General features: G+C 71.5%; 89 protein-coding genes, 1 rRNA gene and 1 other RNA gene. 56 read left to right on the top strand and 35 right to left on the bottom strand.

Annotated elements, in window-relative coordinates:
* Positions 1-94: ribosomal RNA gene (gene rrf / locus AC07DI_RS13740) — 5S ribosomal RNA — on the top strand; the annotation flags it as partial.
* 82 nt (positions 95-176) lie between these two features.
* Here the strand turns inward: rrf and AC07DI_RS13735 are convergent.
* The 5 genes from AC07DI_RS13735 to AC07DI_RS13715 are packed head-to-tail and all read right to left on the bottom strand — an operon-like array spanning position 177 to position 5847.
* Entirely contained in the window at positions 177-1487 is a 1311-nt protein-coding gene (locus AC07DI_RS13735) for a DUF58 domain-containing protein (RefSeq protein ID WP_478904439.1), read from the bottom strand.
* On the bottom strand, positions 1487-2473 hold the full coding sequence (locus AC07DI_RS13730; RefSeq protein WP_478904478.1) for an AAA family ATPase: 987 nt from the start codon (positions 2471-2473) through the stop codon (positions 1487-1489). Before AC07DI_RS13730 ends, AC07DI_RS13735 begins: the two co-directional genes overlap by 1 nt.
* A complete protein-coding gene (locus AC07DI_RS13725; protein WP_478904437.1) occupies positions 2473-3738 on the bottom strand; it encodes a DUF4350 domain-containing protein in 1266 nt (421 codons plus the stop codon). Before AC07DI_RS13725 ends, AC07DI_RS13730 begins: the two co-directional genes overlap by 1 nt.
* The gene (locus AC07DI_RS13720; protein WP_478904435.1) at positions 3735-4481 is read right to left on the bottom strand and encodes a DUF4129 domain-containing protein; all 747 of its coding nucleotides are present in this window, start codon (positions 4479-4481) and stop codon (positions 3735-3737) included. Before AC07DI_RS13720 ends, AC07DI_RS13725 begins: the two co-directional genes overlap by 4 nt.
* A gap of 4 nt (positions 4482-4485) precedes the next feature.
* Positions 4486-5847, bottom strand: a complete 1362-nt coding sequence (locus AC07DI_RS13715; RefSeq protein WP_478904433.1) for a hypothetical protein — start codon at positions 5845-5847, stop codon at positions 4486-4488.
* 140 nt (positions 5848-5987) lie between these two features.
* On the opposite strand from AC07DI_RS13715, the gene mtnA reads away from it, so the two are divergent.
* The 7 genes from mtnA (at position 5988) to AC07DI_RS13680 (ending at position 14740) form a co-directional block, all read left to right on the top strand.
* Positions 5988-7142, top strand: a complete 1155-nt coding sequence (gene mtnA / locus AC07DI_RS13710; RefSeq protein ID WP_478904431.1) for an S-methyl-5-thioribose-1-phosphate isomerase — start codon at positions 5988-5990, stop codon at positions 7140-7142.
* A 4-nt stretch (positions 7143-7146) separates the two neighbouring features.
* The gene (mtrA, locus tag AC07DI_RS13705) at positions 7147-7836 is read left to right on the top strand and encodes a two-component system response regulator MtrA (protein WP_189176211.1); all 690 of its coding nucleotides are present in this window, start codon (positions 7147-7149) and stop codon (positions 7834-7836) included.
* A gap of 1 nt (position 7837) precedes the next feature.
* The gene (gene mtrB, locus AC07DI_RS13700; RefSeq protein WP_384255120.1) at positions 7838-9946 is read left to right on the top strand and encodes an MtrAB system histidine kinase MtrB; all 2109 of its coding nucleotides are present in this window, start codon (positions 7838-7840) and stop codon (positions 9944-9946) included.
* A complete protein-coding gene (locus AC07DI_RS13695; RefSeq protein WP_478904428.1) occupies positions 9936-11801 on the top strand; it encodes an LpqB family beta-propeller domain-containing protein in 1866 nt (621 codons plus the stop codon). The genes mtrB and AC07DI_RS13695 overlap by 11 nt, the downstream gene beginning before the upstream one ends.
* A 140-nt stretch (positions 11802-11941) precedes the next feature.
* Positions 11942-12793, top strand: coding sequence for a ComF family protein (locus tag AC07DI_RS13690; protein ID WP_478904426.1), 852 nt, complete (start codon positions 11942-11944; stop codon positions 12791-12793).
* Positions 12794-13107: 314 nt separating this feature from the next.
* Positions 13108-13800 carry a ribosome hibernation-promoting factor, HPF/YfiA family gene (gene hpf, locus AC07DI_RS13685; protein WP_384255116.1) on the top strand — a complete coding sequence of 231 codons (693 nt, stop codon included), beginning with the start codon at positions 13108-13110 and terminating at the stop codon, positions 13798-13800.
* A 196-nt stretch (positions 13801-13996) separates the two neighbouring features.
* Complete coding sequence (locus tag AC07DI_RS13680; RefSeq protein WP_384255114.1) at positions 13997-14740, top strand: response regulator; 744 nt, start codon at positions 13997-13999, stop codon at positions 14738-14740.
* Here AC07DI_RS13680 and AC07DI_RS13675 read toward each other — a convergent pair.
* The gene (locus AC07DI_RS13675; RefSeq protein WP_478904423.1) at positions 14733-15896 is read right to left on the bottom strand and encodes a winged helix-turn-helix domain-containing protein; all 1164 of its coding nucleotides are present in this window, start codon (positions 15894-15896) and stop codon (positions 14733-14735) included. The genes AC07DI_RS13680 and AC07DI_RS13675 overlap by 8 nt on opposite strands.
* Before the next feature lie 37 nt (positions 15897-15933).
* Complete coding sequence (locus tag AC07DI_RS13670) at positions 15934-16506, bottom strand: GNAT family N-acetyltransferase (protein WP_384255109.1); 573 nt, start codon at positions 16504-16506, stop codon at positions 15934-15936.
* Between the two features lie 223 nt (positions 16507-16729).
* On the opposite strand from AC07DI_RS13670, the gene secA reads away from it, so the two are divergent.
* Positions 16730-19564: a preprotein translocase subunit SecA gene (gene secA, locus AC07DI_RS13665; RefSeq protein ID WP_384255107.1), complete on the top strand. Its 2835-nt coding sequence runs from the start codon at positions 16730-16732 to the stop codon at positions 19562-19564.
* Between the two features lie 87 nt (positions 19565-19651).
* On the opposite strand, the gene AC07DI_RS13660 is transcribed toward secA, so the two are convergent.
* A complete protein-coding gene (locus tag AC07DI_RS13660; RefSeq protein ID WP_478904420.1) occupies positions 19652-20158 on the bottom strand; it encodes an Rv3235 family protein in 507 nt (168 codons plus the stop codon).
* 325 nt (positions 20159-20483) lie between these two features.
* Between AC07DI_RS13660 and AC07DI_RS13655 the strand changes: the two genes are divergently transcribed.
* Positions 20484-20996, top strand: a complete 513-nt coding sequence (locus AC07DI_RS13655) for a DUF6912 family protein (protein ID WP_478904418.1) — start codon at positions 20484-20486, stop codon at positions 20994-20996.
* A 68-nt stretch (positions 20997-21064) separates the two neighbouring features.
* Complete coding sequence (locus AC07DI_RS13650) at positions 21065-21775, top strand: HAD family hydrolase (RefSeq protein WP_478904416.1); 711 nt, start codon at positions 21065-21067, stop codon at positions 21773-21775.
* Positions 21776-21804: 29 nt separating this feature from the next.
* On the opposite strand, the gene AC07DI_RS13645 is transcribed toward AC07DI_RS13650, so the two are convergent.
* On the bottom strand, positions 21805-22371 hold the full coding sequence (locus tag AC07DI_RS13645; RefSeq protein ID WP_384255097.1) for a DJ-1/PfpI family protein: 567 nt from the start codon (positions 22369-22371) through the stop codon (positions 21805-21807).
* Positions 22372-22845: 474 nt separating this feature from the next.
* Here AC07DI_RS13645 and AC07DI_RS13640 point away from each other — a divergent pair, with 474 nt between their 5' ends.
* The 10 genes from AC07DI_RS13640 (at position 22846) to AC07DI_RS13595 (ending at position 35967) form a co-directional block, all read left to right on the top strand.
* Entirely contained in the window at positions 22846-27792 is a 4947-nt protein-coding gene (locus AC07DI_RS13640; protein ID WP_478904413.1) for an NAD-glutamate dehydrogenase, read from the top strand.
* Between the two features lie 308 nt (positions 27793-28100).
* Positions 28101-29225, top strand: coding sequence for a mannose-1-phosphate guanylyltransferase (manB, locus tag AC07DI_RS13635; RefSeq protein WP_478904411.1), 1125 nt, complete (start codon positions 28101-28103; stop codon positions 29223-29225).
* A 68-nt stretch (positions 29226-29293) separates the two neighbouring features.
* Complete coding sequence (locus tag AC07DI_RS13630) at positions 29294-30100, top strand: polyprenol monophosphomannose synthase (protein ID WP_478904476.1); 807 nt, start codon at positions 29294-29296, stop codon at positions 30098-30100.
* Positions 30097-30624 carry a GtrA family protein gene (locus AC07DI_RS13625; protein WP_478904410.1) on the top strand — a complete coding sequence of 176 codons (528 nt, stop codon included), beginning with the start codon at positions 30097-30099 and terminating at the stop codon, positions 30622-30624. Before AC07DI_RS13630 ends, AC07DI_RS13625 begins: the two co-directional genes overlap by 4 nt.
* Positions 30608-32131 carry a hypothetical protein gene (locus AC07DI_RS13620; RefSeq protein WP_478904408.1) on the top strand — a complete coding sequence of 508 codons (1524 nt, stop codon included), beginning with the start codon at positions 30608-30610 and terminating at the stop codon, positions 32129-32131. Before AC07DI_RS13625 ends, AC07DI_RS13620 begins: the two co-directional genes overlap by 17 nt.
* 103 nt (positions 32132-32234) lie before the next feature.
* A complete protein-coding gene (locus tag AC07DI_RS13615; RefSeq protein ID WP_478904406.1) occupies positions 32235-33446 on the top strand; it encodes a helix-turn-helix domain-containing protein in 1212 nt (403 codons plus the stop codon).
* A gap of 203 nt (positions 33447-33649) precedes the next feature.
* Positions 33650-34852: a helix-turn-helix domain-containing protein gene (locus AC07DI_RS13610; protein ID WP_478904404.1), complete on the top strand. Its 1203-nt coding sequence runs from the start codon at positions 33650-33652 to the stop codon at positions 34850-34852.
* A gap of 157 nt (positions 34853-35009) precedes the next feature.
* Entirely contained in the window at positions 35010-35432 is a 423-nt protein-coding gene (locus tag AC07DI_RS13605; RefSeq protein ID WP_478904402.1) for a hypothetical protein, read from the top strand.
* Entirely contained in the window at positions 35429-35704 is a 276-nt protein-coding gene (locus AC07DI_RS13600) for a DUF7848 domain-containing protein (RefSeq protein WP_384255080.1), read from the top strand. The genes AC07DI_RS13605 and AC07DI_RS13600 overlap by 4 nt, the downstream gene beginning before the upstream one ends.
* Positions 35701-35967, top strand: coding sequence for a hypothetical protein (locus tag AC07DI_RS13595; RefSeq protein WP_478904400.1), 267 nt, complete (start codon positions 35701-35703; stop codon positions 35965-35967). The genes AC07DI_RS13600 and AC07DI_RS13595 overlap by 4 nt, the downstream gene beginning before the upstream one ends.
* 56 nt (positions 35968-36023) lie before the next feature.
* On the opposite strand, the gene AC07DI_RS13590 is transcribed toward AC07DI_RS13595, so the two are convergent.
* From AC07DI_RS13590 to AC07DI_RS13560, 7 genes are all read right to left on the bottom strand, one after another.
* Entirely contained in the window at positions 36024-37292 is a 1269-nt protein-coding gene (locus tag AC07DI_RS13590) for a beta-propeller fold lactonase family protein (protein ID WP_478904398.1), read from the bottom strand.
* Positions 37293-37859: 567 nt separating this feature from the next.
* Positions 37860-38402, bottom strand: a complete 543-nt coding sequence (locus AC07DI_RS13585) for a GntR family transcriptional regulator (RefSeq protein WP_478904396.1) — start codon at positions 38400-38402, stop codon at positions 37860-37862.
* A gap of 453 nt (positions 38403-38855) precedes the next feature.
* Entirely contained in the window at positions 38856-40532 is a 1677-nt protein-coding gene (locus tag AC07DI_RS13580; RefSeq protein WP_478904394.1) for a glycosyltransferase family 2 protein, read from the bottom strand.
* Entirely contained in the window at positions 40529-42850 is a 2322-nt protein-coding gene (locus AC07DI_RS13575) for a CDP-glycerol glycerophosphotransferase family protein (protein WP_478904392.1), read from the bottom strand. The genes AC07DI_RS13580 and AC07DI_RS13575 overlap by 4 nt, the downstream gene beginning before the upstream one ends.
* Positions 42847-46440 carry a bifunctional glycosyltransferase/CDP-glycerol:glycerophosphate glycerophosphotransferase gene (locus AC07DI_RS13570; protein WP_478904390.1) on the bottom strand — a complete coding sequence of 1198 codons (3594 nt, stop codon included), beginning with the start codon at positions 46438-46440 and terminating at the stop codon, positions 42847-42849. The genes AC07DI_RS13575 and AC07DI_RS13570 overlap by 4 nt, the downstream gene beginning before the upstream one ends.
* A 98-nt stretch (positions 46441-46538) precedes the next feature.
* Positions 46539-47366: an ABC transporter ATP-binding protein gene (locus tag AC07DI_RS13565; RefSeq protein ID WP_478904389.1), complete on the bottom strand. Its 828-nt coding sequence runs from the start codon at positions 47364-47366 to the stop codon at positions 46539-46541.
* Positions 47359-48363, bottom strand: coding sequence for an ABC transporter permease (locus AC07DI_RS13560; RefSeq protein ID WP_384255061.1), 1005 nt, complete (start codon positions 48361-48363; stop codon positions 47359-47361). Before AC07DI_RS13560 ends, AC07DI_RS13565 begins: the two co-directional genes overlap by 8 nt.
* 203 nt (positions 48364-48566) lie before the next feature.
* Between AC07DI_RS13560 and AC07DI_RS13555 the strand changes: the two genes are divergently transcribed.
* A complete protein-coding gene (locus AC07DI_RS13555; protein ID WP_478904387.1) occupies positions 48567-49187 on the top strand; it encodes a TetR/AcrR family transcriptional regulator in 621 nt (206 codons plus the stop codon).
* 54 nt (positions 49188-49241) lie between these two features.
* Here AC07DI_RS13555 and AC07DI_RS13550 read toward each other — a convergent pair whose 3' ends face one another.
* Entirely contained in the window at positions 49242-49682 is a 441-nt protein-coding gene (locus tag AC07DI_RS13550) for a MarR family winged helix-turn-helix transcriptional regulator (RefSeq protein ID WP_478904385.1), read from the bottom strand.
* Positions 49683-49853: 171 nt separating this feature from the next.
* Here AC07DI_RS13550 and eno point away from each other — a divergent pair, with 171 nt between their 5' ends.
* Positions 49854-51131, top strand: coding sequence for a phosphopyruvate hydratase (gene eno, locus AC07DI_RS13545; RefSeq protein ID WP_478904383.1), 1278 nt, complete (start codon positions 49854-49856; stop codon positions 51129-51131).
* 26 nt (positions 51132-51157) lie between these two features.
* Here eno and galE read toward each other — a convergent pair whose 3' ends face one another.
* The 4 genes from galE to AC07DI_RS13525 all read right to left on the bottom strand — a co-directional run bounded on the left by galE (position 51158) and on the right by AC07DI_RS13525 (position 58967).
* Positions 51158-52141: a UDP-glucose 4-epimerase GalE gene (gene galE / locus AC07DI_RS13540; protein ID WP_478904381.1), complete on the bottom strand. Its 984-nt coding sequence runs from the start codon at positions 52139-52141 to the stop codon at positions 51158-51160.
* Between the two features lie 73 nt (positions 52142-52214).
* The gene (locus tag AC07DI_RS13535) at positions 52215-53876 is read right to left on the bottom strand and encodes a glycosyltransferase family 2 protein (RefSeq protein WP_384255041.1); all 1662 of its coding nucleotides are present in this window, start codon (positions 53874-53876) and stop codon (positions 52215-52217) included.
* Positions 53877-53955: 79 nt separating this feature from the next.
* The gene (locus tag AC07DI_RS13530; protein ID WP_478904378.1) at positions 53956-55470 is read right to left on the bottom strand and encodes a hypothetical protein; all 1515 of its coding nucleotides are present in this window, start codon (positions 55468-55470) and stop codon (positions 53956-53958) included.
* On the bottom strand, positions 55467-58967 hold the full coding sequence (locus tag AC07DI_RS13525) for a bifunctional glycosyltransferase/CDP-glycerol:glycerophosphate glycerophosphotransferase (RefSeq protein WP_478904376.1): 3501 nt from the start codon (positions 58965-58967) through the stop codon (positions 55467-55469). Before AC07DI_RS13525 ends, AC07DI_RS13530 begins: the two co-directional genes overlap by 4 nt.
* Positions 58968-59115: 148 nt before the next feature.
* On the opposite strand from AC07DI_RS13525, the gene AC07DI_RS13520 reads away from it, so the two are divergent.
* On the top strand, positions 59116-61245 hold the full coding sequence (locus tag AC07DI_RS13520; RefSeq protein ID WP_478904374.1) for a bifunctional glycosyltransferase/CDP-glycerol:glycerophosphate glycerophosphotransferase: 2130 nt from the start codon (positions 59116-59118) through the stop codon (positions 61243-61245).
* On the opposite strand, the gene AC07DI_RS13515 is transcribed toward AC07DI_RS13520, so the two are convergent.
* From AC07DI_RS13515 to AC07DI_RS13490, 6 genes are all read right to left on the bottom strand, one after another.
* Positions 61221-64049, bottom strand: coding sequence for a stealth conserved region 3 domain-containing protein (locus AC07DI_RS13515; protein ID WP_478904372.1), 2829 nt, complete (start codon positions 64047-64049; stop codon positions 61221-61223). The two genes, AC07DI_RS13520 and AC07DI_RS13515, sit on opposite strands and share 25 nt — an antisense overlap.
* Positions 64046-65053 (bottom strand): hypothetical protein, encoded by a 1008-nt coding sequence (locus tag AC07DI_RS13510; protein WP_478904371.1) that lies wholly within the window; start codon positions 65051-65053, stop codon positions 64046-64048. The genes AC07DI_RS13515 and AC07DI_RS13510 overlap by 4 nt, the downstream gene beginning before the upstream one ends.
* 230 nt (positions 65054-65283) lie before the next feature.
* Positions 65284-66165, bottom strand: a complete 882-nt coding sequence (locus AC07DI_RS13505) for a carbohydrate ABC transporter permease (protein ID WP_384255027.1) — start codon at positions 66163-66165, stop codon at positions 65284-65286.
* Positions 66162-67511, bottom strand: a complete 1350-nt coding sequence (locus AC07DI_RS13500; RefSeq protein WP_478904369.1) for a carbohydrate ABC transporter permease — start codon at positions 67509-67511, stop codon at positions 66162-66164. Before AC07DI_RS13500 ends, AC07DI_RS13505 begins: the two co-directional genes overlap by 4 nt.
* Before the next feature lie 4 nt (positions 67512-67515).
* Positions 67516-68910 (bottom strand): ABC transporter substrate-binding protein, encoded by a 1395-nt coding sequence (locus AC07DI_RS13495; RefSeq protein ID WP_478904367.1) that lies wholly within the window; start codon positions 68908-68910, stop codon positions 67516-67518.
* 167 nt (positions 68911-69077) lie between these two features.
* Entirely contained in the window at positions 69078-72485 is a 3408-nt protein-coding gene (locus AC07DI_RS13490; RefSeq protein ID WP_478904365.1) for an FHA domain-containing protein, read from the bottom strand.
* Between the two features lie 437 nt (positions 72486-72922).
* On the opposite strand from AC07DI_RS13490, the gene AC07DI_RS13485 reads away from it, so the two are divergent.
* The 4 genes from AC07DI_RS13485 to AC07DI_RS13470 all read left to right on the top strand — a co-directional run bounded on the left by AC07DI_RS13485 (position 72923) and on the right by AC07DI_RS13470 (position 78490).
* Positions 72923-74593, top strand: a complete 1671-nt coding sequence (locus tag AC07DI_RS13485; protein WP_384255018.1) for a serine/threonine-protein kinase — start codon at positions 72923-72925, stop codon at positions 74591-74593.
* 145 nt (positions 74594-74738) lie between these two features.
* Positions 74739-75980 (top strand): serine/threonine-protein kinase, encoded by a 1242-nt coding sequence (locus AC07DI_RS13480; protein WP_384255015.1) that lies wholly within the window; start codon positions 74739-74741, stop codon positions 75978-75980.
* A 432-nt stretch (positions 75981-76412) separates the two neighbouring features.
* Complete coding sequence (gene prfB, locus AC07DI_RS13475) at positions 76413-77519, top strand: peptide chain release factor 2 (protein WP_055569414.1); 1107 nt, start codon at positions 76413-76415, stop codon at positions 77517-77519.
* A gap of 281 nt (positions 77520-77800) precedes the next feature.
* A complete protein-coding gene (locus AC07DI_RS13470; protein ID WP_478904362.1) occupies positions 77801-78490 on the top strand; it encodes an LPXTG cell wall anchor domain-containing protein in 690 nt (229 codons plus the stop codon).
* Between the two features lie 135 nt (positions 78491-78625).
* On the opposite strand, the gene AC07DI_RS13465 is transcribed toward AC07DI_RS13470, so the two are convergent.
* Complete coding sequence (locus AC07DI_RS13465; protein ID WP_384255011.1) at positions 78626-78817, bottom strand: hypothetical protein; 192 nt, start codon at positions 78815-78817, stop codon at positions 78626-78628.
* Positions 78818-79067: 250 nt separating this feature from the next.
* Here AC07DI_RS13465 and ftsE point away from each other — a divergent pair, with 250 nt between their 5' ends.
* The 6 genes from ftsE to dacB all read left to right on the top strand — a co-directional run bounded on the left by ftsE (position 79068) and on the right by dacB (position 84768).
* On the top strand, positions 79068-79757 hold the full coding sequence (gene ftsE / locus AC07DI_RS13460) for a cell division ATP-binding protein FtsE (RefSeq protein WP_055569411.1): 690 nt from the start codon (positions 79068-79070) through the stop codon (positions 79755-79757).
* 70 nt (positions 79758-79827) lie between these two features.
* On the top strand, positions 79828-80745 hold the full coding sequence (gene ftsX / locus AC07DI_RS13455; protein ID WP_384255007.1) for a permease-like cell division protein FtsX: 918 nt from the start codon (positions 79828-79830) through the stop codon (positions 80743-80745).
* A 78-nt stretch (positions 80746-80823) separates the two neighbouring features.
* Entirely contained in the window at positions 80824-82020 is a 1197-nt protein-coding gene (locus tag AC07DI_RS13450) for a S41 family peptidase (protein ID WP_478904360.1), read from the top strand.
* 18 nt (positions 82021-82038) lie between these two features.
* A complete protein-coding gene (smpB, locus tag AC07DI_RS13445; protein ID WP_384255002.1) occupies positions 82039-82560 on the top strand; it encodes an SsrA-binding protein SmpB in 522 nt (173 codons plus the stop codon).
* Between the two features lie 112 nt (positions 82561-82672).
* Positions 82673-83042: a transfer-messenger RNA gene (gene ssrA, locus AC07DI_RS13440) on the top strand.
* Positions 83043-83172: 130 nt separating this feature from the next.
* Positions 83173-84768 (top strand): D-alanyl-D-alanine carboxypeptidase/D-alanyl-D-alanine endopeptidase, encoded by a 1596-nt coding sequence (dacB, locus tag AC07DI_RS13435; protein ID WP_478904358.1) that lies wholly within the window; start codon positions 83173-83175, stop codon positions 84766-84768.
* Here the strand turns inward: dacB and AC07DI_RS13430 are convergent.
* A complete protein-coding gene (locus tag AC07DI_RS13430; RefSeq protein ID WP_478904356.1) occupies positions 84689-85933 on the bottom strand; it encodes an MFS transporter in 1245 nt (414 codons plus the stop codon). The genes dacB and AC07DI_RS13430 overlap by 80 nt on opposite strands.
* An 83-nt stretch (positions 85934-86016) precedes the next feature.
* Between AC07DI_RS13430 and AC07DI_RS13425 the strand changes: the two genes are divergently transcribed.
* From AC07DI_RS13425 to AC07DI_RS13395, 7 genes are all read left to right on the top strand, one after another.
* Entirely contained in the window at positions 86017-87003 is a 987-nt protein-coding gene (locus tag AC07DI_RS13425) for a LysR family transcriptional regulator (RefSeq protein ID WP_478904355.1), read from the top strand.
* 187 nt (positions 87004-87190) lie between these two features.
* Positions 87191-88057, top strand: coding sequence for a hypothetical protein (locus AC07DI_RS13420; RefSeq protein WP_478904353.1), 867 nt, complete (start codon positions 87191-87193; stop codon positions 88055-88057).
* Entirely contained in the window at positions 88054-90390 is a 2337-nt protein-coding gene (locus AC07DI_RS13415; protein WP_478904352.1) for a bifunctional polysaccharide deacetylase/glycosyltransferase family 2 protein, read from the top strand. The genes AC07DI_RS13420 and AC07DI_RS13415 overlap by 4 nt, the downstream gene beginning before the upstream one ends.
* Positions 90387-91733: an acyltransferase family protein gene (locus AC07DI_RS13410; protein WP_478904351.1), complete on the top strand. Its 1347-nt coding sequence runs from the start codon at positions 90387-90389 to the stop codon at positions 91731-91733. The genes AC07DI_RS13415 and AC07DI_RS13410 overlap by 4 nt, the downstream gene beginning before the upstream one ends.
* A gap of 212 nt (positions 91734-91945) precedes the next feature.
* Positions 91946-92572 carry a hypothetical protein gene (locus tag AC07DI_RS13405; RefSeq protein ID WP_478904349.1) on the top strand — a complete coding sequence of 209 codons (627 nt, stop codon included), beginning with the start codon at positions 91946-91948 and terminating at the stop codon, positions 92570-92572.
* Positions 92569-93612: a hypothetical protein gene (locus AC07DI_RS13400; RefSeq protein WP_478904347.1), complete on the top strand. Its 1044-nt coding sequence runs from the start codon at positions 92569-92571 to the stop codon at positions 93610-93612. The genes AC07DI_RS13405 and AC07DI_RS13400 overlap by 4 nt, the downstream gene beginning before the upstream one ends.
* 31 nt (positions 93613-93643) lie before the next feature.
* The gene (locus AC07DI_RS13395) at positions 93644-94408 is read left to right on the top strand and encodes a hypothetical protein (RefSeq protein WP_478904345.1); all 765 of its coding nucleotides are present in this window, start codon (positions 93644-93646) and stop codon (positions 94406-94408) included.
* Here the strand turns inward: AC07DI_RS13395 and AC07DI_RS13390 are convergent.
* The 4 genes from AC07DI_RS13390 to AC07DI_RS13375 all read right to left on the bottom strand — a co-directional run bounded on the left by AC07DI_RS13390 (position 94405) and on the right by AC07DI_RS13375 (position 96178).
* On the bottom strand, positions 94405-94605 hold the full coding sequence (locus tag AC07DI_RS13390; protein WP_478904343.1) for a DUF397 domain-containing protein: 201 nt from the start codon (positions 94603-94605) through the stop codon (positions 94405-94407). The genes AC07DI_RS13395 and AC07DI_RS13390 overlap by 4 nt on opposite strands.
* Positions 94606-94617: 12 nt before the next feature.
* Positions 94618-94941, bottom strand: a complete 324-nt coding sequence (locus AC07DI_RS13385) for a Scr1 family TA system antitoxin-like transcriptional regulator (protein WP_478904474.1) — start codon at positions 94939-94941, stop codon at positions 94618-94620.
* A 181-nt stretch (positions 94942-95122) separates the two neighbouring features.
* Positions 95123-95311, bottom strand: coding sequence for a DUF397 domain-containing protein (locus tag AC07DI_RS13380; protein WP_478904341.1), 189 nt, complete (start codon positions 95309-95311; stop codon positions 95123-95125).
* A 15-nt stretch (positions 95312-95326) separates the two neighbouring features.
* The gene (locus tag AC07DI_RS13375; protein WP_478904339.1) at positions 95327-96178 is read right to left on the bottom strand and encodes a helix-turn-helix domain-containing protein; all 852 of its coding nucleotides are present in this window, start codon (positions 96176-96178) and stop codon (positions 95327-95329) included.
* 219 nt (positions 96179-96397) lie between these two features.
* Between AC07DI_RS13375 and AC07DI_RS13370 the strand changes: the two genes are divergently transcribed.
* Complete coding sequence (locus AC07DI_RS13370) at positions 96398-96871, top strand: ATP-binding protein (RefSeq protein ID WP_478904337.1); 474 nt, start codon at positions 96398-96400, stop codon at positions 96869-96871.
* Here AC07DI_RS13370 and AC07DI_RS13365 read toward each other — a convergent pair.
* Together AC07DI_RS13365 and AC07DI_RS13360 are read right to left on the bottom strand one after the other, a co-directional pair.
* Positions 96855-97499, bottom strand: a complete 645-nt coding sequence (locus tag AC07DI_RS13365) for an NAD(P)-dependent oxidoreductase (RefSeq protein ID WP_478904335.1) — start codon at positions 97497-97499, stop codon at positions 96855-96857. The two genes, AC07DI_RS13370 and AC07DI_RS13365, sit on opposite strands and share 17 nt — an antisense overlap.
* 89 nt (positions 97500-97588) lie before the next feature.
* Positions 97589-98578 carry an EamA family transporter gene (locus AC07DI_RS13360; RefSeq protein WP_478904333.1) on the bottom strand — a complete coding sequence of 330 codons (990 nt, stop codon included), beginning with the start codon at positions 98576-98578 and terminating at the stop codon, positions 97589-97591.
* 158 nt (positions 98579-98736) lie between these two features.
* Between AC07DI_RS13360 and AC07DI_RS13355 the strand changes: the two genes are divergently transcribed.
* The 14 genes from AC07DI_RS13355 (at position 98737) to AC07DI_RS13290 (ending at position 114162) form a co-directional block, all read left to right on the top strand.
* Positions 98737-99261 carry a MarR family winged helix-turn-helix transcriptional regulator gene (locus tag AC07DI_RS13355; RefSeq protein WP_478904332.1) on the top strand — a complete coding sequence of 175 codons (525 nt, stop codon included), beginning with the start codon at positions 98737-98739 and terminating at the stop codon, positions 99259-99261.
* 232 nt (positions 99262-99493) lie between these two features.
* Entirely contained in the window at positions 99494-100153 is a 660-nt protein-coding gene (locus AC07DI_RS13350) for a hypothetical protein (RefSeq protein WP_478904330.1), read from the top strand.
* Positions 100141-101184: a hypothetical protein gene (locus tag AC07DI_RS13345; RefSeq protein WP_478904329.1), complete on the top strand. Its 1044-nt coding sequence runs from the start codon at positions 100141-100143 to the stop codon at positions 101182-101184. The genes AC07DI_RS13350 and AC07DI_RS13345 overlap by 13 nt, the downstream gene beginning before the upstream one ends.
* 112 nt (positions 101185-101296) lie before the next feature.
* The gene (locus tag AC07DI_RS13340; protein ID WP_478904328.1) at positions 101297-101593 is read left to right on the top strand and encodes a hypothetical protein; all 297 of its coding nucleotides are present in this window, start codon (positions 101297-101299) and stop codon (positions 101591-101593) included.
* On the top strand, positions 101590-102786 hold the full coding sequence (locus AC07DI_RS13335) for a putative T7SS-secreted protein (RefSeq protein ID WP_478904326.1): 1197 nt from the start codon (positions 101590-101592) through the stop codon (positions 102784-102786). The genes AC07DI_RS13340 and AC07DI_RS13335 overlap by 4 nt, the downstream gene beginning before the upstream one ends.
* Before the next feature lie 5 nt (positions 102787-102791).
* Positions 102792-103451: a hypothetical protein gene (locus tag AC07DI_RS13330; protein WP_478904324.1), complete on the top strand. Its 660-nt coding sequence runs from the start codon at positions 102792-102794 to the stop codon at positions 103449-103451.
* Positions 103452-103469: 18 nt separating this feature from the next.
* On the top strand, positions 103470-104738 hold the full coding sequence (locus tag AC07DI_RS13325) for a hypothetical protein (protein ID WP_478904323.1): 1269 nt from the start codon (positions 103470-103472) through the stop codon (positions 104736-104738).
* 156 nt (positions 104739-104894) lie between these two features.
* Positions 104895-106235, top strand: coding sequence for a nitrate/nitrite transporter (locus AC07DI_RS13320; protein ID WP_478904321.1), 1341 nt, complete (start codon positions 104895-104897; stop codon positions 106233-106235).
* Positions 106236-106384: 149 nt separating this feature from the next.
* Positions 106385-107539: a uroporphyrinogen-III synthase gene (locus tag AC07DI_RS13315; protein ID WP_478904319.1), complete on the top strand. Its 1155-nt coding sequence runs from the start codon at positions 106385-106387 to the stop codon at positions 107537-107539.
* A 131-nt stretch (positions 107540-107670) separates the two neighbouring features.
* On the top strand, positions 107671-108264 hold the full coding sequence (locus tag AC07DI_RS13310) for a CGNR zinc finger domain-containing protein (RefSeq protein ID WP_384254938.1): 594 nt from the start codon (positions 107671-107673) through the stop codon (positions 108262-108264).
* Positions 108265-108475: 211 nt separating this feature from the next.
* Positions 108476-109051: a sigma-70 family RNA polymerase sigma factor gene (locus AC07DI_RS13305; protein ID WP_384254935.1), complete on the top strand. Its 576-nt coding sequence runs from the start codon at positions 108476-108478 to the stop codon at positions 109049-109051.
* On the top strand, positions 109048-109851 hold the full coding sequence (locus AC07DI_RS13300) for an anti-sigma factor family protein (protein ID WP_478904317.1): 804 nt from the start codon (positions 109048-109050) through the stop codon (positions 109849-109851). The genes AC07DI_RS13305 and AC07DI_RS13300 overlap by 4 nt, the downstream gene beginning before the upstream one ends.
* Positions 109852-109939: 88 nt before the next feature.
* Positions 109940-112354: a HelD family protein gene (locus AC07DI_RS13295; protein ID WP_478904316.1), complete on the top strand. Its 2415-nt coding sequence runs from the start codon at positions 109940-109942 to the stop codon at positions 112352-112354.
* Between the two features lie 377 nt (positions 112355-112731).
* Entirely contained in the window at positions 112732-114162 is a 1431-nt protein-coding gene (locus AC07DI_RS13290; protein WP_384254926.1) for an NAD-dependent malic enzyme, read from the top strand.
* Positions 114163-114452: the final 290 nt, after the last annotated feature.

The following is a 114452-nucleotide window of genomic DNA, read 5'->3' as shown; positions in this document are numbered from 1 at the left end:
AACGCCCGGTTACATTCCGAACCCGGAAGCTAAGCCTCACAGCGCCGATGGTACTGCAGGGGGGACCCTGTGGGAGAGTAGGACGCCGCCGAACTCAATTTGATAAAGCCGTGGTCCCCAGACAATGTCTGGGGACCACGGCTTTTTTTGCGTTCACGGCTCCCGGCCGCTGCGGGTCAGAGGCGGCCGGCGGCCTTGAGGGAAAGGTATGCGTCCGCCAAGGCGGGGGCGAGGTTGTCGGGGGTCGCGTCCACGACGGTGACGCCGCGGCGTTTGAGCTGTTCCGCAGTGCGGTGACGTTCCGACTGCGATTGGGCGGCTGCCGCCGCGTCGTAGACCGCTTCCGTTGTTCCGCGGGAAGCTGCCATTTTCTCGATATGAGGGTCGGCCACCGATGCGACCAGGACCTTGTGGCGTTTGGTCAGGCGGGGGAGCAGGGGAAGGAGGCCCTCTTCGATGGGGGCCGTGTCCAGGCTTGTGAGCAGCACGATCAGTGCGCCGCGCGGGGCGGTTCGCAGAGCCGTCGAGGTCAGGCCTCGGGCGTCGGTCTCGACGAGTTCCGGCTCCACGGTGGCCAGCGCGTTGACCACGGAGGGGAGGACGTCGCCTGCCGATCGGCCCTGCACCAGGGCGCGTACTCGACGGTCGTAGGCCAGGAGATCCACGCGGTCGCCGGCGCGGGAGGCCAGGGCGGCGAGGAGAAGGGCGGCGTCCATGGAGGCATCGAGGCGCGGGGCGTCGCCGACGCGGCCCGCAGAGGTGCGGCCGGTGTCGAGGACCAGCAGGATGTGCCGATCGCGCTCCGGGCGCCAGGTGCGGACCGCGACGCTGGACCGGCGGGCGGTGGCGCGCCAGTCGATGGAGCGGGTGTCGTCCCCGGGAACGTAGTCGCGGAGGCTGTCGAACTCGGTGCCCTGGCCCCGGATGAGCACGCTGGTGCGGCCGTCGAGTTCGCGCAGGCGGGCCAGCTTGGAGGGGAGGTGCTTCCGGCTGGCGAAGGGCGGCAGGACGCGCAGGGTCCACGGGGCCTTGTGGCTGCCTTGGCGGGTGAAGAGGCCGAGCGGGCCGTACGAGCGGATGGTGACGCGGTCCGCCTGGTGGTCGCCCCGGCGGGTGGGGCGCAGGCGCGTCGTCAGGCGGCGGCGCTCGCCGGCCGGGACGGTGAGGCGCTGGCGGGACGCGGTGATCTCCGTGCCGGGCTGCCAGCTGCTCGGCGGCCAGGCGTCGCGGAGTTCCGCGCGCAGCGGGCGGCCGGAGGGGTTGGTGAGGGTGAGCTCGACGTCGGCGCTCTCGCCCAGGCGTACGGAGGTGTCGCCGGTGCGGGTCAGGCCGAGGCGGCGTACCGGAGCGGCCAGGGCGAAGTCGCAGGCGCAGGCCAGTGCCAGAGGGGTGTTGACGGCGAGGATGCCGGTCCAGCCGGGGTCCCAGAAGCCGACCGGAAGGCTGCCGAGAGCCGCCAGGAGGGCGGTGCGTCCAGTGAGGGCCATCAGCGGGGGACCGGGACGTGGGCGAGGATCGAGGTGATGACGGAGTCGGCGGTGACGCCCTCCATCTCGGCCTCAGGGCGGAGCTGGATCCGGTGGCGGAGGGTGGGCAGGGCCAGGGCTTTGACGTCGTCGGGGATGACGTAGTCGCGGCCGGTGAGCCAGGCCCAGGCGCGGGCCGTGGAGAGCAGGGCCGTGGCGCCGCGCGGGGAGACTCCGAGGCTGAGGGACGGCGACTCGCGGGTGGCGCGGCACACGTCCACCACGTACGCGGTGATCTCGGGGGAGACGGAGGTCTTGGCGACGGCGGTACGGGCCGCTTCGAGGTCCGCCGGTCCCGCCGCGGGGCGTACGCCGGCGGCGCGCAGGTCGCGGGGGTTGAAGCCGTCCGCGTGCCGGGTGAGGACGTCGATCTCGTCCTGGCGGGAGGGCAGAGGGACCGTCAGTTTGAGCAGGAAGCGGTCGAGTTGGGCTTCGGGGAGGGGGTACGTGCCCTCGTACTCGACGGGGTTCTGGGTCGCCGCGACGAGGAAGGGATCGGGGAGTGGGCGGGGGGTGCCGTCGACGGTGACCTGGCGTTCTTCCATCGCTTCGAGGAGCGAGGACTGGGTCTTGGGTGGGGTCCGGTTGATTTCGTCGGCCAGGAGGAGGTTGGTGAAGACCGGGCCGGGCTGGAAGGAGAACTCGGTGGTGCGGGCGTCGTAGACGAGGGAGCCCGTGACATCGCTCGGCATCAGGTCGGGGGTGAACTGGACCCGCTTGGTGTCGAGTTCGAGGCTCGCGGCGAGCGCGCGGACGAGCAGCGTCTTGGCGACGCCGGGCACGCCTTCCAGCAGGACGTGGCCGCGGCAGAGGAGGGCGACGACGAGGCCGGTGACGGCGGGGTCCTGGCCGACCACGGCCTTGGAGATCTCGGCGCGCAGTGCTTCGAGGGAAGCGCGTGCGTCGCGAGGATCTTCGGTGGGCCCGTTGTCAGTGGTCGGGTCCATCATGAGTGGCGTACCTCTCTTTCGAGGGCGTCGAGTTGGTCGGCGAGGGCGATGAGTGCTGCGTCGTTGCCGGGTGGCGGCCCGAAGAGGATGTGGTGCGGGTCCTGGCCGGGGGTGTGGAGACGGGAAGTGAGGGCGGGGAGCAGGGTCTCGGGCGTGTGGGCCCAGGTGGGGGAGACGCCGACGAGGGGGGCGAGGCGGGTGCGTGTCGCGGCGCGCAGGGCCGTGGCGGCGCGGTCGCGGGCGTTGGCCTTGCCGTAGAGGCGGGCGCGGCCTTCCGCGGTCTCGGAGGCGCGGATGGCGACGGGGAGGCGTTCGGCGACGAGGGGGCCGAGGCGGCGGGCGCGCCACAGGGCGGCGAGTGCGGCGGCGACGGTGAGTTGCAGGGTGGCCCAGCGCCAGCCCGAGGGGATCAGGTCGAAGAAGCTGCGGCGTTCGGAGTCGGTGGCGGCCCCGTCGTCGGAGAGCGAGGGGAGGTACCAGACCAGGTGGGGGCGGGAGCCCAGGAGTTGGAGGGCGAGTGAGGCGTTGCCCTGCTCGTCGAGGCGGTCGTTGTAGAGGATGTCGGGGGCGCCGAGGACGACGGTGTCGCCCTTTCCGCGGGGGGCGGGGAGATGCAGAAGGCTGGGGAGGCCGTCACTGAGGTAGCAGGACTCGGCGTCGGGAGCGAGGGTGTCGTAGCGGATGCCGCCCATGTCGGCGGTGCCTGCGCGGCGGGCCGCCGGGAGGGAGCAGCCGGGGGAGAGCGTGGAGTCGGCGCTTGTCGTGGGGTCCGCGGTGACCCCTGGGGCGAGGTCCTCGACCGAGGTGGTGCCGGGGGCGACGAGGACGGTGCGGCCGCCGGAGTTCTCGGTGGCCGTGTGGAGACGGGAGCGCTGGCCTCCGGTGAGCAGGTCGGGGTCGGCCACCAGGAGGGTCGTGTCGGGGCGGGCCGCGGACCTGGCCTCTTCGGTGGTGGTGACCACGCGGGTGGACACGCTCCGGTCGGCGAGGAGTTCGGCGACGGCCCGGCTGCCGTGGGCGTCCGCGGAGCGCGGGTCGAGCCGCCCGTGCTGGGCGCCGGAGCGGGCCGCGGCCATGGCGACGGCCGCCGCGAGGAGGACGACCAGGGCGAGGGCGATGCCTCGGGAGCGGGTCCAGAGCTGGCGGGGCGTGGGGGTGATCGACGTCGAGGCGGCCGGGGGCGCGGCGGACCGGGGCGGCTGTGGGGTGGGGCCGGGGGCGGAGGGCCGGGGCGGCTGCGTGGCGGGGGCGGGGCCGGTCATGCGGCGTCCCCCTGGGAGCTGCTGCTCGGCGTGGTGGGGGCGGTGCTGGTCAGGACCGGCTTGGTGTGTTCCAGGTCGCGGTCGAGACCGGCAAGGCGGAGGTATGCCGCTTCGTCCGCGGTGCGGCCGCCGTACGTCACGTCGTCGAACTCGTGGGCGGCGGAGCGGAGCCGGTCGGCGTGGGCGGGAAGGGTGCGGCCGGCCTCGGCCGCGGCTTCGTCGGCGGTGCGGCCGGGGCGGGGGTCGAGGAGCGCGCGCTCCTCGAGGGCGCGGACGACCGCGCGCGTGCGTTCCTGCACGGCCTGGTTCCAGTGGGCCCGGGCGGCGTGCGCCTCGGAGGCGGCGCGGTGTTCGGCGGCGCTGCGGGGGCGGTCGTCGAAGAGGGCGGGAGCGGAGGCGGCGGCGCGGCGCGGGGTGCCCAGGCGCCACCAGAGGGCGAGGGCCACGAGCACGACTGCGATCAGGATGACCAGGAGCCCGAGTCCGCCGCCCGGGGTGACCCCCGAGGCGGCGGAGAACAGGTCGTCGACCCAGCCCCAGAAGCGGTTCAGGGCGCGCTGGAGGAGGCTGGGGTCGTTCTCGTGGTACATCGGCTTGGACAGTTCGCGTTCGGCGGCCTCCCGCGCGGGGTCGCGCGAAATGGTCACCGGTGGGTCGTCGCCGGTGCGCGGCAGGAGCGGCGCCGCTCCGAACTCCCCGAGTACTGCCCCTGCCGCTCTGTGTACTGCCCCCGCCGCGGTCACCGCATCAGCTCCCCGGCGTGCCGGGCGGGGTGGGGCCGTGGCCGGGGACGCCTGCGGCGCGGGTGAGTTCGAGGTCGAGGGCCTCGCGGCGGATGCGCTGGTCGATGTAGAGGAGCACGGTGACGCCGGCCGTGATCGGGAACGTCAGCATGGAGCCGATGACCGAGCCGATGCCGCTGACGATCAGGAAGGTCCAGCCCAGTTCGCCGGTGCTGTCGAGGAAGCCGGTGACGCCCTCGCCGCTGACCGCGCCGGCGATGAACGTGAACGGGATGACGATGATCGACGCCACGACGTTGGCGATGATCGCGGCGAGCAGCTGGATGCCGAAGACCCGCCACCAGGAGCCGTGGACCAGCTTGGCGGAGCGGTTCAGGGACTTCTTGATGCCCTGCTTCTCCAGCATGAGTGCCGGGGAGGAGAGCGAGAGGCGGACCACGGTCCAGATGGCGACGACGCCCGCGCCGAGGCCGCCCAGTACGGCGAGGGCGGCTCCGGCGTCGGACGGTCCTGCCAGCGAGATCAGCAGGCCGGGCAGGATGCCGATGAGGACGATCGCGACGCCGATGAGCGGGATGAGCAGCGTCAGGCCGAACAGTTTGGCCAGCTGGGGGCGGGAGTCGCGCCAGGCTTCCGCGGTGGTCACCGGCTTACCGAGCACGGCGCGGCTGGTGACCATGGTGAGGAGGGCGGTCGCGACGATGGTGCCGAGCAGGGTGATCACGAGGACCACTCCGGAGCTCAGCAGCGTGTCGCCCATGGCGCGGGTCAGTTCACCGACGGTCGCGCTCGGGTCGTCGAGGGCTTCGGAGTCGACGGACTCGTTGAGGACGAGTCCCTGGAGGAGGACGACGAGGATCTCCGTGACCACGGCCACGGTCAGGGAGATGCCGAGGACCGTGCGCCAGTGGGCGCGCATGGTCGACACCGCGCCGTCGAGGATCTCGCCGACGCCGAGCGGGCGGAGCGGGATGACGCCGGGCTTGGCCGCGGGCGGGGGCCCCTGCCAGGCTCCCCAGCCCCGGTAGCCCCCGGGGCCTCCGGGACCTCCAGGGCCTCCTGGAGCGCCGGGGCCGCCCGGTGGTGGGCCGCCCCAGCCCCAGCCGCCGCCCTGACCGGGCGGAGGGGGCGGCGGAGGCGGTGCCTGACCCGGGCCGGGAGTGCTGGGCGGGGACCACTGGGCGCGCGGCGGCTGCTCCTTCGACCACTTGGACGGGCCGTCCTGCGGACCGTCCTGCGGGCCGGCGTCCGCGGGCCCGGCGGCGCCCGGCGTGCCGGGGTCCTGTCCGGCGGAGTCCTGTCCGGCGGAGTCCTGTCCGTCGGAGGGGGCAGATCCGGGCGAGGCCCAGCCCGGAGTGTCGTTCATCGTCGCTCCTTCAAGGTGCCCGTCCGCGGGCGCGGCGGCAGGTTGACGGCCATCGTGTCACGGTGTCCCCGCGAGGTGACCGGGTGCCGTAGCGGCTGTACACCTTCAATTGTCCGCGGGGTACGGGGCAGACTGGGCGGATGGCTGATCAGTACGCGCAATCCAGCGAGGACAACCGGCCGACCGGGATACCGACGGTTCCCGCTATCCGATGGGACGACCCACCCGAGGGCCCTGTGCTGGTCCTGCTCGACCAGACCAGGCTGCCGGGCGAGGAGATCGAGCTGGTCTGCACCGACCCACCGGCCCTGGTGGAGGCGATCCGGACACTCGCGGTGCGAGGGGCGCCGCTGCTGGGCATCGCGGGGGCCTACGGGGTCGCGCTCGCCGCCGCCCGCGGCTTCGACGTGGACGCGGCGGCGGACGCCCTGGCCGGGGCGCGGCCCACCGCCGTCAATCTCGCCTACGGTGCGCGCCGCGCCCAGGCCGCGCATCGCGCCGCCGTGGCGGAAGGCGCCGAGGCCGCGCAGGCCGCCGCCGCGCTCGACGCCGCGCGGGCCCTGCACGCCGAGGACGCGGCGGCCAGCCGCCGCATGGCCGCCCACGGCCTGGCACTGCTCGACGAGATGCTGCCCGGCGGCGGGCACCGGATCCTGACGCACTGCAACACGGGGGCACTGGTCTCCGGAGGGGAGGGCACGGCGTTCGCGGTGGCGCTCAAGGCACACCGGGAGGGGAGCCTGCGCAGACTGTGGGTGGACGAGACGAGGCCGCTGCTGCAGGGGTCGAGGCTCACCGCGTACGAGGCGGCGCGGAACGGGATGGCGTACACCTTGCTCACGGACAACGCGGCGGGTTCGCTGTTCGCGGCCGGTGAGGTGGACGCGGTGCTGATCGGCGCCGATCGCATCGCGGCCGACGGTTCGGTGGCGAACAAGGTGGGGAGCTATCCGCTCGCTGTGCTGGCGCGCTATCACCACGTGCCGTTCATCGTGGTGGCGCCGGTGACGACCGTCGACCCGAGGACGCCGGACGGAGCGGCCATCGAGATCGAGCAGCGAGGCGGTCATGAAGTGACGGAGGTCACGGCGCCGTTCGTGCCGGTGGCCGGGATGGAAGCGGGAGGCGGTATTCCGGTGGCACCCCTGGGGACCCAGGCGTACAACCCCGCATTCGACGTGACGCCGCCCGAGTTGGTGACGGCGATCGTCACGGAAGAGGGCGTTCTGTCACCTGTGACAGCAGAGGGCCTTGCCGAGCTGTGTGCCAGGTCACGCCAGGTAACGATTAGCTAATGGGATGATGTCAGGCATGAAGGGACGAGTCCTTGTCGTCGACGACGACACCGCACTGGCCGAGATGCTCGGGATTGTGCTGCGTGGTGAAGGTTTTGAGCCGTCGTTCGTAGCTGATGGCGACAAGGCGCTGGCCGCTTTCCGGGAGGCCAAGCCTGATCTTGTGCTGCTCGATTTGATGCTGCCGGGCCGTGACGGGATCGAGGTGTGCCGTCTGATCAGGGCGGAGTCCGGAGTGCCGATCGTCATGCTCACGGCGAAGAGCGACACCGTCGATGTGGTGGTCGGTCTGGAGTCGGGGGCTGATGACTACATCGTCAAGCCGTTCAAGCCGAAGGAGCTCGTGGCCCGGATCCGGGCGCGGCTGCGGAGGTCGGAGGAGCCCGCGCCGGAGCAGCTCGCCATAGGTGACCTGGTCATCGATGTGGCCGGTCACTCCGTGAAGCGGGACGGGCAGTCGATCGCGCTGACGCCGCTGGAGTTCGACCTGCTTGTGGCGCTGGCGCGCAAGCCGTGGCAGGTGTTCACGCGTGAGGTGCTGCTCGAGCAGGTCTGGGGCTACCGGCACGCGGCGGACACCCGCCTGGTGAACGTGCACGTCCAGCGGCTGCGCTCCAAGGTCGAGCGGGACCCCGAGCGGCCCGAGATCGTGGTGACCGTCCGTGGTGTCGGTTACAAGGCCGGACCGAGCTGACGTGTCCCGGGACAGTTCCTCCCCGGCGCCCGGGAGTCCGAGGGGCCGCTCGGGGCGGACTGGACCGGCACGTGGCGCGTCCCGGTTCGCGCGGCTCGTCGACGGCGGGCTGCTGTTGCAGGACGGGGTGCAGGGCAGCCCCGTGCTGCGGCTCTTCGTGCGCTGGGTGCGCCGTCCGCTGCTGCCCGCGTTGCGGCTGTGGCGGCGCAACATCCAGCTGAAGGTCGTCGCCACCACCCTGCTGATGTCGCTCGGTGTGGTCCTCATGCTCGGCTTCGCCGTCATGAGTTCGGTCAACAACGGCCTGCTCAAGGCCAAGGTGAAGGCCTCCCAGAGCCAGGCCGACGGCGGTTTCCGGGCCGCGCAGGACAGTGTCAACGCGGCGCGCCTGAGCACCGGTCAGGGGCAGGGCCAGGACGGCAGCGCGGCCGACGGGCGCAACGCCGCCAAGTGGATGTCCGACCTCGTCGAGCAACTCTCAAGCGGTGGCCAGAACGCGTTCGCGGTGGTGACGCTGAGCCCCACCTCCGCGGGCGACTCAGGAAGCGTGCGCGGATCGCGGGCCTCGGGCCGCGTCGAGCCGATCCTGAGTGTCCCCGAGGAGCTGCGCCGCCAGGTCGACAACGGCACGGGCGTCTACCAGGCCAATACCCGCGTGGTGTACGACGACGGCCGCGAGCCGCAGTCCGCGCTGGTGATCGGCAAGCGGCTCAACGACCTCAACGGCGACCCGTACCAGCTGTACTACCTCTTCCCGCTGACGCAGGAGGAGGAGTCGCTGAACCTCGTCAGGACGACGCTCGCGACCGCGGGGCTCTTCGTCGTGGTGCTCCTCGGGGCCATCGCCTGGCTGGTGGTGCGCCAGGTCGTCACACCCGTACGGATGGCCGCGGGCATCGCCGAGCGGCTGTCCGCCGGGCGCCTTCAGGAACGTATGAAGGTCACCGGGGAGGACGACATCGCTCGCCTCGGTGAGGCCTTCAACAAGATGGCGCAGAATTTGCAGCTGAAGATCCAGCAGCTGGAGGAGCTGTCGCGGATGCAGCGGCGGTTCGTGTCCGACGTCTCGCACGAACTGCGTACGCCGTTGACGACGGTACGGATGGCCGCCGATGTCATCCACGAGGCGCGCGTGGACTTCGACCCGGTGACCGCGCGGTCGGCCGAGCTGCTCGCCGACCAGCTGGACCGGTTCGAGTCGCTGCTCGCCGATCTGCTTGAGATCAGCCGGTTCGACGCGGGGGCGGCCGCCCTGGAGGCGGAGGCGATCGACCTCCGTGAGGTCGTACGCAGGGCCGTCGGCGGCGCCGAGATGCTCGCCGAACGCAAGGGCACGCACATACGGGTGGTCGGGGACGAGCAGCCCGTGGTCGCCGAGGCCGACGCCCGCCGGGTGGAGCGGGTGCTGCGCAACCTCGTCGTCAACGCCGTGGAGCACGGCGAGGGCAAGGACGTCGTGGTGCGGCTCGCCGCCGCGGGCGGCGCGGTCGCCGTGGCCGTACGTGACTACGGCGTGGGCCTCAAGCCGGGCGAGGCGACCCGGGTGTTCAGCCGCTTCTGGCGGGCGGACCCGGCACGCGCGCGTACCACCGGCGGTACGGGGCTCGGGCTCTCCATCGCCCTGGAGGACGCGCGGCTGCACGGCGGCTGGCTGCAGGCATGGGGTGAGCCGGGCGGTGGGTCGCAGTTCAGGCTGACGCTGCCGAGGACGGCGGACGAGCCGCTGCGGGGCTCGCCGATACCGCTGGAGCCTGAGGACTCGCGGCGGCATCGCGGGCTCAACGACGCGGGGCTGCCCCTGGCGGGCGGAAGCAAGCTGGCCACGGTTCCCGCGCAGGCGGCCGCCGCGGACTCCGAGGGCGGGTCGCCGCCCGTGCCGGCGAAGGGGCCCATACCGCCGCGGTTCCTGCAGGCCGGGCCGGTCGACCCGACGGCGCTGCCCGGGAACGGGTCGCGGGTCGTGCCGCGCAGGCCACTGGACGGGGAGGAGCCACCGGGCGAGGACGGGGAGACGCCCGGGGAGCCGGCCGGTGAGTCGGGCAGGGGATCGGGCAGGGGGCCGGGCCAGCAGGGGCCGGACCGGGAGGAGGAGAGCAGTCGTGGTCGCTGACCGTGCCGGACGCGGCCACCGTGCGGGGCGGCGCGGACGCCCCCTGCGTACCGGACTGCTGCTGGGCAGTTGCGGAGCGCTCCTCGCCGGATGCGCCTCGATGCCCGACAGCGGGAACCTGAAATCCGTCGACGCCTCGCAGCGCCCGGACTCGCAGTCGCAGGTGCGGGTCTACGCCATGCCGCCGCGCGAGGGTGCCAAGGCCATGGAGATCGTGCAGGGCTTCCTTGAGGCGCTGACCAGCGATGATCCGCAGTTCGCGATGGCGCGCAAGTATCTGAGCAAGAAGGCGTCGCGGACCTGGCATCCCGAGCAGTCCACGACGGTGCTCGCGGACGGCCCGAACACGGACGCGAGCAACGCGGGGAACGAGGGCGACCGCAGCCGCAGCTACTCGCTGACGGGCCGGCAGGTCGCGCGGGTCGACGACCAGCACGCGTACCGCCCCACGAACGCCGCCTACAGCCAGTCCGTGCACCTCAGCCAGAACGGCGGCCCGGGCGGCAACGAGTGGCGCATCGACAAGCCGCCGACGGGCGTGGTGCTCGGCGAATCGGACTTCCAGCGCATCTACCGGCCCGTCAACAAGTACTACTTCGCCGGTCCCGCGGGGGCGGGGGTGAGCGGCCGTACGGGACTCGTCGCCGACCCGGTCTACATCCGGCAGCGGATCGACCCGCTGACGGAGACGGTGCGGACGCTGCTCAAGGGGCCGACGAACTGGCTGCGCGAGGTGGCGCATTCGAGCTTCCCGCCCGGGGCGGCGCTCAAGGACCCCGACAGCTCGCTGACGCTGGACGACCAGAACAGGCTGACCGTACAGCTGAACAGCCGGTCCGACGGCGCCGGGCAGACCAGTTGCAAGGAGATGGCCGCGCAACTGCTCTTCACCCTCGAGGACTTGACGCCCTCGGGGGTCGACCAGGTGACGTTGCAGCGTTCCAACGGCTCGATGCTCTGCGTCCTGAGCCAGGACCGGGCGCAGACCGTCGCGGCCCCCCGCAGTACGGACCGCCCCGACTACCAGTACTTCATCGACAAGAAGCGCCGGCTCGTCCGGATGTCGGCCAACTCCGGCAGCACGGTGGAGCCGGAGCCGGTGACGGGCGCCCTCGGCATCGGCGACCAGCCGCTGCGCTCGGCGGCGGTCTCCCGCGACGAGCAGCGCGCGGCCGGGGTGTCGCTCGACGGCAAGTCGCTGTACACGGGATCGCTGCTCTCGGACGACGCGCTCGGCAAGGCGCGGCTGCGCAGCAAGGCCAAGTCGGAGGAGGACCGCCTCTCCACGCCCAGTTGGGACGGCAGGGGCAATCTGTGGGTCGCCGACCGCGATCCGAAGCGGCCGCGGCTGTTCTGGCTCGAACAGGGCAGGGGCACGCCGGTCGAGGTCGAGGTGCCGGGGCTCGACGGGCGCATCGAGGAGGTGCGGGTGTCGGCCGACGGCGTACGCGTGGCCCTGCTGGTGGAGAAGGGGAGCAAGAAGTCCCTGTGGATCGGCCGGGCCGAGCGGAGCGCCGCCGAGGGTGAGACGCCGGAGATCTCGGTCCTCGACCCCACGCCCGCGGCGCCGCAGATGGAGGAGGTCACGGCCATGTCGTGGGCGGGCGGCAGCCGCCTCGTGGTGGTCGGGCGGGAGACCGGCGGGGTGCAGCAGATCCGGTACGTCCAGTGCGACGGCTCGGTGCTGCCGGGCACGGCGCTGCCCGGCCTGACCGGCGTCGAGCAGATCGCGGCGTCCGACGACGAGCGGCAGCCGTTGGTGGCGCACTCGGACGACGGGATCGTGCGGCTGCCGACGGGGTCGCAGTGGCAGACGGTGGTGAAGGCAGGGATGGCCCCGGTCTACCCGGGCTGAGCTGGTCTTCTCCATCCTGCTGCACCCGCTGCCCGGGGACGTCCCGGCAGCGGTGGCCAGTTGTCCACAGGGGGTTATCCACAGGGCTGGCCCCGGCGCCCCGGCCTTGACACAGTGGTGGGCATGCGGGGGTGGTGGGCATGCGCGGGTGGTGGCAGGACCTCACCGACCTGGTGCTGCCTGCCGAGTGCGGCGGTTGCGGGGAGCTGCGGACGGCGCTCTGCAACGCGTGCCGCGGCGCCCTGTGCGGGGCCGTGCCGCGCCGGGTGCGGCCGGTGCCCGAGCCGTCCGGACTGCCCGTCGTGCACGCCGTCGCGCCGTACGAGGATGCCGTACGGGCCGTTCTGCTCGCGCACAAGGAGCGCGGCGCGCTCGGGCTCGCCGGGCCTCTGGGGTCGGCGCTGGCCGCGGCCGTGTGCGCCGCTCTGCGGCACGAATCCCGGGTCCGGGGTGATACGTCAGTGCGAACCGGGGTAGGCGACACACAGGATGGCCCACAGGGGCGTGTGATGCCGTTGTCGCTCGTGCCCGTGCCCTCGGCGCGGGCCGCTGTGCGGGCGCGCGGGCACGACCCGGCGCGGCGGATCGCGTTCGCCGCGGCGGCCGAGCTGCGGCGGGCGGGAATCCCGGCGCGGGTGCTCGCGGTGCTGCGCCAACGGCGTGCGGTGGCCGATCAGTCGGGTCTCGACACCGGGCAGCGGCAGGCCAATATGGCGGGCGCCCTCGAGGTGACCGCGGGCGGCGGCAGGATGCTCGGTGGCGGCGGTGGTGGCCGGGTCGTGGTCGTGGACGACCTGATGACCACCGGTGCCTCGCTGGCGGAGGCGGCCCGGGCATTACGTGCCGTGCGCACGGAAGAGAACGCGCGACCGGAGAACCGACGAGAACGGGGAACGGGGGCTGCGGGAAGGCCGGTATTGGGCCGCGAGAACGCCATCGGTGCGGCCGTTGTCGCCGCGTCGCCGGATTCCTTCGAAATAAACCGGAACTGACAGAGAAGTTGCATCGTTGCAGGTGATGAGAGGGCTAATACACCTGAATGGAGGTAGGTGGCAGTAGAGGGTGACGACTTCCCTCCGGGCGAGATATGTTCGGTTGTGAGGAATGGCGAACGCCGTCCCTGGCAAATCGGAATGCCGGCCTGCGGGTTTTTCGGAATCACCCGGGCCGGTGGGGTGGAGATCTCGCCCATGGGGGAGGAGGAGGTGGAAGTCACCGAGTCCGAGGCTCCGGGAGTCACCGGGGCCTGGTGCAAAAGGGAGATGCTCCGCCGCCGAAGCGGAGCGATCCGGGAACGGAGTTCTGCGTGGACATCGTCGTCAAGGGCCGCAAGACCGAGGTGCCCGAGCGGTTCCGCAAGCACGTGGCCGAGAAGCTGAAGCTGGACAAGATCCAGAAGCTCGACGGCAAGGTGATCAGCCTCGACGTCGAGGTGTCCAAGGAAACCAACCCGCGTCAGGCCGACCGCTGCGACCGCGTGGAGATCACCGTCCGCGGGCGTGGGCCCGTGATTCGCGCGGAGGCCTCGGCAGCCGATCCCTACGCGGCGCTGGACCTGGCCACGGCCAAGCTCGACGCACGCCTCCGCAAGCAGCACGAGAAGCGCCACAACCGGCGGGGCAACGGCAGGCTCTCCGCCGCCGAGGTCGCCGAGCGGGTCCCGGACGCCGCGACCCTCAACGGCGACGGCTCCCTCGTACGCGAGGAGGAACCGGACGGCGTGCCGGTCAAGAAGATCGGCTCCCTGGAGATCCAGGGCGAAGGCCCCCTCGTGGTCCGGGAGAAGACCCACGTCGCGGCCCCCATGTCGCTCGACCAGGCGCTCTACGAGATGGAGCTGGTCGGACACGACTTCTACTTGTTCGTCGACTCCGAGACCAAGGAACCGAGCGTCGTCTACCGGCGCCACGCCTACGACTACGGCGTGATCAGGCTCAACACCGACCCCATGGTCGCCAAGGCCGAGACGGCCGGTGGCGGCGGAGCCCTCGGCGGCTGACCTGACCCGCCCCGCGAGAGCCGAGGTGGTGCCCCTGGAGCGCCTGTGCGCCCCCAGGGGCACCACCGTGCGCCCAGTGCGCGCACCGCACCGGCGCCGGGCATGAAATCATGGGCGGGCCGGTCAACCGGTGTGCTGTCGCCTGGCGTTGGCGCAGCAGAGGCACAACAGGCCGCGGCCTTCAGGGGGAGGAACGATGGCGGACAGCTTCGGACCGATGCGTCATGAAGGTGCCGGCGACGGCATCGGCATCGGCACGGACGCGGGCGCCCCACGCAAGGAGCCCATCCGGGTCCTTGTGGTGGATGACCACGCCCTCTTCCGCCGGGGCCTGGAGATCGTCCTCGCCGCCGAGGAGGACATCCAGGTCGTGGGTGAGGCGGGCGACGGCGCCGAGGCGGTGGACAAGGCCGCCGATCTGCTCCCCGACATCGTGCTCATGGACGTACGCATGCCCAAGCGCGGCGGCATCGAGGCGTGCACCTCCATCAAGGAGGTGGCCCCCAGCGCCAAGATCATCATGCTGACGATCAGCGACGAGGAGGCCGACCTCTACGACGCGATCAAGGCGGGCGCCACCGGCTATCTCCTGAAGGAGATCTCCACGGACGAGGTGGCCACGGCGATCCGGGCGGTCGCCGACGGGCAGTCGCAGATCAGCCCCTCGATGGCGTCCAAGCTGCTCACCGAGTTCAAGTCGATGATCCAGCGCACCGACGAGCGCAGGCTGGTGCCCGCGCCCCGGCTGACCGAGCGGGAGCTCGAAGTGCTGAAGCTGGTCGCCACCGGGATGAACAACCGGGACATCGCCAAGGAGTTGTTCATCTCCGAGAACACCGTGAAGAACCACGTGCGCAACATCCTGGAGAAGCTGCAGCTGCACTCCAGGATGGAGGCCGTCGTCTACGCGATGCGGGAGAAGATCCTCGAGATCAGGTGAGGGCTCGGACCAGTTCGGCCGTCAGTTCGGGGCGGTCGACACGCTCCACCCGTACGGTGTCGCAGCCCACCCAGGACGCCGCCTCCAGCAGCGCCTGCGCCATCGGGGCGACCGCCTTCCCGCCGTCCAGCGAGACCTGCCTGGCCACCAGAGTGCTGCCCTCGCGCGCGGGGTCGACCCGGCCGAGGAGCCTGCCGCCCGCGAGCAACGGCATCGCGAAGTAGCCGTGGACCCGCTTGGGCTTGGGCACGTACGCCTCGAGGCGGTGCGTGAAGCCGAAGATCCGCTCCGTGCGGGCCCGTTCCCAGATCAGTGAGTCGAAGGGGGACAGGAGCGTCGTGCGGTGCCGGCCGCGGGGCGTCGTCTCCAGCGCGCGCGGGTCCGCCCAGGCAGGCTTGGCCCAGCCCTGGACCGTCACCGGCACCAGACCCGAATCCGCGACCACCGCGTCGAACTGCTCGCCCCTGAGGCGGTGGTAGTCGGCGATGTCCGCGCGCGTACCGACGCCGAGCGCCTCACCGGCCTGGCGGACCAGACGGCGCAGGCACTCCGCGTCGTCCAGGTCGTCATGGAGCAGCGCGTCCGGAATGGCGCGCTCCGCCAGGTCGTACACCCGCTTCCAGGAGCGGCGCTCCGTGCACACCACCTCGCCGTACATCAGCGCCCGCTCGACCGCGATCTTCGACTCGGACCAGTCCCACCACTCGCCCTTGTTCTTCGCGCCGCCCAACTCGGTGGCGGTGAGCGGGCCTTCGGTGCGCAGCTGCTTGATGACCTGCTCGTACGCAGCGGCGGGGAGGTCGTGGTGCCAGTGCGGGCGGGTGCGGTAGGCGCGGCGGCGGAAGGCGAAGTGCGGCCACTCCTCGATGGGCAGGACGCACGCGGCGTGCGACCAGTACTCGAAGGCGCGCGTCCCCGTCCAGTACGCCGCCTCGACGGTGTCGCGGCCCACGGCGCCCAGGCGTGCGTACGGGATGAGTTCGTGCGAGCGGGCCAGGACCGAGATCGTGTCGAGCTGGACCGCGCCGAGGTGGCGCAGCACGCCCCGCGCACCGGACCTTCGGTCCGGTGCGCCCAGGAAACCCTGGGCGCGCAGGGCTATACGGCGGGCCTCGTCGGCGGAGAGTTCGGTGGTGGGACTCGGCAGGCTCGTCATGGTGCGAACGATAGGGGGCGGCACTGACAGCGGGACCTCACGCCCTGGCGGGCAGGTACGGGTGCGTGGAGGGCATGCCGAGGTCCGAGGGGAGCAGCGCGCCGACCCAGCAGTCGCGGACGGTTTCCTTGTTGAGCAGGCCCGCGCGGTGCACGCCCTCCACGGTGAAGCCGGCCTTCTCCACGACGGCCCGCGAGCCGGTGTTGCCGACCTCCGCACGCCACTCCAGACGGGTGCAGCGCAGGTCCGTGAAGGCCCAGCGGGCGAGGCCGAGCACGGCTTCCGTCATGTAGCCGCGGCCCCGGTGCTCCTTGGCGGTCCAGTAGCCGACCTCCCAGGTGCCCGAGCGCGGGTGGTGCAGGCTGGCGGCGGCGAGCAGGGGGCCGCCCGCGAGGGGACGTACGGCGAAGGTGTACTCCGTGTCGTTGCGCCAGCCCTCGGGGACCATCGTGCGCACGAAGCTCTCGGCGTCCACGCGCGCGTACGGCGAGGGGACGGTGGTCCAGCGCTGGATGTCCGGGTCCTGGCAGGCCGCGCAGGTCTCGTCGATGTCCTCGGGCGTGAAGACGCTCAGGGACAGACGCTCGGTGGTGAGGGTGACGGGCTCCATCAAGCGATTCTGCTGGGACGCAGCGCGTGGGGCCAGCGTTTTACGGGCTTTCGCGATCACCGTGCGCGAGGCCCTGATAGGGACAACCCGGCACCTTCGGAGCCCCTCGCCCGTTGACCTCATGGCAGACCTCCCGGGGCAGGCTGGTCCTCGCATACGATGGCCGTTGCCCGACGAGTAAAACCGACCATGCCAGGCCCGACCGGCAAGGAGACCAACCCCCGTGTCCGTCCTCTCGAAGATCATGCGTGCAGGCGAAGGCAAGATCCTGCGCAAGCTGCACCGCATCGCGGACCAGGTCAACTCCATCGAAGAGGACTTCGTCAGCCTCTCCGACGCCGAGCTGCGCGCGCTGACCGAGGAGTACAAGGAGCGTTACGCCAACGGCGAGACGCTCGACGACCTCATGCCCGAAGCCTTCGCGACCGTCCGCGAGGCCGCCAAGCGCGTCCTGGGCCAGCGCCATTACGACGTCCAGATGATGGGCGGCGCCGCGCTGCACATGGGCTATGTCGCGGAGATGAAGACCGGTGAGGGCAAGACCCTCGTCGGCACGCTCCCCGCGTATCTGAACGCCCTGTCCGGCAAGGGCGTCCACCTGATCACGGTCAACGACTACCTGGCCGAGCGCGACTCCGAGATGATGGGTCGCGTCCACAAGTTCCTGGGTCTGAGCGTCGGCTGCATCCTGGCCAACATGACGCCGGCCCAGCGCCGCGAGCAGTACGCCTGCGACATCACGTACGGCACGAACAACGAATTCGGCTTTGACTACCTCCGCGACAACATGGCGTGGTCGCAGGACGAGCTGGTGCAGCGCGGCCACAACTTCGCGATCGTCGACGAGGTCGACTCGATCCTCGTCGACGAGGCGCGTACGCCGCTGATCATCTCCGGCCCCGCCGACCAGGCCACCAAGTGGTACGGCGACTTCGCCAAGCTGGTCACCCGCCTCACCAAGGGCGAGCCCGGCAACCCCCTCAAGGGCATCGAGGAGACCGGGGACTACGAGGTCGACGAGAAGAAGCGCACCGTCGCCATCCACGAGTCCGGCGTGAGCAAGGTCGAGGACTGGCTCGGCATCGACAACCTCTACGAGTCGGTGAACACGCCCCTCGTCGGTTACCTCAACAACGCCATCAAGGCCAAGGAACTCTTCAAGAAGGACAAGGACTACGTCGTCATCGACGGCGAAGTCATGATCGTCGACGAGCACACCGGCCGTATCCTCGCCGGCCGCCGCTACAACGAGGGCATGCACCAGGCGATCGAGGCGAAGGAAGGGGTGGACATCAAGGACGAGAACCAGACGCTCGCCACCATCACCCTCCAGAACTTCTTCCGCCTCTACAAGCGCGAGGGCTACGACAGCGGCCTCTCCGGCATGACCGGTACGGCCATGACCGAGGCCGCCGAGTTCCACCAGATCTACAAGCTGGGCGTCGTGCCGATCCCGACGAACCGGCCGATGGTCCGCGCCGACCAGTCCGACCTGATCTACCGCACCGAGGTCGCGAAGTTCGCCGCCGTCGTCGACGACATCGCGGAGAAGCACGAGAAGGGGCAGCCGATCCTGGTCGGCACCACCTCCGTGGAGAAGTCGGAGTACCTCTCCCAGCAGCTCTCCAAGCGCGGCATCCAGCACGAGGTGCTCAACGCCAAGCAGCACGACCGTGAGGCGACCATCGTCGCCCAGGCCGGCCGCAAGGGCGCCGTCACCGTCGCCACGAACATGGCCGGACGAGGCACCGACATCAAGCTCGGCGGCAACCCCGACGACCTCGCCGAGGCCGAGCTGCGCCAGCGCGGTCTCGACCCCGTGGAGCACGTCGAGGAGTGGGCCGCGGCGCTGCCCGCCGCCCTGGAGAAGGCCGAGCGTGCCGTCAAGGCCGAGTTCGAAGAGGTCAAGGAGCTCGGCGGGCTCTACGTCCTCGGCACGGAGCGGCACGAGTCGCGCCGTATCGACAACCAGCTGCGCGGTCGTTCCGGGCGTCAGGGCGACCCCGGCGAGTCCCGGTTCTACCTGTCGCTCGGCGACGACCTGATGCGCCTCTTCAAGGCCCAGATGGTCGAGCGCGTGATGTCCATGGCCAATGTGCCGGACGACGTGCCGATCGAGAACAAGATGGTCACGCGCGCCATCGCCTCCGCGCAGTCGCAGGTCGAGCAGCAGAACTTCGAGACCCGCAAGAACGTTTTGAAGTACGACGAGGTCCTCAACCGCCAGCGCGAGGTCATCTACGGGGAGCGCCGTCGCGTCCTGGAGGGCGAGGATCTGCACGAGCAGATCGCCCACTTCATGGACGACACCATCGACGCGTACATCGCCGCCGAGACCGCCGAGGGCTTCGCCGAGGAGTGGGACCTGGACCGGCTGTGGGGCGCCTTCAAGCAGCTCTACCCCGTCAAGGTCACCGTGGAGGAGCTGGAGGAGGAGGCGGGCGACCGCGCGGGCCTCACCGCCGAGTTCATCTCCGACGCCATCAAGGACGACATCCACCAGCAGTACGCGGCGCGCGAGGAGCAGCTCGGCTCCGAGATCATGCGTGAGCTGGAGCGGCGTGTCGTCCTCTCGGTCCTCGACCGCAAGTGGCGCGAGCACCTCTACGAGATGGACTACCTCCAGGAGGGCATCGGCCTCCGTGCCATGGCGCAGAAGGACCCGCTGGTCGAGTACCAGCGCGAGGGCTTCGACATGTTCAACGCCATGATGGACGGCATCAAGGAGGAGTCCGTCGGCTACCTGTTCAACCTGGAGGTCCAGGTCGAGCAGCAGGTCGAGGAGGTCCCCGTCGAGGACTCGGCGCCTTCGCTCACGAAGGACGGCGCGCAGGACGCGGTGCCGGCCGGTGCCGGTGCGCGGCCGGAGATCCACGCCAAGGGCCTCGAGGCTCCGCAGCGGCCCGACCGCCTGCACTTCCAGGCGCCGAACGCCGAGGGCGGGGTCGACGAGGGCGACTTCACCACGGACGGCGAGGGCGTCCGGTCCGAGTCAGACGGGATGACCCGGGCGGAGCGGCGCAAGGCGCAGAAGGGCGGGCGGCGGCGCAAGAAGTAGGCGGCCGCTGTCGTAGTGAGGTGACTGGAGGGGCCGGGCTGCTGCCCGGCCCCTCTGGCGTGCGCGCATCGGGGATGGAGAGGCCTGCTAGGCGTGGCTCGGGTCCGTTTCCACGGCCGTGCAGCGCCACCTGCGGTCCGGGCCGAGCGTCAGGCGGAACGCGAGCGCGCGCAGTCGCGGGCCCGTCGCGATCCGGGCGAAGACTTCGTACGTCTCGGGGTGCGGCTGGTAGTGGCCGATCCGGCGGACCGTGGGGCGGTGGCCGTTCGCGGAGAGCGGCCTGAGCTCGGCGAGGCGGGCGAGGTCGTCGAAGGCGGTGTTGGCGATGTACCGGGCCACCCAGTGCATCGGGCGCTGGCCGCTGAGCACGAGGACGAGGCGTTCGGCGAAGAGCTCGGTGGGGTGCGGGGGCGGCTGGGCGGGGACCGTCGCGGTGCGGGGCGTCGTGGGCGTGGAGGGCCTTGAGGGTGTCGTGGGCGTGGAGGGCCTTGAGGGTGTCGAGGGGCGCCGGGAGTCCCTCCGGGTGGGCGGACGGCCCGCGGGAGGCCGGCCCGCGGCCGGGCGGGGGCGGGGCCGTGTCATCACCTTGCGCATGCGTGCCTCCGTCGTGGTGTCCCTCGTGGGGAGCCCGGCAAGTACCGGGGAGTAACTTCGCGTTGGAGATCTTGTACGGGGGCGGGACGGGCGGGCGCAAGGAGCCCGAGGGCGGGCGGCAGCCGCGTCGAGGTTCACCTATCAGGGGGACGCGGGGCCCTGGAGGCGCGGCGGGCACCGGAGCGCACGGGGCGAGGGCCGGGACGCGCGCTGACGGTGCGGGGCGTGGTGGGGGGAGCCCGATGGGGGACTCCCGCACGTATCCTGAAGGTCTTCCACGGCCACGAAGGTCCGCCTGCGCGGACATGGACGAAAGCGGTCAGTCATGCGCGTCTACGTTCCTCTGACTTTGCCCCGGCTCGCCGAGGCGTACAAGGCGGGGGAGCTGGGGCCCGGCCCGCTGGTCGCCTACGCCGTGACGCCCGCGCTGCGGGAGTGGTACGTCTCGGACGACATCGAGGAGCTGGAGTACGCGGCGCTGAACCGGGCGGCGCTCGCGTCGCTGCGGCTGATCGCGGGCGATCCGGCAGCGGCGCGGCGACGGGTCGTACTCGCGGCCGACGTGCCGGACGGGGCGGCCGTGGCCGACCCCGACCGCGGACTCGACCAGGGGGCGCTCGGCGAGGTGCGGATCGCCGACGGACTCCCGCTGGGCAAGGCGGCGGCCGTGCACGTGGACGCCGACGACGCGGAGGCGGACGTGGCGGCGGCGGCCGCGGCGCTGGGGGCGGCGGACCAGGGCGACGACGACGCGCGGTTCGTGGTGGACGGGGCCGAGGACCACGAGCTGCTGTGGTTCGCGACGCAGGAGATCCCCGGGCTTCTCCAGGGCTCCTGAACGGGGGCCGATGGTGGCGGTTCGGGTGTGGGGCCCTGCATGTCGGTGGGGGGCGGTAGCGTCTTCGTATGGGGAAGACGCTGCGCGGGGCGCACATCGTGTGGGACTGGAACGGGACGCTGCTGCATGACATCCATGCGGTGATCGACGCCACGAACGCGTCCTTCGCGGAGCTCGGGCTCGAACCGATCACCCTGGAGCGGTACCGCGATCTGTACTGCGTGCCCGTGCCGCGCTTCTACGAGCGCCTGATGGGACGGTTGCCCACCGACGCCGAGTGGCAGCTCATGGACACCGTCTTCCACAAGCACTACTGGACCCGCGCGGACGCCTGCGCGCTGGCCGAGGGAGCCTCCGAGCTGCTGGCCAGGCGCCTGGCCGACGGGCGTACGCAGTCGCTGCTTTCGCTCGCCCCGCACGAGCACCTCGTGCCGATCGTGCGCAGACACGGCATCCACGAGTACTTCGTACGCGTCGACGGCCGGACCGACGGATCGCACGCGGGCAAGGCCGAGCGGATGGTGCGCCACCTCGCGGCACTCGCCGAGCACGGGGACGGGGGCCAGGGGGCCCACGGGGGCCACGGCGAGTTGGACGTCGAGCGGATCGTCGTCATCGGTGACGCCCTCGACGACGCCGTGGCAGCCGCGCACGTGGGGGCGCGGGCCGTGCTCTACACCGGCGGCTCGCACAGCCGGGCGAGTCTGGAGGTGGCCGGGGTGCCCGTCGTCGACACCCTGGCCGACGCCGTCGACGTGGCGGAGCGGCTCGTGGCCTGACCCCCAGGGAATGCCCCGCCCGGCGCCCCCTACGTCACCGGCGCCTTCGCCCGCAGCACCGTCAGGAACTCCCGCATCCAGCCCGAGTGGTCCGGCCACGCGCGCGCCGAGACCAGCGTGCCGTCCACCACGGCCTCCGCGTCCTGGTAGGTCGCCCCGGCCGCCTGCATGTCCATCTCAAGCGCCGGATACGCCGTGACCCTGCGGCCGCTCAGGCTGCCGATGGCCGCGGTGAGCAGCGGGCCGTGGCAGATCTGGGCGACCGGCTTGTCCGCGTCGAAGAACGACTTGAGGATCTTGCGCAGCTCGGGGTCGTTGCGCAGGTACTCGGGAGCACGGCCCCCGGGAATCACCAGCGCGACGTACTGGCCGGGATCCACCTCGGCGAAGGCGAGATCGGCGGGCCAGGTGTAGCCGGGCTTCTCCGTGTACGTGTCGAAGCCCGGCTCGAAGTCGTGCACCACGAACCGCAGCGTTTTGCGGGCCGGGGCGGCGATGTGGACGTCGTACCCCTCCTCGCGCAGACGCTGGTAGGGGTAGAGGACCTCGAGCGACTCCGCCGCGTCACCGGTCACGATCAGGATCTTGGCTGCCATTTTGCTGTGCTCCCCTCGGACGGGTGCCGCCCCCGTCGGGCCGGACCCTCCCGGCCAACGTGCCCCCGCGGTGGCTCTTTGCCAAGAGGGCCATGGGCGGGGCGACTGTGCAGACTGTCAAAGTTCGGGCCCCGCTTTTGTACACATACGGCTCATGACGGGTTCCGGGTGCGGAGCGATAGCCTTGACCCGTGATCAGCGCGATATCCCGCGGGGGCATGGACGCCCCCGCTCTGCGCCCGGGGAACACGGTGGACAACCGTGCCCGGGACCTCGCTGACGCTTCTTCGCGGTGCGGCCGACCGGGCCGAGCGAGCCATCAGTCAGTGGAACCGCTGAAAATGGCGGAAAGCTGTCCGCTCGCGCACCACCGCGGCATAACGTCGAAACCGGCCGGACACCCCGCGCCGCGGCGTTACGGCACATCACTTCCTTCTACGTCACGCAACGGCGCGCGACAGGAGTCAGAGGACAATGCAGACCAAGCTGGACGAAGCCAAGGCCGAGCTGCTCGCGCGGGCCGCCCGGGTAGCTGAGAGCAGCCCGGCCGGGGGACGCCTACCGAGCGGTGCGCCGACCGGGACGACGAGCGGGGCCGCGCCGGACCAGGACACGGCTCTCGCGTTCCTCCAGCGCTACTACCTGCACACCGCACCCGAGGACCTGGCCGACCGCGACCCGGTCGACGTCTTCGGAGCCGCCTTCTCCCACTACCGGCTCGCCGAGAACCGCCCCCAGGGGACGGCCAACGTGCGGGTCCACACCCCGACGGTCGAGGAGAACGGCTGGACCTGTAGCCACTCCGTCGTCGAGGTGGTCACCGACGACATGCCCTTCCTCGTCGACTCCGTCACCAATGAGCTCTCCCGCCAGGGTCGCGGCATCCACGTCGTGATCCACCCGCAGGTCGTCGTGCGCCGCGACCTGACCGGCAAGCTCCTGGAGGTCCTGCCCTCCGGGGCCGGCTCCGAGCTGCCGCACGACGCGCTCGTCGAGTCGTGGATCCACGTCGAGATGGACCGTGAGACGGACCGGGCGGACCTGAAGCAGATCACCGCCGATCTGCTGCGGATCCTCAGCGATGTGCGCGAGACCGTCGAGGACTGGGAGAAGATGCGCGACGCCGCGCTGCGCATCGCCGACGAACTGCCCACCGAGCCCACCGCCGGTGACCTGCCCGAGCAGGAGGTCGAGGAGGCCCGCGAGCTGCTGCGCTGGCTCGCCGACAACCACTTCACCTTCCTGGGCTTTCGCGAGTACGACCTCACGGAGGACGACTCGCTCGCCGCCGTCCCCGGCACCGGCCTCGGCGTCCTGCGCGCCGACCCGCAGCACGACGGCGACGACCACCACCCGGTCAGCCCGTCCTTCAACCGGCTGCCCGCCGACGCGCGCGCCAAGGCCCGCGAGCACCGGCTGCTCGTCCTGACCAAGGCCAACAGCCGCGCCACCGTCCACCGGCCCAGCTACCTCGACTACGTCGGCGTGAAGAAGTTCGACGCCGAGGGCAACGTCGTGGGCGAGCGGCGCTTCCTCGGACTCTTCTCGTCCGCCGCGTACACCGAGTCGGTGCGCCGCGTGCCCGTCATCCGCCGCAAGGTCGCGGAGGTCCTCAAGGGCGCCGGGTTCTCGGCCAACAGCCACGACGGGCGCGACCTGCTCCAGATCCTGGAGACGTACCCGCGCGACGAGCTCTTCCAGACGCCCGCCGACGAGCTCCGCTCCATCGTGACGAGCGTCCTCTACCTCCAGGAGCGCCGCCGGCTCCGGCTCTACCTGCGCAAGGACGAGTACGGGCGCTACTACTCCGCCCTCGTCTACCTGCCGCGCGACCGCTACACCACCGGCGTCCGGCTGCGGATCATCGACATCCTCAAGGAGGAGCTGAACGGCGCGAGCGTCGACTTCACCGCCTGGAACACGGAGTCGATCCTCTCCCGCATCCACTTCGTCGTCAGGGTGCCGAAGGGCGGCGCGGTCCCCGACCTCTCCGACGCCGACGTCGAGCGCATCGAGGGGCGGCTCGTCGAGGCCGCCCGCTCCTGGGCCGACGGCTTCGCCGAGGCGCTGACCGCAGAGTGCGGCGAGGAGCGCGCCGCCGAGCTGATCCGCCGGTACGGGCACGCCTTCCCCGAGGGCTACAAGGCCGACCACACGCCGCGCGCCGCCGTCGCCGACCTCCAGCACCTGGAGCAGCTCGGCCACGGCGAGAAGGACTTCGCGCTCTCCCTGTACGAGCCGGTCGGCGCGGCGCCCGGTGAGCGGCGCTTCAAGATCTACCGCTCCGGTGGGCAGGTCTCCCTCTCCGCCGTGCTGCCCGTGCTGCAGCGCCTGGGCGTCGAGGTCACCGACGAGCGTCCGTACGAGCTGCGCTGCGCGGACCGTACGCACGCGTGGGTCTACGACTTCGGGCTGCGCATGCCCAAGTCGTCCAACGGCAGCGGCGACTACCTCGGCGACGACGGCCGCGAGCGCTTCCAGGAAGCCTTCGCCGCCGCCTGGACCGGCGCCGCCGAGGTCGACGGCTTCAACTCGCTGGTGCTGCGGGCCGGGCTCAACTGGCGGCAGGCGATGGTCCTGCGCGCGTACGCCAAGTACCTGCGCCAGGCCGGTTCGACGTTCAGCCAGGACTACATGGAGGACACCCTCCGCAACAACGTCCACACCACCCGGCTGCTCGTCTCGCTCTTCGAGGCGCGGATGTCGCCGGACCGCCAGCGCGCCGGGACGGAGCTGATCGACGGGCTCCTGGAGGAGCTCGACGGCGCGCTGGACCAGGTCGCCTCGCTGGACGAGGACCGCATCCTGCGCTCCTTCCTCACGGTCATCAAGGCGACGCTGCGGACGAACTTCTTCCAGCGGGCGGAGAGCGGGAAGCCGCACAACTACGTCTCCATGAAGTTCGACCCGCAGGCCATCCCGGACCTGCCCGCGCCCCGTCCCGCGTACGAGATCTGGGTGTACTCGCCCCGCGTCGAGGGCGTCCACCTGCGCTTCGGCAAGGTCGCGCGCGGTGGTCTGCGCTGGTCCGACCGGAAGGAGGACTTCCGTACGGAGATCCTCGGTCTGGTCAAGGCGCAGATGGTGAAGAACACCGTCATCGTGCCGGTCGGAGCCAAGGGCGGCTTCGTCGCCAAGCAGCTCCCCGACCCGTCCGTCGACCGCGACGCGTGGCTGGCCGAGGGCGTCGCCTGCTACAAGACGTTCATCTCCGCGCTGCTCGACATCACCGACAACCTGGTGGCCGGCGAGGTCGTGCCGCCCGCGGACGTCGTGCGCCACGACGAGGACGACACCTACCTCGTCGTCGCCGCCGACAAGGGCACGGCGACCTTCTCCGACATCGCCAACCAGGTCGCCGAGTCGTACGACTTCTGGCTCGGCGACGCCTTCGCCTCCGGCGGCTCCGCCGGATACGACCACAAGGGCATGGGCATCACCGCCCGCGGCGCCTGGGAGTCCGTCAAGCGGCACTTCCGGGAGCTGGGCTGCGACACCCAGTCCGAGGACTTCACGGTCGTCGGCGTCGGCGACATGTCCGGTGACGTGTTCGGCAATGGCATGCTGCTCTCCGAGCACATCCGCCTGGTGGCCGCCTTCGACCACCGGCACATCTTCATCGACCCGAAGCCGGACGCCGCCACCTCGTACGCCGAGCGGCGCCGCCTCTTCGAGCTGCCCCGCTCCTCCTGGGCCGACTACAACAAGGAGCTGCTCTCCACGGGCGGCGGCATCTTCCCGCGCAGCGCCAAGGCGATCCAGCTCAACGCCCACATCCGCGAGGCCCTCGGCATCGAGTCCGGCGTCGGCAAGATGACCCCGGCCGACCTGATGAAGGCCATCCTCCAGGCGCCGGTCGACCTGCTGTGGAACGGCGGCATCGGTACGTACGTGAAGTCGTCGGCGGAGTCCAACGCCGACGTCGGCGACAAGGCCAACGACGCCATCCGCGTCAGCGGCGCCGATCTGCGCGTCAAGGTCGTCGGCGAGGGCGGCAACCTCGGCCTGACCCAGCTCGGCCGCATCGAGTTCGCGCGCGCCGGTGGCCGCATCAACACCGACGCCATCGACAACAGCGCGGGTGTGGACACCTCCGACCACGAGGTGAACATCAAGATCCTGCTCAACGCGGTCGTCGCCAACGGCGACATGACGGTCAAGCAGCGCAACAAGCTGCTCGCCGAGATGACCGACGAGGTCGGGCACCTGGTCCTGCGCAACAACTACGCGCAGAACACCGCGCTGGCCAACGCCGTCGCCCAGTCGCCGTCCCTGCTCCACGCCCACCAGCGCTTCATGCGCAGGCTCGGCAAGCAGGGCCACCTCGACCGGGGCCTGGAGTTCCTGCCCAACGACCGGCAGATCCGCGAGCTGCTCAACTCCGGGCGCGGGCTCTCCCAGCCCGAGCTCGCCGTGCTCCTCGCCTACACGAAGATCACGGCCGCCGACGAGCTGATCCAGACGACGCTGCCCGACGACGCGTACCTCCAGCGGCTGCTGCACGCGTACTTCCCGAAGGCGCTGCGCGAGCGGTTCCCCGAGCAGGTGGACGGGCACGCGCTGCGCCGCGAGATCATCACGACCGTCCTGGTCAACGACACGGTCAACACCGGCGGTTCGACCTTCCTGCACCGGCTGCGCGAGGAGACCGGCGCCTCCCTGGAGGAGATCGTGCGGGCGCAGCTGGCCGCCCGGGAGATCTTCGGCCTGAGCGAGGTGTGGGACGCGGTCGAGGCACTCGACAACGTCGTCGCCGCCGACGTCCAGACCCGGCTCCGGCTGCACTCCCGGCGCCTCGTCGAGCGCGGCGCGCGCTGGCTGCTCAACAACCGGCCGCAGCCGCTGCAGCTCGCCGAGACCATCGACTTCTTCAGCAAGGGAGTCGCCGAGGTCTGGGCCGAACTGCCGCAGCTGCTCCGCGGCTCCGACCTGGAGTGGTATGAGGGCATCCGCGACGAGCTGACCGAGGCGGGCGTGCCCGAGGAACTGGCGCGGCGCGTCGCCGGGTTCTCGTCCGCCTTCCCCACGCTCGACATCGTCGCCGTCGCCGACCGGATGGACAAGGAGCCGATGGCCGTCGCCGAGGTCTACTACGACCTCGCCGACCGGCTCCGCATCACCCAGCTCATGGACCGCATCATCGAACTGCCGCGGGCCGACCGCTGGCAGTCCATGGCGCGTGCCTCCATCCGCGAGGACCTGTACGCGGCGCACGCCGCGCTGACGGCGGACATCCTCGCCGTCGGCAACGGCACGTCCACGCCGGAGCAGCGCTTCAAGGCGTGGGAGGAGAAGAACGCGCCGATCCTGAGCCGGGCGCGGTCGACGCTGGAGGAGATCCAGAGCTCGGAAGCGTTCGATCTGGCGAATCTGTCGGTGGCGATGCGGACGATGCGGACACTGCTGCGGACGCATTCGTAGTCATCTGAGTCATCCGAGGTATCTGCGTTATCCGCGGCGGTACGTCGGTGGGGCGCCCCGGGCCGGTTGGCTCGGGGCGCCCCTGTTTGGCGTGCGGGGGGCAGGGCGCCCCGGAGGGGTACCCGGAGCGATTGGTTGCCTGAGGGGCGCGGATCGGGTGATGAGATTCGCCATACCCCATCAATTCAGACATTTGGTCTAAGGTAGGTGAGATTGTCTGACGACGGTACGAGATCGAGACGTCGAGATCGAGACGTCGAGATCGAAACACCCGCACCCGAAAACGCAGGAAAGGTCGCGACGAGGCGATGACGGAAGCCATTCTGCTGGTCGGCGGCCAGGGCACCCGGCTGCGCCCGGTCACGGTCCACACGCCCAAGCCGATGGTCCCCGCGGCGGGCGTCCCCTTCCTCGCCCACCAGCTCGCCCGGCTCGCCGCCGCCGGCGTCGACCACGTCGTGATGGCCACCTGCTACCTCGCCGAGGTCTTCGAGCCGCACTTCGGCGACGGATCCGCGTACGGCCTGCGACTGGAGTACGTCGTCGAGGACGAGCCCCTCGGCACCGGCGGCGCCATCCGCCACGCCGCACGACGGCTGCGCGGCGGGAGCGGCTCCGGCGAACCCGTCCTCGTACTCAACGGTGACATCCTCAGCGGCGTCGACCTCCGGGACCTCCTCGTCACGCACGTACGGCACGACGCCGACGTCACCCTTCACCTCACCCGTGTCGAGGACCCCCGCGCCTTCGGACTCGTACCGACCGACGACCACGGGCGCGTGCTCGCCTTCACCGAGAAGCCGCAGACCGCCGAGGAGATCGTCACCGACCAGATCAACGCGGGCGCGTACGTGTTCCGGCGCTCCGTCATCGACACGATCCCGGCGGACCGGCCGGTCTCCGTGGAGCGGGAGACCTTCCCGGGGCTGCTCGCCGCGGGCGCGCATCTGCACGGGAAGGTCGAGGACACCTACTGGCTGGACCTCGGCCGCCCCGAGGCGCTCGTCCAGGCCTCGGCCGACCTCGTACGCGGCGTCATCACCTCACCCGCCCTGCCCGGCCCGCCCGGCGAGTCGCTGGTCCTGCCGGGCGCCGAGGTCGCGCCGGACGCCAGCCTCGCGGCGGGAACCGTCGTGGGCGCGGGCGCCCGCGTCGGGCCGGGCGCGGTCGTGCACGGCTCGGTCCTGCTCGACGGGGCGGACGTGGGCGCGGGCGCCGACATCCGCCGGAGCCTGATCGGCGCGCGGGCCCGCGTCGGACGCCGCACCGTCCTCGAAGGCGCGGTCGTGGGGGACGGCGCGCGCGTGGGGGCCGACAACGAACTGCGGACCGGGGCGCGGGTGTGGTGCGAGGCGGTCCTGCCCGACGCGGCGCTCCGCTTCTCACCGGACGTACCCCACGCATCCCCCACCATCGAAGGGCTTGAGCAGTGACTGTGAACCTTCCCGAGGACAAGCCGGAGAAGCTGCCGGACGGCGGGCCCGACCGCCTCGCCGAGTACGTGCCGGAGAACCTCTCCGAGAGTCTCGCCGCCCGGCTGCCCGAGGCCTGGGCCGCGACCCCGCTGACCGTCGTCATGCCCACGTACAACGAAGCGGGCAATCTGCCCGGCATGGCCGAGGCCCTGATGGCGCTCCCGCTGCCCGGCCTGCGCCTGCTCGTCGTCGACGACTCCAGCCCCGACGGCACCGGCGAGATCGCCGAACGCTTCGCCGAGCGGTACGGCAGCGCCCGCATGAGCGTCCTGCACCGCACCGAGAAGGACGGCCTCGGCCGGGCCTACGCGGCCGGCATGGCGCGGGCGGTCGCCGAGGGCGCGCACTACGTCCTGCAGATGGACGCGGACGGCAGCCACCCCGTGGCGAAGGCCGCCGAACTGCTCGGCGTCGCCCTCGCCACGGACGCGGGCGTCGTCATCGGCAGCCGGTACGTCCAGGGCGGCACGCTCTCCGACGCGTGGGGCGCCCACCGCAAGCTGCTCTCCCGATGGGCCAACGCCTACGCGGGCACCATCCTCGGCACCCGCGTCCGCGACATCACCGGCGGCTTCAACCTGTGGCGCGCCGACGCCCTGCGCGCCATCGACCTGGCCTCGGTGGACAGCGCGGGCTACAGCTTCCAGGTCGAGATGAAGTACCGCGCGCTGCGCCGCGGCTTCGGCGTCATGGAGGTGCCGATCCACTTCGAGGACCGCACGGTCGGCGAGTCGAAGATGAGCCTGATGGTGCAGCTGGAGTCGGTCGTCATGCCGTGGAAGCTGCGGCTCGACGCGAGATCGTCCCCCCGGGGCGGGGAGGCGCGCCGATGACGGCCCCCACCCTCCAGGACACCCCGCCCGCGCCGGTCTCCCCGCCCGCGCCGGTCTCCCAGCCCGGCCCTGCGGCATCCCCCGCCGCCGCTCCCCGCCTCCCCCTGGCCCGCCTGCGCAGGCTCTTCCTTGAGCTCATGAAGTTCGGCCTGGTCGGCGGCAGCGGCGTCGCCGTGAACCTCGTCGTCTTCAACCTCCTCCTGCACGGTCTGGCCTTCGGCGCGATGACGGCGACGGTCCTTGCCAGCTGTGTCGCCATGGGCACCAACTACCTGGGCTTCCGCTTCTTCGCCTACCGCGACCGCGCCTCGCGCACGAAGCGGCAGATCGCGCTGTTCTTCGTCTTCAGCGGGATCGGCGTGGTGATGGAGAGTGTCCTGTTCTACGCGGCGTACCACGGAGCGGACATGAGCGGACCGCTCGGCTCCAACGTCGCCAAGGCGCTGTCGATCGTTCTGGCCTCGGCGTTCCGTTTCCTGGTCTACCGGACGTGGGTCTTCCAGCACGATGCGCGTCGCCACTAACGCGGCCGTACGACGACGGCCGGACCGCGGGGCAGCAGCCCTGCTCACCCCTGCCCTGTCCGTCCCCGCCCTGCTCGTCCTCGTCCTGCTCCTCCTGGTGATCGTCCGCCTGCCCTGGGCGGGCGACCTCGGCATCCACGCGGCGACGGTCGAACGCCTGCGCCACGACCTCGTCGACCCGGGCAATCCCCTGGTCGACGCCGACACCCCGAGCCCGTACTACTCGCCCTGGATGCTGCTGCTCGGTTGCCTGGCCAAGGTGACCGGACTCGGCACGTTCGTGGTGCTGCGGGTGGCGGCCCTGATCGGCCTGACACTGCTCGTCACGGGCGTCCGGCACTTCGTACGCACCTTCAGCGACCGCGCCGCGGCGCCGCCGCTCGCCCTGCTCTGCCTGCTGCTGCTCTGGGGACCGCAGTTGTTCAACTGGAGCGGCTTCCCCGGCCTCAACTCCCTTGCCCTGACGGTCTCGTACCCGAGCACGTTCGCGCTCGGCCTCTCCTTCCACTTCTGGGCGCTGCTGCGGAAGGCGCTGCGGGGCGGGGACGCGGGGTGGTCCTGTCTCCTCGCTCTCGGCGCGTTCTGGTCGCTGATCCTGTTGAGCCATCAGTTCACGGGCGTCGTCGCGTCGTTGGGCGCGCTGGCCCTGCTGCTCGGCGCCCGGCCGTGGCCCGCGCGGGCCCTGCTGGTCCGGCTGGCCGCAGGCCTGGCGCTGGGGCTGATCGTCCTCGCCGCCTGGCCGTACTACTCCTTCTTCGGCCTCTTCGACGCGGGCGGCCTGGAAGGCATCCACCGCGCCCTCTACCGGCACCTGCTGCCGCACTTCGGCCTGGCGCTCGTCGGGGTCGCCGCCCTGGTCCCGCGCTGGCGCCGCGACCACCGCGACCCACTGGTGCTCTTCTTCCTCCTCGGCGCGGCGATGTTTGCGGCGGGCGGCCTGACCGGCCACTACTCGTGGGGCCGGGTGCTGCCCGCGGCCCTGATCCCGGCGCAGCTCGCGGTGGCCCTCGAGGTGTTCGAGTCCGGTCGGGCGGGGGTGCGGCGCGCCTTCGCCGGGGCGCTGGGCGCGGCGCTGCTGCTCGGCGCATGGACCCAGTCGGGCACGCTGGGCTACGCCGTCCCGTGCGCTGCCCTGCCGGCCCCGGTCGCCGCCAAGTACAAGGCGCCGTGGGCGGGTTACGACTGGCTCGGCCCGAAGGTGAAGTACGGCGACGTGGTCCTGGCCAAGACCTTCCCCGCCCGCCAGATCCCCGCCTACGGCCCCTACACGGTCGCGCCCGGCTACCCGGACTTCTTCCTGCCGGACCAGGCGGAACGGGTCGCGGCGGTACGGGACTACTTCGCGCCCGGCACGTCCCGCGCGGACCGCCTGGACATCCTGCACCGGTACGGGGCGCGCTGGATCGTGCAGTACGCGGACGACGGTGGCCTGCGCGCGGGTGACCCCGCGCTGCGGCGGGCGGCGACGGGGCCGAAGGGGCAGGTCCTGTACGAGGTGGTGGGCTGAAGCTGGACTGTTCGCTCTGGATGTGCGGGCGTTGGGGCCTACCATCGAAGTTCAGCAGCTATCAGCAGCCATCAGCAGCCTGAGCCGACCCTCTGGGGTGATCGTGAGCGACTGGGCCGATCTGACGACCGGTAGGCGAATCAAGCATCTGCGGGGCTCCGATCTGACGCAGCAGGGCCTGGCGGATGCGTCGGGGCTGTCGCTGGCGCTGGTGCAGAAGGCGGAGCAGGACCGGGGCGAGTTGTCCGTCGGTTCGCTGCTGAGGCTTGCGCATGCGTTGAACTCGGATGTGTCGGTGCTCTTGGGGCAGCAGGCTCCTCGCCGGGGGATGAACCGGGACGTCCGCGTCGCCCTGCGCCAACTGTCCGATGCCGTACACGAGAGCGCCCCCGGCGAGTGGGAAGGCATCGACGATCCGAGCACCGTCGACGAACTGGCCGAGGCCCGCGACCTCGCGTGGGCGGCCTACTGGGCGAGCGACACGGCGAACGTGAGCGGCTACGCTTCCAAGGTCCTCATGGAGGGGCAGATCAGGTATGCCAGCGCCACGGGCAGCGAGCGGGCGCGACTGGGCTCGATCCTGGCGAGCACGTACCGTGTGGCCGCCTCGTGCTCCACCGGGTTCGGCCAGCGTGACCTTGCGTTGAGCGCGCTCACGTCGGCCAAGCACCTTGCGAGGGACGTCGGTGACCCCGTGATGACGGCGCTCCTGGAGTCCACGCTGTCGTGGATCTACCTGCGGGGCGCCAAGTTGCCCCGTGCCGTGGCGGTGGCCGAACGGGCGGCACTGGCGATCGAGCCGTCCTTCAGTAGTGGGTCCCGGCCCCAACTGCTCGCATACGGACGCCTGATGATCTCGGCGGCCGTGGCGGCGTCGAGGCGCGAGGACGAGAGCGCGGCCGACGACTACCTTTCTCAGGCGCATGCGGCGGCGGCCCGGCTGGGCCGTGACGAGAAGCTGTACGGAACCAGCTTCGGCCCGACAGCGGCCAGGACTGAGGCGGTCGGAATCCACGTCGCACTCAAGAGCTACGGTCGCGCACTCGACCTCGCCGGTCAGCCCGACATGAAGCAACTCCCCAAGTCCATGTCGAAGGTGGCCCGCAACCGCTACAAGCTGGACGTCGCCCTCGCCCAGTGCGCTGTCGGCCTGCACGACCAGGCGGCGGACACGCTCATCGAGGTGGCGCTGGACGCCCCGGAGTGGGTCAAGCACCAGGCGTTGCCCGGCGTCATCGGGAAGCGGCTCGCGAAGGTGTCGACGGCGCGGGTGCGGAACATCGGCGAGCTGATCGGGATGCCGCTGATCACGTAGGGCGCGAGCGACGGTGGCCTGCGTGCCGGTGACCCCGCGCTGCGGCGGGCGGCAACGGGGCCGGAGGGGCAGGTCCTGTCCGAGAGATCCTGTACGAGGTGGTGGGCTGAAGCTGGACTGTTCGCTCTGGATGCGCGGGCGTTGGGGCCTACCATCGAAGTTCAGCAGCCATCAGCAGCCTGAGCCGACCCTCTGGGGTGATCGTGAGCGACTGGGCCGATCTGACGACCGGTAGGCGAATCAAGCATCTGCGGGGCTCCGATCTGACGCAGCAGGGCCTGGCGGATGCGTCGGGGCTGTCGCTGGCGCTGGTGCAGAAGGCGGAGCAGGACCGGGGCGAGTTGTCCGTCGGTTCGCTGCTGAGGCTTGCGCATGCGTTGAACTCGGATGTGTCGGTGCTCTTGGGGCAGCAGGCTCCTCGCCGGGGGACGAGCCAGGACACCCGGATTGCCCTGCGGCGGCTCTCCGATGCCGTGCACGACAGTGCCCTCGGGGACTGGGAGGGCGTCGACGAGCCCAGCACATTCGCTGAGCTGTCGACCGCTCACGAACGCGTGGGTGTCGCCTATTGGCAGGGCGACTACGGGCAGTTGAGCGAACTCGTCGCCAAAGTGCTGCTCGAAGGGAGCGCCCGGTACGGGCAGGCCACAGGGCGCGAGCGGGAACGCCTCGGTTCGCTCCTCGCCGGTACCTACCAGTTCGCGTCCTCGGCGGCGATCCTGCTGGGGCAGCGGGACCTCGCCCTGAGTGCGCTCACCTCCGCGCGGCGCCTCGCGGCGGACTCCGGTGACGCCGTGCTGGCCGCGCTCCTCGAATCGACGCTGTCGTGGATCTACCTGCGCAGCGCGAAGGTCCCCCGGGCGATCGCTGTCGCGGAGCGCGCGGCCCTTGCGATCGAGCCGTCGTTCAGCAAGGCGTCCAGGCCGCAACTGCTCGGCTACGGGCGCCTGATGATCTCCGCGGCCGTGGCTGCGTCGCGGAACGGGGACGCCGTGGCGGCGGATGACTACCTCTCGCAAGCCCATGCGGCCGCAGCGCGGATCGGTCACGACGTGACACTGCACGGCACGCATTTCGGGCCGACCGCCGCGCACACCGAGGCCGTGGGAATCTCCGTGGCGCTCGGGAACCACGGCAGGGCGTTGACCCTGGCCTCGCGTACCGAACTGCCCGGCTCCCTGCCCAAACTCGCCCGCAACCGCTACAAGCTGGACGTCGCCCTCGCCCAGTGCGCTGTCGGCCTGCACGACCAGGCGGCGGACACGCTCATCGAGGTGGCGCTGGACGCCCCGGAGTGGGTCAAGCACCAGGCGCTGCCCGGCGTCATCGGGAAGCGGCTCGCGAAGGTGTCGACGGCGCGGGTGCGGAACATCGGCGAGCTGATCGGGATGCCGCTGATCACGTAGGCCTTACGGGGCGTAGGAGTTGAGGCGTGGCGGCCTCGTCTACCCATACGTCCCATCTCTTCACTGTGGGTGATCGAGTCGACACAATCGACGCATGGTCGGTAGTGAAAGTGAACGAGGGAACGGTCCGCGCGCGGCACGCAGGACCGAGGGGGACGTGAGGCGGCGTCAGGCGCTCGCGGACGCGGCGGCGGGCGTCTCGCCGGGTGAGGCCGAGGTGCGGGCCGGGACCGTGGGGATAGGGCGGTTCCGTTGCGTGATCTACCTTTCCGGTGCGGCCGGTACCGACATCGTGGTGCCTCGCAAGGAGTGCACGGAGTACGCCGAGGCGTTCGGGTGGGAGATCGCGGACGTCGTCGAGGAGCGGGTGGGGCTGCTGCCGCCGCAGGGACGGGTGGGGCTGGAGCGGGCCGTGGAGTGTGTCAGGAGCGGTGGGGCGGGGGCGGTGCTCACGGCGTGGCGATCGATGATCTCGCCGGCCGTGCAGGAGTACGACGAGGTGGCGCGGGAGATCGAGAAGGCCGGTGGCTTTCTGCACGTGAAGGACTCGGTGCGCGGCGAGCGGAGGGTGGCGCGGTGACCCGGCGGGTGTTCCGCTACGTCCCGTTCGTCATCGAGCAGGACCGGACGGCGGAGCCTGAGTACGAGGCACGGTGCGTGTCCGGCGACGAGAGCGAGTGCGGCGCGGAGTCCGGTACGTGCGGGGACCCGGGGCCGGTGGAGGAGTGGCAGCGCAGGCACACGCAGCAGACGGGCCACCGGCGCTACCGGCGGAACTTCGGCGACTACGCCGTGCTGCGGCCGCAGGCGGAGCGGGCCGAGTACGCGTGCGCGCACGACGGTGAGGGGTGACGTTCCATCCGGCGGCCGGGCGGCCATGGCGTGACGCCTGGCCGCTCGCGGCCCGTGCCGATGACGGCAACTGCTGGGTGACCGGCGCCTGTTGGCTGTACTGCCGACGCGAGGGTGTGCGCGTGCTGTGGGTCGGCTCGGTGCACACGCCCGGCGCGACGGGTGACGTGTACGGGTGCGGCCCGTGCCTGGCGGAGCTGAACCACATGGTGCGCGTCCAGTCGCACGGGCGTGACGCACCGGCGACCGGGAGCGCGCTCTGAGGCCGGGCCGGGAACACCCGGCCGGGCCTCAGGCGATGTCAGCGGTGTCAGTGATGTCAGGGGCAGGTGACGAGGACGATGGAGACGGCGGTGCAGGTGACGGAAGCGGCGTCGTTGGCGGGGTTGGGGTCGGTGGGCGCCGAAGCGGTGCGCTGACCGGTGACCTTGACCGGGCCGAGAGTCAGCAGGCCCAGCGGGACGCGGAAGGACTTGTGCACGCTCGCGTTGCCGGCGATGGCTCCGTAGGTACACGTCACCGTGGCACCGGCGGCAGTGCATCCGGCGGCGAGATTGGTGGCCCTCGCGCCCGTCGGGAGCTTCGCGGTGAGCGTCGCCGAACTCACGGCCCCGGGGCCGGTGTTGTGGGCGGTGAGCGTGTAGGAGAGGTAGGGCACCAGGAGGCTCAGGTACGGCTGAGCGGTGAGGTCGATGTCGATGTCCGCCTTGGCCGGGGGCGGCGCGGGGGCGAAGGCGATGCCGTACGGGCCGGTGAATCCGCCGATCGTGGCGGTGACGGCGTTGGTCCCGGTGTCGATGACCGAGACGGTGCCGTCGGTGACATTGGCGGCGTAGACGGCGGTGCCGGACGGACTGACCTCGACCCTGGCCGGACTGTCACCGACCGGGACGGTCGCCGCCACGGTGCCGGTCGCCGTGTCGATCACCTTCACGTCGTCGCTGCCCCGGTCGGCGACGTAGGCGCGGGCGCCCGACGGGGCGAAGGCGACGCTGTTCGGCGCGTCCCCGACCGGGACGGTGCCGGTCACGGCGTTGGTCGCGGTGCTGATGACCGAGACCGTGTTCCCGCCGTTGTTGGCGACGTAGGCGACGGCCCCGGACGGGCTGACCGCCACACCGGCTGGGGAGGCCCCGACCGGGACGGTGCCGGTCACCGTGTTGCTCGCGGTGTCGACGACCGAGACGGAGTTCCCGTTGTTGTTGGTCACGTAGGCGGTGGTGCCCGACGGGGATATCGCCACGCCGTTCGGGGAGTTCCCGACCTGGACGGTGGCGCTGACCGTGTTGCTCGCGGTGTCGATGACCGAGACCGTGTTCCCGCCGCTGTTCGCGACGTACGCGCGGTTTCCGGAGGGGGTGACGGCCACGTTGAGGGGGTTGCTGCCGACGGGGATGGTCGCGGTGACCGCGTTGGTGTCCGTGTCGATCGCGGAGACGGTGGCCTCGTCGAAGTTGGTGACGTAGGCGTGCGCACCGGCCGGGCTGACCGCGACGCCGACGGGGCTGTTCCCGACGGCGATGCTGCTAGTGACGGTGTTCGTGCTCGTATTGACCACCGAGACGGTGTCGCCGTGGAAGTTGGCCACGTATGCCGAGGGCCCGGCGGCGGCCTGTGCGGGCGCGGGGAGCGCGACGAGGCCGGCCAGCGCGAGGGCGCCGCCGGCGGCGAGAGAGGTGAGCCGCCGCCACCGCCGGCCGGCGAAAGGCGACCGGCTCGATCCGGAGGAAGGTCGCGGAGATCCGGAGGGTCGCGGGGAGCCGGCGGATGTCAGGGACCCGGAGGGTCTCGGGGGCCCGACGGGCCTGGAGCGTGCGGGTATCAAGGGACTTCCCCCTTCGGCGGTCCGCACCCTGACGGTGGATCCGGAAGACCCCGAGAACCGGCAGCCGTGCGGTCGTACGAGCCCCACCACCGCACGCCGCCCCGATCACCGGGCAACGCCCGGCGACGTCACCGGAATCCTCCCGCTCCCTCAACCACATGGAGGCCGAAACCCCACGGTTGTCCTGATGCGGTCAGAAGGTGGCCGCCCGACACCTTGACACCGTGCCCCACGGTTTCCGCCCCTGGCCCGTCTTCCGGGTCTCAGCCTGGGGGCGAGAGGAAGAGCCGGTCCGTGCCGACAGGGTGACGCCTGAGGGGGCGTTCCGAGTCATCCGGTCCTGATCTCGTAGCGCAGCTGCTGCAGATGCGCGGGCATGACCATCATGTCGGCCTGGATCGGCCGGTCCTCGTTGTCCAGAGTCACCCTGTTCAGTCGGAGGACCGGCTCGTTCTGGCCCAGTCGCAGGGCTTCGCGTTCCTCGGCGTCGGGCATGCGGGCGGTGACATCCTCCCGGACGCGTACGCCGATGTGGCCGAGCCCGGCGAGGAATGTCACGGCGCCGCCGCGGATCTTGCCCGTTTCGGCCAAGGGTGTGCCGCGGGCAATGTCCGACGGATAGTACGTGTCCGTCAACTCGCATGGCAGGCCGTCGAGTTCGATGACACGGCGGCGTACGACGACCGGCTCCCCGGCGACGACTCCGAGCAGATCTGCCACCGCGTCCGGTGCGGGCACCTCGCCGGCGTGAGTGATGCGCTGAGTGCCCTTGCCGCCCCGGGCGGCGGCCTCTTCGGCCCAGGCGTCGGACTGCCCCTTCTTCCGGGGCACCAGGTACGGCATCGAGGTGCTGACCCACGTGTGGTCGCTCACGGTGTCCTCCTGCGTGGCCGGTGGCGGCGACCTTGCCGCTCCGCACGTTGAGCGAAGCACATGAGGGCTGCGCGTCGCATGCGGCCACATGTCGGCCCCGAGAAGCAGCACCTGCGCCTCGCCTGGGCGTGAGTCCAGGCCGACGGCTCACGCGCGCCTCGCTCACCACGGGTGGGTGGGGGGTGGTGGGTGGGGAAGGGCGGTCGGCTGGAGTGTGGCTGGGGTGTGGGGTGTGGCGGTCGGTTGAGGGGAGGCGGGCACTCAGGTTGTGGGGCGAGCTGGGAGGGGGGCGGTACCCAGGTTGTGGGTTCAGGTGGGCCGGGGCGTTCGCGTTCTGGGGCCAAGTGGGCCAGGGCCCTCGCGTCGTGGGACAGGTGGGCCGGGGCCCTCGCCTCGTGGGGCAGGTGAGCCGGGGCGGGCGGGCTAGGAGGGACCGCCCCGGCTCACGGGGTGTCAGCGGGTCAGGCTGGCTGCCAGGCGCGCCGCCCTGCGGACTCGGGAGTTCGCCTTCGCGCCTGCCTTGCGGGCCAGGGGGCGTATGACCTTCGACGTCACGCCCACCGGGGTCCAGCGGAGCTGGAGGCGGCCCGAGGCCCGGCCCTCCGGTTCCACCGTGACCTCGTGGGGGAGCGCGCCGCCCCGGTAGTCCACGCGGGCCCTCAGGGTGGGGAAGGTGAGGGGCGCCAGGAGCAGGGCCGTGTTGCGGAGTTGGCCCGAGGTGAGTTGCAGGACCGGGTGGCGCGTGCCCGCGAAGCCGTTCAGGGGGAGCGGGGCCTGCGTCAGGTCCAGGCGCACCGTGCCCTCGAAGACGCCGGGGTGGACCGGGTCCAGGCGGAAGGGGGTCTTCATGCGGCGGCGGCCCGGGGCCAGGAGGATCGTGGCGATCTGCGGGCCCACCGGCAGGCGCAGGCCCGGGTCGTACGTGCGGACGGTGAGGTCGACCGAGGCGCCGGGGCCCGGCTCGACCCGGGTGATCTCGTGGCGGAACTGGGCGCTCGGGAAGGGGCGGGAGTCCAGGCCCTGGTCCGTGAGGTCCAGTTCGGCGCGGGCCGCCGACGACCGGGGGACGTGCGCGCCCCAGTAGACGCGGCCCTCCGCGTCCACCGACGTCTCGCGCGGCGCCACCCCGTGGCCGAGGCCCCGCGCCGCCAGCCGGGCCTCCGCCATGCGGCCGTCGCGGACCAGCTGGAGGACGACGCGCTCGGCCCGGGGCAGGCGCGCGTACGCGCCGGGGGCCAGCTCCGCCAGGTACGGGTTCACGATGTCCGCGAAGCCCGACAACCACTCCTCGTCGCGGAACGGCAGGTCACCCGCGTACATCCGGAAGTCGTGCTTGAGGAACTTGTAGTCCTTGGCCTCCCGCACACCCTCGTGGCCGCTCGACGTCAGGAACGCGTCGATGAGGCGCTGCACGTGGATGCGGTCGCGGACGTTCGTCAGCTTGTGGCGCTGGTTGGAGATGGACGCCGATTCCGCCGCCTCGTACGGGGCTATGTACCAGCGGTAGACGGGGTCCGGGATGACCGTGAAGGACCTGGCGAGGCAGTACGCCTGCGCCGAGAAGAGCTGGTCCTCGTAGTGGATGCCCTCGGGGAAGCGGAGGCCGTTGCGGTCCAGGAACTCGCGGCGGTACATCTTGCTCGTCGACAGGTGCTCGAAGAACAGCGCCGGTTCCGTCTCGATGCCCTCCACCGTGCGGCGCTCCGCCACCAGGTGCGCCATCCACGTGGAGGTGCGGCCGGTGTCGACGCGGACCCGCTCCACCGCGCCCATCGCGAAGTCCACCTCGCGCTCACGGTGCGCCGCGAGCAGCAACTCGACCGCCTGCTCGGGGAGTTCGTCGTCGCTGTCCAGGAACATCAGGTACGGGGCGCGGGCGACCTCGATCGCGTGGTTGCGCGGTGCGCTGCAACCTCCGCTGTTCTGCGGCAGGCGGAGGTAGGAGACGCGCTCGTCCTCGGACGCCAGCCGGCGGGCCACCTCGGGGGTGTCGTCCGTCGAGTGGTCGTCGCTGATGATGATCTCGATGTTCGCGTGCGTCTGGCGGCGCAGCGAGGCCACCGCGCGCGGCAGCCGTTCCGCGTCGTTGTAGACGATCACCGTCACGGTGACATCAGGAGTGGTGGTCATCGCTGAGTCGCCTCCTCGGGCGTCGGTGCCGGGGTGCGCTCGTCGACCGGGGTCACGGGCGGCAGGGACTCCTCGCTCTCGCCGAGGAAGACGCGGCGTACGACCCGTTCGGCCGCGCGCCCGTCGTCGTACTCGCAGAAGCGGTGCCGGAAGGCGCGGCGCGCCTTGGCCGCCGTCTCGTCGCGCCAGGCGTCGGAGGTGAAGATCTCCGTCAGCTCGTCCTGGGTGCGCGCGATCCGGCCCGGCGCCTCATCGAGCAGGTCGAAGTAGACGCCGCGCGTCTTCGCGTACGTCTCCCAGTCGTCGGCGTACACGACGATCGGTCGGTCCAGGTTGGCGTAGTCGAACATGATCGACGAGTAGTCCGTGATCAGCGCGTCCGCCGCGAGCGACAGCTCCTCCACGGGGTCGTACGAGGAGACGTCGATGACCCGGCCGCTCTTGCGCAGGCCCGCGAGCGGCGAGGTCGCGCCGCCGTAGAAGTAGTGGCCGCGGACCAGGAGCACCGTGTCCTCGCCGAGCCGGTCGGCGAGCGTGGCGAGGTCCAGGCGCGGGGTCCAGGCCGCCTCGTAGTCGCGGTGGGTGGGCGCGTAGAGGATGGCCCGCTTGCCCGGCGCGATGCCGAGCCGCTCCCGGATCGCGCGGATGTCGGCGCCGCCCGCGCTGTAGAAGACGTCGTTGCGCGGGTAGCCGTAGTCCAGCGAGGTGTAGTGCGAGGGGTAGGCCCGCTCCCACATCTCCGTGGAGTGCCCGTTCGCGGAGACGCTGTAGTCCCACTTGTCGATGCGGGCGAGCAGGCTGTGGAAGTTGAGGCCCTTGGACGCGGCCGGGTAGTCGAGCTGGTCCAGGCCCATGCGCTTGAGCGGTGTGCCGTGGTGGGTCTGGAGGTGGATCGCGTCGGGCCGCTTCACGATCGCGTTGGGGAAGTTGACGTTGTTCACCAGGTACTTGGCGCGCGCCATCACCTCCCAGTAGCGCGGTGTGCCGGGCACGATGTGGTCGGTGCCGGGCGGCAGCAGCGGCACGTTCGCGGCCGAGACGACCCACACGGGGCGGATGTGCGGGGCGAGTTCGGCGAGTTTCGCGGCGATCGCCGCGGGGTTGCAGGCCACGCCCCGGTCCCAGTACGCCGTGAAGACCGCGAGCTCGGGGTCGACGGGCCGCTCGAGCGCCCTGCGGTAGCGCAGGTCGCGAACCTTCAGGCCCACCTTGTGCTTGCGCGAGACGACCGCCGACCGGAGCTTGCGCCGCTGCTGGTTGGCCGTCTGGAAGGTGCGGTACTTGGTGTACGCGTCCTCTTCGAGGATGCGGCGCCGGACGCCTTCGAGGCCGCCGGGGTGCTGATGCCCCGCGGGCCGCCAGGCGAGCGCCGCCTTCGACGCGCGGTGGAAGAACTCCCTGCGCACGGCGTCGGGGAGCTGTTCGCGGGCGATGATGCGCAGGCAGTCGCCGACCATCACGTCGTACAGCGCGGCGCGCGGCGCCGTCGGCAGGCCGCGTCCGGCGGCGAGCCGCAGCAGCGACTCGTACCGCTCGATGACGCCGTACCGCTCCTCGGGACTGCCCTTGGGCAGGCTCTCCGCGCGCAACTCCCGTACGTTCAGCGCGACTTGGTCGAGCGCGGCGAGCCGGTCGGCGAGGAGCAGCGCGGCGTACGCGGCGAACGTCTCGTCGTCGACGGCCAGTTCGGCGCGGTGTGCCCGCCAGAAGTCGGCCCGCAGGACCCGGGTGCCGAGCAGCGGCGTGGCCTTCAGGAGGCTCGGGCAGTCCGCGAGCGGCAGGTCGCGGCGGCCCTGCTTGGCGAGGTGCTTGCCGTCGGGGCTCGGCATCCCCTGGTGCCGCCACGTCGAACGGACGTGGTCGACCACGAGGACATCCACGCCGCCCACGCCGTCCACACCGTCCGGCAGGTCGGCCACGCGGTCGGCGACGGCGCGCGGGGCGCCCGTCGGCACGCTGTCCTTGCTGTGCACGAAGTGCAGCCACCGGCCGGCCGCCCGCTCGGCGCCCGCGGCGCGGGCCGCGCCGTCGCCGGTGCCCTCGGGCAGCGGGACGACGGTGAGGCCGGAGCGGTCCGCGGCGGCGGCCTGCGCGGAGGCGCCCACCGCGGCGACGATCACCTCGACGCCGGGCGAGGCCTGGGCGGCCAGGGCGTCCAGGCAGGAACCGAGGTGACCCTGGACGTTGCGGCCGTGGACGATCACGCTCAGCACGGGCCCGGCGCTCCCACCCTGCTCGGGTCCGGAGCCGGCCCCCTGCTCGGGTCCGGCGCTCTCACTCTGCTCGGGCACGGTGGCGCCCCCCTCTCGTGTACTCATGCGGTGGCCGTCCCCCGGTGGGCGAGCATCCGGTCGACGACGCGGGCCGCGGCCCCGCCGTCGTCCAGGTCGCAGAACTCGGCGCGGAACTCGTCGTACGCCTTTCCGTACGGCTCGCTCGCCGCGTCGAGGTCCCGCAGCGCGGCGATCAGCTCGTCGGAGGTGGGCAGCAGCGGTCCCGGCGCGCGCTTCTCGAAGTCGAAGTAGAAGCCGCGCAGCCGGTCGCGGTAATGCTCCAGGTCGTACGTGAAGAACAGCATCGGACGGCCGGTCACGGCGAAGTCGAACATCACCGAGGAGTAGTCGGTGACCAGGACGTCGGCGATCAGGAGCAGGTCCATGATGTCCGGGTAGCCCGCGACGTCCCACACGAAGCCGTCGCCCGCGCCCGGCACCGGCTCCACGATGTGCGCGTGCGGCCGCACGAGCAGCACGTGGTCCTCGCCCAGCTCCGCGCGCGCCTTCGCCAGGTCGACGCGCAGGTCGAGCAGGAAGCCGCCGCGGTGGCGCTGCTTGTCCTCGCGCCACGTCGGCGCGTAGAGCACGACCTTCTTGCCCTCGGGCAGGCCGAGGAGGCGGCGCACCTTCTCGGCGCGCTCGGCGCGGTCGGGGGCGAGCAGCACGTCGTTGCGGGGGTAGCCCGCCTCCAGGAGCTCACCGCCCAGGTCGCCGCCGAACCGGAAGGCGCTGCGCATGATCGGCGTGCTGAACCGGTTGGGGGAGAGCAGCATCGTCCACTGGTGGCGCTCGCGGTCCAGGTCCGTCAGGTACTGGGTGCTGGCGAAGTGGTCGTTGTCGAAGTCGAAGCCGATCCGCTTCAGCGGGGTGCCGTGCCAGGTCTGGATGATCTGCTGGCCCTCGCGCCGCTCCAGCCAGCGCGGGAAGTGCGTGTTGCCGACGATGTAACGGGAGCGGGCCATCGCCTCGTAGTACTCGGCGCTGTACACACGCACCGCCTTCGCGGTGGGGGGCACCTCGCACTGGCCGTCCTTGACGACCCACAGGTGCTCCACCGGCAGACCGCGGCGGACCATCTCCTCGTGGATGGCGCGCGGCGAGTCGCCGTACATGCGGCCGCCGAACACGTCGTACAGGACGGCCTCGCGCAGCGGCTCGTGGCGGGCGGCGGGGTAGGCCTCGGTGCGCAGCCGCGTCTGGCGGTAGCGGCTGCGCTCCTCGGGGCGCAGCTCGGAGTGGGCCATCAGCGCGAGCTGGTCGTACTGGCGGGCCTGCAGCTCCACGCGCTTGCCGTGCGCCCGCACCTCCAGGGGCAGGACGGCGTGGACGGGCGGGGCGAGCTGGACGGCGGTGCGGGAGCCGTCGGGCTTCTGGACGGAGGGCCACCAGAAGCCGGCGCGCAGGGGCGTGGCGCCCGCGTAGGCGTAGGTGGGGGCGGGCACGAAGCTCGCCGTGAAGCGGCCGTCCGCCGCCTTCGCCGGGAACGTGTACTCGTGGCCCGACCACGTCTGGCGCAGGACAAGTTCGAGGTCGTGGGCGCCTGGGGCCGGGTAGCTGCCGGTGAGGGTGACGGTGCCGTCGGGGGCCGTGGAGACGTGGTCGACCAGGGGCTGGACGGGCTGGTCGCAGAACTGGAGGTAGCCGCCGGGGCTGCGCCGGGCGTAGACGGTCCTGCTGGGGTCCGCCTGCGCGAACTGGGCACCCGAGAAGCCCTCGCGGTCGTCCAGGATCAGGGCCAGGCGGGTCGACTTCGGCTCGGCGCCGGTGGACTCGACGACCTCGACCGACATGTCCCAGCGGGCGATCGAGCGTTCCGCCTGGGTCGGGCGCAGGCGCTCGTGCTCCTCGCGTATGCCGGTCAGGTCCGCCGTGCTCACGCGGGTAGTGAACGGGACGCGGCCGTCCTGCGGGACGCCGAGGTCGAGCGGGACGGTGTGGATCGTGCCGGACTCGCGGTGGCGCATGCGCAGGCGGGGCTCGCCCTCGGGCGCGGTGCGCAGGACACCCCGTACGACGAGGTGGGCGCCCTCGGCGCGGACCTCGAGGGCGCGGGCGTGCGCCGTCTCCACGCGGATGGCCAGCTCGCCGTCCTGGATCTGCGGGGCGACCCGGACGTCCTGGGTGACCCAGTGCGCGGGCGGCGTCTGGCCCGAGCCCGTGCCCGCGCCGGACAGCGGTCCGCGCCGCGGCGTCGAGCCCGTGCCTGCCACGGCGATCCGCACGTACCACAGGCCGTCGACCCACTTGCCGCGGTGGCGCAGCCGCGCCGGGTTCACCAGCGCGCCGAAGCCCGCCCAGTCGGCGTGCCGGAACTCGGCGCCGGAGGCCACCGTCGCCTCGGGGTCGAGATGGCTGCGCGCGGGCACGATGACCGTGCGGCGGCTGCCCTTCTCCTTCAGGATCAGCGACTTCAGCGCCTTGGTCCGCGACTCGGCGCCGATCTGGCGCGCGAACGCCCAGCCGGACAGCCACAGCTTGTCGTCGTGCCAGGCGGCCTCGTCGAGGCGGCTGCGCAGGCGCAGCTCCGGGTCCAGGCGCAGGACCGCGTCGGGGACGGGGTCGGTGGGGTCGAGGAAGGGGTAGTCGGCCTTCGGGTGCAGCGTCCCGGAGACGGGGATCGAGCCGGGGTGCTCCTTCTCGAACTCCAGCTGCCCGACCAGTTCGTCCAGGCGGCGGTGGACGGTCAGGTACAGCTTCAGCTTGTGCGGCACGTGCAGCGCGCGCACCGCGTCCTGGCCGATCTCGCGGACCAGGCGGCCCACGTGCTCCAGGAAGGCCTCCTGGTAGGCGGCGTCCGAGCCCGGGAGCACCTTCCAGAAGAGGGGGATCTCCTCGGCGAGCGCGTTGTGGTCGTAGACCTTCAGGTGCTCGGCGTACATCGGGTCGTCGTCGATGTGCGCCAGCATGAACTCGCGCACCATGCGGATCGACCTCACGCGGTCGATCAGGCCCTGCGGGTTGGTGCGGTTCTGCGTGATGGAGCGCTCGCCGATCTCCCGCTCGCGCCAGTTGTAGATCGGCTCGCTGAGGACGTCCACCGACTCGGCGAGGTAGTGCGCGGGGACGCTGACCGGTGCGTCCTCGTAGAGCATGGCCTCGGGGTAGGCGAACCCGTGCTTCTCCCAGAAGGAGCGGCGGTAGACCTTGTTCCACGCGGTGCGGTCGGTGAGCAGCGGGCGGAACTTCGACACGTGCGTACGCAGCCGGGTCGCCGCGAAGGGCACGCGGTGCACGGGGGACTGGACGTGGCCCGCGGAGCGGAAGCGGGTCACGTTGCCCGCCGCGAAGTCCGAGCCCGTCTCGTCGAGCGTCTCGATCAGCAGCGCGTACGCCGTGGCGGGCAGGGTGTCGTCGCTGTCCACGAACGCGAGGTACTCGCTGTCCGGGGACATCTCCCGCACACCCGTGTTGCGCGCCGCGCCCAGGCCCTTGTTCTCCTGGGATATCAGACGGAAGCGCGGGTCGGCATCGGCGAACGCCTTCGCGATCACCGCGCTGCCGTCCGTCGACCCGTCGTCCACCATGATCACTTCAAAGTCGGGGAAAGTCTGGGCCGCCAGGGACGCCAGACACTCGTCGAGGTAGAGCTCGACGTTGTAGACGGGGACGACAACACTCAGCCGTGGCTGCACGCGCACTCCTTCTGTTGCTAAACGCTCCCATAGTGTAAGGATCCGCGTATTGATGCGACAAAAGGGATAGCCTTATCGGCTCGGGGTAGGCGGTGGGGTTAGCCCTTGCCGCCCCCGGTGAACCGCTCGTACTCCTTCAGCACGTCCGCCGTGGGGCCGTCCATCCGCAGCTCGCCGCGCTCCAGCCAGAGCACGCGTTCGCAGGTGTCGCGGATCGACTTGTTGTTGTGGCTGACCAGGAAGACCGTGCCCGCGCGCTTGCGCAGCTCGCGGATGCGGGCCTCGGAGCGCTTCTGGAAGGAGCGGTCGCCGGTGGCCAGGGCCTCGTCGATGAGGAGCACGTCGTGGTCCTTGGCGGAGCCGATGGAGAAGCGCAGCCGCGCCGACATGCCCGAGGAGTACGTCCGCATGGGCAGCGTGATGAAGTCGCCCTTCTCGTTGATCCCGGAGAAGTCGACGATGTCCTGGTAGCGGTCCCGGATCTGCTCGCGGGACATGCCCATCGCCAGGCCGCCGAGGAAGACGTTGCGCTCCCCGGTCAGGTCGTTCATCAGGGCCGCGTTCACGCCGAGCAGGGAGGGCTGGCCGTCGGTGAAGATGCGGCCGCTCTCGACGGGGAGCAGCCCTGCGACCGCCTTGAGCAGCGTCGACTTGCCCGAGCCGTTGGTGCCGATAAGCCCGATGGCCTCGCCCTTGTACGCGGTGAACGAGACCTTCTTGACGGCGTGCACCTTGCGGGTGCCCGGGGACTCGCCCTTGCCGCGCCTGAGGATGCGGCCGAGCGCGGCGGTCGCGCTGCCGCGGCCCGCGGTGGCGCCCGCGCCGTGCACACGGTAGACGATGTCGACCTGGTCGACGATGACGGTGGGGGCGGTGCCCAGGTCGGGGACCTGCGGGGGCACGGCATCTGCTTTCGTCTCAGCCACGGCCGTACGTCTCCTCTGCCTTCCAGAAGTAGATGAACCCGCCGACCCCGGCGAGCAGCGCCCAGCCCAGCGCCCAGAGCCACACGTGGTGCGGGAGCTGGTCCCGCTGGAAGCTGTCGATCAGCGCGAACCGCATCAGGTCGATGTAGACCGCCGCGGGGTTGGACTCCAGGACGACCTTCACGATGTGCGGCAGGTTCTGGTCCTTCAGGACGGCGTCGATGCTCCACATCACCCCGGACACGTACATCCAGGTCCGCAGCACGAACGGCATCAGCTGCGCGATGTCCGGCGTCTTGCTGCCGAGCCGCGCCATGACCAGGGCCAGACCGGTGTTGAACGTGAACTGGAGCGCCAGGACCGGGACCACGAGGAGCCAGGACGCCGTGGGCGGGACGCCGAAGCAGAGCAGGATCACCAGTAGCGCGCACATGGAGAAGAGCAGCTGCTGGAGCTGTTGCAGGCAGTACGAGATCGGCAGCGCGGCCCGCGGGAAGTGCAGGGCCCGCACGAGGCCCAGGCTGCCGGAGATGGCGCGCGTCCCCGCCATCACGGACTGCTGCGTGAACGTGAAGATGAAGACGCCGGTGACGAGGAACGGGACGTAGTCCTCGACGTCGCGCTTGGAGTCCATCAGGACGCCGAAGATGAAGTAGTAGACCGCCGCGTTCAGGAGCGGCGTCATCACCTGCCAGACCTGGCCGAGCTTGGCCTGGCTGTACTGGGCCGTCAGCTTGGCGGTCGCGAAGGCGGTGATGAAGTGGCGCCGCTGCCAGAGCCGGCGCACGTAGGCGGGCAGGGAGGGGCGGGCGCCGCTGACGGTCAGGCCGTACCGGGCGGCCAGCTCGGTGGGGGAGAGCGCCGGTTCCGGTGCCGTGGGGGTGGCGCCGGGCGCGGGGGGCGAGGGCGCGGGGACGGTGGGGTGCGCCGGAGGGGTCGCCGTGCCGGTCGCTGTGGAGGGCGGGGTGGGGGGCGGTGTGTCTAGGGCCTGGCTCACATCCGCTGCTTTCGCTCGGGGGAAGCGGGGGTGACGTACGGAAGGGGTGTACGCCAGTGGGACATCGGGGATATTCGGGTCATCTGAGATATCCGGGACGGTGACAGAGTACGTCGGGACGGGCCCGTATCGTCGCAACGCCGAGCGTAGGGCGCGTTACGTCGGGACGCAACCGTATCGTCGTCACGCTCTATGCTGTCCGTATGACGACGAGCAGGCCAGCAGGTGAACAGCCGCGCCGCAGGGTCCCCGCCGGAGCCGCCGTGCTCCGCGAGGACGTGACCGAGGCCATCAGGTCCGCCGTCTTCGAAGAGCTCGCCTCGGTGGGCTACGCGCGCATGTCGATCGAGGGCATCGCCCGCCGCGCGGGCGTCGGCAAGACCGCCGTCTACCGCCGCTGGCGCTCCAAGCTGCACCTCGTGCTCGACCTGGTCTCGGCCATAGCGGTGCAGGGTCTCCCGGCGCCCGACACCGGATCCCTGGAGGGGGACCTGCGGCTCCTGTACGAGGTGACCTCACGCGCCCTGCGCCACCCCGTCGCCTCCCAGGTCATCCCCGACCTCCAGGCCGAGGCGGCACGCAACCCCGAGATCGCGGAGGCGCTGCAGAAGGCGCTGCGCGAGGGGCAGCACGGAGTCGCGAGCGGGATCGTGCGGGCGGCCATCGAGCGGGGCGAGATGCGGACCGGCGCCGATGAGGACCTGGCGCTGGATCTCGTTTCCGGGCCGCTCTACTGGCGGTCCGTGGTGGTGCGGGGCGAGGTGCCGAAGGGGTACGTGGGGAGACTGGCTACGGCTACGGCTGCGGGGTTGCGGGCGCTGTAGGGCTGCGGGCCGGTGGGGCGTCTTGGGTTCAGTGCTCGCCGCGGTCCCTGGGCCCTAGCGGTCGAGGTCGGGGCGGCGTGCGGCCAGGCGGTCCATGAGGGTCGCGCTGCGCGAGAGCACCTGCCGCTCCTCCTCCGTCAGTTCGGCCTCGATGGCCACCGCCAGCCAGCCCGCCCTGCGGCCGCGTTCCGCGTCCAGTGCGGTTCGGCCCGCGGGGGAGAGTTCCAGGAGGGTCTTGCGGCCGTCCGTCGGGTGGGGTCTGCGGGCGACCAGGCCCTGATCGAGGAGGAGGCCGACCGCGCGGGCCATCGACTGGGGGCGTACGCGCTGATCGTTCGCGAGGTCGCTGGTGGTCATGGCGCCGTCGCGGTCCAGCACCCCGAGGACGGCGATCTGCCCGTGCGGGATGCGGTCCTCGCGCTGCACGCGCCGGGTGAGCTTGCCCATCGCGGTACGCAGTTCGGCGGCGACGGCGGCGGCTTCCGGGGTGGGCATAGGGCACTTTAACCCGGAAGCGGCTTTGCGCAGCGGAACTGAGCAGCAATGGTGAACAGCACAACTGAACAGTGCAACTGAACAGCCGTGCTGTACAGTTTCGTCGCGTCGGGTCCAGCGCCAGCGTCGTCGCAGCCAGGGTCCGGCACGCGACAACGGGGAGGAACCTCCATGCCCGCACAGACCGCCGTCCGCGGTGTCACCGCCCGCGCCGTCCTCGACAGCCGCGGCAACCCCACCGTCGAGGTCGACGTCGTCCTCGCCGACGGATCTCTGGGCCGGGCCGCCGTCCCCTCCGGCGCCTCCACCGGCGCCCGCGAAGCCGTGGAACTGCGCGACGGCGACCCCGAGCGCTGGCACGGCAAGGGTGTCGACCGGGCCGTGGCCCATGTGAAGGGTGAGATCGCGGACGCCGTCACCGGGCGCGACGCCGACGACCAGACGGGCCTTGACGCCACGCTCGTCGCGCTCGACGGCACGCCCACCAAGGCGCGGCTCGGCGCCAACGCCCTGCTCGGCGTCTCCCTCGCCACCGCGAAGGCCGCCGCGCTCTCGCACCGGCAGCCGCTGTACCGCTACCTCGGCGGGGCCGACGCCCGGGTCCTTCCGGTGCCGATGATGAACATCGTCAACGGCGGCGCCCACGCCGACAACCCGCTGGACTTCCAGGAGTTCATGATCGCGCCGGTGGGCGCGCGGACCTTCGCCGAGGCGGTCCGGATGGGCTCCGAGGTCTTCCACACGCTCCGCCGTGATCTGCTGGCCGCGGGGCACTCCACCGCCGTCGGCGACGAGGGCGGCTTCGCGCCCGCGCTGCGTACGGCCGAGGAGGCGCTCGACTTCGTCATGGCCGCGATCGAGCGTGCCGGGTACCGGCCGGGACCGGACATCGGCCTCGTCATGGACCCGGCGTCCTCGGAGTTCCACCGGGACGGCGTGTACGTGTACGAGGGCGAGGGAGTTCGGCGTACCTCTGCCGAACAGGTCGACTACTTCGCCCGGTTGATCGACGCGTACCCGATCGTCTCGGTGGAGGACCCGATGGCCGAGGACGACCTCGACGGGTGGCGCGAGCTGACGGCGCGGGTCGGCGGCCGCTGCCAGCTGACCGGCGACGACGTGTTCTGCACGAATGAGGCGCTGGTGCGGGACGGCATCCGTACCGCAGTGGCGAACGCGGTCCTGGTCAAGGTCAACCAGATCGGGACGCTGACCGAGGCGCTCGGGACGGTGGGCGCCGCGCGGCGGGCCGGGTGGGCGGCGGTCATGTCCCACCGCTCCGGGGAGACGGAGGACACGACCATCGCGGACCTGGCCGTCGCCACCGGATGCGGCCAGATCAAGACCGGCTCCCTGTCCCGTTCCGACCGCACCGCCAAGTACAACCAACTCATCCGGATCGAGGAGGAGTTGGGGGACTCGGCGGTCTACGGGTACGCCGCCGGGTGAGGCGGGCGGGAAGGCGAGGGCAGGCGCTAGCGGCGTTCCGCCGTCGGGTGCAGGCGCAGCCAGCCCGCCCACGCCGAGGCCACCATCTCGCGCACGTCGTGCTTGGCGGACCAGCCGAGTTCCGTGGCGATGCGGTCCGCGGAGGCGACCACGCGGGCCGGGTCGCCGGGGCGGCGGGCCGTCACCTGCGCGGGGGTGTCGTAGCCGGTGACGTCGTTGATCAGGTCCGTCATCTCGCGGACCGAGACGCCCTCGCCGCGGCCGATGTTGAGGGTGAGGTCCGTGCCGGGCGCGGCGGACGCCAGCTTGCGGGCCGTCGCCACATGGGCCTCGGCGATGTCGACGACGTGGATGTAGTCGCGTACGCAGGTGCCGTCGGGGGTGGCGTAGTCCGCGCCGAAGACGCGCGGGGCCTCGCCGTCGGTGAGCTTCTCGAAGACCATCGGGATGAGGTTGAAGACACCGGTGTCGGCGAGGCCGGGCGCCGCCGCTCCCGCCACGTTGAAGTAGCGCAGAGACGCCGTCGCCAGGCCGTGGGCGCGGCCCGCCGCCCGGACCAGCCACTCGCCGGCCAGCTTCGTCTCGCCGTACGGGCTCATCGGCAGGCACGGCGTGTCCTCGGTGACGAGGTCGACGTCGGGCATGCCGTACACCGAGGCGGAGGAGGAGAAGACGAAGTGGGCGACGCCCGTCGCGACCGCCGCGTCCAGGAGGGCGCGCAGGCCCTCGACGTTCTCCCGGTAGTAGTGCAGCGGGCGCTCCACCGACTCGCCGACCTGCTTCTTTCCTGCCAGGTGGACGACGCCGGTGACCGCGTGCTCCTCAAAGGTGCGCGTGAGCAGGTCACCGTCGAGGACCGAGCCGACCACCAGCGGTACGCCGTCGGGGACGCGCTCGGCGATGCCGGTGGACAGGTCGTCGTAGACCACGGCCCGCTCGCCCGCCTCCGTCATGGCGCGGACGACGTGCGCCCCGATGTATCCGGCGCCGCCGGTGATCAGCCAGGTCATGGTCGTCTTGTCCCGTCTTGTCGCGAGTGTGGTGCGTGAGGTGCAGTGTCGCAGAGGCGTTGTCCGATGCGTGTCAACGGCCCCCGACGGCGCCCCGCACGGAGCGGGCGAGCCGGGCGACGCGCCGTTTCGCGACGCCGGCCACCCCCCGCACGCCGGGCGCGAGCCGCACCGAGAGGTTCCCGGCCTGGGTGGCGTACGGCTGGACGAGCAGGATGCCGCGCCGCCTGCTCGGCACCACCGTGCGGCGCAGCAGCCCGGGCCCTGAGACGGCGTTCGCGGTCGTGTCGCGCGTCGTCCCGTCGTCGAAGTGCAGCCGCAGGCGTATGTCCCACACCCCGTCGGCCAGTGACCCGAGGTCGAGCAGGGCCGTGGCCGTCCAGGTCTCGCCCGGCTTCTCGGGGGTGAAGGCCGCCGTCCTGCGCAGTCCCGGCTGGCCGCCGTTGCGGGGCACGAGCTCGACGTCGACGGTGGCCGGGCCCGCGTCCGCGACGCGCCCGTACAGCTCGCGCAGCCGCAGGGTCAGCCGCGAGCCGCCCGCGGCCGGGCGCAGCTCGCCGTCGACCGCGATGGGCAGCAGGCGCACGGGGCGGACGAGCAGGTGCTCCAGGGTGACCTGGGGGAGGTCGTCCGCCCAGACGGGCGTGGTGTCGGCCGCCCTCGCGTACGGCGGGGACAGCCGCGCGGGGCGCGCCGCCACCTGCTTGAGGCGGGCCAGGTCGCGCGGCTCCTCGGAGGCGAGCAGGACGCGGGCGATGACGCGGCCCGGCGCGGGCGCCGCGTCGAGGTCGGCGTCGTCGAACGTCGCCAGGTAGGCGCGGGTGAGGGCCCACCACTCGCGCTGGTACTCCTTGCCGCGCGAGGTGAGTTCGCGGGTGTACATGCGCAGGCCGTGTTCGAGGAACTTGGCGCGGGCCGCCCGCGCGAGCCGCTTGCCGCCGGTGCCGCGCGCGTCCCGCAGGATCTCCACGGACTGGCGGTGCGCCTCCATGCGGGCCTGCCAGTTGGCGATCCCCGAGCGGTCCAGGGAGATCGACAGTTTGGCGGCGGCGCGGCGCACGTGCCAGACGTAGACGGTGTCGGGGACGAGCGCGATGCGCGGGGCGGCGGCCAGTATGCGCGCGGTGAAGACGAAGTCCTCGTAGACGAAGCGGCCTTCGGGGAAGCGGATGCCGTGCTCGCGCAGGAAGTCCGTGCGGTAGAGCTTGTTGACGCAGAGCGTGTCGTGGACAAGCCGGGTGCGCAGCTCGGGGCGGGCGACGAGCCGCGCCTTGGTGTAGAGCTCGGGCTGCCAGGGCACCTCGCGGCCCGACGGCAGCTCGCGGCGCACGCACAGCCCGGCGGCGACCTCGCTGCCGTGCCGGTGCGCGGCGGCGAGCAGCGCGCCGACCGCGCCGGGCGGCAGCACATCGTCGCTGTCGAGGAACATCAGGTACGGCGCGGCGGCGGCGTCGATGCCGTCGTTGCGCGGCGTGCCGCAGCCGCCGCTGTTGGTCTCCCGGCGGATCACACGGACGCGGGGGTCGGTGTCGGCGAGCGCGGCCAGGACCGCGACGCTGTCGTCCGTCGAGCAGTCGTCGACGGCGATCACCTCCCGGACCGCGGGTCCTTGGCGCAGCGCGGAGCGCACGGCGTCCGCGACGTGGGCGGCGTCGTTGTAGCCGATCACGACGACGGAGACCTGGCCGCGGGAGGCCTGGTTCTGGGCGGACGGTTGGGGCAGGGTGCGTTCCACAGTGGAAATTTTAGATGCTGCTCGTAATTATCCGATTAAGGGGGTTTTCGTGGGCGGGGCATGCCCGGCGCCGGCCCTCTCAATGTGCGGACGTCACCCGTGCGAGTACTTCCCCGGTATGCGGACTCCAGTCCACGATCACCGCTTCCGGCGGCGCCTTCTGCTGGGGGGTGAGCAGCAGCCACCGCACGTCGTAGCGGCGGACGATCGCGGCGCGTTCGGCGCGCGTGGAGCCGGGGGCGAGGTAGGCGCGCACGGCCGCGAGGCGGCGGTTGCGGACGGCCTCGTCGAGGGAGGCGTCGGGCCAGGCGGGCGCGAGGAGGTTGGCGCCGTAGCCGGGCACGGAGCGGGTGGGGCGGTAGCCGTCGGTCAGGACGACGTCGCCCCGGCGCATGTGGCCGACGGCCCACTCGTAGCCCGGCCAGCGCGGTGGCTGGTCGAAGCCGACGGGGTCGAGGGCGCGCGGCACGACGGCGCCCGCCTGGATCTGGAAGAACCCGACGCAGGCACCGAGCGCGGCGGCCCCGGCGAGCGCGCCGCGCCGCCAGCCCCAGGGGCGGGGCGCCGCGAGCTCGATGGCCAGGGCGAACTGGAGGGGCACGAGGGTCAGGCCGAGGATGCGGCCGTACGTGTAGTGGCCGCTGACCCAGCCGTACGCGACGACCAGGCACTCCAGGGCGAACATCAGGACCAGCGGATCCCTGCGGTCCCGGCGCAGGCGCAGCCACAGGGCGGGCAGGCCGAGCAGCGCCAGCCAGAAGCGCTGCGGCATCTCCGTGTACAGCTGGCGGTGGATCCAGTCGACGGACGCGTCCCCGACCAGGGAGAAGACGCTGTAGTACGGCCAGAGCGCCGCAACCACCGCCGCGGTGGCGGCCGTTGCCGGCCAGGGCCACACCAGACGGCCCGACGCCGCGAACGCGACGACGCCGAGCACCGCCGCCACCGACGAGATGGGGTGGACGAGCAGGATGAGACCGCACAGGGCGCCGAGCCCCGCGTACGGCCACCAGCCGGGCCGCGCGGCACGGGCCAGCGATCCCGCCCACGCCCAGGCCCAGAACGCCAGGCCGATCGCGAAGGTCGAGGGGTAGCCGAGGTTCCCCGTCATCGACATCAGGCCCAGATAGCCGCTCCACCACGCCATCCGGGTGCCCCACAGCAGCACCATCGCGGCCAGTGCGAGGACCGGGGCCCACGGGCGCGGCGTCAGGACGCGGACGAAACGGCCGATGCCGGTGAGCAGGACGAGCAGGTTCAGCGGTCCTGAGACCTTCACGACCTCCCAGCCCGCGAGGCCCGTGACCTTGGCGAACAGTCCCTGCGCCACGGCGTACGGCGAGTAGTACGCGCTGCCGCGGCCCGGCAGGTCGGCCATCGGGTGGGCCGGGTGGAGCAGGTTCTCCTTCAGGCGCTCGACGACGGCCGCGTGCTGGCCGAAGTCGCAGCACATCGGGACCCGCCAGAACGCCAGCGACATCACCAGCCAGAAGAGACCGCCGAGGACGAGGTAGGGGCTCGGGCGGCGGCGCGACCCGCCGCCCAGCGCCGTCGCGCCGTGGCAGGCCCGGCGCGTCAGCAGCGCGCCGCTCACCGCATCAGCCTCTGTGCCACCCGGGCCGCCGCCCCGCCGTCGTCCAGGTCGCAGTACGACTCGCGGAACGCCGCGTACGCCTCCGCGTGCCGGGCCGCGATCGCGTCCAGGTCGCGAAGCGCCTCGACGACCTCGCCGGTGGAGGCGAGCAGCGGGCCCGGGGCGTGCGTCTCGAAGTCGAGGTAGAAGCCGCGCACCGTGTCGCGGTAGTGCTCCAGGTCATAGGCGTGGAAGAGCATCGGGCGCCCGGTGTGCGCGAAGTCGAACATCAGCGAGGAGTAGTCCGTGACCAGTACGTCGGCCAGGAGCAGGAGTTCCGCGGCCCGCGGGTGGGCGGTCACGTCGCGCACGAAGGGGGCGCGGGCGCCCGGCAGCCTGCCCGCCGTCAGCGGGTGCTTGCGCACGAGCAGCACGTGGTCGTCGCCGAGCACGGACTCGACCGCGCGGAAGTCGAGCGCGGGCTCGTAGCGGAACCGGCCGGGGGAGTACGCGAGGTGGTCGCGGTACGTCGGCGCGTACAGCACGATCCGCTTGTCCGGCGCGATGTCGAGTTCGCGGCGGACCCGGTCGGCGACCTTCTGGCGGTCCTCGGCGAACAGCACGTCGTTGCGGGGCGAGCCCGCTTCGAGGACCTCGCCGTCGTAGGCGAGGGCGCGCCCCAGGTGGGGGGTGGAGAAGCGGTTGGGCGAGACGAGCACGTCCCACTGGCGGGAGAGCCTCGGCAGCGCGTCGAGGTGGCCGTGGTCGGCGTAGAGGGTGTCGGTCAGGTCGGTGCCGATGCGCTTGAGCGGGGCGCCGGGCCAGGTCTGGACGACGGTCTGGCCCGCGCGGCGCTCGAAGAAGTCCGGCAGGTGGCCCGCGGTGACGATGCGGCGGCAGCGGGCCAGCGCCTCGTACCAGTCGGCGCTGTGCTCCTCGACGCCCCGCGCGCCGGCCGGGACCGGGGTCTGCTGGTCGTGCGTGACCCACAGGTGCTCGACGGCGGCGCCGCGCCGCACCAGCTCCTCGTGGACGGCGCGCGGCGAGTCCCCGTCGAAGTAGAGGACGGCGTCGGTCAGGGGCAGCGTGCGGCGGCTCGGGTAGTGGACGGTGCGCAGCCGGTGCTGCCGGTAGGCGCCGCGCTCGGAGCGCGCGAGCACCGACCCCGCGGTGACGAGCAGCCGGTCGCCGAACCGCCGGTCGACGGTGAACTCCCGGCCCTCCACGGTCCGGTGGAGGGGCAGCCGCACGGACTCGGCGGCGAGCAGCCGTACGGGCATCCCGTCCTCGGCGCGCCCCGCCGCGCCCTCGGGGACCCCGGCCGCCTCCCGCAGGAACGCGTACCAGCGCCCCTCGCGCAGCGCCCCGCCGCCCGGCGCGATCACCGCGCGGAACCGGCCGCCGTCCAGGGTGGCCGGTGCCACGAGCTCCTCGTCGCGGCTGCTGTGCCGCAGCACCAGCTCGGGCCCGGCCCAGCTCGCCGCCGCCATCGAGCCCTCCACGGTCAGCGTGCCGTCATCGCCCCAGGAGACCCGGTCGGCGATCGGCTGCCGGGTCAGCTCGACGACGAGGGCGCCCCGGTCGTTGGCGGTGGCGCACAGCTCCCGGCCCGCGCCCGACGCGTACCGTCCCGGCGGCAGGTCGAGCGCGGCGGCCAGGGGGACCGGGGTGCCGTCGGGCAGGACGAGGGCCGCCTGCCAGCGGTCGCCGTGCGGCGGCTCGACCTCCTTGGGCGCCAGATGCGGGGTGGGCGCCACGGCCTCCAGGTCGCCGAGGCGTACGCGGACCTCGAAGCGGTCGCCCGCGACCCGCACCGGACAGTCGAACTCCGTCTCCGAGGGCGCGTGGGTCAGGCGCAGCAGCGAGGGGCGCGCACGGCGGGGCAGCGCGCCGGAGAGCACCACGTCGTCGCCGTCGCGCCGGTGGGCGTCCACGCGCGCCGTGTACTCCTGGACGCGCAGCACGAGCCGGCCCTTGCTGAAGCCGAGGACGAGCCGCAGCCCCTCGCCGAGCTCCCGCACCACGGACTGCGCGGACGCCCCCTCCGCGGCGCGCACGGCCGCCCGCCGCACCGTGCCGCGGCCCGCGACGACCACGCCGAACAGCCAGTTCCCCGGCGCCCAGCGCCCGCCGGTCCTGAGCTGCTCGGGGTCGACGGTCATCTCGAAGCCGGACAGGTCGTAGCAGTGCAGCCGCTGCCGGGACTCCTCGGTGGCCCGGGGCGCGGCGACCGTCCGCGTCGGCACGCGGCGGACGTGCCGTCTGCTGTGCGCCGACTTGAGCAGGCCCGCCTTGACGGAGTGTCCCGGCCTGCTCGCCCCCAGGTTGCGTACGTACGCGTACCCGCTGATGTGCAGCTTCCCGTCGGCGCCCCACCGCGCCTCGCTCACCCGCGCCACGACGGGCAGGTCGTCCCGCCCCAGGCGCGCCAGCTTCTCCGGTACCCGGCCCACCCCCGGGTACGCGGCGCTGCGCCGCACCTTCCCGCGGACGTGGAAGGCCGTGCCGTTGGTCCGCTCGAAGGTGAGCAGTTCGATGAGTTCGGCGGTGCGCGACTCGCGGACGAGCTGCCATTTGACGCGCAGGTCGACGGGGAGCCCGGCGAGCACGTCCGGATCGGCGCGGCGCAGGAACGCGGCGGTGTCCGTCATGAACGCGGCGCGGTACTCGGGGCCGCCCATCGGCAGCCCTTCGAGGAAGTACACGAAGTCGTCGCGCAGGCAGGAGGCGTCGTACGTCTTCTTCATCTCCGGCGCGTGCTCGGCGAGGAAGGCGCTGACGTGCGCGCAGGCCGCGATCCGGTCGCGCACACCCTTGACGTCGGTGCGCCGCCGGGTGATCGAGCCCTCGCGGACCCGCCAGTAGTAGACGTGGTCGCTGAGCACGTCCACGGACCCGGCGAGGAAGTGCGCCGGGATCATCACCGGGGTGTCCTCGTAGAGCTTGCCCTCGGGGAAGGTGAAGCGGTGCCGGTCCCAGAATGAGCGGCGGAACACCTTGTTCCAGGCGACGCGGTCGGAGAGCAGGTCCAGGTCGCGCCCGATGTGGGTGCGGGCGCGCGGCTCGGTGAGCCACTTGTACTGCCAGGCCTGGGAGCGGCCGCGTTCGGTGAGCCGCCAGACGTTGCCGCTCGCGAAGTCGGAGCCGGTCTGGTCCAGGCTCGCGATCATCCGCTCGTAGGCGTCGTGCGGTACGAGGTCGTCGCTGTCGACGAAGGTCAGGTACTCGGCGGTGGGGGAGGCCTTGCGGACCCCGGTGTTGCGGGCGGCGCTCAGTCCGGCGTTGCGCTGGCGGACGTAGACGAAACGGGGGTCCTTGGCGGCGAACTCACGGGCGATGCGCGGGCTGCCGTCCGTCGAGCCGTCGTCGACGAGGATGCACTCGAGGCCGCCCCGCGCCCCGGGCCCGCCAAGCAGTCCCGGCCCGTCCACGGTCTGCCCTGCGATCGACTCCAGGCACTCCTGAAGAAACTCCTCGACGTTGTAGATGGGTACGACGACGCTGAGACGGGGCTGCACCAGGGACCAGCCTTTCGTGGGGATAACGGCATATTCGTCCCCCTTGCCCGCTCGCGGCTCCCCACGGTCACACTCCTGGCCCCCGACCACCCCAAAGAGTGACGAACGGTCTTCGACAGGCGGTGTCCCGCTGGCTACGGTCGGCTCCATGACGCGCTTCTCGGTTGTCGTCCCCGTCCACCGCGTCCAGGGGTATCTGCGCGCATGCCTGGACTCCGTGCTGACCCAGTCCTTCGGCGACCTCGAACTGATCGTCGTCGACGACGCGTCACCCGACGCCAGCGGCGCCATCGCCGCGGAGTACGCCGAACGCGACCCGCGCACCCGGCTCGTCCGCCTCCCCGACCGGGCCGGCCCAGGACCCGCCCGCACCCTCGGCGCGGGCCGCGCCACCGGCGACCACCTCCTCTTCCTCGACGGCGACGACCTGCTCCTGCCCGGCGCCCTCGAAGCCGTCGACGCCGCGCTCTCGGCGGCGGGCGAGCCGGACGTCCTGCTCTGCGCCCACGAGCGCGTCGACTGGTGGGAGAACGTCCGCCCCGGCGGTGACGACCTCACGGGCGACCCGCTGGCCGCCACCCCCGCCGCCTGGAACCGCTTCTTCCGGCGCGGCTTCTGGCAGGAGCACGAGCTCGCCTTCTCCGACGGCCCGTACGAGGACGTGGTGCCGGTCCAGAGCGCCACCCTGCGCGCGGGCGAGCGCCTCGCCGTCCTCGACCGGCCCTGCGTGCGCTGGCGCGAGCGGCGCGCGGGCGGCTTCGCCAAGACGCCGGGCAGGGCGCACTTCGCCCTCGTCGAGCGGTACGAGCAGCTGCTCGTCGCCGCGAGCCCCGAGGAGCGCGCCCGGCTCCTGCCGCACGCCGTCGCCCACCTGCTCACCGTCCTCGACGACCCCGGCCGGATCGCGCAGGGCGACCGGCGCGACTTCTTCGACGCGGCCTCCCGGCTGCACGGCGCGTACGGGGCAGGCGGGTACGGGACGGCGGGCGCCGCGCCCCCCACCCCCGGGGCCAGAGCGCTCGCCGCGGGGTCGTACGGCGCGTACGAACGGCTGCGGAAGGCCGGGGCGCGGCGGCTGCGCGTCGCCCGGCAGCTGAAGCGGCAGAAGAAGAAGCTGCGGACCCGCGCCATGCGCGCCGCCTACCGCGGCGACCTGCGCCGCTCCCTCGACCCGCACCTCGCGGTCTACGGCGCCTACTGGAACCGCGGCGTCTCCTGCAACCCGGCCGCGATCCACGCCAAGGCCCGCGAGCTCGTCCCGCACATCCGGGGCGTGTGGGTGGTCTCAAGCCGCAACAGGCACCGGGTGCCGCCCGGCGTCGAGTACGTCGTCGAGGGCTCTCGGCGCTACTGGCAGACGATGGCCACGGCCACCTACCTCGTCAACAACTCCAGCTTCCCCGGCGGCTTCACCAAGCGCCCCGGCCAGGTCTACCTCCAGACCCACCACGGCACCCCGCTGAAGACGATGGGCCTCGACCAGCGCCGCTACCCGGCAGGCACGCACGGCATCAGCTTCCAGAAGGTCCTCGACCACACCGACCAGTGGGACTTCAGCCTCTCCGCCAACCCGCACTCCACGGAGGTCTGGGAGCGCGTCTACCCGTCCCTGGCGTACGAGTCCCTGGAGGCCGGCTACCCGCGCAACGACGTGTACTTCTCGGCCGGCGAGGAGGACGTGGTGCGCGTCCGCGAGCAGCTGGGCGTCGAGAACAGGCGGACCGTCCTCCTGTACGCGCCCACCCACCGCGACTACCAGAAGGGGTTCCTGCCCCGCCTGGACCTCAGGCGCTTCGCCGAGCGGCTCGGCCCCTCGTACGCCGTGCTCGTGCGCGCCCACTACTTCTACGGCGCCGACGCGGGCCTGGAGAGCCACCCGCAGCTCGTCGACGTCACCGGCCACCCGCACATCGAGGAGCTGTGCCTGGCCGCCGACGCGCTCGTCACGGACTACTCGTCGCTGATGTTCGACTACGCCTGCCTGGACCGCCCGATCGTCACCTACGCCCCCGACTGGCAGGCCTACCGCCTCGCGCGCGGCACCTACTTCGACCTGCTCTCCGGGCGGCCCGGCGAGACACCGGGAGCGGTCGCCACCACCGAGGAGGAGCTCGCCGCGCTGTTCCGGCTCGGCGGCTGGGACACGCCGGAGACCACCCGGCTCCGGTCGGCGTTCCGGGCGCGCTTCTGCCCCTACGACGACGGGAGGGCCGCCGAACGCGTGGTCCGGCGGCTCTTCATGGGCGGCGGCGCTCAGCTCCCCGAACGCGCCTCGTAGGGCGAGCGCACCGGGAAGTACGCCGTGAGGAACGACCGGATGGCGAGCGCCATCTCCTCGTCGGGCACGCCCCCGTCGGGGGACTCCCCGATGCAGAACGCGGTCCTGTCCCGGTTCTGCAGCAGCCGCCCGAGCCGTGCGTGGTCGGCGCGGTCCCCGATGTCCACGAAGTCGTAGGCAACCGTCCCCGGCACGGCGCGGCCACTGAGGTACGCGTAGTGCTGGTACAGCGAGGAGACGAGCGCGATGTCGCTCCGGGAGCGGAAGCGGCTGCGGGCCGTCGCCGCCAGCTCCTGCGGGAAGCGCTCGGTGATCTCCCGCAGGACGCTGCGGCGCAGCGCGTACGGCACGTGGAAGAAGCTGTGCGTCGTCGTCCTGCCGAACGCGCCGCGCAGCAGCTCGCGGTTGTTCTTCGCCGCCGCGAGATACCCCTCGTCGGCCTCCGAGACAGCCGGCGCGGGCACCGACGCCGACGACCAGAAGAACCGGGCGAGGCCGTTGCTGAGGAAGAAGGTGTCCGGGGCGGTGGGGCGGCCGAGGAACATGTCGTCGTTGAAGTAGAGGAAGTGCTCCGAGAGCCCCTCGATGCGGTGCAGTTGGGACTCGATGGAGTGCGAGTTGAAGGTCGGCAGGCACGCGTCGGGGTCGGCGAACAGGTCGCGGTGGTCGACGACCGTCAGGCCCGGGTGGTCCCGGTCGAGCCAGGGCGGGACCTGGCCCGCCGTGACGAGGTACACGTGCCGGACCCACGGCGCGTACATCGCGAGCGAGCGCAGCGAGAAGCGCAGCTCGTCGCGGTTGCGGAAGCGCACCGCGCCGTTGTCGGCCGACGGGTCGCCGCCGCCGCGCGTCACGTCACGCAGGGCGCGCCACTCGGGGTCGGAGTCGTCGACCCAGGTGTAGACCGCGTCGATGGGGAAGTCGACGTCCTTGACCAGGAGTTCGGTGAACACGTCGAGGGTCGGGTAGGAGCGGTCGGCCACCCGTAGCGTCGCCGTCGGTGTGAGCGAGGGCAGTTCGGCGCCCGCGAGCGTCGAGCCGAAGGGGACGCGGCAGGAGCCCTCGGGCGTACGTGTCCAGAACGCCACCGTGCAGGCGAGGCCCGCGCCGTGCCGTAGGGACAGGGTGGTCGTGGTGACCGGCTTGAAGACCTTGACGCCCGCCACCTCGCCGATGGAGTCGAGGCGCTCGGCGAGCACGGTGCCGGGCGGCGCGTCCCGCGGGTTGACCAGCTCGGCGTAGACGGGCCTGCCGCGCAGCGCCCCGGCAAGGGCCTTCAGGGCGAGGTCCCGGTCGTCCTCGGCCACGGCCAGGGTGTGGGCGGCCCCGCCGGAGGTGCGGACGAGCACGTAGGGCACGTCCTGCGACTCCAGGGCGGCCGCGGTGAGCTCCAGGTTCCAGTCGGCCATCCGCGGGGCGAGGATGTCGTCGCGCCGCTCGGCGAGCCGGCCCACCGAGCGGATGAGGCGGCCCGTGGTGTCGGCGGCGAGGATCTCCTCCTCGCGGGCGTGCTCGGCCGCGCCGGCCGCGGCGTCGAAGGTGTGCGGGGCGGTGGGCCGGAAGCCGCTGCCGCCGGACGCGACGCCGAGCGCCACCCGGTCCGCACGCCCGCGCAGCCGCTCGGGCCGCTCGCGCTCCGCCACGAGCCGCGTGTACAGCTCCTCCCAGCGCGCGGTGACGTCCGCCGAGGAGAAGCGGGCGTAGACGCCCTCGCGGGCCGCGCGGGCGTACTCCCGCCGCAGCGCGGCGTCCCCCATCAGCTCGTCCATGGCGCGCGCGAGTTCCATGACCTGGCCCGGCGGCACCAGCAGCCCGTCGACGCGGTGCCGCACGATCTCGGCGGGGCCCGTCAGCACGTCGTACGCGACGACGGGCACCCCGGCGGCGAGCGCTTCGAGGAGCACCAGCGGGAACGCCTCGTTGTGGCCCGCGGTCATCAGGCTGAGCCCCGCCTTGGCCCACTCCGCTGCCATGTCCTGGCAGGGTCCGAGGAGTTCGACCCGGTCGTGCAGGCCGAATCCGTCGACCAGGCGGCGCAGGTGCCGCTCGCGGTGGCCGCCGCCGAAGATCCGCAGCGTCCAGTCCGGGTGCGCGTCGGCGACCTGGGCGAAGGCGCGCACGGCGTGGTCGACGCGCTTCTCGCCGGTCAGCCGGGCCGCCATGACGATGACCTTGCCCTCGCCGTCCGCGCGCGGCCGGAAGCCGTCGGGCACCGAGTTCGGGATGACGGCCAGCTCGGGGGCGGTGTCGCCGAGGGACTCCGCGATCCAGTCGCGGGTGCGCTCGGTCAGCGTGACCAGGGCGTCCAGGCGCGGCGCGTGCAGCAGCAGCGGTTCGCCCGACGGGCCGCGCCGCTGGGTGGGGCGGTGCTCCTGGTGGACGGTGACGACCCGCGCGGGCACCAGCGCCACGGCGGCGGCGAGCAGCGCGGGCGTGGTGGTGACGAGGACGTCGGTGTCGAGCGTGCCGAGCGCTGCGGTCATCTCGACGTCCGAGAGCCGGTCGAAGGCGTCCTCCCAGGCGGGCTTGATCAGCTCGCTGGGCAGCGCGGCGAGCGTGCGGCAGGCGGCATCGTCCAACCCGCTCTCGCGCACCGGCCGTTCGGGGCTCGCGGTGCGGTCCACGAGGTGCCGTACGGGCAGCTCGCGCGCCTCGGCGAAGAACGGCTCGGCGCGCGTCCTGAAGACGGAGACGACCTCGACCTCGATGCCGGGACGGTCCGCGAGGTGGCGTGCCTGGGTGTACGTGGCGAGCTCCGTGCCGCCCATCTCGTCGCCCCAGCCGAGCAGGTACGTGATCTTCATGAGCTCTCCTCCGTGACGGCGGTGATGTCCCAGCAGGTGACCGCGAAGGCGCCGGACGCGGTGAAGTGGGCGTGGGCGCGGACGAGGGCGCCGCCGGGCAGCGCGTAGAGGCGGAAGGGGGTGGGGTAGGCCGCCGACGGGTCGCGTACGTCGGAGAGCCACCGTCCGAGGGGGAGCGGGCCGATCCTGAAGTCCCACACCCACTGCCCCGCCCCCGCCCCGGCCATCGCCCCCAGCGGCACCCGCAGCGTGAACTCCCGCCCACGCCACCCCACTTCCGCCGGTACGACGAGCCCGTCCCGCCGCCGCACGGCCGCCGCCCGGCCACCCGCGGGGGCGCCCGCGACGAGCCGCCCGTGCACGGTGATGCCGTCCCCGGACGGCACGAACCGCACCAGCTCCGCGCGCGGCCGGGACCGGGTCGCCTGCAGCACGGCCCGCCCGGTGCGGCTGCGCACGACCCGCACGAGCGTGCCGGTCAGCGGGTCGGGGGCGTGCGGCGCGGTCGGCGTCGCCGGCGGCGCCCCGGCCTCGGCGGTCGCGAGCCCGTGCCGCCGTACGCGCCCGTCGGCGCCCCGCGCCTCGACGGTGAGCCGCCACACACCGTCCCGCATGCCGCGCAGGGTCGCGGTGGCGGTCAGGAGCGGGGCGGCGCCGGTGTGCCGCTCGTGGGCGAGGGGGACGGCGATCCTGCGGTGGCCGCGGGAGATCAGCAGCCGAGCACGCCCCGGACCTGCGAGGACGGCGCCCGCCGGGACCGCGAGGTTCAGCGTGCGGCTGTCGCGGAGGGAGAGGTGCACGGGGGGCAGCAGCGGCACGGGCCGCCCGGCGCCGTCCGCCGCCGCGCCGCCACGCACCCGCCCCGCCGCGCCGCCACGCACCCGCCCCGCCACGGCCCGCTCCAGCCGGAACCGCGAAGTCCGCGCGGCGGCGCGCAGGCGCCGGACGAGGGAGGACGGCGGTGGTCCGGGTCGGCCGGGCGGAGTGAACCACATCTGGTGCATCTGTCCACTGTCACCGGATATGCCCCGGACCTCTCGCGCAGCTACGCCAGCCGTGGCCTGGGCGGGGGCGCCTCGGCCGACGGCGCGGCGGCCGACCTGTCGGCCGGTCGGACCCGCGGCCCCGGGGCACAGGTCGCCATGTGGTCCTCGGCGGCGCCGCGGACCGAAGGCCCGCCCCGCTCACCGAGGACCACATGGCGTACGACGCGCCGCGCCGAGCGCTCACCTGCCTACTTCACCGCGCCCGCCATCACGCCGGACACGAACTGCCGCTGGAACGCGAAGAACACGGCCAGCGGGATCACCATCGAGATGAAGGCGCCGGGCGCCAGGATCTGCACGTTGTCGCCGAAGAACCGCACCTGCTGCTGGAGTGCGACCGTGATCGGCGGGTGCTGCGAGTCGGCGAAGATCAGGGCGATCAGCATGTCGTTCCAGACCCACAGGAACTGGAAGATGCCGAGCGAGGCGATCGCCGGCGCGCCGAGCGGCAGCACGACGCGCAGGAACAGCCGCAGTTCGCCCGCGCCGTCGAGGCGGGCCGCCTCCAGGAGTTCGCGCGGGATCTCCGCGAAGAAGTTCCGCAGGAGGAAGATCGCGAACGGCAGCCCGAAGGCCACATGGAAGACGACCACGCCGATCGTGGTCTCGAAGATCCCGATCTCGCCGAACAGCTTGGAGATCGGCACCAGCGCCACCTGCACCGGGACGACGAGCAGGCCGACCACGCCGATGAACCACCAGTCGCGGCCCGGGAACTCCATCCACGCGAAGGCGTACCCGGCGAGCGCACCGATGACCACGACGAGCAGCGTCGCCGGGACGGTGATCATGACGCTGGACAGGATCGAGTCGGTGATCGTCTCGTCCTTGAGGAGGTTGGAGTAGTTGTCCAGCGTCATCTGCGACGGCGCGCTGAAGACCTTCCACCAGCCGCTCTCGCTCATGTCGGCGGGCGTCCGCAGCGAGCCGATCAGCAGGCCGATCGTCGGCACCAGCCAGAACAGCCCGACCAGCACGAGGAAGACACGCAGCGCGGTGCCGCCGAGGGCCGAGGCGATACGGCCGCCCACGGACTGCCTGGCCTTGACGATCTCCGTAGGGGCCGTCATCGCTGTGCCTCCCGCCGCATCCGCCGGATATTGAACAACATGACGGGAATCACGAGCAGGAAGAGGAGTACGGCGATGGCGCTCGCCACGCCCGGATCACGGTCGCCGAACGCCGAGTTGTACAGCTGGACCGCGAGGACGTTGGCCTCGTCCTTCGACGAGCCCGGCGGGATCACGTAGACCAGGTCGAAGATCTTCAGGACGTTGATCATGAGCGTGACCATGACCACCGTGAGGACCGGCGCGAGCAGCGGCACCGTCACACGGCGGAACACCTGCCACTCGTTGGCGCCGTCCACGCGCGCCGCCTCCAGGAGTTCACGCGGCACGCTCGCGAGGCCCGCCGCGATCAGGACCATCGCGAACCCCGCCCACATCCACAGATACGAACCGATGATCGCGGGCGTGATCAGGCTCGGGCCGAGCCATTCCACACCGTTGTACGCCTCGCGGAAGTTCGACTCAGGGAAACGGAGGCGCGCCCCGTCCGCCTCCTTGGGCAGCGCGAAGGTGCCGTCGGCCGACGCCTCCGTGGACGCCACCACGTCACCGTTCTTCACGGCCTCGATCTTGATGCCCGAGTAGCCGATCTCGGCGGGGTCGGGCGCGTTGGGCCTGCCCCGGCCCTTGCCGCGCGTGAAGTCCTGCCAGGCCGTGCCGGTGACCTTCGCCGGGTCGGCCCGCGCGGCCTTGGCGGCCTTCGCACCGCCCGGCATCTCGTTCGGCGGCACACCCGTCAGCGGCAGCACCACCGGCGTGCCCGCCCGCACCGGCTCCTTGGTGATGAAGGCGCCGCCGCCCGCCGACCTCAGCGGCGACTTCATGCCGGGATGCGCCTGCGGGAACGCCGACGACTCGGCGAACGTGTCGTGCACGCTCACCGCGACGGCGTTGGCCACGCCCCGGTCGGGGTCGGACTCGTACACGAGCCGGAAGATGATGCCCGCGGCCAGCATCGAGATCGCCATCGGCATGAAGATGACGAGCTTGAACGCCGTGCCCCAGCGCACCCGTTCGGTGAGCACGGCGAAGATCAGGCCGAGCGCGGTCGCCACGGTGGGCGCCACGACCAGCCAGATCGCGTTGTTCTTGATGGCGGTCCGTATGCCGTCATCCGTGAACATCGTCCTGTAGTTGCCGAACGCCGTGAAGTCGCCCGACTTGTCGAAGAAGCTGCGGAAGAACGAGTACCCGATGGGGTAGAGGACGAGTGCGCCGAGCAGCACCAGGGCAGGCAGCAGGAACAGCACCGCCACGGCCCTGCGGGTGCCGGTCACACTCTTGCGCGACGTCGGGGCCGGGGGCGTCACCGGTTCCGGCGCGCCCCCGGCGTTCGCGGACGACATCGCGTCAGTCCTTGTAGGCCTTGGCGGCGGCCGTCTCGAGCACCTGCTGCGTGCCCGCGACGTTCTTCGGGTCCTTCAGGAAGTCCTGCAGCGCCTTCCACTCGCCCTTGCCCGGCGTACCGCCGAAGGACTGGGGGGCCTGGTCGGACATGTCGAAGCGGATGTCGTCACCGGCCGCGACCAGCGCCTTGGCGATGTTCCGCTGCACCTCGTTCGGGTACGCCGCCATGTCCAGGCTCTTGTTCGGCGAGATGAATCCGCCCGCCTCGGCCCAGATCTTCGCCGAGTCGGGGGAACCGAGGAACGTGAGCAGCGCCTGCGCGCCCTTGCTGTCCTTCAGCGCGACCGCCGCGTCACCGCCCACCACGGCGGGCGACTGGGAGCCGACCGCGGGGAAGGGGAACACCTTGGCGTCCGTGCCCACCTTCGCCTTGGTCTCGGAGATCGCGAGCGAGACCATGTCGCCCTCGAAGACCATGCCCGCCTTGGGCTGGTCGCCGCCGCGGAACGTCTGCTTCACGGACGCGGGGAACTCGGTCTGCAGCGCGCCGTTCGCGCCGCCCGCCACGAAGCCCTTCTTCCCGAAGAGCTCACCGAGTGTGGTCAGCGCCTTCTTGACCGAAGGGTCCGTCCACTTGATTTTGTGCGCGGCCAGCTGGTCGTACTTCTCCGGGCCCGCCTGCGAGAGGTAGACGTTCTCGAACCAGTCGGTGAGCGTCCACGCCTCGGCGCCCGCCACCGATACCGGCGGCACCCCGGAGTCGTAGACGGTCTGGGCGGTCTTCATGAAGTCGTCCCAGGTCTTGGGCGCGCTGACGCCCGCGTTCTCGAAGACCCGCGTGTTGTACCAGACGAGCGACTTGTTGGCCGCCTTGAAGTACACGCCGTACTGCTTGCCGTCGACGGCTCCCAGCTCCTGCCAGCCCTTCGAGTAGTTCTTGTCGAGCTGCTTCTGGGCCTCGGGGCCGACCGGCTTGGCCCACTTGTTCGCCACGGCCTGCTTGATGGCGCCGACCTGCGGCAGCATCGCGACGTCCGGCGGCTGCCCGCCCGCCACCTTCGACTCCAGGAAGCTGATGATGGGATCCTGAGCGGGCACGAAGGAGACCTTGGCGCCCGTCCGCTTCTCGAACTCGTCGAGAACCTTCAGGAACACCTTGCGCTCGGCGCCGCCCCAGACGGCGGACACGGAGATGTTCTCCCCGTCCAGCTTGGGCAGCCGCAGCGCGCTCCCGGTGTCCTTGCCCCCGCCCTTGCCCCCCTTGCCGTTGTCGTCGTTGTCGTCCCCGCCGCACGCGGTGACGGTGAGGGCGAGCGCGCTCGCGACGACGGCCGAAGCGATCCTGGCGGTGGTACGCCGATGTAGCGGTGCCCTGCGTGTACGAAGAGTGCTGCGCATCACTGCCCCGTTCTCTTCCTGGCGAGTCCCGTGCGGTCTGGTCTACGCCCGCGCGGGGAGGGGCGGCAAGATGGCCTGCGGTGTCAACTTGCGTATTGTGATGGCCTTGTGACTGCCCGTCTCCTGTCGTGGGCAGGCGGTGCCGCGGGCGGCACGGGAGGCGTGGCTTACAGGAGTGACGGCACCTGATCTGCGGAGACCGACCGCGCGGCCCGCTCCAGCGCACTGGCGAGCAGCGCCAGATCCGTAGGCCCGTTCCCCAGCTCCCGCACCGGCCGCCGGGTCGGCGGGTCCCCCATCCGCTCCCACTCCAGCGGCACGACCGTGGGACGCAACGTCGCCGTACGCGGGATCCGCCCCGTCACCCGCCCCGCCTGGAACGCGGTGGCCCGCCCGTCCGGCGTACGCAGCTCACCGCGCCCCGGCGCAGGCTCCTCGGGCCCGGACGTCACCGCGTCGAGGACCACCCGCAGTGACGCCCGCTGCCCGAGCTCGGTCTCCCACACCCGCTCGCAGCGCGCCGTCGCCGCCACGAGATGCACCCCGAGCCGCTCGCCGTCCCGCGCCACGGCCTCAAGAGCGCGGACCACGGAACCGGCGGCGGGCCGCCCCGGCGAGCCGAGCGCGGGCGAGAGCAGTGCGTCGAAGTCGTCGACGAGGACCACGAGCCGTGGCAGCGGCGGCCCCGGCTCCACGCGCGGCCGCGCCGCGAGGGGCCGCAACCGCATCGTGGAGCTGGGTGGCGGGTCCAGGTCGCCGTCGGACGACTGCGCGGGCACGGAGACGGCACCGGCACCGGGCCCCGCACCGTCCGAAGCACCCGGCCCGGCGGCCCCCGGTCCTGCGCCACCCGGTCCTGCGCCACCCGGTCCCGCGGCACCCGCGGACGACGGGGCCCGCTGCGCCACAAGGCGCCCCGAGACCTCCCGCTGCGTGTGCCACTCGGTGAATCCGAGGCGCCCGAGCAGCTCGGCCCGGCGCTTCAGCTCCGCGGTCAGGGACTGGGCGAACTCCCGCATGCGCACGGGGTCGTTGGTCACGAGGTGCGTGGTGACGTGCGGCAGGTCCGTGCAGACGCCGAGCCCCGTGCCCTGCCGCGCCGCGGCCCCGCCCGCGCCGCCGCCGTCCCGCCCGTCGACGAGCACCATGCCGAGGCGGTCGGGGCGCTCGGCGGCGGCCAGCGATGCGGCGACGGACCGCAGCAGCTCCGTACGGCCGCTGCCCGCGGGGCCCTCGGCGAGCAGATGCGGCCCGTCGGCGGCGAGGTCCGCGACGACGGGCCCGCGCGGGCCCGCGCCGAGCACGGCGAGGGCGCGTCCGCCGAGCGCGTCCGGGTCGTCGGCCGCCGCGGCCCACCGCGCCATGAGGGAGGCGGGGGTGGCCCTGGCGAGCCCCAACTCGTCGAGCAGCCGGGCCGCTTGCGGCAGCGGGGCGGACACGCGCGCGCGGCCCTCGCCGGCCGCGCCGTCCGTCCGCAGCGGCGCGAGAGCCCGCGCGAACCGCTCGGCCCAGGCCGCCGACACCGCGTCCAGGGCCGCCACCGTGCCGTGTCCGACGGGGCGCCCGTCCGCCGTCCGCATCAGCCGCAGCGCGGTCGCCACGTCGCCGCTGAGCAGCGCGGCGGCGCCGCACGCGCGAAAGGGCGGCGACACCGAACAGGCCGCCTCGTACGTATCGAGGACCGGCGACGCGGGTGAGGCGGCCACCGTCTCGGCGAGGCACACGACGTGGATCCCGGCCCGCGCGCCCTCGGCGGCGAGCCGGACGGTGGCCTCGCGCAGCGCGGCGGGCCCGGGGTCACCGTCGACGACCACGACCGTACGGGCACCGGCCTCGGGGGTCCGAACGTCGGAGGCACGGTCGTCGGCGATGCGGTCGTCGAGGCGCCGGATCAGCTCGTCGGTGCGGGCCACCGCCTGGTCGCGGTCGTAGGCGAGGAGGAGGCGGCAGTCCTGGCCGTGGGTGGGCCGCAGATGGGGGAGCCAGCCGAGCCAGGCCCACTCGGCGGTGCGCTCGGCCACGGGGCGCGCCCGGTCCGTGCTGATCAGCACGATCTCCAGGGTGTCGGGGGAGTGCAGCGCGGCGAGCTGGGCGACGACCGCCCTGGCCAGACCCGCCAGCCGGTCCCGGGGCCCGGCGAGGCCCAGCGAGCCCGCCTCCCGCAGGCCGACCGTGACGGGCACGGCGGGCAGCAGTCCGTCGCGGCCGTCGGCGCCGGGCAGGGTCCGGTCGACCGTACCGAGCCGGACCGCGAGCTCCTCGGGGTGGCCGGGGCCGCGCTCCCAGAGGCGGGGTCCCGGGCCGAGCGCCGTGAGCAGCAGGGCGGCGGGATCCGGCCATGCCTCGGGGGTGCGGGCCGCCGCCGTCACGGCGAGCTCCTCGGGGGAGGGCCCCGCAGGTTCGTGGCCGCCGCCGTCGGTTCCGGGGCCGCCGTCCGCGTATGCCTCGTGCCGGGCCCCGGCCCCGTCGTACGCGTCATGGCCGTCGTACGTGTCGTATGCCGTGTCGTCCCGGCCGTCGTCGCGGCCCCCGGTCAGCCGCCGGGCCCAGGCCGAGAGGCCGCCGCGCCTGCGCAGACCGCGCGGAACCGTCGTCCCGCGCGCGGGTGTGCCGAGCCGGGTGCGCTCGGCGTCGGGCGCGCCGCCCTGCTGCGGCACCACGGACGCGTCGGCGCCGTGCGTCCCGCCGTGCGTGCCGTACGCCCCCGGACTTGGCCGGTTCTCGTACGCACCCGGCGAGCCGTACGCCCCATTGCCGCCGCTCGCGCTTCCGTACGCCCCGTCCCTGCCCGTTCCGCCCGCGGCGCCCCAGCCCGCCGAGCCGAACGCGTGGTGGGTGGGTCCGCCCTCCGGCACCCCCGCCGCCTCACCGAGAGTGGGCGGTGTCGTCCCGGCGGGCCTGCGCACGCGCACGTGGCCCTCGCCGTCCGGGGCCGTCGGGAGCGCGCCGCCCGCGCCGGGCGCCGGGCCACCCCTGCCGTCGGTGAGACGGAGCGCGGACTCGCCGATCCGCAGCAGGGAGCCGGGGGAGAAGGCGGTGGGGCGTTCGGTGATCTCCCGGCCGTCCACCGATGTGCCGTTCGTCGAGCCCAGGTCGCTGACGGTGACCCGGCCCTCCGGGTCCAGCGTGACCGAGCAGTGCAGCCGGGAGACGTCCGGGTCGTCCAGCGGGACGTCCGCGTCCGCGGAGCGGCCGACCTGGATCCGGCCGCCGTGCAGCAGATGGACACCGCCCGCGTCCGGGCCCGCGACCACGTGCAACTGGGCGGCGGCACCGGCCAGTTCGGGCCCCGGCTCGGCGGGCGCGCCCAGCGAGAGCACCGCTCCGTCGATCAAGGGGGGCTCGCCGAGGGTGCAGCGTTGGGCGTCGAGGCGCTCCGGGCCCGCGTACAGCACGAGGGGGGCCTCGCTGCCCGCCACCGCGGTGGCGAGGCCGGAGGCGACCGCGGCGAGTGCGGTGCCCGCGGGGGCGGTGACCAGGACGTCGCAGGCGCCGGGGGCCCCGGTCGTCGCCGTGGGGCGGCCTGGCTCGGTCTGGCCGCTGCGCGGCCCGAGGACGGTCAGCCGGATCTGCATCGCCGTCAGCGGTCCCTTCTGCGCTGGGCGCCCGGCACGGGGACACGCGCTGTGATTCCCCCCACCGCACACGGGCACGTCGGCCAGTACTGGAGGCATCCTCGCACCTGCCACTGACAACACGCCCGGCGGCCACCCGTAAGTGATCTTGATTGGTCGGCTCTGCTCGGAAAAGTGCCTGCTTGGACCGTTGCGGATATGTGTGAGAGGGATCCCGGAAAGGTCAATTCGGGACCACTCGGCAACCAAGGGCCACGGGCGCGCGTCTTTCCACCGGACAACGATCCGGAACGTCCCGGGAAGAAATGACCGGACGGAATACGACCCGTCGGCGCCCTGTTCGGCGGCACTACAGTAGGTCGGAACACCTTCGGACAGACCCCCGGACCGAACCAGCGTCCGGACGGGACCAGCCAGACCAGCAGGGAGCGCATGACGTGCGGCCGGTAGGCAGCAAGTACCTGCTCGAGGAGCCGCTCGGGCGCGGCGCCACGGGCACCGTCTGGCGAGCCCGCCAGCGGGAGACCGCGGGCGCCGAGGCGGCCGTTCCCGGCCAGCCCGGCGAGACCGTCGCGATCAAGGTCCTCAAGGAGGAGCTCGCCAACGACGCGGACGTCGTGATGCGCTTCCTCAGGGAGCGTTCCGTCCTGCTCAGGCTCACGCACGAGAACATCGTCCGCACCCGCGACCTGGTCGTCGAGGGCGACCTGCTCGCCCTCGTCATGGACCTCGTCGACGGCCCCGACCTGCACAAATACCTGCGCCAGAACGGTCCGTTCACGCCGGTCGCGGCGGCCCTGCTGACCGCCCAGATCGCCGACGCGCTCGCCGCGAGCCACGCCGACGGCGTCGTGCACCGCGACCTGAAGCCCGCCAACGTCCTGCTCAAGCAGGACGGCCAGGGCATGCACCCGATGCTCACCGACTTCGGCATCGCGCGCCTCGCCGACTCCCCGGGCCTGACCCGCACCCACGAGTTCGTCGGCACGCCCGCGTACGTCGCGCCGGAGTCCGCCGAGGGCCGCCCGCAGACCAGCGCCGTGGACATCTACGGCGCGGGCATCCTGCTGTACGAGCTGGTCACAGGACGTCCGCCGTTCTCCGGCGGCTCCGCGCTCGAAGTCCTGCACCAGCACCTCAGCGCCGAGCCGCGCCGCCCCTCGACCGTCCCGGGGCCGCTGTGGACGGTCATCGAGCGCTGCCTCGACAAGAACCCGGAGCGCCGCCCCAGCGCGGAGAACCTCGCCCGCGGCCTGCGCGCCGTCGCCGAGGGCGTCGGCGTGCACTCCACCCCGGCGCAGATCGCCGCCGCGGAGGGCGTGGGCGCCCTGCTCATGCCGGACCCCGCGCCCGCCCACGTGCCGGACACCCCCGGCGCGGCCGACCCCACGCAGGTGCTGCCGAGCAACGCGGGCTCGTACGACCCGGCCGCGCCGACCAGCGTCATGCGGAGCACCGGCGGGCACGGCCCGGACGCCGACCCGACCTCGGTGCTGCCCACCGGACCCGGCGCCGCCGACCCGACCGCGGTCATGCCGCCCGTCCCGCCGAACGGACCCGGGGCCGACCCGAACGACCCGCATCCCTGGCAGAACCAGATGCGCGCGGCCCGCGACCGCAACGAGCAGACGCAGTACCAGGCGCACCTGGACCCGAACGACGACCCGCTGCGCCGCCGCCCCCAGCGCCAGGTGGCGCGCCCCCAGCAGCCGCCGCAGCAGCGCCCCCAGCAGTACGCGCCGCAGCAGCCGCGCGGGCAGCGGCCCCAGCAGCAGTACGCCCCCGCGCCGCAGCACCACCAGCCGCAGCACCAGCCCCAGCAGTACGCGGCGCCCCCGCAGGCGCCGCAGCCCCAGCAGCCCGCACCGGCGCCCACGCGCGAGCCGCGGCAGCCGCGTCAGCGCAGCGCCAACCCGATGAAGATCCCGGGTCTTGGCTGCCTCAAGGGCTGTCTGTTCACGATCCTCATCCTCTTCGTCGCGAGCTGGCTGGTCTGGGAGTTCAGCCCGCTCCAGGACTGGATCGGCACGACGAAGGGGTACTGGGAGCAGCTGACGGACTGGTACCACACGGTGGGCGACTGGATCGGCAAGGTCGGCGGCAAGTAGCGCCGTCTGCGTCGGGGCAACCCCTGGACCGGTCCGACGAGTCCGGTGATTTGTCGACACCTGCAGAGTGATTTCCGCTCCCGGAGTGAAGGTTGGCGGCAAGGCCGCGTAGTTTTGTCGCCAACACGCATCCGTAGGAGCAGTCTTGACGCGCAAGATCGGCAGCCGGTACACCGCCCACCAGATCCTGGGCCGTGGCAGCGCCGGCACGGTGTGGCTCGGCGACGGACCCGAAGGCCCCGTCGCCATCAAGCTGCTGCGCGAGGACCTGGCGTCCGACCAGGAACTCGTCGGCCGCTTCGTCCAGGAACGGACGGCTCTGCTCAGCCTCGACCACGCGCGCGTGGTGGGCGTCCACGACCTGGTGGTCGACGGCAACGACCTGGCCCTGGTCATGGACCTCGTCCGCGGCACGGACCTGCGCACCCGCCTGGAGCGGGAGCGGCGCCTGGCCCCGGAGGCCGCCGTCGCCATCGCCGCGGACGTCGCCGACGGGCTCGCCGCCGCGCACGCCGCGGGCATCGTGCACCGCGACGTCAAGCCCGAGAACGTCCTCCTGGACATGCAGGGCCCCCTCGGCCCCGGCGGCGCGCACCCCGCCCTCCTCACGGACTTCGGCGTCGCCAAGCTCATCGACTCCCCGCGCCGCACCCGCGCGACGAAGATCATCGGCACCCCTGACTACCTCGCCCCCGAGATCATCGAGGGCCTGCCGCCGCGCGCCGCCGTCGACATCTACGCGCTGGCCACGGTCCTGTACGAGCTCCTCGCGGGCTTCACCCCCTTCGGCGGCGGCCACCCCGGGGCCGTCCTGCGCCGCCACGTCACCGAGACCGTGGTCCCCCTGCCCGGCATCCCCGAGGAGCTCTGGCAGCTCCTCGTCCAGTGCCTGGCCAAGGCGCCCGCGTCCCGCCTGCGCGCCTCCGAGCTCGCCGCGCGCCTGCGGGAGCTGTTGCCGCTGGTCGCGGGGATGCCGCCGCTGGACGTCGACGAACCCGACACGGAGCCGTCGCAGGCCGAGGAGGCGTACGAGGACTCGGCCCCCGAGCCGCGCGAGGCCGCTCCCCGGCGGGGTGCGGTGCCCCTCGTCCCCGGCTCGGCCTCCACCGACTCCAACCGCGACACGCACACGTCCATGCGGGTCCCCGGCCCCGACGAGCTGGCGGGCGGCGCCCGCGGCACGGCCCGCGCGCCCCGTGCCGCAGGCACGGCCCGCCCCGGCTCCGCCAAGCACCGCGTCTCGGCCCGTCGCCGCCGGATCACGCTCGGGGTGGCGGGCGTGGTGCTCGTCGCGGCGGCGGGCGTCGGCACGTGGGCCGCCACGACCGGCGACGACCCGGACTCCCCCCCGACGGAGCCGGGCAACTCCGCCCCCCGCACGCCCTGACCCCCGCGTACGGGTGGTCCACCTCACCCCGCATGTCGTCCGCGGGTACGCCGTGGCCGCTCGCGCGGTTCCCCGCGCCCCTGGGTGGTCCGCCTGGGCCGGCGTGTCGTCTGCGGGTATGCCGTGGTTGCTCGCGCGGTTCCTCGCGCCCTGGGTGGTCCACCGCACCCCGCACCCAAGGCGCCGCCCCAGGGGCGCGAGGAACTGCGCGCCCAGCCCACAACCACCCGCAGACAGCAGCGCACGCCCGCTCCCCCAGGGGCGCGGGGAACTGCGCGCTCAGCCCCCACGGCCCGCAGGCAGGTCTTCAGGGGCGCGGGGAACTGCGCGACAAGCCCACCGCCGCCCGCAGGCGAACCCGCGGAGCAGTGGAACCCACCCCCACCGCCCCGCCCCGCAGGGCCCCGTCCCCATAACCGTTACCCTGGATTCGTGGCAGTCGTCGATGTATCCGAAGAGCTCAAGTCCCTCTCCTCGACCATGGAGTCGATCGAGGCCGTCCTGGACCTCGACAAGATGAGGGCCGATATCGCCGTGCTCGAGGAGCAGGCGGCCGCACCGTCCCTCTGGGACGACCCCGACGCGGCGCAGAAGATCACCAGCAAGCTGAGCCACCTCCAGGCGGAGGTCAGGAAGGCCGAGGCGCTCCGTGGGCGCATCGACGACCTCGGCGTGCTGTTCGAGATGGCCGAGGAGGAGGACGACCCGGACACCCGCGCCGAGGCCGAGTCCGAGCTCACGGCCGTCAAGAAGGCGCTGGACGAGATGGAGGTCAGGACCCTCCTCTCCGGGGAGTACGACTCCCGCGAGGCCGTCGTCACGATCCGCGCGGAGGCCGGCGGCGTCGACGCCTCCGACTTCGCCGAGAAGCTCCAGCGGATGTACCTGCGCTGGGCGGAGCGCCACGGCTACAAGACGGAGCTCTACGAGACGTCGTACGCGGAGGAGGCCGGCATCAAGTCGACCACCTTCGCCGTCAACGTCCCGTACGCCTACGGCACGCTCTCCGTCGAGCAGGGCACCCACCGCCTCGTGCGCATCTCGCCCTTCGACAACCAGGGCCGCCGCCAGACCTCGTTCGCCGGTGTCGAGATCCTCCCCGTGGTCGAGCAGACCGACCACATCGAGATCGACGAGAGCGAGCTGCGCATCGACGTGTACCGCTCCTCCGGCCCCGGCGGCCAGGGCGTCAACACCACCGACTCCGCGGTGCGCCTGACCCACCTGCCGACCGGCATCGTCGTCTCCTGTCAGAACGAGCGCTCGCAGATCCAGAACAAGGCGACCGCGATGAACGTCCTCCAGGCGAAGCTCCTCGAGCGCCGCCGCCAGGAGGAGCAGGCGAAGATGAACGCGCTCAAGGGCGACGGCGGCAACTCCTGGGGCAACCAGATGCGTTCGTACGTCCTGCACCCGTACCAGATGGTGAAGGACCTGCGGACGGAGTTCGAGGTCGGCAATCCCGAGTCCGTCTTCAACGGCGAGATCGACGGCTTTCTGGAAGCCGGAATTCGCTGGCGCAAGCAGCAGGAGAAGTAAAAGCCGCCGATAACGGCTTTATCGACAAGGCAACTGCCACCCTTGAGGCGGCAGTTGCCTTTTTCGTCACAGTCACATCTCCGTAGGACGGTCAACACCCCAGATTTCGGACATCGCGCCCGCAACGACCTTGACGCTGCTGTGAAAAGTAGAAAGGCTGGCGCGCGGCATGCGTATTCCTGGGGCGCGTGGGATCTGTGGGGGCTGATCGAATCGCCCCCGGCGAACGCAGCCCCGGACGCTGCCTCTCTGACAATTCAGCTACTGGGGGTAGCAACCAGATGACCAAGAAGACGCGGATCCGTGTCGCGCGGATAGCCGCCGGTGCCGTGATCGCCGCCGGCGCCTCGCTGACCGCCGCGGGAGCCGCTTCGGCCCTCGACGTCGGTGTCGACCTCGGCGGCGTCGGAGTCGGCGCGCACGCCGACGACAGCGGCGTCGGCGTGGACGTGGACGTTCCGGGCGCCGAGAACCCGGAGATCCCGGGGCCGGACGACCCCACGGACGACCCGCCGGTGCCCACCGAGGAGCCCACCAGCCCCGAGGAGCCGACGAACGAGCCGACCGAGCCCACCGAGGACCCGGACCCGGACCCGACGACGCAGCCCACCACCGACCCGACCGACCCGGGGAACGGTGACGGCGGCAACACCGGCAACGGCGGCGACACCGGCAACGGCGGCGACACCGGCAACCACGGCGGCAACGGCACCAACCCCGACGGCGGCTCCGTCCCCGTCGAGCAGGGCAAGGGCAAGGACAGCCTGAACGACACCGGCTCCCAGCCGGTCGAGCAGGGTGGCCACACCGCGGACAGGGCCGCTGACAAGGGCGGCAAGGGCGGCGAGCTCGCCGAGACCGGCGCCGCCGAGACCACGTTCCTGCTGATCGGTGCCGCGACGATGATCGCCGGCGGCATCGGCTTCCGCGTCCTGCCGCGTCTCGTCGGCAACCGCGGCGCCGCCGCCTGAATCAGGCGGTGACGTACGCCACGTACGTGTGAAGAAGGGCCCGGAGCTCGATCAAGCTCCGGGCCCTTCTGTCAGGTCTCTGCGGACGCGTGCGTGCCGTGACTGTTCGTGACCGCCCGGCGCGACGCCCAGCCGCTACGCGGTCTGGTGCGCGAGCAGCGCGACCGCCGCGATCAGCACGACGAGCAGCGCTATCAGCGCCGCGGGATTGAGCCCCGCGAAGGGCCCTTCCTGCTGCATACGGGCGCGACTGGCCCGGCACACGGGGCACCGGCCCTCACTCACAGGCGCTGCGCAGTTCGCGCATACCAACCGATCCAGGGTCATGCGCTTCTCCTCCCGCACAGTCTCAGCCTGCCCAACGCTGAGGGGGACCCAATCGTTCCCCCTACCACTGTGCCAGCTTCCGTGGATTTCGGCGCGCCCCGTCGCCTCCCGTCGCCTCCCGGCGCTTTCCGGCGGATCCGTACCCCCGTACTTCCGAGACAATCGGCGCAACTCAGGACGCCGACTGCGCTCGCGCACCGGCTTCGCGTATGGTCACGCTCACCTACCCCCGGCAACCCGTGGTGCATCCGTGATCCGATTCGACAACGTCTCCAAGGCCTATCCGAAGCAGACCCGCCCCGCGCTCAGGGATGTCTCCCTCGAGATCGAGAAGGGCGAGTTCGTCTTCCTGGTGGGGTCATCCGGCTCCGGAAAGTCCACCTTCCTGCGGCTCGTCCTGCGCGAGGAGCGCACCAGCCACGGCCAGGTGCACGTCCTCGGCAAGGACCTCGCGCGCCTGTCCAACTGGAAGGTGCCGCACATGCGGCGCCAGCTGGGCACCGTCTTCCAGGACTTCCGCCTCCTGCCCAACAAGACCGTCGGCGAGAACGTGGCCTTCGCGCAGGAGGTCATCGGCAAGTCCCGCGGCGAGATCCGCAAGTCCGTGCCCCAGGTCCTCGATCTCGTGGGCCTCGGCGGCAAGGAGGACCGGATGCCAGGCGAGCTCTCCGGCGGTGAGCAGCAACGCGTCGCGATCGCGCGCGCGTTCGTCAACCGCCCGAAGCTCCTCATCGCCGACGAGCCGACCGGCAACCTCGACCCGCAGACGTCCGTCGGCATCATGAAGCTGCTCGACCGGATCAACCGGACCGGCACCACCGTCGTGATGGCCACCCACGACCAGCAGATCGTGGACCAGATGCGCAAGCGGGTCATCGAGCTGGAGAAGGGCCGTCTCGTCCGCGACCAGTCGCGCGGCGTCTACGGCTACCAGCACTGACGGTCCCGTCCCCCCGACGGCCCCGTCCCGCTCGTACCGTCTGAACCACCTGATCCACTGAAAGGCCGCCATGCGCGCCCAGTTCGTCCTGTCGGAGATCGGCGTCGGTCTCCGCCGAAATCTCACGATGACCTTCGCGGTCATCGTCTCCGTAGCGCTTTCGCTCGCCCTGTTCGGCGGTTCGCTGCTCATGCGTGACCAGGTGAGCACGATGAAGGGCTACTGGTACGACAAGGTCAACGTCTCGGTCTTCCTCTGCAACAAGGCCGACGCCGAGCAGGACCCCAAGTGCGCCAAGGGCGCCGTCACCAACGAGCAGAAGGACCAGATCCTCCGCGATCTGAAGAAGCTGCCCGTCGTGGACAAGGTCCAGCACGAGTCGGCGGACGAGGCGTACAAGCACTACAAGGAGCAGTTCGGCGACTCACCGCTGTCCAGCTCGCTGACGCCGGACCAGATGCAGGAGTCGTACCGCATCAAGCTCAAGGACCCCGAGAAGTACCAGGTGGTCGCGACCGCCTTCTCCGGGCGCGACGGCGTGCAGTCCGTGCAGGACCAGAAGGGCTACCTGGACAACCTCTTCGGCCTCCTCAACGGCATGAACTGGGCGGCCGTGGCGGTGATGGCGCTGATGCTCGTCGTCGCGCTGATGCTGATCGTCAACACCGTGCGTGTATCGGCGTTCAGCCGCAGACGTGAGACCGGCATCATGCGGCTGGTCGGCGCGTCCAGCTTCTACATCCAGATGCCGTTCATCATGGAGGCCGCGGTCGCCGGTCTCATCGGCGGCGGTGTCGCCTGCGGAATGCTGCTGATCGGCCGGTACTTCATGATCGACCACGGCCTCGAACTCTCGGAGAAGATCAACCTGATCAACTTCATCGGCTGGGACGCGGTCCTGGCCAAGCTGCCGCTGGTGCTCGCGATCGGCCTGCTGATGCCCGCGCTTGCCGCGTTCTTCGCGTTGCGCAAGTACCTGAAGGTGTGACAAGAGCCCTCCGGGTGTCCGGGCGCCGTACGGTTCAACCAGCCGTACGGCGCCCTCCGTTGTCCTAGACTCACCGTCATGTCAGGCCTCGACCGGTTCGCCGATCGGATCTCCGCGCCCCGCCGCATCCGCCGCGGGGCCACGCTGACATTGGTCTTCGCGAGCGTCCTCGCGACGGGGGCCGCCACCGGATCATGGAGCGACGCGGCGGACGACAGCCGGAACGCGCCACCTCCTTTGCTGCGGTCCGACACCGTGCTGTCGTCGGCCGACGGGACCGGCACCGCCGAGAAGGCCGCGGACGCGGCCGCCGAGGCCATGGCCGACGGCAAGTCCGGCAAGAAGGCCGCCGAGGAGGCCGTCAGCCGCAGCGGGGACCGCTGGGGCTCGGTCTACTCCCCGGGGGAGTACCAGGAGTTCGAGAAGGCGCTCGGCGGCGGGTACACGGGCGTCGGCCTGTGGGCCCGGCGCACCGCGGAGGGGCGCATCGAGGTCTCCCGGGTCCGCGAGGGCGGGCCCGCCGACCGGGCCGGGCTCCGCGAGGGCGACCGGCTGCGCTCCGTCGACGGCGCGCGCGTCACGGGACGCCCGGTCACGGAGGTCCTCACCCGGCTGCGGGGGAACCGTGCGGGCACCCCGGTCGTTCTCGGCCTGGAGCGCGGCACGCGCGCGTGGCGCGAGACGCTGCACCGGGCCCACCTCTCCACGGACCCCGTCACCGTCACCCAGCTGCCGAGCGGCGCCGTCCTGATCAAGGTCGCGGCGTTCACCAAGGGCTCCGGGGACGCCGTGCGGGACGCGGTGCGCACGGCCCCCGAGAACGCCGGAATACTCCTCGACCTGCGCGGGAATTCCGGGGGCCTGGTCTCGGAGGCGGTCACGGCCGCGTCCGCGCTGGTCGACGGCGGCCTGGTCGCCACGTACGACGTACGCGGGGAGCAGAAGGCGCTGCACGCCGAGCGGGGCGGCGACACGGACAGACCCCTGGTCGCGCTGGTGGACGGCGGCACGATGAGCGCGGCCGAGCTGCTCACGGGCGCCCTCCAGGACCGCGGCCGCGCGGTCGTGGTGGGCTCGAGGACCTTCGGCAAGGGATCGGTCCAGATGCCGAGCCGCCTGCCGGACGGATCCGTCGCCGAGCTGACCGTCGGCCACTACCGCACCCCGTCGGGGCGCGCGGTGGACGGCCGGGGCATCACGCCGGACCTGGAGGCCGAGGACGGGGCTGAGAAGCGGGCCGAGACAGTATTGACTGGCCTCGGACCCCCCTCGTAGTGCGAAAATGGCCGCACTATGGCGAAGGAAAAGGTAAAGCGCAAGGCCGCGAAGGCCGCTGAGAAGGCCCCTGCCCGCAAGATGGTCGCGCAGAACAAGAAGGCGCGGCACGACTACCACATCCTGGACACCTACGAGTGCGGCCTGGTGCTGATGGGCACCGAGGTCAAGTCGCTGCGGATGGGCCGGGCCTCCCTGGTGGACGGCTTCGTGCACATCGACCGCGGCGAGGCGTGGCTGCACAACATCCACGTCCCGGAGTACGTACAGGGCACCTGGACCAACCACTCCGCCACGCGGAAGCGCAAGCTCCTGCTGCACCGGGCCGAGATCGACAAGCTGGAGTCCAAGTCGCAGGAGACGGGTCACACGATCGTGCCCCTCGCCCTGTACTTCAAGGACAGCCGGGTCAAGGTCGAGATCGCGCTGGCCAAGGGCAAGAAGGAGTACGACAAGCGGCAGACGCTCCGCGAGAAGCAGGACACGAGGGAGACGAGCCGCGCGATCTCGGAGGTGCGGCGCCGGCAGGGCATCGCTTAGCCCGCCCGACAGGAATAGGCTGGCACCGTCGTACGTTGGTCACGTACGATGGGTCTTGCCCCGCTGGTGACGGGGCGCCCGGATCGGAAGATCCACCTTGAAAAATCAACATGGGGATGATCGGTTTCGACAGCGGATGTCGAAGCAGGGGAAGCGTGTCGAGGAAGCGGCAATGATCTCGTAAACCATATGTCGCAAAAAATAATCGCCAACACCAAGCGCGATTCCTTCGCCCTCGCTGCCTAAGTAGCGACTTGCGAAGTGTCAGCCCGGGGCTGTTCCCGACCCGGATCCTGGCATCAGCTAGGGAACTAAACTTCTAGACCCGGTCACGGGGTTTAGAAGGAAATCAAACAGTGGCTGGGCCCGTCGGCGACTTGTTCGCGTGATCGCCGGGGCCGAGAAAATCGCAGCGAACTGCACACGGAGAAGCCCTGATTCTGCACCGTTGGACGCGGGTTCGATTCCCGCCATCTCCACAATTCCCATGTGAGGCGAAAGCCCTCCGGTCACCGGCCGGGGGGCTTTCGTCGTAGATGGCCGTTGTTCGTCGTCGGCCAAGCCGGAGTGGGGTCTGTCGGGACGCCTTCGAGTCGGGGATGCTCCAGGGTCATGAAGAGACCCGTGAGACGCGTCAACACCCGCATGCGCCACTGGATCTGGCCCGCCGTGCTCGCCGTCGCGGCGGCCGGGCTCTCCGCCGGTTCCCCGGCCGGCGCCGACTCCGACCGGTCGGGGCTGCCCGAAGCCATCGACACCATCCTCGGCGACCCGCGCATGGAGGGCGGCGTGGCGAGCGTCGTGATCGCCGACTCCGCGTCCGGCGACGTCCTCTACCAGCACCGCTCCAGCGGGCGCCTGATGCCCGCATCCAACACCAAGCTGCTCACCTCCGCGGCGGCCATGGAGCTCCTCGGCCCCGACCACCGCTTCACCACCGACGTCCTCTCCGACGGCTCCCGGCACGGCCGGACACTCCGGGGTGACCTGTACCTGCGCGGCACCGGCGACCCGACGACACTCGCCAAGGACTACGGCCAACTCGCCGCGAAGATCGCCGACTCGGGGATCAGGCGGGTCACGGGGCGCCTCGTCGCCGACGACACCCGCTTCGACAGCAGGCGCATCGGTGACACCTGGGCCGGCGACGACGAGTCCTCGTACTACGCCGCGCAGATCAGCGCCCTCAGCGTCGCGCCCGACACGGACTACGACACCGGGACGGTCATCGTCCAGGTGGCACCCGGCGCGCGGCCCGGGGACAGACCGCGAGTGAGCGTGACGCCGAAGACCGACTACGTGGACATCGATCTGCGGGCGACCACCGTCGCCGGGGGCGGCGCCGACACCGTCGCCGTGGAGCGGCAGCACGGCAAGAACACCATCACCGTCAGCGGCACCGTCCCCGTCGGCGGGGACACCACCAAGGAGTGGGTCACCGTCTGGGAGCCCACCGGATACGCGGCCGACGTCTTCAGGGACGCCCTCGCCGCGCACGGCGTGCGGGTGAGCGGACCGACCAGGACCGGGACCGCCACGCCGAAGGGCGCCCGGCAGCTGGCCTCGCACGACTCCATGCCGCTCAAGGAGCTCATGGTCCCGTTCATGAAGCTCTCCAACAACATGCACGCGGAGAGCCTCACCAAGGCCATGGGTCACCGCGCGACCGGGCGCCCCGGGAGCTGGGACGACGGCATCGCCGCGATCGGCGGGTACCTGAAGACGGCCGGCGTCGACCCGGGCAGGATCCGTCAGGTCGACGGCTCCGGGCTGTCCCGCAAGGACAACGTCGCGGCCGAGCAGTACATCAGGCTGCTGCGGTCGGTGAAGGGCGAGCCGTGGTTCGCCGACTGGTACGCGTCCCTTCCGGTGGCCTGCGCCCCGGACAAGTTCACCGGCGGCACGCTGCGTTCGCGGATGTGCGGGACTCCGGCGGCCCTCAACGTCCACGCGAAGACGGGGACGCTGACGGGGGCGTCCGCTCTGTCCGGTTACGTCAAGGACAAGGACGGGCGCGAACTGGTCTTCAGCATCATCCTCAACAACTACCTGCCGTCGTCGGTGAAGGCGCTGGAGGACGCCATCGTGGTCACGCTCGCCTCGTCGACGGGGGACAGGGCCGTCCTGGTCACGCCGCGTTCGAAGCGCGCGTCCGGGCGGGACGGCGGCGAGCTGGAGTGCTCGTGGCGCAAGCCTGCGCGGTGCTGAGCAGCAGCGCACAGCAGGCGGCGGTGACCGGCACTCCGTAGCCCGCGGTGGTGCCCAGGTGCTCCACCGCCCAGCCGCCGCCCGCAGCCCCGCACGCGATGCCCCCGAGGAGGCCGGTCACGGCGAGGGTCATGCCCTCGTTCAGCCGCCCCTCGGGGGTGCGCCGCTGGACCAGCGTCATGCCGGTGACCAGCGTGGGCGCCGTCGCCATCCCGGCGACGAGCAGCGCTCCGGAGAGGACGGTCAGCGAGCCCGTCACCACCACGGCGAGCAGGGGCAGCGTCATCATGGCCGCCATCGCGGCGGCGCACAGGAGGTGGCGGCGGCCGAGCGGCCCGCTCGGTCTCACGGCTCCGTAGAGGAGGCCCGCGGCGCAGGAGCCCGCGGCCTGCAGGGCGAGGACCACGCCCGCGGCAGCCTTGTGGCCCTGGGAGTCCGCGAAGGCGATGGTGACGACTTCGAGGGAGCCGAAGACGGCACCGGTGGCGAGGAAAGCGGCCAGCAGGGCGGGCATCCCGCGCGCGCGGAGGGGCGATTTCGCCTCCGCGGACGTTTTCGTACGTCCCTGGGGCGGGGGTTCCGTCGAGCGCTGGGCGGCGAAGACGAGGATGCCGCTCACCAGCAGGACCACGCCGGTCAACGTGCCGGCCTGGGGGAAGAACGTGCCGCAGAGGAAGGCCGCGAGGACCGGGCCGAGCATGAAGCAGAGCTCGTCGGTGGCCTGCTCGAAGGAGTTGGCGGTGTGCACGGCCTGTGTGTCGTCCTTGAGGAGGTGGGCCCAGCGGGCCCGGGACATGCCTCCCGTGTTGGGGGTCGTGGCCGTGGCGGCGTACGACGCGAAGAGCGTCCAGTCCGGCGCCCCGTAGCGCACGCACAGCAGCAGTGAGAGGGAGCCGAGGGCGGCGACGAGGGTGGCGGGGACGGCGACGCGCGCCTGGCCGTGGCGGTCGACGAGCCGCGCCGTCCAGGGCGCGACGACGGCGGTCGCCGCGAGTCCGGTCGCGGTGACGGCGCCGGCCAGGGCGTACGAACCGCGCGCCCCGGAGATCATGATGACGGCGCTCACGCTGAACATGCCCATGGGGAGGCGGGCGACGAGGTTGCCGAGGGTGAAGGCGGTGGCGCCGGGTATCGCGAAGAGTCGCGCGTAGGGGTTGCGGGGCATGGAGCCAGCCTCGCCGGGAGAGATCGGCGGGGTCCAACACCTTCTGGGTGCCGATTCACGCACCTGCGTTGTAGGTTCCTGCGATGACCGCAGAACCAGTCGTACGCCGCCGCGATGTGGACCCGCGCCTGCTGCGCGCCTTCGTCACCGTCGCGGAGGAGCTGCACTTCACCCGGGCGGCCTCCAGGCTGTACGTCGCACAGCAGGCGCTGAGCCGTGACATCCGGCGCCTGGAGCGGGAGTTGGGCGCCGGGCTCTTCGCGCGTACGACGCGGCAGGTCGTGCTGACCGCCGACGGCGAGCGGCTGCTGCCGTACGCGCGGCGCGTCCTGGAGGCCCAGGACGACCTGGCCGCAGCCGCCATCGGCGCGGCCCGCCCGCTGCTCGTCGACCTCAACAGCCCCGGCCTGGTCTTCGGGCGCATCCTGGAACGGGCCCGCGAACTCAGCCCGGAGTGCGAGCTGATGGCCCGCTTCGAGAGCGGACTCACCGGCGCCGCCGCCGAGTTGCTCGCCGGGCGGCTCGACGTCTCCTTCGGGCGCTTCGCGGGTCTGGCTCCCGCGCTGCGGGCCGGGCTCGACCAGCAGCCCGTGCGGTACGAGCCGATGGCCGTGCTGCTTCCCTCCGGCCATCGGCTGACGGAGCTCGACGCGGTGCCGCTGGACGCGCTCGCGGGCGAGACCGTGTACGCGGGGGCCGGCAACCCCAGGACGCCGGAGTGGACCGACCTCGCACGCTGCCTCTTCAAGGGGCGCGGCATCGAGATCGCGCCACCCGTGCCGCTCGCCGTCGGCGTCGCGGAATTCGAACGAGTCATGGCGAAGAACCGGTATCCGGTCCTCGCGGTGGTGGACTTCCCGGCCATGCGGGGAGCCGAGCTGCGGCCGCTGACCGATCCCGTCCCGCTGTCCCCGGTGTCGCTGGTGTGGCGAAGGGGCCTTGTACACCAGGGACTTACCGCGATGCGCACGGCCGCCGCGACGCTCGCCGCCGAGGAAGGCTGGCTGGACAGGCCTTCGGGCGCCTGGGTTCCGACCGCAGATTCACTCATCATGATGAGTCCGAACTGACGACAACCACACGCCTCGCTCCGGTGCGTACATTCGTGGCCTGAGGGTTCTCGAGTGCAGCTTGAGCACACCTCGAATGCATGGTGAAAGTGGGGGCGTTGGGATCGGGTGGGGGCCCGGTCCGGTCGGCGGGCACTCGTGTTCGTACGCGCACCCGAGCCGGATATGTGGGGGGTTGTGCGTACGCATGGAAACGTGGCGAGAAGATGCCCTGTCAGGACACACTCATGATCCGAACGAGGTCACCGTTCAGATCGACGGCGTCGGGCGCCAACTGGCGGACCTGCCTCCCGACCCGGGCCGGGAGGCCACGGCCGACGGGCCGGTGTTCGTCGACGAGACGGGCCGCCGCAACCGGAGATTCCGCAGGCTCGGCGTGATCGTCGGCATCGTCTGCGCGGTCTACGCGGTGGTCATCGTCGGCACGCTGCTCTCGGGCAACTCCAGCGCGCCCTGGCTGCCCATGCCGGGCCCCGAGGACGACAAGCCCGCGAGCAGGATGCGGCTCCCCGACCGCCCGGCGGTACCCGCCGATCCGTACTTCCCGTCGAGGGTGTCGCCGTCGGACGAGGCCAGGGGCGGCCCCGACGGAATGCCGGAGTCCGGTGACAGCGGCGAGCTCGGCCCCTTCCGGGCCGGGGGCGACGACAGCCGGAGCACGCCCTTTGCCCCCGGCCCCGGTTCCAGCTCCGGCACCAGCACTGGCACCGGCTCCGACACCGGCCCCGACACCGGCTTCGGCCCCCGTCCCGCCGACGGCGTCGACAGGCCAGGCCCGGGCCCCGGTCCGGCCGTCGGGACCCCCGGCCCGGTCCCGCCCGGCGGCACCGCGGGCCCCGGCTCCGGACCCGGCCCCACCGATCCGACCGTCCCGCCCGTCGAGCCGCCCCCGGCGTCCCCCGAGCCCAGCGTCAACGGCGGTGTCAGCGGCGGCGGAAGCGGGGGAGACGGCGGAGGCGCGGGCGCAGGCGGCGAGGCCCCCGTCGTCTATACCTCTCCCGCGGCGCGGTCCGTCTCGGACACCAAGCCGTCCTCGGAGGGCGCACAGCGATGAACTTCCGCACCACCCGGGGCCGGTCCGGCCGCCTCCGGGCCGACGGCCACACCCACGGGCCACGCACCCACGGGCCACGCGCCCGCGGGCCCGGCGCCCACGGCCAAGCCTCCCCGGGCCCGGCCACTGACGCCCGTCCCGGCCCGGCACAGAACCGGCACGCCCCTGGCAGCGGACGGCGCAGCGGACGGCGCCGCCACCGCCTGCCCCTGCGCCATCTGCTGCCCCCGCTGCTCCTCGTCGCGCTGCTCGCGATGCTGATGCTGCGCGGGTACGTGCACAGCGAGATCCTCGCCGACCACCGCGTCAGGCCCCCCGCACCCACCGATCACGTGCCGCGGAAGATCCTTGAGGGCGGCCCCGTCATCGACACGCGGGGCGGCCGCGAGACCACGCTCAAGGTGCCCGACCACCGGCTCGTGCTCACCTTCGACGACGGCCCCGATCCGGAGTGGACGCCCAAGGTCCTCGACGTCCTGAAGGAGCACCACGCCCACGGCGTCTTCTTCGTCACCGGCACCATGGCCTCGCGCTACCCCGGCCTCGTGCGGCGCATGGTGGACGAGGGGCACGAGGTGGGCCTGCACACCTTCAACCACCCCGACCTCTCCTACCAGTCCACGAGCCGCATCGACCGGGAGCTCTCGCAGAGCCAGCTCGCGCTGGCGGGCGCCGCGGGCATCCGGACCTCGCTCTTCCGCCCGCCGTACTCGTCCTTCGCGAACGCCATGGACGACAAGTCGTACCCGGTCACGCGGTACATAGGCCGCCGCGGCTACCTCACCGTGGTCAACAACACCGACAGCGAGGACTGGCAGCGCCCCGGCGTCGACGAGATCATCCGCCGGGCCACGCCCAAGGGCGGCGCGGGCGCCGTCGTCCTCCTGCACGACTCCGGCGGCGACCGCTCCCAGACCGTCGCCGCGCTGGACCGCCTCCTGCCCGGACTGGACCGCAAGGGGTACCGGCTGGTCAACCTCACCGAGGCCCTGGCCGCGCCGAGCGCGCACACCGAGGTCAGCGGCGTGGAGCTGTGGAAGGGAGAGGCCTGGGTCTTCCTCGTCGGGGTTTCCGAGCACCTCACCGACGGGCTCGCCGTGGCACTCGCCGTCATCGGCGTCCTGGTCCTCGCCCGCTTCGGACTGATGCTGCTGCTCTCCGCGGTGCACGCGCGCCGGGTGCGACGGCGCGACGACGGCCGGTTCCCGCCGGTCACCGAACCGGTCTCGGTCCTGGTCCCCGCCTACAACGAGGCCAAGTGCATCGAGGCGACGGTCCGCTCCCTGATGGCGGGCGACCACCCCATCGAGGTCATCGTCATCGACGACGGCTCCTCGGACGGTACGGCACGCCTCGTGGAAGGGCTGTGCCTGCCGGACGTACGCGTCGTACGCCAGCGGAACGCGGGCAAGCCGGTCGCCCTCAACCGAGGCCTGGCCAACGCCCGCTTCGACCTCATCGTGATGATGGACGGCGACACCGTCTTCGAGCGGTCCACCGTCAGCGAACTCGTGCGGCCCTTCGGCGACCCGCGCGTGGGCGCAGTCGCGGGCAACGCGAAGGTCGGCAACCGCGACTCGCTCATCGGCGCCTGGCAGCACATCGAGTACGTGATGGGGTTCAACCTCGACCGCCGGATGTACGACATGCTGCGCTGCATGCCGACGATCCCGGGCGCGGTCGGCGCGTTCCGGCGGTCCGCCCTGGAGCGGGTCGGCGGCATGAGCGACGACACCCTCGCAGAGGACACCGACATCACGATGGCGCTGCACCGTGACGGCTGGCGCGTCGTCTACGCCGAGAAGGCGCGCGCCTGGACCGAGGCCCCGGAGTCGGTCCAGCAGCTCTGGTCCCAGCGCTACCGCTGGTCGTACGGCACGATGCAGGCGATCTGGAAGCACCGCGGGGCACTCGTCGAGTCGGGCCCTTCCGGCCGCTTCGGCCGGGTCGGACTCCCGCTGGTGTCGCTGTTCATGGTCCTGGCCCCGCTCCTGGCACCCCTCATCGACGTCTTCCTCCTCTACGGCCTGGTCTTCGGCCCCACCCAAAAGACCGTCCTCGCATGGCTGGGCGTGCTCACGGTGCAGGCGGTCTGCGCGGCGTACGCCTTCCGCCTCGACCGCGAACGCATGACCCACCTGATCTCGCTGCCCCTCCAACAGGTCCTCTACCGGCAGTTGATGTACGTCGTGCTGCTCCAGTCCTGGATCACCGCTCTCACCGGGGGCCGGCTCCGCTGGCAGAAGCTCCGGCGCACGGGAGTGGTGGAGGCGGCGCCCGTATCCATCCCCGGGCAGCGCACGGGCAGCCATGAGCGGAGGCCCGTCGCATGAGCCACGGCCGCGTACCGGAGGGCTTGCGTCCGCCCAGCATCGACACGACGCGTTCGGCGGCTCGCGAGGAGCCGGGGTGCGAGGGGCGGGGGCGCGGGGAGCGGGGGCGTGAGGGGCCGGGGCGCGACCGTTACCTGGACCTCCTGCGCTCCCTCGCGCTCGTCCGCGTCGTCGTCTACCACCTCTTCGGCTGGGCATGGCTGACGATCGTCTTCCCGTCCATGGGGGTGATGTTCGCGCTGGCGGGCTCACTGATGGCGCGCTCGCTGAAGCGGCCCGCGTGGAGCGTGATCAAGGGCCGCGTGCGCCGACTCCTCCCGCCCATGTGGGTGTTCAGCGCGGTGGCGCTCACGCTGCTCTTCGCGGGCGGCTGGAACATCTCCGGGGACCCCGACCACGGGGGCACGTGGGGCCTGCTCTCGATGGTCGGCTACGTGGTGCCGGTGGGCGCCGCGCCCTTCCCGTGGCACCTGGGCGATCAGGCGGGACTCCTGGAGGACACCTGGGCGGTGCAGGCGGTGGGACCGCTCTGGTACATCCGCGCGTACCTGTGGTTCGTCCTCGCGTCCCCGTTGCTGCTGCGGGCGTTCCGCAGGTTTCCCTGGGCGACGCTGCTCGCCCCGCTGGCGCTGACGGCGGTGGTCGGCACGGGCGTCGTGACGATTCCCGGCGAGACGGGCAACACGGTCTCGGACTTCGCGGTCTACGGCAGCTGCTGGGTCCTGGGCATCGCCCACCAGGAGGGCGTACTGGCGCGGGTCCCGCGCTACCTGGCCGTGTCGGCCGCCGCCCTCGTCATGGCCTTCGGCCTCTGGTGGGCCTCGGCGCATCCGGGCCCGGACGGCTGGGACCTGAACGACATCCCGCTGGCGCAGGCGACGTGGTCGCTGGGTTTCGTGGTCATCCTGCTCCAGTACGCGCCGTCCTGGCAGGAGTTGCCGGGAAGGCTGGCGAAGTGGGACAAGCTGGTCACGCTCTCCAACCGGCGGGCGATCACGATCTACCTCTGGCACAACTTCCTCATCATGGCGACGGTGCCGATCATCGACATGGCGTACGACCTGTCGCTCATGGAGGACGAACGCTGGAGTTCGGCGCTCGACTCGACGTACATGCTGTGGATGACCGTCCTGGTCTGGCCGTTGATCGGCCTGACGGTGGTGGCCGTGGGGTGGGTCGAGGACCTGGCGGCGAAGCGGAGGCCGAGGCTGTGGCCGGATGGACGGACGTACGGACGTACGGGCGGACGGGCGGACGGGCGGAAGTGGAGGTTCCACTCCCGGCACCGCCCGCGGCCCGTTTGCGCCTCGTACCGCGAAGCGAAAGGGAACCGGGCTCGATGAGTGACTGACGGCTGACCGATGGTCGACCGAAGCCAGCCGAAAGCTGGTCGAAGGGCAGGGGTTTGGGTCGGTATGCCCCGCTGCTAGGCACACTCGCCGCTGGCATGGCCACAGTCCCCATGGATAGCTTGGTTCACTCCAGAGAACCTCCCACCCTTCACAGGAGCTGACCGACCGTGAACCGCCGCCCCACTTTGCTCGCAGCGGCCGCCATGACTGTTGCGGCAGTCGTCTCGCTTTCGGCCTGCGGAGGGAGTGACGGCGATTCCCAGGACAAGGACAAGATCGCCGGCGCGGACTCGGGTGGCAGGGCGAGCGAATCGCCGTCCGCCAAGGCGTCCGACGACGGGGTCGACCGGCCGGAGATCGAGTTGCCGAAGGGGGTGAAGAACGTCTTCGAGGGCGGCAGGACCGGTGACTCGAAGAAGGACGCCGTGCTGGCCGACAACGAGCGGTGGCTCAACTCCCTGATCGAAGCGGTGACCGTCGAAGCCAAGGATCACCCGGCGCTGAAGTTCTACGCGGCGGGCGACGGCCTGGTGGCGTCGGCGGAGTACATCCAAGGGTTCCAGGAGAAGAAGAAGAGCTTCGTCGGGACCATTCGGTACTACGACCGCAAGGTCACTTTCCTCAAGGACGGTGTCGCGGCGGTGTCGTACTGCAAGGACGGCACCAAGACGTACCCCAAGGATCTGAAGACCGGCACGGTGGACAGGTCGATCGAGGGCTCCGCGAGTGACTACGCCTTCGTCAACACGCGCGTGACGAAGAACGACAAGGGCGTGTGGCAGACGGACTCCGTCACGTCCACGACGGCATCCAAGAAGTGCACGCCGTGAGCGCCCGGAAGCCGTCGGTCCGTTGGTTCGCTCCTGCCCTGGCGGTAGCTGTGGCACTGATCCCCGCTACGGCCCACGCCGGCGGCGGCGACAATGGCGGCGGCGGCGACATCGGGAACGGGCAGCAGTCGAAAGGCACCCGCCAGGGCAGGTACCTCGGCGTCGAGACCAAGATCCGGACCACGGTCGAAGGCAGCCCGAAGTCCGCGAAGACCGGCACGCTCACACCCGCCAACAGCAACTGGGACCCGCCCGCCTGCTGGTACGAGCCCGCCTACACGCCGAAGCAGATCGAGGCGACGGTCAAGGCGATCCGGACGATGAAGGTCTTCGGGATCGGCGACTTCGTGGGCGGGGTCTTCGACTCGTACTTCAAGGAAGGCCACCCGTACAAGAACTACAACCTGGACAAGCAGGGCGACGGGCAGTTCTGGGCGGCGGTCGTCGACGACAAGCGCAAGGACGAACCCGGGGCCAAGGCCTGCACCAAGCTCCCGTTCTGGGTGGCGAAGGGCGAGACGCCGAAGGAGCCGCTCGCCGTCTCCCCCAGGGTTCTCGCCGAGTACGCATACGGCCAACTCCCGGTTCCCGACACCGAGATCGAAATGGCGCCGAAGGGCGAGACGAAGGTCAACCTGCCGACGTGGGTGTGGCTGGACAAGGCGAGGTTCAAGAAGGTCTCGGTGACCGCGAGCCTCCCGGGAACGGATCTGTCCGCCACGACGACGGCCAAGCCGGTCTCGCTGAAGATCGAGCCGGGAACGGGCGACGCCGAGACGTTCCCCGCCTCCGGTGAGTGCCCCATCAAGGACGGCCGGATCGGCAGTCCTCGCGCCAAGGGAACACCGGCGGACACGGATCCGCCGTGCGGAGTGCGGTATCTGCGGTCGTCGGGCGACGGATCGTACGAGCTCAGGGCCACCCTCACGTGGGAGGTCCGCTGGACGAGCACCTCGGGTGAGGGCGGCAAGCTGCCGGCGGGTGAGTTCGGCGCGGCGCAGGACGTCGTCGTGCGAGAGGTTCAGTCGGTCAACCGGTAGCAGGACGACGCGGACGAGGAGAGGGAACGGCATGGGGAACGGGCGCGAGCGGGTCAGCAGCGGGCAGGTGCGGAAGATGTTCCGGCTCATGGCGAGCGGGGAGCCCGTGGTGCTCACCACCCCCATGTCCTCGCTGAAGAAGCTCGCCCGACTCGCGTACGTCGCCGAGCAGTTCGGCTACCAGTACATGGACGCTCGTTACAGCGGTGGCCGCAACGCCCAGCTCCAGCTGTTCATCGCCCCCGACCCGAGCCCTCAGGCGCAGCAGCGTGCGGCGCAGTCCTGGGCCATGTATCCGCACGCCGCCGAAGCCGGTGCGCTCCCGCCGTCGCGGCCCGAGGCCGTGGAGCTGATCAAGGCCCGCGCCAAGTTCGACCTCACCGGCAAGAATGCCGAGCAGCGCATGCTGTACGGCATCGGTGGCGTCACCCTCGCCAGTGTGGTGCTGGCCTTCCGCTTCGGGGGCGAGCGCGGTGACTTCGTCGTCGCGGGGATCATCTGGGTCGCCCTGATGGGCCTCGTAGGCATCGGCTTCGTCGTCAACCGGCGACGCAACGCGAAGTTCGCGGCGCGGCTCCAGGGGATGGGCTTCGTGCCGGTGACCGATGAGACGGGGCGCCTTCGGTATCTGCCGCCGGGTACGCCGTGGGGTATGCCGGTGGGTATGCCGGTGGGCCCGCCTCCGGGAGCACCCGCGCCTGTGTACCCGAACCCGTACTTGAGCCCCTCTCCGTATGCGCAGGGACCGTATGCGCCTCAGGCGCCGCACCAGTACCAGCAGCCGCCGTCGGCCTAGGACCCGTGCCGACGGGCTGCCTTCAGCGTTCGTATCAGGGCGTGCAGTGGTGTGGGGGCGGTGATGAGGATCGTCTCGGGGGTGTCGCTTTCGCGGAGGTGGATCGTGTCGGGGGCGGGTGCGGATATGTAGACGCAGTTCGAGGAGTCGGGACTGAACGTGGACTTCTGCCAGTGGGGGGTGGGCAACTCCGGCATGACTGGTGCCTCTCAGGTGTCCTGGGCGATGCGGTGGATGAGGTCGCGGGACTCGGCGGGCCCCAGCGCGTTCTCCTCCATGCGGGCAATCACGAAGCGGTACTTCTCCAACTGTGCTTCGGCGTCGAGGAATTCACAGCCGTGGTGTGCGTCCAGCTGGACTGTATCGAGCTGTGGCACGGGCCCACTGAGGTAGTCGATGGGCTGCCCCGTGCCGGGGAAGGACCCCCTGCCGAACGGGAGTACGCGCACGGTGACGTGTTCGAGCTCGCTCATCTCCAGGATGTGGTGGAGCTGGCCTCGTACGGTGGCGGCTCCGCCGTATCCCATGTGCAGGGCGCCTTCGGTATCTGCCGCCGGGTACGTCGTGGGGTACGCCGGGGGGGGGTATGCCGGTGGGCCCGCCTCCGGGGGTGCCCGCGCCTGTGTACCCGAACCCGTACTTGAGCCCCTCTCCGTATGCGCAGGGGCCGTACGCGCCTCAGGCGCCGCACCAGTACCAGCAGCCGCCGTCGGCCTAGGTCCCGTGCCGACGGGCTGCCTTCAGCGTTCGTATCAGGGCGTGCAGTGGTGTGGGGGAGGTGATGAGGATCGTCTCGGGGGTGTCGCTTTCGCGGAGGTGGATCGTGGCGGGGGCGGGTGCGGATATGTAGACGCAGTTCGAGGAGTCGCCACTGAAGGTCGACTTCTGCCAGTCGGGTCGCATGGGGGACGTCTTCTCTCAGAGCTGCTGGGCGAGGTTGTGGATGAGGTCGCGTGACGCGCGAGGGGTGAGCGCGCCGTGCTCCAGTCGATCCAGTACGGTGCGGTACTTCGCCAACTGTGCCTCGGCATCCAGGAATTCGCATCCGTGGTGTGTGTCCAGCTGCACTGTGTCGAGTTGCGGTACGGCCCCGGCGAGGTAGTCGACGGACTGTCCGGTGCCGGGGAAAGCGGCGTCTCCGAAGGGAATGACCCTGATGGTGACGTTGGGCAGCTCGCTCATGGCGACGAGGTGGAGCAGCTGGGCGCGGCTGGTGGCGGAACCGCCGAAGCCCATGCGCAGGGCGGACTCGTGGATGGTCGCCGCATACGGGGCGGGGGAGTCCCTGTGAAGCACTTCCTGGCGCTTGATGCGGTGTGTGAGGCGGTGCTCGATCTCGTACTGACGCATGGGCGGGACCACTGCGCGGAAGAGGGCGCGGGCGTGGTCCGTCGTCTGCAGGAGTGCGGGGATGTGGATGACCAGGGCAACCCGGAACTCCCGCGTGTAGTGCTCCAGTTCGGCCAGATCGATCAGGCTTACGGGGAGGTGATCTCGGTACTCGTCCCACCAGCCCCGCTTGCGGCCGCCTGTCATGGCGGCCAAGGCGTCGAGCAGCGAGTCGTCGGCGCAGTTGTAGGTGCGGGCGAAGCTGCGGATACGGTCGGCGCCCACAGGGTAGCGGCCGGCCTCGATGCTGCTGATCTGGCCCTGCCTGAGGCCCAGCTGCTCGGCGGCGGCTGTCGCGGTCAGTCCTGCCTGCTCTCGTAGCTTGCGCAGTTCGGTGCCCAGTCGCCGCTGGCGGAGGGTCGGGTTGGTGCTGGGCGGCACGTGTGCCTTCTCTCTTGCAGGGCGTGGCCCTCGCGTCACCCACACGAGGGAAATGTGAAGTGTGTTGCCTGTTCGGTATCAAGTATCACACTGACTCCTCTACGGTGAGTCGCATACCGCCCAACTGGCCTCGTCCATAAGCCGGAAGAGCACCGCATAACGGCGGCATCGCCACCGCTGGACGCCAGGCGGGCACCCCCTTCCTCCCAGGAGCCATCCATGGTCACCGTAACCCCACCCGAAGGCTGGTCCTACGCGCTCCACCTGCCCCATGACCCCCGCGCCCCACGCGTGGCCCGTATGACCCTGCGGGCCGCCCTCGCCGGTCACGGCATGGCCGAACTCGGCCACATCGCCGAGCTGTTGACGTCCGAGCTGGTCACCAATGCCTACCGGCACACCGAAGGGCCCGCCTCGCTGCGACTGCGATCCGTGCGGGCGGGCCGGCTCCGGGTGGGGGTGTGCGACACCAGTTCCCACATTCCCGCCCCCTTCGACAAGCCGCCCGGGGCCTTCGGGGGCGCAACGGCACCGCCCGCCCCGGAGGGTTCCGGTGGCGGGCGGGGTCTGCATCTCGTGTGCGAGTGTGCCGACTCGTGGGGCGGGTGGCTGCTCGGGCACGAACTCACGGGCCGAGGCGGCAAGTTGTTGTGGTTCGAGCTGGATCGCAGAGGGGTCAGTAGCCGACCGTGAATCGTGCGCGGTGGTGGGCGGGGTGTTCCGCCTCGTCCAGGAGAGCCATCGCGAAGTCCTCCATGGAGATGGCCGAGTTGCCTTCCGCGTCCACCAGCAGCTCGTCCTTGGCGAGGCGGAACTTGCCCGTGCGTATGCCGGGTTCGAAGAGGGCCGCAGGGCTCAGGTACGTCCAGTCCACGTCCGTCTCCGCCGTGCGGACCGCGTCGTACTGGGCGTTGGACGCCTCGGCTATGTGGCGCCAGGCCGCGGGGACGTAGCGCGGGTCGTCGATCGCGAGGACCCCCTCCGTACCCGGGACCGTGAGGCTGCCCGCGCCGCCGACCACGAGCAGGCGGACGCCGGTGCCGGCCAGGCCCGCGAGCAGTGACGTGGAGACGGTGGCGTGGTCGCCCTCGCGGCCCGGGGCCGGTCTCGTGGCATTGACCACCAGGTCCTGTCGCGCGCTCAACTCCCGTACGTTGTCGGGGTTCGCCGCGTCGCCCGTGCGGTGTACGGCGTCGGGGTGCAGCTCCGTGAAGCGGGCGGAGTCGCGGACGACGGCGGTGACCTCGTGGCCCCGGGAGAGGGCTTCGGTGACGATGCGGCTGCCGGTGTTTCCTGCCGCTCCGAAGACGGTGATGCGCATGGGAGTGCTCCTTGGGTTGTCGGTTGTCGGTTGTCGGTTGTCGGTTATCGGTTATCGGTTCTCGGGGTCTTGCGTGCTGTGGGAGGGCGTCAGCTCGACTTGGGCTGCCGGGGTCCGGAGTTCCTGGCCTGGCCGAGGAGCACGCTCGCCAGCACCAGGGCCAGGCCGACGAGCTGCCACACGGTCAGGGTCTGGCCCAGGAGCAGCAGGCCCGCGAGTGTGGCGACCACCGGGTTGGTCAGGCCGAGGAAGGAGAGCGAGGACGCGGGGAGGCGTTCGATGCCGCGGAACCACAGGGCGTACGCGAGGGCCGTGCCGATGATGCCGAGGTAGGCGTATCCGGCGATGTTGGAGCCGGTGAAGTGGTCGGGCAGGCCCTCGGCGGTGAGGGCGACGGGGGCCAGGATCAGGCCGCCCGCGGTCAGCTGCCAACCGGTCAGGGCCAGGAGCGAGACGCCCTCGGGTCGACCCCACCGCTTGCTGAGCACCACGGCGAAGGCCATCAGCGTGGTGGCCGTCAGCATCGCCGCGATTCCCGCGAGGTCGACCACCGCGCTGCCGCGCAGGACGAGGAGGGCGACGCCCCCGACTCCGACGAACCCGGCGGTCAGCGTACGGCGGGTGGGGCGCACCTTCAGGATGCCGACTCCGAAGCCCGCCACGAGCAGGGGCATGACCGCGCTGATCGTCGAGGCGACGCCGCCGGGCAGGTGGTAGGCGCCGAAGAAGACGAGCGGGAAGAAGGCGCCGAAGTTGAGTACGCCGAGCACGGCGGCCTTCCACCACCAGTCGCCGCGCGGCAGTCGCCGGGTGAGGGCGAGGAGGATGAGACCGGCGGGCAGGGCGCGCAGGGCGGCGGCGAGCAACGGACGGTCGGGCGGCAGGAGTTCGGTGGTGGTGACGTAGGTGGTGCCCCAGGTGGCGGGGCCGATGGCGGCGAGCGCGGCGATGCCGGCGGCGGCTTTGGCGGAGGTGCGGGGGGCCGGGGCCTGCTCCCGGACTCCCTGGGCCTGGACGGTCGAGCTCCGGACGGTCGGGCTCTGGACGGTCGGGCTCTGGACATCGCTCTGCACGGACATGACGCTTCCCCTCGTTTTCCCCTGAACGCTGTTATTCTCAACGTTGAGATAAATATGGGCCCTGGGCCTGCGAACGTCAAGTATCTGAACGTTGAGAGATCTGCGTGCGCGGAGAAGAGACGCCGCCGGCCCGGCTCCCCGAAGGAGGAGGACACCTCGTGACCGACCAGGAGAGCGCGGACGCCATCGACGAGCTGCGGGGCCAGTGGCGCCGCGAGCGCCCCGACCTCGACCAGACGCATCTGGACGCGATGGCCCTGGTGGGCCGCATCAAGCGCGCCGATCACCTGCTGAGCAAGGGCATGAAGCGGGTCTTCGTCGAATACGGCCTGGAGTTCGCGGAGTTCGACGTGCTCGCCACGCTGCGCCGGGTCGGCGCCCCGCACGAACTGACCGCGGGCGGCCTCCTGAAGACCGCGATGGTGACGTCCGGCGCCATCACCAACCGCCTCGACAAACTGGAACGCAAGGGCCTGATCGAACGCCGCCCCGACCCCGCCGACCGCCGCGCCATCCGCGTCCGCCTCACCCCGGCGGGCATGGACGTGGTCGACCGCGCGGTGGTCGACCACGTCGCGAACGAGGAGGCCATGCTGGCGGCCCTGACCCCGGAGGAACGTACGGCGCTCGACGGGGCGCTGCGCCGGTTGCTGGTGTCGCTGGGGGATACGCATCTGGGGTGAGTCGGGCCTGCGTTGCTTTCGCGGGGTGTGAACGGATGGCTGGGCGCCCCTCCTCGCGTGGCACTCAGTGATCAAATCGGTGCAGTTGGCGATCGATTTCCGCCAACGGCAGGCGTGTGCGGCCGCTATGCCCGCGTATGCCTGATGTGCGGCAGAGCTCGACGTGGCCTAGCCCTTCTCTCATGGATAGCTTGGTTCACTCCAGAGAACCTTCGCCCCACAGGAGCTGACCGTGAACCGCCGACCCGCCCTGCTCACAGCGGCCATCATGACTGCTGCGGCGGTCTTCTCCCTCTCTGCCTGTGGAGGGGGAGGCGGTGGTTCCGAAGGCAATGACAAGATCGCGGGCGCAGGTTCCGGAGACGAGGCGAAGAAGGCCCCGTCGGCCACGGCTTCGCCCGCCGGGATCGATCGGCCCAAGATCTCCGTGCCGAAGGACGTCGACCTGGTATTCGCTCCCGAGGCGACGGGAGACGCCAAGACCGACGCGGTGTTGCGCGACAACGCGGAGTACTGGCGAGCCATCATCGAGTCGATCGAGAAGCAGGACCCGAAGTCGGAGGCTGTGCGGTTCTACAGCAAGGGGTCGGGGCTGCTCGGGACGATCGAGTGGTCCGGCAACTTCATCAAGTCCGACCTGACGCTGGCGGGAACGGTGCGCTTCACCGACCGAAAGGTCAAGTTCAGCAAGGACGGTTCGGCCGGTCTCACCTATTGCTCGGACGAGTCCAAGGGATTCACGAAGGACCGCAAGACCGGGAAAAAGCACGTCACGCAGGCCGGCAAGGACTCGTACATCCTCTACAACGATCGTCTGCGCAAGAACGCCGACGGCGTGTGGCAGCTCACCAACAGCACCTCCGAGATGGGGAGCGCGCTGTGCCGGCCGTGAGTCCGAAGGGCGTGGTCGTGACAGCCCTCGCGGTCATGGTCATCAGCGCACAGGCAGCATCGCCGGCCTGGGCCGGATGGTCGGATCAGACGGACGGCAAGCAGGCGAAGGGCGGCAAGAGCGGCCGGACCATCACCGTCGAGACCAAGATTCGGACATCGGTCAACGGCAACTCCAACTCGTCCAGGACCGGGAATCTCTCGTCAGCGGACAGCAATTGGGATCCACCCGCCTGTTGGTACGAGCCCGCTTTCTCGCCCAAGGAGATCGAGCGAACGGTCAAGGCGTGGCGGGGCTTCGGAGGCAGTGTGCCGCTCTTCGACGGTGTCGGGGAGTTCGTGGGCGACTTCCTCGACAGCCGCTACAAGGAGGGGCATCCGTACAAGAACTACAACCTCGACAAGCAAGGAAAGGGGATGTTCTGGGCCGCTGCTCCCAACCCGAACCGCAAGGGCGATCCCGAGGCCAGCGCATGCGACAGGCAGCCCTTCTGGGTCGACAAGGGCGAGACGCCGAAAGAGCCCCTGGCCGTGACACCCGAGATCCTCGCTGAGTACGCCTACGACGAACTGCCCGTACCTGGCACCGAGATCGCCATGGCGCCCGAGGGGGTGACGAAGGTCAACCTCCCAACGTGGGCCTGGCTGGACAGGGCGAAGTTCAAGAAGGTTTCCGTCACGGCAAGCATCCCGAACTCAGGGCTTTCCGCGACTACGACAGCCGAGCCCGTCTCGCTGTCGATCGATCCGGGAACGGACGACGCCGAGACCTACCCCGCCTCCGGGGAGTGCCCCATCGTGGGCGGCAAGATCGGCACCCCCCGTGCCAAGGGCACTCCGGCAGACACGCAGCCCGCGTGCGGGGTGAAGTATCTGAGGTCCTCCGGTGACACCTCGTACAACCTCCGGGCGACCGTCACCTGGGAGATCCGCTGGACCAGCACCACAGGCGAACGCGGAACGCTGCCCGACGGGCAGTTCGGCGCGGACCAGCAGGTCGCGGTCGAGGAGGTGCAGTCCGTCAACCGGTGAGCGGAAGCGGGGGTCGGCGGCCTGCGCCGAACGTCCCGGGCAGGGGCTCGTACCTGCCGGAAGCGGCTGCCCCCCATGGATCTCCTGCTGCGTGACGAGGGGAAGAACGCGCGTGAGCGACCTGTACATCGACGGCGAAATGTTGCGCCGAGTTCGACGCAACTTGGGAAATATCGAGGATCTTCTCGGCAAACCGATCCGGGCCATGGCTGACATGGATGTCAAAGCGATGGGCACCAAGGACTTGGAGCGCCGTATGGAAGATTTCGGCGAAGAGTGGGACTACGGGATCGGGCAGTTGCGAAAATTTTCGAAGGGGGCGGCGAAGACTCTGGCCCATATCGAGAATACCTTTGAAAAACTGGACCTGGATCTCGCTGCCGCGCTCTCGAAGGCGGCGAAGAAGTGAGTGCCCCCGCGATCGATGACTTCCCTGCGTTGGGGTTCGTCCCGTGCCCGGGAAACCATGACGAAGTGGACAAGGTCGTCGGCTCGATTCGTGGAGCGGCAACCGCACTTGGGGAGATCAGAAGGGTCCTGCGCGGCGCTGACGACGGGGAGTGGCGGGGGAAGGCGGCCATCTCCTTCCGGGAGCTGCTGGATGACGAGTTCCGGCCCAAGGTGGAGGAGGCCTTCGATTCCTTCGACGGGGCGAAGGCCGTCATTCAGGGCTGGGCCGACTATATGAAGGACAAGCAGAAGGTGGCCCGCGGCCTTGAGCGGGAAGCCGCAGAGATCAAGAAGGCTGTCGATAAAGAAGAGGGAAAGAAGGGAGGTGCGGGGAAGCGTGAGTCCGGGTACGAGGCCAAGGAGACGTCAACCGGTTCCGATGACGGCACCGATCCGGTCGAAGAGGTGCGCAAGCGGGCGCGGACTCTACATGCGAATTATCAAGAGGAAGGGAAGAACGCTGCCGATCGCCTGAAAGATGCCATCGATGTGGCACCGAATGAGCCCGGCTTCTGGGAGAGCCTGGGCGACTTCATCGGCGACGTGCTCGATAAGATCGGTGATGCGCTGGCGTGGGTGCACGATCAGCTCATCGAGTTACTGGGCAAGTTTGCCCCTCTGCTGGACCTCATCGGGGACATCGCGGGGCTCTTGAGCGCCGTCACAGGGCTTCTGGCGCTGATCCCGGGGCTTCAGTTCATGGCCGCTGTCTCGCTCCCACTGGCCGGAGTTGCACTGGGGGCCCACTACCTCTCCGCAGTCGGCACCACAGGGAGTTTCGGCAAGGCGTTGCTGACCAAGGACGTCATCATGGATGCCGTGGGATTCGGGGTCGGAAAGTTGGGCGCAAGGATGGGGGACAGTGTTCTCGCGGCGGCTCAGCTCTCGGGAGCGCCGATGCGGACGGTCCCCCAACTCATCGGCCCTGCCCAGGAAATTCCGTACGGAATATTTCAACTCGCCAAGAGTACGCCCAGTGCTTCCTATGTCATGGGGCAGGATGAGTTCATCTCGCGTGCCGCCAGTTTCCATATGACCTGGGCTGGGCACGCGCTGACGGCCGAGGGCGGCGGCGACACCGCCGAGACCGTCGGAAAGATCTTCACATGGGACTTCGGCGCACTGACGCAGAAGCCAGTGGTGTCCAAATGACTGTGGTGAGCGACGAAGTGGCAGGCATCGAGCCGGGTCGGGTCGAACTGTTCGTTCCTCCCGACTGGTTCGACCTGTTGGCCGACGGGGCCGACAAGGAAGCCACTCGGGTCCGTTGTGCCGAAATGATCCGCCTTACCTACCCGAACACCCCGGCGTGCCGCAGGGAGGAGTTCGTCGACGGTTTGATGGAGTGCCATGAGCGCTACCTCGCCGACGGTGCTCTCATGTACGGCGTGATCACGGCGCCGCTTCCCAGCACGGGCGCACAGGCCGTATGGCAGGTGCAAGCGGGGGTCGTCGCCGTGCCGTCGGCCCCTGACGAGGTGGACCTCGGTGAGCTGATGTCGAGAGTGTTCGACGCGCAATTCAGGGATCAGGTCGCCTACGTAGAACGGTTCACCACGGAAATGGGGATCGGTATCGGGTTTCTGTCACAGCCGCCTGTTCCCGTTCCGGAGGACTGGGAAGAGGAGGTTCCCGCAGACTTCAGGACCGGTCTGGCGGGTGCTCTGGCCTGCCCGCCCGAGGGAGGCAAGGGTCTCCTGGTCATAGGGACCTGCTTGGATCCTGACCAAGTTCGTGAGCTCGCCGGTCTCGTTGCGATCATTGCCGGGAATTCGGTCTTTCTGCCCGCCTCGCCACCGACTCCGAGTGACCAGTAGGACGACAGAGGAACGGACATGACGAATACCACTCACGCAGACTCCTCACCACGAGGTTCGTTGTTCCGTGCGGCGCCGCTTCCCGAGGGACCCGGTCCGGCCGGGGCGTGGCCGGAGCGGGCGGGTCTTCTGCGGGCGCAGTCGGAGGCGCTCAGGAAGCTGATGCGTGAGGATCTCTCGCGTGGCCGTGGACTGGTCTTTCTGTTGTGTGCGGGGCTGGCGACCCTCGTGGCCGTTCTCGTGCCGGTCCTGTTGGCCGACGCGGCCTCGAGTGACAGCGACGACTTCGCCGTATCGGTCGCGGGCTGTTTGCTGCTGGTGATCGTTGCGCTGCCGGCGCTGCTGGTCCTGCGCTCGTTGCGTGCCCGAGGGCTGCGGCGTCGGCGTCTGTTGCGTGAATGGGCCGCTGCGGATCGGGGGCACGACTCCGAGATCCCGTCGGGCTACGGATCTCAGGGCTCTCCGCACTCCCGCTTCTTCAACGCGGCGGCCATCCTGGTCGTGGCGTTCGTCCTGGCTGTCGTGGTGTCGGCGAACGTGTCCGATGCCGACGCACTGGTGATGCTGCCGGGGCTGGCCGTGGGAGCATCCTTCGCTTGGGCGACGGTGCGGAAGTACGCCGACCGGTACAGCTGGGCGTCGCGGGAGAACGTGATGCGAGGGCGCGCCCGCCGACGGCATCAGCACCGGACTCAGATGTCCGGAGGGGTGGAAGTCCAACGGGCCGGGGTCGGCCCCCTGTTGCTCTACGTCGCTCTGTGTGCGCCCGTCACCATCGTTGCGGTGGTCTTCGTGATCGTCCGGCCGGAGAACGTACTCGGCCTCGTCCCAGTGGGTCTTATCGCCCTGGCCGTGTTGGTCGTCGGCCTGCCCATGACCGCGCTCCGGCGGAGCCGGGAGCGAAAGCGGCTCGCTCGGGCTGTCGGCTCCCTGGCGGCCGAGTTCCCGCCCGGAGCAGTCGTGCATCCGGTCCGGTACGGGCTGGGCGAACCCACCGAGCATCATCTGGCCGACGGCCCCGCGGCGTGGGATTGCGGCCCCTCGCGGGCCGGCGTGCTGGCGATCGGCGCGGGGGCGCTCCAGCTTCGCGGGGCGGACGGCAGCGCCCTCGACATCCCGCTCACGGAGCTCGTGTGTGTGGTGTGTATCGCCAATACGGTGAACTGGCTCGATCCGACTGTCGACCTCCTTCTCCACTCCGGCGATTCGGTCGAGCTGCGCACGGCCCGAGCCCTGGAGGTCGCCGAGACGCTGTCCGGCGCGGGGGTGCGGACCGTGTCTGTCTAGAGCTCCCCGCCCCCTCACCACCTCACCCCGCCCCAAGTGAGAGCAACGTTCCCCCACGGTCACCGGAGGCCACGAGGTCGAAATGCGGGATGCCTAGCTTCGGGAGGCGTGGGGTCGTCCTTGGGGGGCGGCCGGGGCGACGTCTGGAGGCATGTGATGTGGATCGAGCGGTGGGATCCGGAGGATGAGACCTTCTGGAAGGAGGAGGGCGGGGAGCGGGTCGCCCGGCGGAATCTGGCGTTCTCCGTGCTCTCCGAGCACATCGGGTTCTCCGTGTGGAGCCTGTGGTCCGTCATGGTGCTGTTCATGGGGCCCGAGTACGGCATCGACGCCGCCGGGAAGTTCTTCCTCGTGTCGATGGCGACCCTCGTCGGAGCCGTCGTCCGCGTCCCCTACACCTTCGCCGTCGCACGCTTCGGCGGGCGCAACTGGACCGTCATCGCGGCGTCCCTGCTGCTCGTGCCGACCGTCGCCGCCTTCGTGGTCATGGAGCCGGGGACGTCGTACGGCACGTTCATGGTGTGCGCGCTGCTCACCGGCGTCGGCGGTGGCAACTTCGCCTCAAGCATGACCAACATCAACTCCTTCTTCCCATTGCGGGAGAAGGGATGGGCTCTCGGGCTCAACGCGGGGGGCGGCAACATCGGCGTGCCCGTCGTGCAGCTCGTCGGGCTCGCCGTCATCGGCGCGGGCGGCGGGCCGCGCCTGGTGCTCGGGATCTACATTCCCCTCGTCATCATCTCCGCCGTCTGCGCCTTCCGCTACATGGACAGCATCTCGTCCGTCCGCAACGACACCGGGGCGGTGAAGGCCGCCGTCCGCGACCCGCACACGTGGATCATGTCGTTCCTGTACGTCGGGACGTTCGGGTCGTTCATCGGGTACAGCTTCGCCTTCGGGCTCGTCCTGCAGACGCAGTTCGGGCGTACGCCGCTGGAGGCCGCCCAGCTCACCTTCATCGGGCCGCTCCTCGGCTCACTGATCCGGCCCGTGGGCGGGCGGCTCGCCGACCGGTTCGGCGGGGCGCGCATCACCCTGGGGAACTTCCTCGGGATGGGCGCCGCCACCGGCGTGGTCGTCGTGGCGTCCGTGCGCGAATCGCTGCCGCTGTTCGTCGGCGCGTTCGTCGCGCTCTTCGTGCTCACCGGGCTCGGCAACGGATCGACGTACAAGATGATCCCCGGCATCTTCCAGGCGAAGGCCGAGGCCAAGGGGCTCGTCGGCGAGCAGGCCGCGGCGTACGGGCGGCGGCTCTCCGGGGCGGCGATGGGACTGATCGGGGCGGTCGGCGGGCTCGGCGGCCTCGCCATCAACCTCGCCCTCCGGCAGTCCTTCCGGACGGTCGGCTCCGGCACCGGCGCGTTCGTCGCCTTCCTCGTGTTCTACGCGGTGTGCTCGGCCCTCACCTGGGCCGTATACCTTCGAGCAGCGGCCCCCCGTACGGCCCGCGCGACCGCCGCGGAGGAGAAGCCGCAGCTCGGCTACGCCGAGGTGTGACGTGCTGCCGTGCTCGGATGGGACGTAACACGACGGACATCGCAGCGAACCGGGCCCGTCACGCGCCGTTGACAGGCTCGGTCGTCCGCCGCCCACGAGCAGCCGCCGGCGGGACGAGAGCCACGAGCGCGACGAGACGAGACAGGCCTATGCACGACACCCCATCGAACGACCCGGCCGCCCACGGCCCCCTCGCCGGATTCACCGTCGGCGTGACCGCCGCCCGGCGCGCCGACGAGCTGGGCACGCTGCTCAAGCGGCGCGGCGCCACCGTGCTGCACGCCCCCGCGCTGCGCATCGTGCAGCTCGCCGACGACAGCGAACTCCTGGACGCCACCAAGGAGTTGATCGACCACGCGCCGGACATCGTGGTCGCCACCACCGCCATCGGGTTCCGCGGCTGGGTCGAGGCTGCCGACGGCTGGGGGTACGGCGAGGCCCTGCTCCGCTGCCTGCGCGGGGTCGAACTCCTCGCCCGCGGGCCCAAGGTGAAGGGCGCCGTGCGCGCCGCGGGGCTCACCGAGGAGTGGTCGCCGTCGTCGGAGTCCATGGCGGAGGTGCTCGACCGGCTGCTCGGCGAGGGCGTCGCCGGGCGGCGCATCGCGCTGCAACTGCACGGGGAGCCGCTGCCCGGCTTCGTCGAGGCGCTGCGGGCCGGCGGCGCGGAGGTCGTCCTGGTGCCCGTCTACCGGTGGCTGCCGCCGGAGGACCTCACCCCCTTGGACCGCCTCCTCGACGCGACGGTCGGACGCGGCGTCGACGCGCTCACGTTCACCAGCGCCCCCGCCGCCGCGTCGCTGCTCGCCCGCGCCGAGGAGCGGGGCATGACGGACGAGCTGCTCGCCGCCCTGCGCCACGACGTCCTCGTCGCCTGCGTGGGGCCCGTCACCGCGCTGCCGTTGCAGTCCCTCGGCGTGGACACCGTGCAGCCCGAACGCTTCCGGCTCGGCCCGCTCGTACAGGTGCTGTGCCGCGAACTTCCCGCCCGGGCGCGCGCCCTGCCCATCGCGGGCCACCGCGTCGAGATCCGCGGCCACGCCGTCCTGGTCGACGACGAGCTGCGCGCCGTGCCGCCCGCGGGCATGGCCCTGCTGGGCGCGCTCGTCCGGCGCCCCGGTTGGGTGGTGGCCCGCGCCGAGCTGCTGCGCGCGCTGCCGGGCGCGGGGAGCGACGAGCACGCGGTGGAGTCCGCGATGGCCCGCCTGCGCACGGCGCTCGGGACGCCGAAACTGATCCAGACGGTCGTCAAGCGGGGCTACCGCCTCGCCGTCGACCCGGCCACGGGGTCGAAGTACGCGGAGTGAAGGGCGTCGCACAAGGCCAAGGGCCCTAATCCCGAAGCGTACGCCGGGTTCCGGACCCGCCCGGGGAGGGGCACTGTAGGGGTACGCAACGGCATTCACTCACCGGTGACCCCCAAGGCGGTGACAGGCGCATGGCGTTGGGCACGGCCCCGGCCCCGTACGAGCTGCGCTTCGACTCCGGGCGGAGCTGCCTGGACCTCGTGGCGACGGACCATCCCGTGGAACGGCTCTACTCCGTCGAGAGACTGCGCGCCTGGCTCGCCGGCGCGGGCCTCGTCCCGGTGGGCGCGCCACTGCCCGAAGCGGGGCCGCAGTGGCTCGCCGCCTTCCTCGAACTGCGCGGCCATGTCGCCCAGTTGGTGTACGGCGAGATCGAGCACAGGCCCGCCGTCACCGTCGCCGCGCTCGACCGCGTCAACGCGCTGGCCGCCGCGGCGCCCCCCGCGCCGTGCGCCGTACGCGCCGCCGACGGCACGCTGGTGCGCGTGCTGCGCGGCGACCCCGGCTGCGCGGCACTGGTGGCCGCCGTCGCCCGGGACACCGTCGACCTGCTCACCGACCCGGCCGCCCGCGCCCTGCTCCGCCGGTGCGAGGGCGACAACTGCCCCCTCGTCTACCTCGACACCTCCCGCGGCCGCCGTCGCCGCTGGTGCTCCAGCGAGGTGTGCGGCAACCGCGAACGGGTGGCGAGACACCGCCGCAGGGCCGCGCTCGCCCGCCCGTGAGCCGACGGGCGCCCGGCAACGTACGCAGTGATGTACGCAGTGACGTCCGCACGCGCCGGACCCAGTGACGTCCGCACGCGCCGGACCCAGTGACGTCCGCACGCGCCGGACCCAGTGACGTCCGCACGCGTTGAACACCCGCCACTCCCCGTACGTACCTCCGACGTGAGACCCGCCCGACCCCGCCAAAGCGCGGACACCGGAGGTACGCGTGCGCAAGGATTCCGCCGTGGCCGATGAGCGCCCGCAGCCGCACCGACATCGTCTCGGCCGGCCCCCGGGCCCGGACGAGGAGTTGATGCGCGCCCTCTACCAGGAGCACGCGGGGCCCCTTCTCGCCTACGTGCTCCGGCTGGTGGCGGGTGACCGGCAGCGCGCCGAGGACGTCGTGCAGGAAACGCTCATCCGTGCCTGGAAGAACGCCGGTCAGCTCAACAGGGCGACCGGTTCGGTACGCCCCTGGCTGGTGACGGTCGCACGGCGCATCGTCATTGACGGCCACCGCAGCCGGCAGGCCCGGCCGCAGGAGGTCGACCCGTCGCCACTGGAGGTCATTCCCGCGGAGGACGAGATCGACAGGGCGCTGTGGCTGATGACTCTCTCGGACGCGCTGGAGGACCTGACTCCCGCGCACAGAGAGGTACTTGTCGAAACCTATTTCAAAGGGCGTACGGTCAATGAGGCGGCGCAGACGCTGGGTATACCGAGCGGGACGGTCCGTTCGAGGGTGTTCTACGCGCTCCGCTCGATGAAGCTGGCGCTCGAGGAGCGGGGGGTGACGACATGAGCGAGTTCCACGGCCACCACGACGCGGGCCACCACGACGCAGGCCACCACGACGCGCTCCACGAGACCGTCGGCGCCTACGCCCTCGGGATCCTGGACGACGCGGAGGCCACCCGGTTCGAGGGGCACCTCGCCGGGTGCGGGATCTGCCGACGGCAGCTGGAGGAGTTCTCCGGCATGGAGCCGATGCTGGCGGCGCTCGCGGCCGGCTCGCCCGGCGTACCGGCGTCGGCCGAGCCGCTCGGCACCCGGCCGGGCCCTCGCCTCGCCGAACGCCTCGCCGACGAGGTGGCCGCCAAGCGGGAGCGCGGGCGCAGGCGCGGCCTGTACCTGGTCGCGGCGGCCGTCGCGCTGATCGTCGGCGGCCCGCTCGCCGTCCTCGCGCTGACCGGTGACGGCGGCTCGCCGGACGCGCTGGCCGACCCGCACCCCACCAGCCCCGCCGAGGACGCCTTCTTCCACCACATGGACGAGAAATGGCGGGCCACCGACCCGACGACCAAGGTCAGCGCCACGGTCGGCACGGAGAAGAAGCCGTGGGGCACGCACGCCGTCCTTGAGCTGAAGAACGTCAAGGGCCCCCTCAAGTGCTCGCTGATCGCGGTCGGCAAGAACGGCGAGAAGGAGACGGTCACCAGCTGGTCGGTGCCCGAGTGGGGGTACGGCGTCAAGGACAGCCCGGACAAATGGGCGCGCGGCCCGCTGTACGTCCACGGGGGCGCCGCCATGGACCGCAACGACATCGACCACTTCGAAGTGACCACGTTCGACGGCAAACGTCTGGTGGAGGTCGAGGCGTAGCGCACGACAAGTGCACAGGGCGGGCCCCTTTCGCTTAAGGTGGACGGCTGCTCAATACGGGCAGCAGCACGGTGTGAAAGGGGCCTCGGTGGCCGACGTACGCGAGCGCGAGATCAGCGTCGAACAGGAACATCTCGACCAGGTCTACCGGCGCCTCGAGGAGAAGATCCACGAGGCGGAGTTCCTGATGAACGACGCTGCCCAGCGCTCCCAGGTCGGTACGCCTGGCGCGCTCGCCGAGCGTGACGCCCAGGTCTTCCGGGCCGGCGTCCATCTGAACAGGCTCAACAACGAGTTCGAAGACTTCCTCTTCGGCCGCATCGACCTGCTCCTCGGCAAGGACGGCAAGAAGGGGCCCGACGGCGCCTACACGGCCGTCGAACCGGCGGAGGGCGCGGTCCGCGAGGACGACACCGGCAAGTACGCGGAGATCGCGGAGACGCTGCACATCGGCCGCATCGGGGTCCTCGACGCGGACTACTCCCCGCTGGTCATCGACTGGCGCGCGCCCGCCGCCGCGCCCTTCTACCGCTCGACCCCGGTCGACCCGGGCCGCGTCGTGCGCCGCCGCGTCATCCGCTCCAAGGGCCGCAAGGTCCTCGGCGTCGAGGACGACCTGATGCGCCCGGAGCTCACCGCCCGACTCGACGGCGAGGAGCTCCCGGTGATCGGCGACGGCGCCCTGATGGCCGCGCTCGGCCAGGCCCGCAGCCACTCGATGCGGGACATCGTGGCGTCGATCCAGGCGGAGCAGGACATGGTGATCCGCGCGCCCGCCGCGTCGGTGACGTACGTGGAGGGCGGCCCCGGCACCGGCAAGACGGCGGTGGCCCTGCACCGCGCCGCGTACCTGCTCTACCAGGACCGCCGCCGGTACGCGGGCGGCATCCTCATCGTCTCCCCGACCCCGCTCCTCGTCGCCTACACGGAGGGCGTCCTGCCCTCCCTCGGCGAGGAGGGCCAGGTCGCGATCCGCGCTGTCGGCTCGCTGGTCGACGGGGTCGAGGCGACCGTCTACGACTCCCCGGCGGTGGCCCGCGTCAAGGGCTCGTCCCGGATGCTCACGGTGCTGCGCAGGGCGGCACGGGGCGCCCTGGAGACGTCATCGGGGGCCGCCCGCAGGGAGCGGGAGCACGAGCGCGAGCCGCAGGGGCAGCTGGCCTTCGGCGACGAGAGCGACGAGCGCGACGCGGGCGGCGAGGGCGACGGGCACGGCTCCGGTGCCGGCCACGGGAACGCCGCCGCGCCCCAGGGCGCCCCCACCCGCCTCCGCGTCGTCGCCTTCGGGCGGCGCCTGGAACTGGACGCGGGCCAGCTGAACCGCATCCGCCGCAACGCGCTCGGCGGCACCGCCCCCGTCAACCTGCTGCGTCCGCGCGCCCGCAAGCTCCTCCTTGACGCCCTGTGGTCCCAGTCGGGCGCGGCGGGCCGCCACACGGACCCCGAACTCGCCGCCGAACTGCGCTCCTCCTTCGACGACGACGTCTCGTCCGAGGACGACTTCATCCACTTCCTGGACGCCTGGTGGCCCGAGCTCACCCCGCGCGGGGTGCTCGCCGCGATGGGCGACGAGCGGCGCCTCGGCCGCTGGGCCCGCCGCGTCCTGAACCCCGGCGAGGTCCGCAAGGTCGCCCGCTCCCTCAGGCGCGACGCCCTGTCCGTGCACGACGTGGCGCTCCTCGACGAGCTCCAGGCGATCCTCGGCACGCCCCACCGGCCCAGGAAGAAGCGCGAACTCGACCCGCTCGACCTGCTCACCGGCCTCGAAGAGCTGATGCCGCAGCGCGAGGAGACCCAGCGCGAGCGCGCCGAACGCCTCGCGGCCGAGCGCACCGAGTACGCCCACGTCATCGTCGACGAGGCCCAGGACCTCACCCCCATGCAGTGGCGCATGGTCGGCCGCCGCGGCCGGCACGCCACCTGGACGGTCGTCGGCGACCCCGCCCAGTCGTCCTGGTCCGACCCGGACGAGGCGGCCGCGGCCCGCGACGAGGCCCTCGGCACCCGCCCGCGCCGCCGCTTCACCCTCACCGTCAACTACCGCAACCCGGCGGAGATCGCGGAACTCGCCGCCAAGGTGCTCGCGCTCGCGATGCCGGGCGCCGAGTCCCCGTCGGCGGTCCGTTCGACCGGCGTCGAGCCGCGCTTCTGCGTCGTACGTGACGGGGATCTCGCCGCGTCCGTACGGGAGGAGGCGGCCCGGCTCCTGGAGCGGGTGGACGGCACGGTCGGTGTCGTCGTGGCGATGAACCGGCGCGAGCAGGCGGCCCGCTGGCTCGCGGGGCTCGGCGAGCGCGTCGTGGCCCTCGGCAGTCTGGAGGCCAAGGGCCTGGAGTACGACGCGACGCTCGTCGTATCGCCCGCGGAGATCGCCGACGAGTCCCCCGCGGGCCTGCGCGTCCTGTACGTGGCGCTGACCCGCGCGACACAGCAGCTCACGGTCCTTTCGGGGGAGCGCGACGAGCCGGACGCGGACGGTGTGCCGGATCTGCTGAGAGATTGACCGGAGCGGCTTCCCGGGAGGGGAATTGCCTTACGGGGTTCGTTTGTTACCTTGGATGTGGCACCGGCCCGATCCAAGCCCCCGGGCCCAACCATCGTCGCTACGAGCGACCACTTGCCGCGAGGCGAGCATGGCGGGTCGGTGTCATGAACTTGAGGAAGAGGTCCACGTCACCAGTGACGTGGACCTCTTCCGCGTTTCCGGAGGCCCCTTCCACAGAAGCCCCTACTTCTCGTATGGTGGAAACAGGTTTCCGAAATGAAGCGCTGCAGCCGATGAACAAAACGTTCTCAATCCGGGGCGGCTACCACGTACTCGGCGGTAGGTGCGACCATCGGACGGCAAGAGCTACAAGGTGAAAGCAGAGGAAGTCGGCCATGGCAACGGCGCCCAGCGTCTCCTACTCGATGACGGTCCGGCTGGAGGTGCCCGCGAGTGGCACGGCGGTCTCCCAGCTGACCACGGCCGTCGAGTCGTCCGGGGGCTCGGTCACCGGCCTCGACGTCACGGCCTCCGGCCACGAGATGCTGCGGATCGACGTGACGATCGCGGCATCCTCCACCACGCACGCCGACGAGATCGTCGAGCAGCTGCGCACCATCGAGGGCGTCACCCTCGGCAAGGTCTCCGACCGTACGTTCCTGATGCACCTCGGCGGCAAGATCGAGATGCAGTCCAAACACCCCATCAGGAACCGTGACGACCTCTCCATGATCTACACCCCGGGTGTCGCCCGGGTCTGCATGGCGATCGCCGAGAACCCCGAGGACGCGCGCCGCCTGACCATCAAGCGCAACTCCGTTGCGGTCGTAACGGACGGTTCGGCCGTGCTCGGCCTCGGCAACATCGGCCCGAAGGCCGCGCTGCCGGTCATGGAGGGCAAGGCGGCCCTCTTCAAGCGCTTCGCGGGCATCGACGCCTGGCCGCTCTGCCTGGACACCCAGGACACCGACGCCATCGTCGAGATCGTCAAGGCCATCGCCCCCGGCTTCGCGGGCATCAACCTGGAGGACATCTCCGCGCCCCGCTGCTTCGAGATCGAGGCCCGCCTGCGCGAGGCCCTGGACATCCCGGTCTTCCACGACGACCAGCACGGCACGGCCATCGTCGTCCTCGCCGCCCTCACCAACGCCCTGCGCGTGGTCGGCAAGAACATCGGCGACGTGCGCGTGGTCATGTCCGGCGCCGGCGCGGCCGGTACGGCCATCCTCAAGCTGCTCCTGGCCGCCGGGGTGAAGAACGCCGTGGTGGCCGACATCCACGGCGTCGTGCACGCCGACCGCGAGGACCTGGTCTCCCACGAGGCGGACTCGCCGCTGCGCTGGATCGCCGACAACACCAACCCCGAGGGCCTCACCGGCACGCTCAAGGAGGCCGTCGTCGGCGCCGACGTCTTCATCGGCGTGTCGGCGCCGAACGTACTGGGCGGCGAGGACGTCGCTGCCATGGCCGACGACGCCATCGTGTTCGCGCTCGCGAACCCGGATCCCGAGGTCGACCCGGCGATCGCCCGCCAGACGGCGGCGGTCGTGGCCACCGGACGCTCGGACTTCCCGAACCAGATCAACAACGTCCTGGTCTTCCCCGGCGTCTTCCGCGGCCTCCTGGACGCCCAGTCGCGTACGGTCAACACGGAGATGATGCTGGCCGCCGCCGGCGCCCTCGCCGACGTCGTCGCCGAGGACGAGCTGAACCGCAACTACATCATCCCCAGCGTCTTCAACGACAAGGTCGCGGGCGCCGTGGCCGGTGCCGTGCGCACCGCCGCGAAGGCCGTGGGGGCCGTTGTGACGGGTGCCACGGCCTAGCGGCACGGCGCGTCGCGGAACCCGGGCCCGAAAGGCCCCTCTAGGGTGGCTTGGCAGCAGGCCCCCGACCCCTTCTTTCCAGGGGTGGCGGACGCTTTTCGTGTGACCCCCGGGGGCACCGGATTGGCTTTCCCGCCGCAGGTGGGGGCAGGATGCGTAATCGGGCGCGAGGGTCTGACGTCAGACCCGGGTCCGGGGACTGTCCGAGGACCCTGGCAGCATCGTCTTCGCTGTGCCCATCATGCGGCCCTGCCGCGTGGCACGCCTCAACGGCAAAAGAACACGGGAGT

The organism is Streptomyces sp. NPDC044106, assembly GCF_056433985.1.
This window is presented reverse-complemented; position numbering and strand designations above follow the sequence as displayed.

Bases quoted from the DNA above. Each gene is read 5' to 3' on its own strand.
- AC07DI_RS13735 (WP_478904439.1), bottom strand. From the start codon at position 1,487: ATGGCCCTCACTGGACGCACCGCCCTCCTGGCGGCTCTCGGCAGCCTT.
- AC07DI_RS13730 (WP_478904478.1), bottom strand. From the start codon at position 2,473: ATGGACCCGACCACTGACAACGGGCCCACCGAAGATCCTCGCGACGCA.
- AC07DI_RS13725 (WP_478904437.1), bottom strand. From the start codon at position 3,738: ATGACCGGCCCCGCCCCCGCCACGCAGCCGCCCCGGCCCTCCGCCCCC.
- AC07DI_RS13715 (WP_478904433.1), bottom strand. From the start codon at position 5,847: ATGAACGACACTCCGGGCTGGGCCTCGCCCGGATCTGCCCCCTCCGAC.
- mtnA (WP_478904431.1), top strand. From the start codon at position 5,988: ATGGCTGATCAGTACGCGCAATCCAGCGAGGACAACCGGCCGACCGGG.
- mtrA (WP_189176211.1), top strand. From the start codon at position 7,147: ATGATGTCAGGCATGAAGGGACGAGTCCTTGTCGTCGACGACGACACC.
- AC07DI_RS13690 (WP_478904426.1), top strand. From the start codon at position 11,942: ATGCGCGGGTGGTGGCAGGACCTCACCGACCTGGTGCTGCCTGCCGAG.
- AC07DI_RS13680 (WP_384255114.1), top strand. From the start codon at position 13,997: ATGGCGGACAGCTTCGGACCGATGCGTCATGAAGGTGCCGGCGACGGC.
- AC07DI_RS13675 (WP_478904423.1), bottom strand. From the start codon at position 15,896: ATGACGAGCCTGCCGAGTCCCACCACCGAACTCTCCGCCGACGAGGCC.
- AC07DI_RS13670 (WP_384255109.1), bottom strand. From the start codon at position 16,506: ATGGAGCCCGTCACCCTCACCACCGAGCGTCTGTCCCTGAGCGTCTTC.
- AC07DI_RS13660 (WP_478904420.1), bottom strand. From the start codon at position 20,158: ATGCGCAAGGTGATGACACGGCCCCGCCCCCGCCCGGCCGCGGGCCGG.
- AC07DI_RS13655 (WP_478904418.1), top strand. From the start codon at position 20,484: ATGCGCGTCTACGTTCCTCTGACTTTGCCCCGGCTCGCCGAGGCGTAC.
- AC07DI_RS13650 (WP_478904416.1), top strand. From the start codon at position 21,065: ATGGGGAAGACGCTGCGCGGGGCGCACATCGTGTGGGACTGGAACGGG.
- AC07DI_RS13645 (WP_384255097.1), bottom strand. From the start codon at position 22,371: ATGGCAGCCAAGATCCTGATCGTGACCGGTGACGCGGCGGAGTCGCTC.
- AC07DI_RS13640 (WP_478904413.1), top strand. From the start codon at position 22,846: ATGCAGACCAAGCTGGACGAAGCCAAGGCCGAGCTGCTCGCGCGGGCC.
- manB (WP_478904411.1), top strand. From the start codon at position 28,101: ATGACGGAAGCCATTCTGCTGGTCGGCGGCCAGGGCACCCGGCTGCGC.
- AC07DI_RS13625 (WP_478904410.1), top strand. From the start codon at position 30,097: ATGACGGCCCCCACCCTCCAGGACACCCCGCCCGCGCCGGTCTCCCCG.
- AC07DI_RS13620 (WP_478904408.1), top strand. From the start codon at position 30,608: ATGCGCGTCGCCACTAACGCGGCCGTACGACGACGGCCGGACCGCGGG.
- AC07DI_RS13580 (WP_478904394.1), bottom strand. From the start codon at position 40,532: ATGACCACCACTCCTGATGTCACCGTGACGGTGATCGTCTACAACGAC.
- AC07DI_RS13575 (WP_478904392.1), bottom strand. From the start codon at position 42,850: ATGAGTACACGAGAGGGGGGCGCCACCGTGCCCGAGCAGAGTGAGAGC.
- AC07DI_RS13555 (WP_478904387.1), top strand. From the start codon at position 48,567: ATGACGACGAGCAGGCCAGCAGGTGAACAGCCGCGCCGCAGGGTCCCC.
- AC07DI_RS13550 (WP_478904385.1), bottom strand. From the start codon at position 49,682: ATGCCCACCCCGGAAGCCGCCGCCGTCGCCGCCGAACTGCGTACCGCG.
- eno (WP_478904383.1), top strand. From the start codon at position 49,854: ATGCCCGCACAGACCGCCGTCCGCGGTGTCACCGCCCGCGCCGTCCTC.
- galE (WP_478904381.1), bottom strand. From the start codon at position 52,141: ATGACCTGGCTGATCACCGGCGGCGCCGGATACATCGGGGCGCACGTC.
- AC07DI_RS13520 (WP_478904374.1), top strand. From the start codon at position 59,116: ATGACGCGCTTCTCGGTTGTCGTCCCCGTCCACCGCGTCCAGGGGTAT.
- AC07DI_RS13515 (WP_478904372.1), bottom strand. From the start codon at position 64,049: ATGAAGATCACGTACCTGCTCGGCTGGGGCGACGAGATGGGCGGCACG.
- AC07DI_RS13510 (WP_478904371.1), bottom strand. From the start codon at position 65,053: ATGCACCAGATGTGGTTCACTCCGCCCGGCCGACCCGGACCACCGCCG.
- AC07DI_RS13505 (WP_384255027.1), bottom strand. From the start codon at position 66,165: ATGACGGCCCCTACGGAGATCGTCAAGGCCAGGCAGTCCGTGGGCGGC.
- AC07DI_RS13500 (WP_478904369.1), bottom strand. From the start codon at position 67,511: ATGTCGTCCGCGAACGCCGGGGGCGCGCCGGAACCGGTGACGCCCCCG.
- AC07DI_RS13495 (WP_478904367.1), bottom strand. From the start codon at position 68,910: ATGCGCAGCACTCTTCGTACACGCAGGGCACCGCTACATCGGCGTACC.
- AC07DI_RS13490 (WP_478904365.1), bottom strand. From the start codon at position 72,485: ATGCAGATCCGGCTGACCGTCCTCGGGCCGCGCAGCGGCCAGACCGAG.
- AC07DI_RS13470 (WP_478904362.1), top strand. From the start codon at position 77,801: ATGACCAAGAAGACGCGGATCCGTGTCGCGCGGATAGCCGCCGGTGCC.
- AC07DI_RS13465 (WP_384255011.1), bottom strand. From the start codon at position 78,817: ATGACCCTGGATCGGTTGGTATGCGCGAACTGCGCAGCGCCTGTGAGT.
- ftsX (WP_384255007.1), top strand. From the start codon at position 79,828: ATGCGCGCCCAGTTCGTCCTGTCGGAGATCGGCGTCGGTCTCCGCCGA.
- AC07DI_RS13450 (WP_478904360.1), top strand. From the start codon at position 80,824: ATGTCAGGCCTCGACCGGTTCGCCGATCGGATCTCCGCGCCCCGCCGC.
- smpB (WP_384255002.1), top strand. From the start codon at position 82,039: ATGGCGAAGGAAAAGGTAAAGCGCAAGGCCGCGAAGGCCGCTGAGAAG.
- dacB (WP_478904358.1), top strand. From the start codon at position 83,173: ATGAAGAGACCCGTGAGACGCGTCAACACCCGCATGCGCCACTGGATC.
- AC07DI_RS13430 (WP_478904356.1), bottom strand. From the start codon at position 85,933: ATGCCCCGCAACCCCTACGCGCGACTCTTCGCGATACCCGGCGCCACC.
- AC07DI_RS13425 (WP_478904355.1), top strand. From the start codon at position 86,017: ATGACCGCAGAACCAGTCGTACGCCGCCGCGATGTGGACCCGCGCCTG.
- AC07DI_RS13420 (WP_478904353.1), top strand. From the start codon at position 87,191: ATGGAAACGTGGCGAGAAGATGCCCTGTCAGGACACACTCATGATCCG.
- AC07DI_RS13415 (WP_478904352.1), top strand. From the start codon at position 88,054: ATGAACTTCCGCACCACCCGGGGCCGGTCCGGCCGCCTCCGGGCCGAC.
- AC07DI_RS13410 (WP_478904351.1), top strand. From the start codon at position 90,387: ATGAGCCACGGCCGCGTACCGGAGGGCTTGCGTCCGCCCAGCATCGAC.
- AC07DI_RS13405 (WP_478904349.1), top strand. From the start codon at position 91,946: ATGACTGTTGCGGCAGTCGTCTCGCTTTCGGCCTGCGGAGGGAGTGAC.
- AC07DI_RS13395 (WP_478904345.1), top strand. From the start codon at position 93,644: ATGGGGAACGGGCGCGAGCGGGTCAGCAGCGGGCAGGTGCGGAAGATG.
- AC07DI_RS13390 (WP_478904343.1), bottom strand. From the start codon at position 94,605: ATGCCGGAGTTGCCCACCCCCCACTGGCAGAAGTCCACGTTCAGTCCC.
- AC07DI_RS13380 (WP_478904341.1), bottom strand. From the start codon at position 95,311: ATGCGACCCGACTGGCAGAAGTCGACCTTCAGTGGCGACTCCTCGAAC.
- AC07DI_RS13370 (WP_478904337.1), top strand. From the start codon at position 96,398: ATGGTCACCGTAACCCCACCCGAAGGCTGGTCCTACGCGCTCCACCTG.
- AC07DI_RS13365 (WP_478904335.1), bottom strand. From the start codon at position 97,499: ATGCGCATCACCGTCTTCGGAGCGGCAGGAAACACCGGCAGCCGCATC.
- AC07DI_RS13360 (WP_478904333.1), bottom strand. From the start codon at position 98,578: ATGTCCGTGCAGAGCGATGTCCAGAGCCCGACCGTCCAGAGCCCGACC.
- AC07DI_RS13325 (WP_478904323.1), top strand. From the start codon at position 103,470: ATGACGAATACCACTCACGCAGACTCCTCACCACGAGGTTCGTTGTTC.
- AC07DI_RS13320 (WP_478904321.1), top strand. From the start codon at position 104,895: ATGTGGATCGAGCGGTGGGATCCGGAGGATGAGACCTTCTGGAAGGAG.
- AC07DI_RS13315 (WP_478904319.1), top strand. From the start codon at position 106,385: ATGCACGACACCCCATCGAACGACCCGGCCGCCCACGGCCCCCTCGCC.
- AC07DI_RS13310 (WP_384254938.1), top strand. From the start codon at position 107,671: ATGGCGTTGGGCACGGCCCCGGCCCCGTACGAGCTGCGCTTCGACTCC.
- AC07DI_RS13300 (WP_478904317.1), top strand. From the start codon at position 109,048: ATGAGCGAGTTCCACGGCCACCACGACGCGGGCCACCACGACGCAGGC.
- AC07DI_RS13290 (WP_384254926.1), top strand. From the start codon at position 112,732: ATGGCAACGGCGCCCAGCGTCTCCTACTCGATGACGGTCCGGCTGGAG.